We start from the raw sequence: 81,491 nt of genomic DNA, 5'->3' as shown, positions 1-81,491 counted from the left end.
TAAAATTTATATCGTTCGGTTTTTTTTTCAACAAAACCTGGATTTCATGCAGGTTCTTTAGCTAATGTGCTCACGAAGCGCGCAAAATCACGGGCAAAGCGGTCGACCTGCTGCCAGTCCGTATACTCGACCTCTTTTGTCGTATCGGTCTCGCCGCCGGTCATCTTCATAATCATCTTAATCATGGTGCGATCCAGCCAGCCATAGCGGGGATAGCGCAGCGCGCCGGCAAACACCACGCACTGGGCGGGCTTCCACGGCGTCGACAGCAAAAATTTACGCGTATAGCCGTTAGTCTGCGGGGTTCGCTTCTCTGGCTTGCGCGCCGTCAGGTTAATGGCAAAAAATGCGCTCGGCATCGTATTCAGCTGCGAAGTATGGTCACTGGCAAAGCGGTACAGCGCGCGGGGAAAGTGGCCATAGCGTACCGCGGCGCCAATCGCCACCGCCTGGTAAGCGTTCAGGTCAATATCGCCCGCCTGTTCTAAATCCCTCAGCTCACAGTCCAACGTCTCAGACATCGCCGTCGCAATCGCGGTGGCGATCGCTTTAGTTTGTCCATCGTGGCTTGAATACAGCACTAACGTTTTCATCGTTGATCCCTATTCCGTCAGTTACGCCAAAACGTTGGCGTAAACAGCACCAATAATGTAAACACCTCCAGACGGCCAAACAGCATGGTCACCACCAAGATCCATTTAGCGACATCATTCATTGAGGTGAAGTTATCCGCCACGACCCCCAGCCCGGGGCCAAGGTTATTTAAGGTTGCGACCACCGCTGCAAAGGCGGAGAAATCATCGACACCGGTCGCAATGATCGCCAGCATACTGATGATAAACACTAGCGCATAGGCTGAAAAGAATCCCCAGACAGCCTCCAGAATCCGCTCCGGCAGGGCGCGGTTTCCCAGCTTGATGGTATATACCGCATTGGGGTGTACCAGCCGCTTGAGCTCACGTGACCCCTGTAGGAACAGCAGCAGAATGCGGATCACCTTAAGCCCACCGCCGGTAGAGCCAGCGCAGCCCCCGATAAACGCGGAGCACAGCAGCAGCACGGGTAAAAACAGCGGCCATTTGGCAATGCTGTCGGTGGTGAAACCGGCGGTAGTCGCCATCGAGACCACCTGAAAAAAGGCCTGATTGAGCGTTTGCCATCCGCTGGCGTACACATTATGCAGCCACAAAACCAGCGTACAGACGCTGACCAGCGTCAGCTGCACGGCGATGAACATCCTGAACTCCGGATCGCGCCAATACACCCGGGGACTGCGTCCACTGAGAAAAGCAAAGTGCAGGCTAAAGTTACACCCGGAAATCAGCAGAAAAACGGCGATGATGGTATTAATGGTCGGACTGTTGAAGTAGCCGATGCTGGCGTCATGGGTTGAGAACCCGCCGATGGCGATAGTCGAAAAGCTGTGAGAAATAGCGTCAAACACATCCATTCCCGCCCCCCACAGGGCGATGGCGCAGGCAATGGTCAGCATGACATAGATAAGCCACAGCGTTTTGGCCGTTTCGGCAATACGCGGGCGCATCTTGTTATCTTTAAGGGGGCCCGGCATCTCGGCCCGGTATAGCTGCAGGCCACCAACGCCAAGAATAGGCAGAATGGCCACCGCCAGCACAATGATCCCCATACCGCCGAGCCACTGTAGCATCTGCCGATAGAACAGAATCGCCTTCGGCAGCGCATCTAGCCCGACCAGCGTTGTGGCACCGGTCGTGGTCAAACCGGAAAACGACTCGAAGAACGCATCGGTGACGCTGAGATTCGGACGCTCTGAAAACAGAAACGGCAGCGCACCGACGCTGCCCAGCACGGTCCAAAACAGCACGACGATCAGAAACCCCTCGCGCGGCTTCAGCTCATGCTTCTGCTTACGCTGGGGCCACCACAGCAGCATACCGATGCCGAGGGCGACAAAAAACGTTTCGACAAACGCACGTCCGGCGCCATCGCGGTAGATCAGCGCCACCAGTCCGGGGACAAACATGGTGCCGGAAAACAGGATGACCAGCAGGCCGACGATTCGAATGATGGCGCGAAAATGCATCCGGACACATTCCTTGCTCAATAAGCACTAAATAACGGGAGAGCGCGGATTATTACGAAGTCGCCTGTAATTGCAATGCTCCACGACTGGCGTTGCGCAATTTTTCACCCACTTCGTCCTGACTGCCAAGCGGCAGGCTCAGCCGCAGCATCACCTGAGCGGAAAACGCACTGTCAAGCACGCTGCCGCCCGCCTGCGCCACAATCCCCTCCACCAGCGTCAGTTGGGCATAGTCACAGCACAGCGTATACGCTGCCATAGGCACCTTTTGCCGACGGACCAGCGCCTGTAGCGCCTGCTGAACTCCGCTGCCATAGGCCCTGACCAATCCACCGGTGCCCAGCTTGATCCCACCGTAGTAACGCACGACGACCGCACACACCTCGCCTACGCCGCTGCCCATCAGCTGGGCCAGCATAGGCTTTCCCGCCGTACCAGACGGCTCACCGTCATCTGAAAAACCCAGCCGCTGAGTATCCCCCGGCGCACCGGCCACGAATGCCCAGCAGTGATGGCGCGCATCAGGGTGCGCTCGCCGCGTCTCCTGGACGAACGCCTTCGCCGCGTCAACCCCCGGCGTGTGAGCCAGTAACGTAATGAAGCGGCTTTTCTTTATCTCCTCACAGACGCTGACCGGCTGCGCAGGCACGGGGTACGAATGTGGCATCAGGCGAGATGCAGGTCGCGCGTCATATTTTCTACGCCGTGCGCATGGAAGATCACATTATCCTCAATGCGAATGCCGCCATAGGGGCGCAGGGCGTCGATGCGACTACGGTTAAAGTGCTGGCCAAACTCCCCCTCGAGCCAAGGAGCAAGCAGCGTATCGATAAAATAGAGGCCCGGCTCAATGGTCATTACCATGCCTGGCTCCATGATTCGGGTGCAGCGCAAATAGGGGTACCGATCCGGCGCCGCCATCTGCGTCCCCAGCTCGTCCTGCATAAAACCTGCCACATCATGTACCTGCAGACCGAGCGGGTGCCCCAGCCCATGCGGCAGGAACGGCGTGGTCAGCCCTTGGGCGACGGCCGCCTCATCGCTGATACCGGTCAGGATATGATGATGACGAAGGATCGCGGCCAAACGCTGATGGAACTGCAAATTATAATCGGTATAACGCACGCCGGTTTGCAGCGTGGCAATTAACGCCTGCTGAGCCTGATTCACCTCTGCGACCAGCGCGGCAAAGTCACTCTGTCCGTTGGCCGCATAGGTGCGCGTTAGATCGGCGGCATAGCCATGAAACTCCGCACCCGCATCGATCAGAAAACTGTGCATCTCAGACGGCGCTCGCCGCTCTAGGTGCGTATAGTGCAGCACCGCGGCATGCCGGTTCAGGGCGATGATATTGTCGTACGGTACGTCATTCTCTCCCTGCCCGGTCGCGCTCAGATAGGCGAGATTGATATCAAACTCGCTCATGCCTGCGCGGAAGGCCTCCAGTGCAGCCTGGTGGCCATCCACGGCGATTTTCTGCGCCTCACGCATGCAGGCCTGCTCATACTCGCTCTTGTACGCGCGGTGATAGTGCAGGAAATTCAGCACGGCCTGCGGGTTCTGATGCGCCTCATCGATGCCAAGGCTGCGCGCCCGATCCGCGTTCGGCCCGATATACGCGACGTTGCCGCGCGCGGCGGGCAGCAGAGCGGCGATATCATCGGCATGACGCAGCGCCGTCATCTCTACCTGCTCGGTCCAAAATGCCTGCGGCAGCGGCGAAACGCTGTGCCAGTAATCCTGGGGAGCGTAAAACCACAGCTTGGGCTTGTTGACACCATCGATCCACAGCCAGCAGTTCGGCACCTGGGTCACCGGTACCCAGGCTTTAAAATGCGGGTTGATCTTGAAAGGGTAATCCTGATCGTCCAAGAAACGCGCGATAGGTTCGCCGGAGTGAATCAGCAGCGCATCCAGCTGATGGCGTTCCAGAATGGTACGCGCGCGCTGCTGCAGCGTGGCGAGGTGCTTCGTATAGAGTGAGGCCAGAGTGTCCATGTCATTACCCTTTACAGACGTCGATTGGCGTCATCTTAGCACAGGGTATTGCACAAAACTCCCCCTGACCGCAGGGCGGTCTGGGGGTAAAGTGCGAGGCGCCGTCCCGATACAAACGATACGGCGCCGCGCCCTCGCGCATCAGATAAAGGCAAAGGCATCGCCGTAAATATGATCTGGATTGGCCTCACGCTCGGCACAGAAACGCTCCCGAGCAATCTTAGCCATCTCGAAACGCCCGGCGATATAGATATCGTGCTGGGCCAATGAGCCAAAGTCCTGCATCACGGCGCTGATCACCGTGCCGCTTCGCCCTTGCCAATCGGCATCCGGCTGCTCTACGGTCGGGATTACCTTCAGCTGGGGATAACGCGCACTCAGCGCATACAGCTCATTGAGATCATACAGATGCTTCAGCTCGCGTCCGCCCCAATAGAGAGAGATCTCACGCTGCGGCTGCTGAGACAGCGCCATCAGCAGAATCGAGCGGGTATAGGAGAAACCGGTGCCGCCGGCGATCAGCACCAGCGGGCGCAGGCTGTCTTCGCGCAGCCAGGCATCGCCGTGAGGCATATCGACGCACAGCGTGCGATCCTGCAGGATGCGATCCATGACGGCCATGGCGTAGAGATTAAGCTCCGAAGCGCCGATGTGCAGTTCAATGCAATCGCTCTGCAGCGGCGTGGATGCCATAGAGAACGGGCGCTTATCCCGCTCATCCATCACGACCATCAGGTATTGACCAGCGCGAAAATCGACGGCACGCTCCGGCACCAGACGTACGCGGTACACGGTATCCGTGATGGCATCTACTGAAGTAACTTTACAGCTCAACGTTGTCATGTGATTACTCTATTGGGTCATTAGCGCAGCGCTCAGGCTCACTGCGCATCCTTGTCGTTAGCAAAAATGTCCAATTCATTCCACAGGGTATCTACCCGCACGCGTACGGCCTCATCCATCACGATAGGATGTCCCCACTCCCGCAGGGTTTCGCCCGGCCACTTGTTCGTGGCATCCAGCCCCATCTTCGATCCTAGGCCGGACACCGGCGAGGCAAAGTCCAGATAGTCTATCGGGGTATTCTCGATCAACAGCGTATCACGCGCGGGGTCCATTCGCGTCGTCAGCGCCCAGATCACATCCTGCCAATCACGGGCATTGATATCATCGTCACAGACAATCACAAACTTGGTGTACATAAATTGACGCAGAAATGACCACACGCCCATCATCACTCGCTTGGCGTGCCCCGGATACTGCTTCTTCATCGTCACCACCGCCATACGGTAGGAGCACCCCTCCGGCGGCAGATAAAAGTCCACGATCTCCGGAAACTGCTTCTGCAACAGGGGAACAAACACCTCATTCAGCGCCAGCCCCAACACCGCTGGCTCATCGGGAGGACGGCCGGTATAGGTCGAATGATAAATCGGCCGATCGCGTTGCGTCAGGTGGGTCACGGTAAATACCGGGAAACGCTCCACTTCATTATAGTATCCGGTATGGTCGCCATAGGGCCCCTCTGGCGCCGTCTCCCCCGGCTCAATGTAGCCTTCCAGGACGATCTCGGCGCTGGCCGGAACCTCTAAATCGCAGGATAGGCATTTGACGACCTCGCTTTTATGGCCACGCAGCAGGCCGGCAAAGGCGTATTCCGACAGCGAGTCCGGCACCGGCGTAACCGCCGCAAGCAGCGTTGCCGGATCGGCGCCGAGCGCCACCGCCACCGGGAAACGCTCACCGGGATGCGCCTGACACCACTCCTGGAAATCGAGCGCGCCGCCGCGATGGGACAGCCAACGCATGATAAGCTTATTTTTACCCAGCACCTGCTGGCGATAGATCCCCAGGTTTTGACGCGACTTACAGGGGCCCCGGGTCACCGTTAACCCCCAGGAGACCAGCGGAGCGACATCCTGCGGCCAGCAGTGCATCACCGGCAGCGTGGCCAGATCGACATCGTCGCCCTGGAATACCCGCGCCTGACAGGGTGCCTTGGACAGACGCTTGGTCGGCATATTTAAGATCTGCTTAAACTGCGGCAGCTTCTCCACCAGGTCGCGAAACCCTTTCGGCGGATCCGGCTCCTTCAGAAAGGCCAGCAGCTTACCGACATCACGCAGCGCACCCACCTCCTCCTGCCCCATGCCCAGGGCCACCCGCTGTGGCGTACCGAACAGGTTACACAGCACCGGAATATCGTAGCCTTTGGGGTTTTCGAACAGCAGCGCCGGGCCACCGGCGCGCAGAGTGCGATCGGCGATCTCGGTCATTTCCAGATAGGGATCGATGGACTGTTGGATACGCTTTAATTCACCCCGCTGTTCAAGCAAGGCAATGAATTCACGCAAGTCACGGTATTTCATAGCATTCTTATCGATTCGGGTGAAGAGCCCATTATAAGCGTTCTTCACCCGACTTGCTGTACTTTTGTTACAATCGAGTAACCCATACGGCAAGAAACGCGTCGCTCGCGGCGCCCGTTTAACGGCAGTGGAACGGCACCAGCGCGGCTAACGCCTGCGTATCATGGTACTCGTGGGTCTCCTCGCCGTGGCGAAAGACCTTGTAGCCCTGCGCCTTAGCGCTGTAATACTGCAGGGTTTCACCACTGACGTGCAGCAGGCTGCCTTCGCGCAGGGCGATCACGGACTCACTGGGGTTCACCGCGCAGAACTCGGCGATGCGTTCATCGCGCGTTTCCCCCATATGTCCGCTGAGGTGAGCATCGATATAGTGCGGGTTAATCTGCACCGGAAACAGTCCCAGCGATGGCAGCACCACGCTGTTACGCACCGGCATATCGTTAGTGGTACGGATGCTTGGCGTAGCCACGTTACAGCCGGCGCTCCAGCCAATATAGGGAATGCCGCGCTCACGCACCGCCCGCTGGATCGGCACGATCAGGCCATGCTCATGCAGCATCTGATTCAGTACCCAGGTATTACCACCGCTGATCAGGATACACTCCGCCTCCTCCAGCGCCTTGACCGGATCGGCGTGGTGATGAATGCTCTCCACGGTAATCCCCAGCGAATGCTCCAGCTCAGCGGCACGGGCATCATAGCTGCTGCGGATCAGGGCATATGGGATAAGCAGAGCCCGGCGGATCTTCTTCTCCAGCAGCATTGACTGGATCATCCCTTTGGCATAGCCCAGCAGCTCAGACTCACCGGATACTTTGCCATTACTCAGTAAAAATAACTCCATGATCTCCCCCGAGGTAGTGCGTAGCCGCCGTCGAACGCCACCCTATGGCGCCCTCCGGCGATACGCGGTCATTTTTCCCGGCCTTTATAACTAAACATCCGGCTTATTGATGTGATCTTATGCCAGCCCTTAGTAAAAAAGCAGGTCAAAACACGCAGTTGGTGAGCAAATGCGCACATGCCGACGCAGGTCGCTTCTGCGGGCAGCCGTGAATATGATAGGCTGCGCGGTATAAGAGGAGTATGAACGTATGGAATCCTGGTATTTGTTATATTGCAAACGGGGCCAGTTAACCCGGGCGCGTGAGCACCTGACGCGTCAGGAGATCCCCTGCGTTACGCCCATGATCACCCTGGAAAAGGTAGTGCGGGGCAAACGTACGCAGGTGCAGGAACCCATGTTCCCCAACTACATGTTTATTGAGCTGGATCCCGAGCGGATCCATACCACCACGGTACAGTCGACCCGCGGCGTTAGCCACTTTGTCCGCTTTGGCAAGTTACCCGCCACCGTGCCCTTTAGCATCGTTAAGCAGCTGATGATGGCGCCCACGCCTACCGCGATCGCGCCGCAAACGCCGATCCCCGGCGATCGGGTGCGCATTACCCAGGGTGCCTTCAGCGGCATGGAGGCGATTTACCGCGAAAGCGACGGGGAAAAACGCGCGATCTTACTGCTTAACCTGCTGAATCAAGAGGTGAGCCATACGCTAAGTAACAGCGCGTTTGAAAAGATCCTCTGAGCTGACCGAATATACCGGTAACAAAAAGCCCGCATCCGCGGGCTTTTTACTTTATCACCGTCAGAAAAGAGTCAGCGCGTCATCTCTGCATCATGCAGCCACTGTGCCACACGCTTGGCAAAATAGGTCAGCACGCCATCGGCGCCCGCCCGCTTGAAGCAAATCAGGGACTCCATGATCGCCGGCTTCTCCTGCAGCCAACCGTTCTGGATCGCAGCCATATGCATGGCATACTCACCGGAGACCTGATAGGCGAAGGTCGGCACGCCAAAGGTATCTTTCACTCGGCGTAATACGTCCAGATACGGCATACCTGGTTTAACCATCACCATATCGGCCCCCTCCTGCAGATCCTGAGCCACCTCCTGCAGCGCCTCATCCCCGTTAGCCGGGTCCATCTGATAGGTTTTCTTGTTGCCGCCCTTCAGGTTCCCAGAGGAGCCCAGCGCATCGCGGAACGGACCGTAGTAGCAAGAGGCATACTTCGCGGAGTAAGCCATGATCTGGGTATTGACCAGCTTTTGGCTCTCCAGCATGCTGCGGATAGCGCCAATGCGGCCATCCATCATATCGCTCGGCGCCACGATATCGGCACCGGCCTCGGCATGGGATAAGGCCTGACGCACCAGGATCTCCTTCGTGATATCGTTGACGACGTAGCCGTCCTCATCGATCACGCCATCCTGGCCGTGCGTCGTATACGGATCCAGCGCGACGTCGGTTAAGATGCCAAGCTCAGGCACCGCATCCTTCAGAGCCCGCACCGCGCGCTGCACCAGACCATCGCTGCTGTACGCCTCTTCGGCATACAGCGATTTTTTATCCGTACCGACCACCGGGAACAGCGACAGCACCGGCACGCCCAGCTTAGCGACGGCCTCGGCCTCACGAACCAGGACATCGATGGTCATGCGCTGAACCCCCGGCATGGAGGAGACCGCCTCCTGATGGTTGTTCCCCTCCATCACAAACACCGGATAGATCAGATCGTCAACCGTCAGCACGTTTTCGGCACACAGACGGCGACTAAAATCATGCCGGCGCAGACGGCGCAGGCGACGCCCCGGAAAGGCGCCTGGAAATGCATAGCTCACGGTAATCTCCTCTACTTATGCCAGCCTAAACAGTTGGCGGGCATTGTTTTCAGTCACCTGCTTCAGCCAGTTGGCATCCTGTTGACGCCAGCGAGCCGCCTGCTCCGCGATGTGGGGCAAAAAGCAGGGTTCATTACGCCGCGACTTCGGTTTGGGTTGTATATCGCGCGGCAATAAATAAGGGGCATCCGTCTCCAGCAGCAATCGTTCAGCGGGAATGTGCGGCAGCAGCGCCCGCAGAGGCATGCCTCGCCGTTCATCGCAGATCCAGCCGGTAATGCCAATATACAGCCCCAGCGACAGGCATGCATCCAGCTCGTCGCGGGTACCGGTAAAACAGTGCAGTACCGCACCGGGAAGACGGCTCAGCCAGGGACGCAAGAGCGCGATAAACCGCGCGTGAGCCTCTCGGCAGTGCAGGAATACGGGTTTCCCGATCTGGGCCGCCAGCGCTAACTGCGCCTCAAAGGCCGCCTCCTGCTGCGCCGGCGTCGAGAAGTTACGGGCAAAATCCAACCCGCACTCGCCGACGGCAACGACCGCCGGTGAACGCAGCAGCGGCTCAAGATCGGCGGCGCTATTTTCATTCCAGCGATGGGCATCGTGGGGATGCACGCCGGCCGTCGCCCAGCAAAAGTCAGGGTATGCCTGCGCCAGATGCAGAGCCTGCGCGCTTTCCATCAGGTTAGTACCGGTAATTATCATACCATTTAATCCCGCCTGACGCGCTCGAGCAACCACCTGCGGCACATCGCCGCTAAACTGGCCGTTGGTTAGATTGACACCGATATCCAGCATCGGTCTACTCCTCCTAGTGCTAAGAGCGCCACTTCGCCACGGGAATGGCATCCACGACGGCTCATTCCGGCAGCGTAGCTGCGCATCGGCACCGGGACAACAAGCGCCATCGCCTGCGTCCCGACCAAAGCACACAGGCCGCCCTAAGGGCGGCCTGTGAAGTGAAGGGAGAATCAGCTCGCTTTGGGCTGCTCTTCATCGTGTGACGCTTCGTCTTCATCCTCTTCTTCCGGATCGCGACGGCGCTTGCCGACATAGAAACGCGCGAAGAAGACGCCGACTTCAAACAGCAGACACATCGGGATCGCCAGCAGCGTCTGCGAAAAGACGTCCGGCGGCGTCAGCAGCATGCCAACAACGAAGGCGCCGACGACAACGTAGGGCCGCTTTTTCTTCAGCTCTGCCGGGGTGGTAACGCCGGTCCAGCACAGCAGAATAATAGCAACCGGCACCTCGAACGAGACGCCAAACGCCATAAACAGCGCCATGACAAAGTCGAGGTAGTTATTGATGTCGGTAGCAATCGTCACCCCGGCCGGCGCGGTTTTGGCAAAAAAGCCAAACGCCAGCGGAAAGACCACAAAATAGGCAAACGCCATGCCGATATAGAACAGCAGCGTACTGGAGACCAGCAGCGGCGTCAGCATCCGGCGCTCATGCTTGTACAGCGCCGGCGCCACAAAGGCCCAGACCTGATACAGGATAAACGGCGCGGAGACGAAAACTGACACAATCATGGTCAGCTTAATCGGCGTAAAGAAGGGGGACGCCACGTCGGTCGCGATCATGCTGGCGCCATGCGGCAGCTGATTGATCAACGGGGCAGAAACCAGGTGGTAGATATCATTGGCAAAGTAGACCAGTGCCAGGAATACCACCAGGATACAAATAATTGCATTCAACAGCCGCTTACGCAGCTCGATCAAATGACTAATCAACGGCTGGGTATCTTCAACGGCCATGCTGCGAACTATCGTGTGAGGTGGAAGGAGAAGATGCGGGCTGCGCACTGGCAGTCACGGCATCGGCGTGGGTGGCGGGGGCGGCGGGGGCGGCCTGCGCAGCCGGTGCTTCCTGCACCGCGCTCTGACGCGGCGCGAGCGCTGCGTCAGCCTCCGGCTTGGGCATATCCGCATGTGGGATCGTTTCCGCCGCCGAAGGCTCCTTTTCCGTATCGGATCCAGTGATCTCTGAATGATAACTGCGTTTCATTGATTCGGCCGCCTGCTTCAGTTCATCCATGGAGGCCTTCAGCTCCGGCGTCAAATTCTGCAAGCCGGCCGATTCGGCCTTCTTGAGACTGTCCTGCAACTCCTGCAGCTTCAATTCCTGCGACAGTTCGTTCTGAACCGACGTTGCCAACGAACGCAGCGCCCTGATCCATCCCGCAACCGTACGCACCGCTACCGGCAACCGCTCCGGCCCAAGCACCACCAGGCCGATGACCATTACCAGCAGCAGTTCACTAAATCCGATGTCAAACACGGTTTACACCTGCTCTTTATTCTGACTCTTGGACTCTTCTTTCTTCACTTCAGGCTGCTGCTCAACGATCGATTTGAAATCTGCATCCTGAGGTGCCGCACTGCTGTTTGCATTGGTGGAGGGAGGCGTTTTTTCTTCATCGCCAATGGCTTTCTTAAAGCCTTTGATCGATGCGCCCAGATCCGAACCCAGAGTACGCAGCTTATTGGTGCCAAACAGCAACACCACGATCACTGCAATAATCAACAACTGCCAAATGCTGATACCGCCCATTTTTACTCACCTCTATCGCAAGGGGTTATATTCGTGACGCCGCATTATACGGTACACATCGTCATTTTGAACGCCTTTCGGCCTTCGACATCTCCCTAATTCGGGGTATGGATCACCGGGTATAACGCCAGCCTGCGAGCCAGATCACGACTCCAGCAACATACAGCCCTATCGGCCAGAGCGCAATATTCGCCATGGTCAGGATGGTACCACTGAGCAACAGGGTTGCGCCAATGCCGAACAGATAGCGCGCGCGACCCTGTCTGTTGCCCTGCTGCCCCAGGCGGTGCGTCATGCTATCCATGCTGTGCTGTAGACGACGCTGCTGCTGCAGGCTGTCATACAGCAGCTCCGGCAGCTCCGGCAGCTTCTCGCTCCAGTAGGGCGCCTTAGCCTTCAGCGCCCGCATCAGCGCCGGCAGTCCGACCTGATCGTGCAGCCAGTTTTCCAAGAAGGGCTTGGCGGTGGTCCACAGATCCAGCTGCGGATACAGCTGACGCCCCAGCCCCTCGACGTACAGCAGCGTTTTCTGCAGGAGCACCAGCTGAGGCTGAACCTCCATATTAAAACGCCGTGCGGTATTGAACAGGTTGAGCAGCACGTGACCAAACGAAATCTGATCCAGCGGCTTCTCAAAGATCGGCTCACATACGGTGCGGATAGCAAACTCAAACTCTTCGACATTGGTATCCGGCGGCACCCAGCCCGAGTCGACGTGCAGCTCTGCAACCTTACGGTAATCCCGATTGAAGAAAGCAATAAAGTTTTCAGCCAGATAGCGCTTGTCCGCCTTGTTCAGACTGCCGACAATGCCGCAGTCGATCCCGATATACTGCGGATCCTGCGGGTGTTCATAGCTAACAAAGATATTGCCCGGATGCATATCGGCATGGAAGAAGCTGTCGCGGAACACCTGGGTAAAAAAGACCTGCACCCCACGCTCAGCCAACAGCTTCATATTGGTGTTCTGCGCACGCAGCGCTGCAATGTCGGATACCGGCACCCCGTAAATCCGCTCCATCACCAGTACCGACTCACGGCAATAGTCGGAAAACACCTCCGGCACATACAGCATCGGGCTGGCATCGAAGTTGCGCCGCAGCTGGATCGCATTCGCCGCCTCGCGCAGCAGATTCAGCTCATCCAGCAGGGTCTTTTCGTACTCACGTACGACCTCCCGCGGACGCAGGCGGCGCCCGTCAGGCAACAGCTTGGGCACCCATCCCGCCAGCCGGTACATCAGGCGTACATCCGCCCGGATAATCGGCTGAATATCAGGACGGATCACCTTAAGCACCACCTCTCGGCCATTCTCACGCAGCGTCGCGGTATGCACCTGTGCAATAGAGGCCGACGCCAGCGCCTGGCTGTCAAAATCGTCAAACCATTGCTCCAGCGGCCCCCCTAGCGCGGCCTCAATCTGCCGCCGCGCCAGCGCACCGTCAAACGGCGCGACCCGATCCTGCAGCAGCGCGAGCTGATCGGCGATGGCCGGCGCAAACAGATCGCGCCGGGTCGACAGCATCTGGCCAAACTTGATCCACACCGGCCCCAGCGTTTGCAGCGCTAGGCGCAGCCGTTCTCCCAGCGGCTTGTCCCCGTGACGGTTACGCATCCAGAATAGGCAGCGACGCCCGATACGCAGCGGCAGGGTAATCCGCATTGGGGGGATCAGCTCATCCAGACCATAGGCGAGAAAGACCCGAATAATCAGGCAAAGTCGGCGCAGTTCACTGGGCGTCATACGCATTTCTCCAGTCGGGCAAGACGCTGTTCAAGCGCCGATGCCTGGCGCTGCAGGGCAGCGGCCTCCTCCTGAAACCAGGTAAACTCCAGCGTACCGGGTGCTAAACGCCACTCTTCGATCAGCGCATCGCGCGCGTAGTGGCGCTGGCGCCGCAGGGACCCCAGCAGCGCATGCCCGCTCCGCTGAGCCGCAGAGCACAGCCCCTGTGCCACAATATCACCGGTATAGGGTGCCAGCAGCTCAGCCGGCGCCCACTCGGCCAAATCCAGCAGAGCAACCAGCTGCTGCACGACCTGAATATCGCCATCGACGCGCAGCTCACCGCACTGCATCAATGCCGCCAGCTGGCGGCGTGCGCGCAGCTGGGGCAGCACGGACAGCCGCGTCGTCACCTGACAATCGACGGCGCCCTCCCACTGGGCCAACACATCGACCTGACGCTGACTAAAGATCAGGAAAAAAGGATCCTCTAGCTCCGCCAGCGAAATCTGCAGCACCCGGCCAGCCAGACGCTGGCGGGCAGACTGAAGCGCGCGATCCCGATACAGCGCAGCGTTCAGCGCCGTTTCCAGCAGCGCTGTGCACAAAGGGGTCAGCATGCCGATTCCTTCAGATTAAAATTTGTAGCCACGATGCAGCGCAACGATACCGCCGGTCAGGTTATCGTAGGTGGTGTTTTCAAACCCGGCCGACGCCATCATCCCTTTCAGGGTCTCCTGATCCGGATGCATACGAATGGACTCCGCCAGATAGCGGTAGCTGTCGCCATCGTGCGCCACCATTTCACCGATGCGCGGCAGAATATGGAAAGAGTAGGCGTCATAGGCCTTGCTCAACGCGGCGAACTGGGGCTTGGAGAACTCCAGCACCAGCAGGCGTCCACCCGGCTTCAGTACCCGGAACATAGAACGCAGCGCCTTGTCTTTGTCCGTTACGTTACGCAGGCCAAAGGCGATGGTAATGCAGTCGAAATAGTTCTCTGGGAACGGCAGCGCCTCGGCGTTGGCCTGCACGTAGTTCAGGTTGCCGGCGATCCCCATATTGCGCAGCTTTTCGCGCCCGATTTTCAGCATCGAATCATTGATATCGGCCAGTACCACCTCCCCCTGCTCGCCGACCATACGCGAGAACTTGGCGGCCAGATCGCCGGTACCCCCGGCCAGATCGAGAACGCGCTGCCCCTGGCGTACGCCGCTGCAGTCGATGGTAAAGCGTTTCCACAGGCGGTGAATACCGAATGACATCAGATCATTCATCAGGTCGTACTTGCCCGCCACGGAGTGAAACACCTGCGCTACTTTCCCCGCCTTATCAGCGGCGGCGACGGTCTTGTAACCAAAGTGAGTGGTTTCCGGCGTTTGATCTACCATTTCTTTCCTTAGCCTAAAATTGGTGGTCGCATGGCCTCCGCATGCGGCGCGGAAGCCTCAACGTCGCCCTCTGCGGGCAACACAGTGTCAACGATAGGGTGGAGCGCGGACGGCGCGGGCCCTTACTGCACAGAGGGAGTCCCGTGATGCGCCACCACCTCGCCGGATACCGCTGCGGGATCTCCGTCCTGTGGCGGCTGGCAGGCTTCTTGTACCAGCGCCGGGCTGATCGGACGTTTCACCTCCACGCCCAGCCCGCGAAAACTTTCCACTTGGCCTATCAGATTACCACGCCCGTGGCTCAGTTTGTTCATCGCCTGGCGATAACTTGACTGAGCTCGCTCCAGACTTTGCCCAAGCGTGGACATATCATCGACGAACAAGCGCACTTTATCGTATAGCTTGGCTGCACGATCAGCGATTTTTTGCGCATTTTGACTTTGGTACTCGTAGCGCCACAAATTATTGATGGTGCGCAAAGCCACCAGCAATGTTGTCGGACTTACCAACATAATATTGTGACGTAGCGCTTCACTAATCAGCTCGGGATCGCGCTCGATCGCCGCCAAAAAGGCGGGCTCGAGGGGAATAAACATCAGCACATAGTCCAGGGTGCGTAGGCCGGGTAGCCGCTGATAATCCTTTCGCCCCAGCTGGCGAATATGGGCCCGCAGCGACAGAATATGCTGCTGCAGCGCCAGCTCACGCTCACGCTCATCCTCCGCGTTAAAAAAGCGTTCATAGGCCACCAGCGACATTTTGGCATCCACCACCACATCTTTTCCCTGGGGCAGGTGTACCACCACATCCGGCTGCATGCGCCCGCTCTCTTCCGTTTGCACGCTGACCTGAGTGCGGTATTCATGCCCTTCGCGCAGGCCGGAGGACTCCAGCACCCGGCTCAGCACCACCTCGCCCCAGTTGCCCTGCATCTTGTTGTCCCCCTTCAGTGCACGCGTCAGGTTAAGCGCCTCGCGCGCCATCTGGGCGTTCATCTGCTGCAGGCTGCGGATCTCGTGGGTCAAGGTGTGGCGCTCGCGGGCCTCTTGGCCAAAGCTATCGTTGATCTGGCGACGAAAGCCATCGAGCTGTTCGCGCAGCGGCGTCAGCAGGGCATCGAGGCTCTGCCTATTTTGTTCCTCTACCCGCCGACCGCTGTGCTCAAAAATACGGTTAGCCAGATTCTCAAACTGGACGTTCAGGCGCTGCTCCGCGTTCAGCAGCAGACGCTGCTTCTCTTCTGCGCCCATGCGCGTCTCCTCCAGCCGGATCGTCACCTCGCGCAGCTCGGCCTCTTGGGCGCTATTGACGTCACGCTGAGCGCGCAGCTCCTGGTTGAGACGCTCGCACTCCTCGTGCCACAGCCGCTGCTGGGCTATCCGCTCTTGGGCGGCGGCGAGCTGGCTATCCAGCGCACCCAGCGCCTGCTCATGGGCAACCCGCGCCTGCTGCGCCCGCAGGGCCGCCGCCAACCAACCGATGGCCATCCCGGCTAGCGATGCCGCCAGTATCCAAAGCGTTACGTTCTCCACCCTGCCTCTCCCCGTGAGATCCCTGCCCGACACGGTAATCAGCAACTGTATGGATGTCCAGAGATTACCCGTTCAGAATGCGAAACGGCGCATAGCAAAATGCTACCCTATCCACTGGCCCAGCCAGCGTATGCCCAGCATGCCCGGCGCCAGAATCCCCGCGCCCCAGATCAGCGCAGAAAGCAGATTGGCCAGCTGAAAATAGCGCTGCCGCATGGCGCAGATCCCGGCGACCAGCGGCACGGCGGCCCGTAGGGGCCCCAGGAAACGGCCAAAGAAGACGCCCCAAAATCCCCAGCGCGCAAAGTAACGGTGGCCACGCTGCAGTATCTGCGGGCTGCGCGACAGCGGCCACATATGGCCGATCTGATGCTGATAGTGGTAGCCAAGCCAATAGGAAAGCCAGTCGCCGAGAAAAGCGCCGCCTGCGGCCGCCAGCCAGACAGGGACAAACGGAACGCCGCCCTCGCCCAGCAGGGCGCTCAGCGCAAAGAGGATCACCGTCGCCGGCAGTAAAAGGGAGATAAAGGCCAGCGATTCGCCAAAGGCCAGGAAAAATACCAGCGGTACCGCCCAGCCCTGATGCAGGCGGACAAACTCGATGGTCCCTTGAATAATGCTGTCTAGCACGCCCTCATTCCTCCTACGACGGTCAAGCGTCCAGCTTACCCGTAGTCACCCCGATAAAAAACCAACGGCCGTTAAATCGACCGTCGGTTGTTATCAAAGCGCGTATGGCAGCGCGAGATCAGGCCGTTGCCTCCGCCTGCGCCGCGGCCAGCTCATCGCCGCGTTTAATCCACAGCTCACGCCATTTGCGCAGGGCCGACAGCAGGATCACCATGCCCAGCACCAGCATGATGATCGAGATCGTCCCGTTGAACAGGTTATAGCCCGCCGCCTGCGGGTTAAAGTACACGTGCTTCACCATCCAGTAACCGGCGTAGTTCACCGTAATAAACAGATAAACCAGCGGAATGATACAGGTCAGCATGTAAATACGCTTGGTCGCCAGACGCAGAATGATGGTGGCACCAATGATCAGGCCAACGGAGGCCATCAGCTGGTTAGAGACGCCAAACAGCGCCCATACCGAGTTGATATCGCCGGAGTTGAGCAGATACCCCCACAGCAGGCAGGCAACGACAGAGCAGAAAATCGAGCCGGGCAGCCAGTCGGTACGCTTCAGCGGCGCCCACAGATCGCCCAAAAAGTCCTGCAGCAGGTAGCGCGCCACGCGGGTACCGGAATCGACGGCCGTCAGAATAAAGACCGCTTCGAACATGATGACAAACTGGAAGAAGTAGGAAGCCAGGCTACTAAACCACGGCACCCGAATAAAGATATCCGTCATTCCGACCGCCAGGGTCACCGCCCCGCCGGTCCGCCCGTACAGATCCAGGCCAATCTCCTGGCTCAGCTGCGGCAGGTGGACGACCTCCATCCCCAGCCCGGCCCAGGCCTGCGCGCTGGAGTTAATGGCAAAGTAGTCCGCCGGGTGCAGCGAGGTGGCGGCGATCAGCGCCATCACCCCAACGACGCACTCCGCCAGCATCGCGCCAAAGCCCACCGGCAGAATGTCGCTCCATTTGTCGATCTGCTTCGGCGTGGTGCCGGAGCCGATAAAGGCGTGAAAACCGGAGATAGCGCCACAGGCGATGGTAATGGAGATAAACGGCCATACCGGCCCAGACAGTACCGGGCCTCCGCCGTGAATAAACTGGGTGATCGCCGGAAACTGAATTTCGGGGTTGATAAAGACCACCCCGACCACCAGCGCGCCGAAAACCCCAATCTTCATAAAGCTAGACAGGTAGCCGCGCGGCGTCAGCAGCATCCAGACCGGCAGCGCCGTCGCAAAGAAAGCATAGGCTGGCAGCAGCAGGCTTACGGTTGAAGACTTCCAGGTCAGCCACTCACCGAAGGTCGTGTGCTGAATGTAGGGTCCGGCAAAAACGCACAGAATAATTGCGGCAATCCCGGCATAGGTCGCCCCTTTCATGCTGCCGGTAATGCGTTCCCACAGCCCGACGCAGATGGCGATCGGGATAGTCATAAAGACGGCAAAGGTCCCCCACGGGTTACGCTCCAGGGCATGAACCACCACCATGGACAGGCCGGCCATGGTAATGGTGATGATAAACAGCATCGCCAAACCGGTACACCAGCCGGCAATCGGCCCCAGCTCCGATTTAGCCACCTCGGACAGTGACTTGCCCTGATGCTTCATCGACGCGAACAGCACCACCGTATCGTGTACCGCCCCACCGATGACGCAGCCGATCAGCAGCCACAGGAAGCCCGGCAGATAGCCAAACTGCGCGGCCAGCACCGGCCCGACCAGCGGCCCCGCGGCGGCAATAGCGGCAAAATGGCTGCCGAAGTTGACCCACTTCTTGGTCGGTACATAGTCTTTGCCGTCTTCATAGGTATGTGAGGGTGTGACCTCACTATCGTCGGCACGCAGCACCTTTCGCACGAAGAACAGGCCGTACAGACGGTAGCAAATAGCAAGAATACACAGCGTTGCCAGCACGAAGGTAATCGCATGTTGCATGGTTATTATCTCCCCTGAGGATTTTTCAGGGATCACCCTAACCACTTTGGCGCCGCCAGCGTCATCGCAGATCGCCCAGCGGCAACCGGGCGAATTAAACGGTCGAAAAACGCCCCCGAGCGGCAGCCGCGGGAAGGCGACGCGCGGAGCGGCGCAGAGGCGAAAGATCTGCCATGCTCATCACAGGAATCTGTCTAAAATTCCTACGTTATAGCCATATATTGTGAAAATAATCACAGTTTTTTGTCGATCATGATACCGTTTCTTCACACCAAGTGACTTGAGTCACGCATTTATCCTACGAATTTCAGTAGAGTGATCCCTTGTTCCTCAGCGGAGGATAACGATGACACAGGAGTCAGCAGCGATGTCTAAACCTGAAGTATTCCACCTCGGACTGGCCAAAAGCGATCTGCACGGTGCTACGCTGGCCATCGTGCCCGGCGACCCGGAGCGCGTGGAAAAAATTGCCAAACTGATGGAGAACCCGGTCAAGCTGGCCTCCCATCGTGAATTCACCAGCTGGCGCGCCGAGCTGGACGGTAAGGCTGTCATCGTCTGCTCCACCGGTATCGGCGGTCCGTCGACCTCCATCGCCGTGGAAGAGCTGGCACAGCTGGGTATCCGTACCTTCCTGCGCGTCGGGACCACCGGTGCCATTCAGCCGCACATCAACGTCGGCGACGTGCTGGTCACCACCGCCTCCGTACGCCTTGACGGCGCCAGCCTGCACTTCGCGCCGATGGAGTTCCCGGCCGTTGCCGACTTCACCTGCACCACCGCACTGGTCGATGCCGCCCGCGCCGTCGGCGCCGCGACCCACGTCGGGATCACCGCCTCCTCCGACACCTTCTACCCGGGTCAGGAGCGCTATGACACCTTCTCAGGCCGCGTCACCCGCCGTTTCCGCGGCTCGATGAAAGAGTGGCAAGAGATGGGCGTGATGAACTTCGAGATGGAGTCTGCCACGCTGCTGACCATGTGCTCCAGCCAGGGGCTGCGCGCCGGGATGGTCGCCGGGGTCATCGTCAACCGCACTCAGCAAGAGATCCCTAACGCGGAAACCATGAAGCAGACCGAATCGCACGCGGTAAAAATCGTCGTCGATGCCGCACGCCGTCTGCTGCAGGACTAAGTATCTCCACGGTATTGCGGGCGAGAGCCGTCGCTCCCGCCCGTTTTTACGCCTGCGTCTGCGCGCGCAACAAACGCGCCGCCGCCACCATGTTACTCAGCGCACGACGGGTCTCCTCCCAGCCGCGCGTCTTTAAACCACAGTCCGGATTCACCCACAGCCTCTCGGCGGGAATATGCTGTGCCGCCCGACGCAGCAGCGAGACCATCGCCGCCTGCGTCGGCACGTTCGGTGAGTGGATATCGTACACCCCGGGGCCGACCTCATTGGGATAGTCGAAGCGAGAAAAGGCCTCCAGCAGCTCCATATCCGATCGCGCCGTCTCAATGGTGATCACGTCGGCATCCAGCGCCGCAATCGCCGCCATGATGTCATTGAACTCGCAGTAGCACATATGGGTATGGATCTGGGTATCATCGTACGCCACCGCCGCCGTTAGGCGGAACGCCGCCACGGCCCACGCCAGGTACGCCTGCCACCCATCCTGACGCAGCGGCAGGCCCTCGCGCAGCGCGGGCTCGTCGATTTGAATGATGCCGATCCCCGCGCGCTGCAGGTCGTCTACCTCGTCGCGCAGCGCCAGCGCCAGCTGACGAGCGATCACCTCTCGCGGCACATCTTCACGAGCAAACGACCAGCACAGCATCGTTATCGGACCGGTCAGCATGCCCTTCACCGGCCGGGATGTCTGAGCCTGAGCAAAGGTGGTCCATTCGACGGTCAGCGGCGCGGGCCGACTGATATCCCCAACGATCACCGGCGGCTTCACGCAGCGTGAGCCATAGCTCTGTACCCAACCGTTACAGGTAAACACAAACCCCGCCAGCTGCTCACCGAAATACTCCACCATATCATTACGTTCGGCCTCGCCGTGCACCAGTACGTCCAGCCCCAGTCGCTCCTGCTCGCGAATCGCCTGACGGATATGTTCAGCGATCCCCCGATGGTAGTGCTGCGGGGTCAGCTGACCGCGGCGAAAGTCGAGGCGCAGGGTGCGGATAGCCGGCGTCTGCGGGAATGAGCCGATGGTCGTCGTCGGCCAGAGCGGCAGAGCAAAACGCTGGCGCTGACGCCGAGCGCGCTGGGGGTATGCGCTGGTACGCTGCGTATCCGCGTCGCTCAGTGCGGCCAGGCGCTCGGTCACCGCCGGGTTATGAACCCGTTCCGAGCGACGTCGCAGGTATAGCGGCGCACTGTAGCTCAGCAGCGCCTCCCGCCGCGACGCCGGATCGTTCAGGGCCTGGGTCAGCAGCGCCAGCTCACTGCACTTCTGCAGGGCAAAGGCAAACCAGCTTTTCACCTCCTCATCCAGCTGGGTTTCGGCGCTCAGATCGATAGGCGTATGCAGCAGGGAGCAGGAACTGCCCAGCCAGACGGGCCGCTGACCGACCAGCGGCTGCAGACGCGTCTGCCAGTCGGCCAGATCGGCGCGCCAGACGTTACGGCCGCCGATCGCGCCCAGCGATAGCACCCAGTCGGCGGGCAGCTGACGGTGGAGCGCCAGCGCATCGCCCGCGCCCTGAACCAGATCGACGTGTAGCCCCTGCACCGGCAGAGCGCAGATCGTCGGCAGGTGGTGGCCGATATCGCCAAAGTAGGTGGTCAGCAGCAGCTTCACCGGCCCCCGCAGCGCCTGATACGCATGCTGATAGGCATCGCGCCACGCCGGCGGCAGCGTCAGCACCAGCGCCGGCTCATCCACCTGCACCCATTCAACCCCGCGTTCGGCCAGCGCGGCCAGCACCTGACGGTATACCGCCAGTACCTCCTCCAGCAGGCTGAGACGATCGAAAGGTGCCCCTTTTACCTTGCCGAGCCACAGGTAGGTCAGCGGCCCCAGCAGCACCGGTTTTACCCGGTATCCCAGCGCCAGCGCCTCATCCACCTCCTCTAGCAGCTGGCGCCAGCCAAAGGAAAAGCGCTGCCCCCGGGTAAACTCAGGCACGATATAGTGATAGTTGGTGTTAAACCATTTTGTCATCTCCGCCGCCGCCGCGGGCTTTCCTCCGGGCGCCCGGCCACGCGCAATCCCAAACAGCGTATCCAGATCGATAACGCCATCGGCGCGCCGGTGGCGGGCCGGGACATTCCCCAGCATCAGACTGGTCGCCAACACATGGTCATACCAGGCAAAATCGCCCACCGGCAGCAGATCGATTCCCGCCTGATGCTGCTGCCGCCAATGGCGGGCGCGCAGCTCGGCACCGCAGGCCAGTAGCGCACTCTGGGGCGCACTGCCCGACCAATAGGCCTCCAGTGCCTTTTTCAACTCACGCTGCAACCCTATGCGTGGAAACCCCAGGGTATGACTGATTACCTGCATCCTCTTTTACCTCGCAATGCTGATTATGGATGTTTAGATGTCCAGATGTTTACACATCTATAATCAGCGGGTAAGGTAGGGGACTCAAGCGCAATCTGTTCACCTGTTAACTGAGGGTTTCTCATGATCGAGCTGAAGCACCTAAGAACGCTGCAGGCTCTGCGCGGCGGCGGTTCACTGGCCGCCGCCGCCGCCCGGCTACACCAAACCCAGTCGGCCCTCTCCCATCAGTTCAGTGAACTGGAGCAGCGTCTGGGATACCGTCTGTTTGTTCGGAAGAGCCAGCCCCTGCGCTTTACCCCCCAGGGGGAGATCCTGCTGGCGCTGGCTGAGCAGGTGCTGCCCCAGGTGCAGCAGGCCCTACAGACATGCCAGGTACCGCCGCAGCAGACGCTGCGTCTGGCCATTGAGTGTCACAGCTGTATTCAGTGGCTGACCCCGGCGTTGACCCAGTTTCAGGCGCAGTTTCCCCAGGTCACGCTCGATTTTCGCTCCGGCGTCACCTTCGATCCCCAGCCTGCGCTGCAGCAGGGGGAGCTGGATCTGGTGCTGACTTCGGATATTTTGCCGCGCGACACGCTGTACTATGCGCCGCTGTTCGATTATGAAGTGCGTTTAGTGATGGCCCCCGGGCACCCGTTGGCCCGCAGAGGTGCGGTTCGGCCACAGGATCTGGCGCAGGAGACGCTGTTAATTTATCCGGTGGCCCGGCAGCGTCTGGATGTCTGGAACCACTTTCTCCAGCCCGCCGGCATCGCCCCCCGGCTAAAACAGGTCGACAATACGCTGCTGCTGCTGCAGATGGCGGCCGCGGGAATGGGCATCGCCGCGCTGCCGCACTGGGTCGCGGAGAGCGCCGAGCGCCAGGGCGCGCTGACTACCCGACCGCTGGGTGAGGGGCTATGGCGTCGACTGTATGCGGCGCTGCGCACGGGAGAACAGCGCCAGTCGGTGATGGACGGCTTTATTCAGCTGGCGCGCCGCCACGCCTGCGACGCCCTGCCGTTTGTCCGTGATGTGGTACGATCCAACGCCGGTGCACCCAAAGCGACAGGGCGATCACTGTCCCACCCAGCGTCAGCCTGAACCAGTCAGGATGCTGCTGCCAGATGGCCAGATTCACCAGCAGCCCCGCCGGGATCAGCGCATTGTTCATGATGGCCAGCGTACCGGCATCCACCTGCGTCGCGCCATAGTTCCACATGAAATACCCCAGCCCCGAAGCACCGACGCCCAGCCACAGCAAAATGCCCCACTGTAGCGAGGTGGTCGGCAGCATCTGCGGATTGCCATACAGCCACCAGGCCGGAAGTGCAACCGTCAGCGCTCCCAGATAAAACCAGGAGAAGGCGCGATACTGCGGCAGCGGCATCACCTCCATCAGGCGCTTGTATCCCACCTGCCCCAGCGCAAAGCAGAGATTGGCCCCCTGGATCAGGGCAAAGCCCAGTAAAAACTGAGAGCTGAGTGGGTTATAGCGGATGATCAGCGCCCCCAGCACCGCCAACAGCGCGCTGCCCAAATAGCCTGGGCGCAGGCGTCGCCCCTGTAGCAGATCGTAAATCAGCGTGACATACAGCGGCGTCAAAATGGTAAACAGCAGCACCTCGGGCACCGTCAGATACAGAAACGCAGGATAGTAGAACAGGTACATCAGCCCCAGCTGAAAAGCGCCCACCAGCATGTAAGCCAGCGCCTGACGCGGACGCACCCCGCGCCAGCGCAGAAACGGGAGAAAGACCAGCGTCGCCAGCGCAACCCGCACCAGTACGGCAAACCAGCTATCGACCTGACCGGCCAAGTACACGCCGATCAGACTAAACGAAAAGGCCCACAGCAGCGTGGTCGCCAGCAGTAGAAACACGGCAGATATCCATTCGATACAGTTGATGGGCGCTATTCTACCCAAGGGCGACGCCGACCGCCGCCCGGAGTGAGTTTACATCTGGTCAAACAAAGCACAAACAGACATCGACATCGCCTCTAACGCTTACGCGAAAGCTGCAGCGCATCCTGTGTACCGGCGAATGCCGCTAAATGCGCGAAGTCACGCCAGGTGTAATAGTGCGGCGGGGCGGGTAGACGCTTCATTGACGTGCCCGGCAGCAGGCGCAGCTCCGCCAGCGTGGCCAGATCGTAACGGTACACCTGCCCCGGCAGCATCAGGCGCAGCGGCGGCGTCAGCTCCCCGGAAACCGGGGTGGGCAGGCGATCGTCGCGGGTATCATAGTTGCGCTTAAGCACCAGAAACTTCTGCGGTACGGCCTGACGACTGTCCCACCATTTACCGTCCAGCATATCAAACTGAAAACGCGTCAATACGGCGGGCTGCGCCTGCAGCTGGCACAGCGCCTGCGGCAGCAGCGTCGTCAGCGCCGCGCTGTACTGCCCCAGCGAGGCCGCATGCCCATTCAAGATCAGCGTCAGGGCCAGTCGCGTTCCCAGCAGATTAGAATAGAGATCCTCCGGAGAAAACGCCGAGACCCCTTCCGAAAAGCCGGGGATAGACTCATAGCCATACCACTGAGCAATCTCATGCCAGGCCGCTACCTCAAACGCCAGGCGGGCGGCTAAATAGGCCGCGAGGGTATAGCGCTCCCGCGCCGCAGGCGGAGGCGTAAAAGCAGAGAACACCAGCTGACGCTGCGCGAGCTCATCGCCCAGCACGAGGCGAAAAGGCTGCCCCAGCCGCGGATACAGATGGCTGAAGATGTATACCGTCATATCCGCGCTATCGCGCACGTGCGCCAGATCCAGGAATCCCCCGCGACGCGTATATACCAGGCCATTGCGCTCGCTGCCCAGGCCGGCCAGGCTGGCCAGTGCGCCAAACAGGCTATCGTTGTAGCGATGGCCACCCAGCGCATCCGCCTCAACCACATTGTTCAAACGGTAAAAGGGAATGGGGACGCCCAGCGCCTCAGCGTTCAGGTCATAACCGAAGGCGCAGCAGGGACGCAGCCCATCCGGCGGCGGCAAAGGCGCGCTCACCGGCCAGGCATGAGCCGCCTGCAGGGGCTGCAGCTGCGCCAGATCAAGGCTCATCGGCAGGCCAAACGCCCCGGCCACACCGCACCAGGCCAGCAGCGCTGCACAGCATCCCCGAACCACCGCCATCAAAATGCCTCTCCTACCTGAAAATAGAAACCGCTGCTGCCGCGACCAATGCCATAGTCCAAACGAATATTAATTCCGGGCTTAAATGCGAAGCGGTAGCCGACCCCCACGGTGGGCAGCCAGCGACTGCTGCCCAGTTCCCTGACGTTTGGCCCCATCGTGCCGGCGCCGGCCCAGGCCACCACGCCGTGGCGCCAGCTCAGCTTCTGCCGGTACTCCAGCTGTGAGCTAATCAGATTACGATCGCGGTAGCGCCCCTGGTAGTAACCCCGCATCCGCTGATCGCCGCCGAGCGACGGCAGCATATTCCACGGCACCGCCCCCTGGGTGAACTCACCGTCGATCTCCCACGCCAGCACGCGGGTCTCATCCAGCGCGTGGTAGGTACTGAAGCGGGTCGTCAGGTTATCAAAGCGGGTATCGCTGCCCGTTTCCGGCGTATAGTGGGTGTAGCGTAGGCTCGCCAGCATCCCCCGGCGCGGATTGGGTACAAAGTCCCGGCTGTCATACTGCAGCGATAGGCTGGGGCCGGAGCTGAATACCGAACGCCCATAGTGAATCTGCGCCAAGCGATCCGTTTGCTTCACATCGGCGGCATGCATCGCCGACAGCGACCAGCCGACGCCAAGGTATGTCTGAGATGCTACCCGGTACAGCACCTCTGGCTGTAGCCGCAGCGACTGCGCCGTGTATTTCTGCCGACCGTCGTCGTCGGCCCCGGCGCGGAAGCCCTGTCCCCAGTAGTAGGTCGGCGTATCGCTGATCCCTCCGGTGACAAAGATACGCCAGCGATCGTTGTCAAAAAAGCTGTAGCTGCGGACTCCCAGCCCAAAGGCGCCGGTAGAGCTAAGGTAGCCGCTCAGCGTGATACTGGAGTTCTGACTGGTGGTATCCGAGGGATCCGGGCGATACAGCCCGGCCACCGCGGCGCCGATCCCCAGCCCCAGCTCAGGATTGAAAAACGGCCCCGGCAGTACCCCCCAGTCGATCCCCTTGTCCGGATCGAAGCGATCGTCGCCACCCAGATGCCCCAGCCACTCATCGATCTGCGCGCGCGTCGGCAACAGCGCCGCCTGTCCCGCCAGCGGCGAGAGCGCGCAGACCAGCGCCAGCGTCATCAGGGGGCGGCGCATCAGAAGCGGTACTCCCCGGCGATAAAGAAACTATTGCGCTCGGCAAAGCCCACTTCTGTGGTCAGGTTAAAGTTACGGGTGATCTCATACTGTGCGCCGATCAGCACGTTCCACGGCGACGACAGATGCTGGCGCACATCGAAACGGCCCTGACCTTGCTTGTTGGCAATCTCCATCAGCGCAGATAATCCGCCCGGCATCGACAGATCGCTGAGGCTGCCCTTAAACTCCTGCTGCACATCCTGATACATCGAGCCGACCCACAGGCTGAGCTTGCCGTCCGGCAGGCCGACGGCGTCGATGCCGGGGGTGGTGAAACGGTAGCCGACGCGCGGCGACAGGGTAAAGGCGTCGATGCTACCGTCGAGAATATCGAAACGGGTCTGGGTATAGTTCATATCCACCAGGCCGAACCAGTTGCCATAGCCGCCGGCCAGCACCGTACCGGCGCCGTAGGTGGTACCCTTAAAGTTCAGCTGGAAATCCAGATCGCGCAGCTGTCCGCTCTTATTCATTCCCTTAACGACAGTGGCGATGATCCAATCCATGCTGCCCAGCGGATATTGGCTGGGATCGGCATCGACAGAGACCTTGGACAACGAGCTGCCGCGCGTCTTGCCTACGATGCCGTAGACGTTCATGAAAGGCAGTACCCACGCATCCAGCTTAATCGTTTGAGTCACGCTACGCTGACGGGTACTCCCCACCTTAATGTTGAACAGATCCGTAGGCAGCGAATAGCTGTCCCAGCCCAACCCGCTAAAACTAATGCTATCCACCACAATATTTTGGCGCATATTCATATAGTTAACATTAATACCGAAGGGCTCTGGCAGATCGTAGCCGCGCGCGCGCGCCTCGTCGCCCCAAATCGGCAGAATCGAGCCCTTTTGCGCCTCTGGCGCCGACGTCTGGGCCGTTGGCACGCTGTCCGCCGCATGGGCCTGCGACTGGGGCAAGCCATAGTAGGTGGGAAGGGTGCTGCTGAGCTCGGTGGTATTATCCTGAGTGGCCGCATGGGCAACACCGCTCATCAGCACGCCGGACAGACAGGACAGCAATGCACGATTATTCATATTGTTAAGTGTTATAAAGTGAGTGGAAATAAAAGCAGGGTGCGGAGTATAGCAGTAAATGAGTGTAACTTCGTGCAACATAACGTGCGTATCATTCTCCGGTAACGATACGCACGTTAATTATTGCTCAGGCAGCCTTAACGGCGGCGCAACAGGCGCAGCGCATTCGCCGTCACCAGCGCCGTGGCGCCAGAGTCAGCCAACACCGCCAGCCACAGCCCGGTTATCCCCAGCAGGCTGGTGATCAGGAAGACCCCTTTTAGCCCCAGCGCCAGCGTAATATTCTGGCGAATATTGGCGTGGGTCGCCCGAGATAAGGCGATCATCTGCGCGAGTCCGATCAGTCGATTATGGGTCAGCGCCGCATCCGCCGTCTCCAGCGCGACGTCCGTCCCCCCGCCCATGGCGATACCGATACTGGCCGCCTTCATCGCCGGCGCGTCATTGATCCCGTCACCGACCATCGCGGTATCCGCCCGGCGGCTGAGTGCCTCCACCTGATGCACCTTATCCTGCGGCAGCAGCCCGGCCCGAAAATCGATCCCCAGCGAGCCGGCAATGGCCGCCGCCGCGCGCGGGTTGTCCCCCGTTAACATCACGGCCTCAATGCCCAGCGCCCGCAGCGCATCCAGCGCCTCCGCGGCGTCCGGGCGCAGCGTATCGCTCATGGCGATCGCCCCGATGGCTACGCCATCCAACAAGACCGCCACGACCGTCTGCCCCAGCGCCTCCCACGACGCGATCTGCGTCAGCAGGGCCTCAGACAGCGTCTCTGGCGCCAGGCGACTCGGCGCCGCGACCTGTACCGCCACGCCATCGACCTCTCCCGCGACGCCAATGCCGGCCTGTGCCTGACGGGCCTGAGCCTGCACCACCGGCAGGCCGCGCTGCTCACAGGCAAGGATCACCGCCTTGGCCAAGGGGTGGTGAGAGCCCACCTCCACCGCCGCCGCCAGCGTCAGCAGTCGCTCAGCCGACACGCCCTCCACGCCGAATACGCCGCTCACCTGCGGCGTCCCCTGCGTCAGGGTCCCGGTTTTATCGAACGCGATGGTGCGCACGCGCCCCAGTTGCTCCAGCGCCGCCCCGCCCTTAATCAGCGCACCGTGACGTGACGCCGCCGCCAGACCGGAGGTGATCGCCGCCGGCGTTGAAATCACCAGCGCACAGGGACAGCCGATCAACAGCAGCGTGAGTCCCCGGTAAATCCACGTGTCCCAGGGCTGGGCAAAGGCTAGCGGCGGGATCAGGATCACCAGCAGCGCCAGCGCCATGATCGCCGGCGTATAGTAACGGCTAAAGCGATCCAGGAACCGCTCGATCGGCGCCCGACGCTCCTCGGCCTCTTCGATCAGCTGCAGAATGCGATCGATGGCATTTTGTCCGGGCTGTGAGATCACCCGCAGTCGGCACACCCGATCGACGACCAGCGCGCCGGCCGGAACCCGCGCCCCCGGCTGACGATCGACCGGCAGCGATTCGCCGGTCAACGCACTCTCGTCAAAGCTCACGCTCTCCTGCAGCAGCTCGGCATCGGCGGGCAAACGACCGCCCGGCGCGACCTCGATCTCCATACCGGGGCGCAGCGCAGAGACGGCCAGGGTGCGCCGCCGCTCCTGCTCAATCACCACCGCGTCATCGGGCACCAGCGCCATCAGGGCGCTGACCCCTTTGCGAGCCCGGTTAGCCGCATAGGATTCCAGGCGCTCGCCCAGCATAAACAGCAGCAAGACCATCGCCGCTTCCTGCGTCGCCCCGATAAACAGCGCCCCCAACGCGGCAATGCTCATCAGGGTTTCAATAGCGAAATAGCTGCCGCTGCGCATCAGGCGCATGGCTTTTAGCATGATCGGCGCCAGCCCGACCAGCGTTGTGGCGATAAAGGCCACTCGGCCCAGCGACGGGTCCATCAACGTCAGCCCATAGCTCAGTAGCATCAGCAGCGCCAGCGCGATCGGCGGCATCACCTCATGCCAACGCAGCGCGGCGCTCTCCGCACGCTTGGCGCCCACGGCCTGCAGGCTAAAGCCCGCCTGGCGTACCGCCCGCTCAATTGTCGGGGAGAGATCCTGCTGAGCATCCACCACCAGCTTTTGGGTCGCAAACAGGACCGCAGCGCGCTCCACGCCGCTAATCTGGGCGACCGCCGTTTCTATCTTGCGGGCGCAGCTGGGACAATCCATCCCCTCCACCCGCCAGCTGAAGCGCTGGCGCCCAGACGCCAGGGGAGGTAAGGGGTGGGGATCGGCGTCCTCCTCGACGCCATCATGATCGTGGATCGCCATACAGCAGGCACCGTCGGCGGCCGGCGTCAACGGCGACGCCATACTGATCTTCAGCGCACCGTGCGCCGGACGGCTACAGCCATGCTGCATCGCCGCATGCTGATGGCCGCAGCCACAGGCGGCATCGGGCCCGCCGGAGTGAATATGTTTATGGGTCATCGGTTCCTCCTCGCATCATTACTCATCTTGCTATTACTGACGACTTTACACGTTGGAGTCGACTCCAGAGTCAAGCCACAAATGAGATCCATTCCTTTTTACTCGCACCTACGCCGTCGCGCGTCCAGGAACCTCGGGTAGAAAACCATGCGCGACCCATGCCCGGCGACTGATTTTTTGCTACACTGATGCCCTCCGATAAAGAGTATATATTTCATTGAAAATGAAGAAAAAGCGCCCCGTACTGCAGGATATAGCCGATCGCGTCGGCGTCACCAAAATGACCGTCAGCCGCTACTTGCGCAACCCCGAGCTGGTTTCGCTGCCTCTGCGCGGCAAAATCGCCGCGGCGCTGGATGAGCTAGGCTATATACCCAACCGGGCGCCCGATATTCTCTCTAACGCGACCAGCCGCGCTATCGGCGTGCTGCTGCCCTCGCTAACCAACCAGGTTTTCGCTGAGGTTTTACGCGGTATCGAAAGCGTCACCGACCAGCACCACTACCAGACCATGCTGGCCCACTACGGCTACCGCAAAGAAAAAGAGGAGGAGCGTCTCACCTCCCTGCTCTCCTACAACATCGACGGGCTGATCCTGGCCGAGCGCGACCATACCCCGCGCACCCTGAAGATGATCGAGGTCGCCGGCATCCCAGTGGTCGAGCTGATGGACAGCGTCTCCCCCTGCCTGGATATGGCCGTGGGCTTCGACAACGTGGAGGCCGCGCGAGCAATGACCCAGGCCATCATCGCGCGCGGCCACCGCCGCACCGTCTACTTTGGCGCCCGGCTCGATGAGCGTACGGTGATGAAGCAGCGGGGCTATGAAGCAGCAATGCGCGCCGCCGATCTGACGCCGCGCAGCGTCATGATCCCGCGCAGCTCCTCCTACTCCGTCGGCGGTGAGCTGCTGCGCGAAGCGCTGAAGCGCTACCCCGATATGGACAGCATCTTCTGTACCAACGATGACCTGGCCGTTGGCGCGGCCTTTGAATGCCAACGCCTGGGACTGCGCATCCCGCAGGATATGGCCATCGCCGGCTTCCATGGACACGATATTGGCCAAGTGATGGAGCCGCAGCTCGCCAGCGTGCTCACCCCACGTCAGCGCATGGGCCAGCTGGCCGCCGAGCGTCTGCTGGCGCGCCTGCGCGGTGAGCGCAGCGTCGAGGCCGCCGCCATCGATGTCGGCTTTACCCTGCTGCACGGCGGCAGCATTTAACCCCCCGCGCGCACCGCTGCGCTCCGGCGCGATCGCGGTTGCCGCTACGCGGCGCGCCCTGCCTACATCTCCCTAACAACTGCGAGTAGCATCACAGTTATTAATCATACCATTTAACATTCGTTGCTAATTTCTCCAGCGCACCAGAGAATGTTACCCATAACAGTTACCAGTAACATTGCATTGCGCGGCGACGTGCCGCCCACCGGGGAATACAGCATGAGCGAAAGCCAACAGCAAAAACACGTCTTTGTTCTGATGGGCGTTTCCGGCAGCGGCAAGTCCGCCGTCGCCAACGCCGTCGCCCAACGGCTGAGCGCCGCCTTTCTGGACGGCGACTTCCTACACCCGCGCGCCAACATCAGCAAGATGGCCGACGGCCACGCGCTGAACGATGACGATCGCACGCCGTGGCTCCAGGCCCTCAACGATGCGGTCTTCGCCATGCAGCGCACCAACGACGTCTCGCTGATCGTCTGCTCGGCGCTGAAAAAGCGTTACCGCGACATGCTGCGCGACGGTAACACCAACCTCTCATTCGTTTACCTGCAGGGTGACTTCGCCCTGATCGAAAGCCGCCTGCTGGCGCGCAAAGGGCACTTCTTCAAACCGCAGATGCTGGTTTCCCAGTTTGCGGCCCTGGAAGAGCCGACGACCGAAGAGCGCGACGTATACGCCATCGACATCAGCCAGCCGCTGGACAGCGTGGTGGCCGATACCCTGAATACCATTAAATCCATCATTGCCTAGGAGCACCGACGATGAGTACGTTAACCCTCGTAATGACCGCAGTCGGCTCCGTGCTGCTGCTGCTGTTCCTGGTCATGAAGGCGCGCATGCACGCCTTTGTGGCCCTGATGCTGGTCTCTATCGGCGCCGGTATCTTCTCCGGTATGCCCATCGATAAAATTGCCCAGACCATGCAAAACGGGATGGGCGGCACGCTGGGCTTCCTCTCTATCGTGGTCGCACTGGGCGCCATGTTCGGTAAAATCCTGCACGAAACCGGTGCACTGGATCAGATCGCCGCCCGCCTGCTGAAGAGCTTTGGTGAAAAGCGTGCCCACTACGCGCTGGGCATCGCCGGTCTGGTGTGCGCCCTGCCGCTGTTCTTTGACGTCGCTATCGTACTGCTGATCGGCGTCGTGTTCGCCGTCGCGCGCCGCACCGGTGGCAACGTGGTCAAGCTGGCCATTCCGCTGTTTGCCGGCGTAGCCGGGGCCGCCGCCTTCCTGCTGCCGGGGCCGACCCCGATGCTGCTGGCCTCCCAGATGGGCGCCGACTATGGCTGGATGATCCTGATCGGACTGTGCGCCGCCATCCCGGGTATGATTCTGGCCGGTCCGCTGTACGGTAACTTCATCAGCAAGCACGTCACCCTGGCGCTGCCGAAAGATATTCAGGAGCCGAGCCTGGGCAAAGGGCAGCTGCCCTCCTTTAGCTTCAGCCTGGCGCTGGTGCTGTTCCCGCTGGTACTGGTCGGCCTGAAAACCATCGGCGCCCGCTTCGTTGAGCAGGGGTCCGAGCTGTACAAGTGGCTGGAGTTCATCGGCCATCCGTTCACCGCTATCCTGCTGGCCTGCCTGGTGGCCACCTATGGCCTGGCTATCCGCCGCGGCATGAGCAAAGAGAAGGTGATGGATATCTGCTCCGCGGCCATCCAACCCGCCGGTATCATTCTGCTGGTCACCGGTGCCGGTGGCGTGTTTAAGCAGGTTCTGGTGGATTCCGGCGTAGGCCCGGCCCTGGGGAACTCGCTGATTGGCGCGGGCCTGCCCATCGCCGTCGCCTGCTTCGTACTGGCCGCCGCCGTACGCGTCATCCAGGGCTCCGCAACGGTAGCCTGTCTGACCACCGTCGGCCTGGTTCTGCCGGTCATCGGCGAGCTGGGCTACAGCGGCGCACAGCTGGCGGCCCTGTCCGTCTGCATCGCCGGCGGCTCCATCGTCCTGAGCCACGTTAACGACTCCGGCTTCTGGCTGTACGGTAAGTTCACCGGTGCCACCGAAGCCCAGACCCTGAAAACCTGGTCTGTCATGGAAACCATCCTCGGCACCACCGGCGCCATCGTCGGTATGCTGTTCTTCATGGCGCTGTAACGCCGACGACCGATGACAGCGGGGCGCGATATTCGCGCCCCGTTTTTTTATTGATGCAGTAACCCCTCGCGTATTAGCGACTCAGGATCAGGTGCAGGCCAAACGCGGCGAACAGCGTCCCCGCCACGCCGTCGATCCAACGCGCCATGCGCTGATAGCCACGCCGCATGACCGGCAGCGCAAATACCGACGCCACCAGACTGAACCAGATAAAGGTTTCGCTGACGATCAGAATAAACAGCCCGATGCGTTGAGCGCCGGTGACCTCATCTCCGACGAACAGGGAGAAGACCGAGCCAAAATAGATCACCGCCTTGGGGTTGGAGAGGTTGGTCAGGAAACCGCGCCAGAAGGCGCCGCCGTGCAGCGATGTCACCCCCTGCGGGGCATCGCCCTGAGGACGGCGGGCGGCGCGAAGCATTTGCAGCCCCATCCAGCACAGATACAGTCCACCGCCGACGGTGATGATGCTGTGCAGCCAGGCCATCTTCATTAACAGAAGATGCAGCCCCATCAGCGCCACGCCGGCCCAAATGACGATCCCCAGCGAAATACCGGCAACGCCGCGTAGCGCCTCGGCCCGGGAGCGGCTCAGCGCCGTCTGTGAAACAAAGAAAAAGTCAGGTCCCGGCGTCATTAACGCCAGCAGGTGGACTACCGCGACGGTTAGAAACAGCATCATGTGAGGTAACTCATGGATTAAGGTTTCTCCATGCTAACATCGTTGACAAATAATGTGCGCACTGATTAATAACCGATCTGTCCATTATTTGGACAGCGCGAGTCCGCCCCTCACCGCGCGGGCTACCACGTCACTCAAGGAATGAGGAAAAAATCATGCGCATCATCCGACTCACCCTGCTGCTGCTCGGCACGCTCTATATCCATGGCGCGCTGGCGGCGCAGGCGCTGGTACTGCAGACCGATTTCAGCCTGCGGGATGGCGCCGTCTCCGCGATGAAAGGGGTCGCCTTCGGCGTCGATAGCCAGATTCACCTCTTTGACCTGACCCATGAGATCCCCCCCTACGACATCTGGCAGGCGGCCTACCGGCTACATCAGACCGCCCGTTACTGGCCGGCAGGCACCGTTTTTGTCAGCGTGGTCGATCCGGGCGTCGGCAGCGAGCGGCGCTCCGTAGTGCTGAAGACCAAAAACGGCCAGTTTTTCGTCTCGCCGGATAATGGCACGCTGACGCTGGTCGCCCAGACGCTGGGGATCGACAGCGTGCGCGAGATCGATGAGCAGACCAACCGGCTGCAGGGGTCGGAAAAGTCATATACCTTCCACGGCCGTGATGTGTACGCCTATACCGGTGCTCGGCTGGCCTCGGGCACTATCCGTTTCGAGCAGGTTGGCCCACGCTTGCCGAACCAGATAACCGAAATTCCCTATCAGCAGGCGCAGTGGCAGCCGGGGAAAGTCAGCGGCACCATTGCCATTCTGGACGTTCAGTATGGCAATCTATGGAGCAATATCGGGGATGAGATGCTGGAAAAGGCGGGGATCGCGCTCAACGATCGACTGTGCATCACGATAGCCCAACAGGGTCAGACGCGCTATCAGGGGCACGCGCCCTATGTGCACAGCTTCGCCGATGTGCCGCCGGGGCAACCGCTAGTCTATCTCAACAGCCTGCTCAACGTCGCCGTCGCGCTAAATATGGACAGCTTTGCCGAAAAGCAGCGCATCGCCGCCGGCGCGGAGTGGCAGATAACGCTGCAAAAGTGCCGCTGATCGTCTCTAGTCCTGCCCCTCATCCAGATGTTCGCGGATCAGGGTCATAAACGGCGCGCCAAAGCGCTCCAGCTTACGCTGGCCAACGCCGTTGATGCTGAGCAGATCGCCCGCCCGCAGCGGCATCTGCTCCGCCATCTCCAGCAGCGTCGCGTCGTTAAACACGACGTAGGGCGGGATATTCTCTTCGTCGGCGATCGCCTTGCGCAGCTTGCGCAGCTTGGCAAATAGCTTGCGGTCATAGTTGCCGCCATAGCTCTTCTGTGCGCTGCTGCGCGCCTTGAGGTTGATGACCCGGGGAACCGCCAGCTGGAGGGCGACCTCTCCCCGCAGGACCGGGCGCGCCGCCTCCGTCAGCTGCAGCGCCGAGTGCAGGGCAATATTCTGCGTCACCAGCCCCAGGTGGATCAGCTGGCGTAGAATGCTCACCCAGTGCTCGGTGCTGTGCTCGCGGCCAATGCCGTAGACCGACAGCTTATCGTGCCCCCATTCGCGGATACGGGCGCTGTTGGCGCCGCGCAGCACCTCGACCACATAGCCAATGCCAAAACGCTGCCCGACGCGGGCCACGGTCGACAGCGCCTTCTGCGCATCGAGCAGGCCATCGTAGCGCTTGGGCGGATCCAGGCAGATATCGCAGTTATCGCAGCTCTCCTGTCGCCCCTCGCCAAAGTAGTTCAGCAGCACCAGACGACGACAGGTTTGCGCCTCGGCAAAGGCATTCATCGCATTCAGCTTGTGACGCTCGATCTCCTTCTGTGCGCCCTCTGGCTTCTCCTCCAGACAGCGGCGCAGCCAGGCCATATCGGCCGGATCGTAAAACAGCAGCGCCTCCGCCGGCAGCCCGTCGCGCCCGGCACGCCCGGTCTCCTGATAGTAGGATTCGATATTGCGCGGAATATCGAAGTGCACCACGAAGCGAACGTTGGGCTTGTTGATCCCCATGCCAAAGGCCACCGTCGCCACCACAATCTGCAAATCATCGCGCTGAAACGCCTCTTGCACCTCGGCGCGGCGACCATTGTCCAGCCCCGCGTGATACGCACCAACGCTCAGGCCACGGCTTTGCAGGCGCGCGGCGGTGTCCTCTACTTTGGCGCGGCTGTTGCAGTAGATGATGCCTGACTTCCCGCGCTGCGACTGCACAAAGTGCCACAGCTGATCCAGCGGCTTAAACTTTTCGATCAGGGTATAGCGGATATTGGGGCGGTCAAAGCTACTGACCTGTACCAGCGGATCGCGCAGATCGAGCAGGCCCAGGATATCCTGGCGGGTCGCGTCATCGGCGGTTGCCGTCAGCGCGATCACCGGCATCTGCGGGAAACGGCGCTTAATCTGCCCCAGCGCGCTGTATTCCGGCCGGAAATCGTGCCCCCACTGGGAGATACAGTGCGCCTCATCAACCGCCAGCAGCGTAGGATTCCACTGCGGCAGCGTATCCAGCAGGTTATCCATCATCAGCCGCTCTGGGGCGATGTACAGCAGACGGATCTCCCCGCTGCGGCAGCCGGCGTAGACCGCCTGCTGCTGCTCACGGTTCAGGGTCGAGTTCAGGCAGGCGGCGTTTACCCCGTTAGCCTGCAGCTGATCGACCTGATCCTTCATCAGGGAAATCAGCGGAGAAACGACGATGGTCAACCCATCCCGCACTAACGCCGGTATTTGATAACACAGGGATTTTCCGCCCCCGGTCGGCATTACCACCAGACAGTCGCGCCCGGCTATCGCCGCCTCGACGATGGCCTGTTGTCCCGGGCGGAACTGCTGATAGCCGAAGGTGTCTTTAAGCACCCCCTCTGCCAGCCTCTCTGTATTAATAACCGCTGCCGTTGCCACGCTGCTCCCCGTAAACCATAAAAAAACACCGGCGCTATTTTAGGCGTACGCGCCGATTTTGTCCCGCGTTACAGGATATCGTTCAGCATGACGCCGACGCCGAAGCGGGTCTGGCGGAAGTTATAGTCGATTAACGACTCGCCGTAGCCGCTGAACAGCTGGGTATAGAAACGGACGTGGCGGGTCAGCGGATAGCTCCAGCCCAGCTCGGCCGCGCCATAGCCGCTGTTCCAGTTGTAGCGCCCACGTAGGCTGAAGACGCTCTCGCCCAGGCGATAGCCCATCTCCGCTTCGTAGTAGCCCATGTACTTGGTGATATCGGGGTTATCGTCCTTGTTCGGACTCTCCGGAATGCGATACCACGGCATCAGCTGAACCTGAAAATTCCCGTTCTGCGCCAGAAAACGGGTATAGACGCGGTTCCAGCTGCGCGAAGTCGGATCCGACCGGCCATTAGACTGGTGCACCCCGCCCGCCTCAATATCGCGCAGCACCCAGCCGCCGAACAGGGGGTAGTCGGTCGCCCAGCCTAAAAACAGGCGCGGCTCATAGTTGGTTTCGCGAAACGGAGAAGATTCGCTGCGGTTAAACGCCTGCCACCAGGACTGCTGAGTGTAGGCTGCGCCGAGCACCGAGTTATCGCCGGCGATACCGCGCCAGATGGGGAATGCCAGGCTAATCTGAAACTTAATCTCGTTCTTTTTAGCCTGATCGCCCCAGTCATAAGAGCTGATGGCCTCTTTATTGATATCGCTGGTCTGGGTATACAGCACATAGTTGGTGGAGTAAGGATAAAGCGTAAACGGGTTATCGTAATGCCGCAGCATGTTGGCGATCACCCCCTCATTATCACTCAGCGCGGGTGCCGCACCGCTTTCACTCGCGCTCGGCGCCGCCTGCGCTACCAGTGGCAACGCCGCCACTCCGGCCATTAAATATTTTTTACACGCATTCATCACTACATCGCTCTCTGAAATACTCTGCCCACCGCGGGCAGCTGATCTGCCGCGCACATCCCAGGTGGTACCATTAACACGCCTGACCATGACGCCGTTCGCCACCGCCCTGCCGACATCGCGGCACCGCCATTTTAGCCCTGAGCATAAAATGAAAAATACAGTACACTCCCTCGCTACATTCAGCGGGAAGCGCGGAAAAATAATATGGATACACAGCACACCCGCCAGGGAGTCATTCTGGCACTGACGGCCTATTTAATCTGGGGCATCGCCCCCATCTACTTCAAACTGCTGCAGCAGGTTCCCGCAACGGAAATCCTGACCCACCGCGTCATCTGGTCATTTTTCTTTATGCTGATCCTGCTGGCCATTGGCCGCAGCTGGCGTCAACTTTACGCCCTGCGCCATACGCCCTACAAAATTGCCCTGCTGGCGCTGAGCGCCTGCCTGATCGGGGGCAACTGGCTGCTGTATATCTGGGCCGTCAATCATAACCACATGCTGGAAGCCAGCCTGGGATATTTTATCAATCCCTTGGTCAATGTGTTGCTGGGGATGCTGTTTCTCGGCGAACGCTTTCGCCGGATGCAGTGGCTGGCGGTCGCATTGGCCATCGTCGGCGTCATGGTTCAGCTATGGCAGTTCGGCTCCGTTCCGGTGATCGCGCTGGGGCTGGCCTTCAGCTTCGCCTTCTACGGCCTGCTGCGCAAAAAGATCGCCATCGATGCGCAGAGCGGCATGCTGATGGAAACCCTATGGCTGCTGCCGCTGGCGCTGTACTACCTGTTCGTCGCCGCCGACTCGCCCACCAGCCACCTCAGTGCTAATCCGCTGTCGCTAAACCTGCTGCTGATCGCCGCCGGTGTCGTCACCACTGTTCCACTGCTCTGTTTCACCGCGGCAGCGACCCGTCTGCGTCTCTCTACCCTGGGTTTTTTCCAATACCTCGGCCCTACGCTGATGTTCCTGCTGGCGACCCTCTGCTATGGCGAGCAGATGACGCGCGACAAGCTCATCGCCTTTGGCTTTATCTGGAGCGCGCTGCTGCTGTTTATTATCGATGCGCTCTACACCCAGCGCCGCCTACGGCGCTGAGGCGGCGTGACGCGAGATCCAGCGCGCAACGGCCGGCCCCATCAGCAGAATGGTAAACAGGCGTAGCATCTGCAGGGCCATGACAAAGGCCAAATTCACCTGGCTACCGGCGGCGATAATGGCAATGGTGTCCAGCCCGCCGGGGCTGGTTGCCAGATAGGCGCTGAGCGGATCGATCGGCAGCACCTGCGTCAGCCCCCAGGCCATCAACGCGCAACACAGCATCAGAGCCGCAATCGACAAAATGATCTGCGGCAGGGCGCGCAGCGCCAAGACAAAGAGAGTACGGGTAAACAGCAGACCGACCTGCCAACCGATCAGGGTATAGGCGATGGCCAGCAGCCACTCCGGGGTTTGCGGCGTCATGACACCGGTGGTATTACACAGAGCGCCGATCAGCATCGGCAGCAGCAGGGCCCCTGCGGGAATACGCAGGCGGCGTCCCAGCCAGGCACCGCCGCCGGCGAGGAGCAGCGTGGCAACAAACCGCCCACCCCAGCGCGGGAAACCAAGGGGGAGCCAGCGGCACCCCCTGCGGCGCATCGCCCAAACCCACCCGGACCACCAGCGCCGCCGCCGCGGCGACAAACAAAACCCGCAGGTATTGCATAAAGGCCACCAGCCGCACGTCGGCGCCAAACTCCCCCGCCATCGCCACCATCGCCGATGCCCCACCGGGCGACGATCCCCAGGCGCCGGTGGGGCCGGGCAGATCGCTCAGGCGCACCAGCAGCCAACCGGTGATCGCACTGCACAGCTGAGTGCACAGCAGCACCAGCAGAACCACGGGCCAGTCATCCAGCAGCGGCGACAGAAGCGACAGCGACAGCGCGCGAGCGATCATACAGCCGAGGATCGCCTGGGCTATCGGCATTGCCAGCCGGTGCACCCGAATGGTCGCCCCCCGCAGCCCCAGCGCGACGGCGGCCAGCATGGGCCCCAGCAGCAGCGCCGCGGGCAGACGCAGCCACAGGAATAGCCCCCCCAGCCCCAGCGACAGGACCGCCAATATGCTCCACTGTTCAGCGTGCGCCAAACGCTCCACCGCGCCTCCTGCCCCGATCACCTCACGCTATGATAAGCATTTTTCCCCGTGAAGATGTACAAAAAATAACGGCCCCAGCGGGGCCGTTACTCACCAACAGGCGCGCGGGCTCAGAGCCATTTTTTACGCTTAAAGTAGAGATAGGGCGCAAGGCCCGCCAGGATCATCAGCAGGATGGCGCCGGGATAGCCAAACGACCACTTCAGCTCCGGCATAAACTCAAAGTTCATCCCATAGCTGGAGGCGACCAGCGTCGGCGGCAGGAAGACCACAGAGACCACCGAGAAGATCTTGATGATACGGTTCTGCTCGATATTGATAAAACCCATCGCCGCCTGCATCAAGAAGTTGACCTTCTGAAACAGGGATTCATTGTGCGGCAGCAGGGATTCGATATCGCGCAGCACCTCACGGGCCTGCTCCAGCTGGCTGGCGGGCAGACGCGCCTTACGCACCAGGAAGTTTAGCGCGCGCTGGGTATCCATCAGGCACAGGCGAACCTTCCAGCCGATATCCTCCAGCTCGGCCAGCGTCGAGAGCGCATCGTCATACTCATCGCCCTGCTGCCCCTCCATGATCACTCGGCTCAGCTTCTCCAGATCGCTGTAGATGTTTTCGATCTCGTCGGCCAGCTGCTCGATTTTGGTTTCAAACAGATCCAGCAACAGCTCATAGGCGTTGCCGTCCACCAGCATCTGATTGCGCGCTCGCATCCGGTACAGACGAAACGCCGGCAGCTCGCGCTCACGCAGGGTAAACAGGCGCCCTTCACGGATGGTAAAGGCGACGGTGGAGTTACCGGCGTGATCTTCCGCATCTTCGTAATAGAAGAAGGAGTGAATATGCAGGCCATCCTCATCTTCGAAGAAGCGCGCGGAGGCCTCGATATCATCCAGCTCCGGGCGGGTGGCCAGACTCTGCCCCAGTTCACTCTGTACGCGCCGGCGCTCATCCTCTTCGGGCTCGACCAGATCCACCCACAGCGACGCCGTGAGATGGTCCGTGTCATCCAGCTCCATACGGGATAAGCGACCGTGGTCTAAACGAAATGCACTTAGCATGCTTTAACTCCGTTGCGGTGACTTCAGGATCACGCATGGAGCACGGGAAACAAACCGGGGATACGTCACCTGCCTGTTTCAGACCATATAAGATCTGACTCTGCGACGCATTAAAGGTCGCTGACAACCACTAAGGCCATCAGCATCGGTGGATAGCCTTAGAAGTTGTACCCGCGTACGGGTCCAATGAGCCAGCATCTACTGGGTGTGTCCAAGGCGTATGTCCTCACAGATTAATCGTGCGCGCATGTTACGCCGACAGGAAAAAGCCTGTCAACAGGCTTGCACAACTCGGCGCCGTCCCTACAGCACCTCAAGGCGGGCATATGCGGCGACCAGCCACTTAATCCCCTCGCCCTTAAAGGCGATCTGTAAGCGGGTATGCTCCCCGCTGCCCTCCAGGTTGATAATCGTCCCCTCGCCGAATTTGGCATGGGCGACGCGCTGCCCCAGGCGATAGCCGCTGTCACTCTGGCTTAACGGCGTCCCCATACGCGCATGGCTGACGGGGCGCGTCACGCTGGCGCGCAGGCGCACCTCTTCTACGCACGTCTCCGGCAGTTCGCCGACAAAGCGCGACGGACGGTGATACACCTCTTTGCCGTACAGGCGCCGGCTTTCCGCATAGGTCAGGGTCAGCTTACGCATCGCCCGGGTCACGCCGACGTAGGCCAGACGCCGCTCCTCTTCCAGTCGCCCGCCTTCATCCAGCGACATCTGGCTGGGGAACATCCCCTCCTCCATCCCAACGATGAAAACTTGGGGAAACTCCAGTCCCTTGGCAGAGTGCAGGGTCATCAGCTGTACCGCATCCTGATAGGCGTCGGCCTGCCCCTCGCCGGACTCCAGGGCGGCATGAGACAGAAACGCCTGCAGCGGCGACAGATCATCGTCGTCCTCATAGCTGAACTGGCGCGTCGCCGTCACCAGCTCCTCCAGGTTTTCGATGCGCGTCTGCCCTTTCTCGCCTTTCTCCTGCTCATACATCTGACGCAGCCCGGAGTCACGGATCACCCGATCGGTCTGCACGTGCAGCGGGAGATCGTCGCTGTCTTGCGCCAGCGCCTCAATCAGCTCCAGAAAGCGGCGCAGCGCGTTGGCGGCGCGCCCCGGAAACACCTGCTCCTGCAGCAGTGCGCGGGTCGCCTGCCACAGGGTAAGCTGGCGATCGCGGGCCGTCTGACGCACCACGTCCAGCGTCCGATCGCCGATACCGCGCACCGGCGTATTCACCACCCGCTCAAAGGCGGCGTCATCGTTACGGTTGGACAGCAGGCGCAGATAGGCCAGCGCATCCTTGATCTCCTGGCGCTCGAAGAAACGCATTCCCCCGTAAATCCGATAGGGCGTCGCCGCCTGCAGCAGCGCCTCCTCCAGCACGCGGGACTGGGCGTTACTGCGGTACAGGATGGCACACTCTTTCAAGGCTCCGCCGTTATCCTGCCAGGCCTTGATTCGGTTAACCACGAAGCGCGCCTCATCCAGCTCGTTGAACGCGCAATACAGGGAGATCGGCTCCCCTTCACCGTCCTCCGTCCACAGCTTTTTACCCAGACGACCATCGTTGTTTTCGATCAGCGCGTTGGCCGCGCGCAGGATATTGCCGCTGGAGCGATAGTTCTGCTCCAGGCGGATCGTCTGCGCGCCGGGGAAATCATCGAGGAATTTCTGAATGTTCTCTACCTGGGCACCGCGCCAGCCATAGATCGACTGATCGTCATCGCCGACGATCATTACCCTGCCGCTGTCACCGGCCAGCATACGGATCCAGGCATACTGAATACGGTTGGTATCCTGGAACTCATCCACCAGGATATTGTTAAAGCGGGCGCGGTAGTGCTCCAGGATCTGGGGCTTGTGCAGCCACAGCTCGTGCGCGCGCAGCAGCAGCTCGGCAAAGTCTACCAGCCCCGCGCGATCGCAGGCTTCCTGATAGGCCTGATAGATACGCAGCCAGGTTTGCTCCACCGGGTTACCATAGCTTTCAATGTGCTGCGGACGCAGCCCATCATCTTTCTTGCCGTTGATGTACCACATGCCCTGACGCGCGGGCCACTGTTTCTCATCCAGATTCATGGCCTTGATCAGGCGCTTCAGCAAACGCAGCTGATCTTCGCTATCGAGGATTTGAAAGTCCTGCGGCAGACCGGCGTCCAAATGGTGGGCGCGCAGCAGGCGGTGCGCCAGGCCGTGGAAGGTGCCGATCCACATCCCCCCCTGGCTGGTGCCGATCAGCGCCTCAATACGGTGCCGCATTTCCGCCGCCGCCTTATTGGTAAAGGTGACCGCCATGATGGAGAACGGCGAACAGTTTTCTACCGCCAATAGCCAGGCGATACGGTGCACCAGAACGCGGGTCTTACCGCTGCCTGCGCCGGCCAGCACCAGCAGGTTGCTGCGCGGCGCGGCTACCGCCTCGCGCTGTTTATCGTTCAGGCTGTCAAGCAGGTCAGATACGTCCATAGGCACCGTCTTTTGGCTGGGAAAATGGCGCCGTCGGCACCATTTTACTGGAGATTTATACAGAAGCTGTCGGGAATTATATCAGTGCGAGCAGCGAATCCAACCGCGAAATCTCGACGTGGGGCAGCAGACGCCCATCGGCGGCGCACAGCAGCGAGCGACCGCGATCGTTCACCCAACAGGCCTGCATACCGCTGCGCACGGCGCCGGCGACGTCGGTCGTCAGGTCGTCGCCCACGTGCAGGATCTGCCCGGGCGCCAGGTTGAAGTGCCGGGCGGCGGCCAGGTACATGTCACTGTAGGGCTTGGCGCGCCCGTCCGGCCCGGCGCGCAGCACGAAGCGAAAGTACGCGCCCAGACCGCAGCGCGCCGGATCGGCGTTGCCGTTAGTGATCGCCGCCAGCGGCAGGCGCGCCGCCAGCGCCGCCAGTATCTGGTGCGTTTCGGGGGAGACCGTGATACGGCTGCGCCATTGGGCAAAGTGGGCCATCGCCTCATCGGCGCCGTCGTGGCAGTACGTCGGGCTCAGCCCGGCGCGCCACAGCGCCTCGTACACCGTACGCCAGCGCCACTGAGTCACGTCATGGTAGATTTCCGGATCGCTGGCACGCAGTTCAGCGCGCAGGCGCTGCCAGTCAGCGCTCTGGAAATCCTGCAGGGCGGGGAAGCGGCGGCGTAAAAAATCCAGCGCGGCCTGCTCGCTGCGGACGATCACCGGATGGTTATCGTACAGCGTATCATCCAAATCAAAGGTCAGCGCGGCAGGACGCTGTAACGGGCGATAAAAGTGCATCACGTTTTCCCTCTTTTGGCGCGCGGATGCGCGGCATCATACACGGTAGCCAAATGCTGAAAATCGAGATGGGTATAGATTTGCGTCGTCGAGAGGTTGGCGTGTCCTAACAGCTCCTGCACCGCGCGCAGATCGCCGCTGGACTCCAGCATATGGGTGGCAAAGGAGTGACGCAGCTTATGGGGGTGAATATGGCTGGTCACCCCCTGCTTCACGCCCCACTCCGCAAAACGCTTCTGCACGCTGCGCGGTGAGATACGCCCGCCGAGACGCGAGACAAACAGCGCATCATCCTGCGGCTGCAGCGACAAACGCAGCGACAGCCACGTCTGCAGCCAGCGCACCGCCTCTCGCCCCACCGGCAGCCGACGCTCTTTGCTGCCCTTCCCCAGCACCCAGACCTCACCCGTCGTCAGATCGACGTGGCGACAGTCCAAACCGACCAGCTCCGACAGACGCAGACCGCCGCCGTACATCACCTCCAGCATCGCGCGATCGCGTACGGCCAGCGTATCGCCCTCATCGATATCCAGCAGCCGATTAACATCGTCCACATCCAGGTTCTTGGGCAGGTGGCGCCCCTGACGCGGCGCAGCGACGCCTTTGGCCGGATTGGCCGTCAGAGCGCCACGGCTGACCTGCCAGTCCAGAAAGCTGCGCAGCGCCGACAGACGCAGCGCCAGGCTGGCCGGCTCCAGTCCCTGACGGCGGCTGCGCGCCACCAGCGAACGCACCCGCGTCGTATCCAGCGCCGCCCAGTCGCAGAGACCGCCTTCGAGCAGCAGCGCCGCGCTCGCCGCCAACTGGCGACGATAGGTTTCAACCGTGCGCGGGCTGAGCTGACGCTCAACGCGCATCATCTGTAGAAACGCGGCGACGGGCGTACTCAGCGCCTCGGGCAGGGACGTCATTGCCGCTCGATCCAGCGGGTCAGCATCGGCGGGATCAGACGCGCCAGCTGCTCCAGCAGCGCTGTTCCCATTCCCTGCTGATAGTGCTGCGCATCAGCGCTGGTAAACACCAGCAGCCCCAGATCGGCGAAATCCCCCATCAGCGAGAGGGCGACCGACCCCACGTGGCGCGCCTGCGGCAGCAGCAGCAGCAGCTCCTGGCCATTCAGGCTACCCAGATAGTGGTTGGCATCGCCCAGGCGCTGAATGCGCAGCAGCTCTACGTCTGACCGGGCGATCGCCAGGTGGGAAAAGCGCGACGGCGCGCCAAGGCGCCAGCGATCGGCGAACAGCCGAATATAGGCACCGGACAGCCCCAGCGAACGGGCCCAGCGCTGTAGGCGCTGCAGAAAGTCGTCCATGTCTTGCGCCGAGGCCAAATGGCTCTGCAGCGCCAGCAGGCTGCCGAACAGCCGCTCGTTATCTCGCGCCAGCGTGATGAGCTGTTCGATCTCCTGATCCAGCGCGGCGATCTGCCGGCGCTGGCGGCCCAGCTGCCACTCCAGCAAAGAGACGGCCCCCCGCACCGGGTGCGGGATCATCATCTGCTCCACCTGGCGGGCATTACGAATAAAAAAATCAGGATGCTGCTGCAAATAGGCCACAACCTGCTCATCCGCCAGCGACGGCTGAAGGAGGTCGCGGCTATCCCTCTCGCTCATAGCTACCTACCGTTTACAAATGGATGAATCCATCATAGACGTGGGCGGCAGGTCCGGTCATCAACAGCGGCGTTCCCGGCCCCGGCCAACGGATGTGCAGAGTACCGCCGGGCAGATCCACCTGCACCTGCTCATCCAGCAGCCCCTGCTGGATCCCCACGGCGACCGCCGCACAGGCGCCGCTACCGCAGGCCTGCGTCTCGCCGGCGCCGCGCTCATATACCCGTAGCCGGATATGGTCACGCTCGACCACCTGCATAAAGCCAACGTTTACCCGCTCAGGAAAGCGCTCATGGCTCTCCAGCACCGGTCCCAGCAGCTCAACCTGAGCCCGGCTGACGTCCTCAACCTGCAGGACACAGTGAGGGTTTCCCATCGAGACCGCGCCGCACAGCACCGTCTGCTGCGCCACGCGTAGAATATAGGTTTTCTCCGCCTTGGCGGCTTTGAAAGGGATACGCCCCGGCTCAAACTGCGGCTCTCCCATATTGACCGTCACCCGATCGTCCTCGCCTACGTGCAGCGTCATGCGGCCATTCTGGGTGCTGACGCGGATATCGCGCCGGTTGGTCAGCCCCTTGATCCGAACAAAACGGGCAAAGCAGCGCGCGCCATTGCCGCACTGCGCAACCTCGCTGCCGTCGGCGTTAAAGATGCGATAGTGAAAGTCCAGATCGGGATCGTAGGGCGGTTCCACCACCAACAGCTGATCGAAGCCGACGCCGGTATGCCTGTCGGCCAGGCGGCGGATCAACTCCGGTGAAAAGTAAACGTTCTGGGTGACGGCATCCACCACCATAAAATCATTACCCAGCCCGTGCATCTTGGCAAACTGCATGTCCCTACCCCTTGATGAATACCTGCAAACGTCTACCCTTGGCACACGGTGCGCAACTCAGTGGGCTTTCCCGGCCTCGGCGGCGGGTGCCGTGTTCGGCGTCTGCGTATTCGGCGTCTGGGCGACCGGCTCATGAGACGGCGCCTGCACGCTATAGGCGTCCGGCGCCTTTTGCGCCGCCGGAGCCTGCTGCGCTGGCGGGAAGTACAGCGGCCCTTTCAGCCCGCATCCGCCCAGCGTCGCGGCGCACAGCACCAACAGCGCACTACGGAATTGTCTGTTCATTGTATTAATGCCTGTGATTCCTCGGTTCAAGCTTTCTATAATCGCAGTTGGATACTGAAAAGCAATAGGAAATGATTATGAATGACAGCGAGTTTCATCTGTTGGCCGACGGGCTGATGCAGGCGCTGGAAGAAGCCCTGGACGCCTGCCAGAGCGACGCGGATATTGACTGTGAGACCAACGGCGGCGTCATGACGCTGAGCTTTGAGAACGGCAGTAAAATTGTGATTAATCGCCAAGAGCCCCTGCACCAGATCTGGCTGGCGACGCGCGCCGGTGGCTATCACTTTGACTACCGAGACGGACAATGGCGCTGCTCGCGCAGCGGCGCGCCCCTGCATCAGGTACTGAATGAGGCATGCAGCGCACAGGCCGGTGTGCCGGTAACGCTGGATCGCTAAACGGGGGTTAATACACCTTGAACTGCTGGCGCGGCGCGGCGTCGCCGTCGCCTTCCGTCTCTGCGCCGGGCGGCGTCACCGCCTTGCTGCGGAACGGGATCACCTGCGCCCGTCCCTCTACCGTGACGATCTGGTAAAACTGCGGCAGGTTGAAGTTGATAAAGCTGGATCCATAGGTAAAGCGATCGTGGGATGACGAATAGAAGCGGCTGACGTCGCGCACCAACTCCTCTTTGCTGCCTTCGCAGTGGTGGTACACCTCGACGCGGTTGGACTCATCCAGAATGTAGATATTAAAGCCGTCGCGCTCGCCGTCTTCAAAAAAGAACTGAATGATCCCCTCGCTGGCATAGCCATCGACCACCGCCGGCAGGTGTGCCTGATCGGTCTCCACTTGCATCGACAGGCCGTGCAGCTTGTTGTTGGAGATCGCGCCATAAAATTCGACCGCATTTTCCAGCTTTTGCACCGACACGCTCAGCCGTTCGAAGAACAGCCCCCAGGTCTGGCCAGCCACCCGCACCGCCTTGAAGCGCCCCGGCTCCTGGCGGCTGCTGGAGAGGCGCAGATCGATACATTCCGAAACCAGCTGCTGTAGCCGGGTGCGGATCAGCCCGCGCAAGTGGCGGCTATAGCAGAACACCTCGACGGCCTCCGGCGGCGCGGCGTCCTGGTGCATCTTACCCAGGATAGTCTTCAGCGCCTCCAGCACCGCCTGCTCGCCGCTAAAGTGCAGGGTTCGCACCTCATTCCACGAGTTGCGGTACAGCAGATCGACGCTGCCGACCAGGCACTGCTGCTGCTCGCCAAAGCTAAAGACATCCAGCTGACGGAAGTCAAAGTGCACCACCTGATTGCTGAAGGTGGCAGTAGGGTCGTGCTCCAGGTTAACAATGATCGCCAAATGGCGGATCTCGCACGGGCTATACAGCGCCTTAGGCGTCGGCGCAGAGAGGCGCAGCGGGAAATGGTTAGAGACATCGCGCACCAGCTCGCGCAGCTTGTTCAGATCGCACTGGCTGCTGTTCGCCTTGATATGCAGACGGGTCTCTTCCGTCAGCAAACCGTTAAAATAGGCCCACGCCACCAGCTTATTCAGGTAGCGGTTATACTCCAGCGGCTGATGGCTGACGATGCTGTCGATGGTCGGCGCCTGGTTGTACAGGTACCAGCCGCTGCGATTGGCGCGGCCAACCGGCACATAGATAAAGGTCAGATCGCGTTCGGACAGATCCGGCGAGATCTGCGGATTCACCAGCGTCACCTTGCCCGGCAGCGCCTCAAAGGCGGCGTACAGCTTACGGGTCAGCACCCCGATATCCTGCGGACTGGCGCTGACGCTCAGGTTATTGCGGCGTGCAAAGCGGATCAGGTTGCGGTAGCTTTGCATCATCGCATCCAGCAGCTCATTGTGCGCCTCGCGCACCTGACCGATCTTCCAGTTGGCGCGGTTGTCGAGCGAACGGATCAGCGCCTCATCCCAGCCCCAGTGAGCGACCAGCTGACTGAGGATCTCCCGACGCCAGCCGACGCAGGCGCGGGCGCGCGACATCTTTTCGCACACCTTGAGATAAAAACAGCGTCGCGCCAGGTCGAGTCGGGCGTGATCGCCGATCTGCTCCAGATAATGGGTCACCCGATCCAGCATCATACAGTAGGGATCGAGGCCGAAAGAGACGATCTCCCCTTTATGCAGGCGCTGCTTAATGTCCATCGCCAGCAGCTCGGTATTGGGATACTCCCAAGAGTAGGCCTCCAGCAGCAGGGTCTTCAGCACTGCCTTATAGGGGGAGTCGATACTTTTATACAGCTGCCACAGGCTGGCGCCAAAGTACTCCTCCGCCGACAGCGAGCTCAGCCCGCCGAGATCGAGCCACTCGTTGGGCGTCAGCGCCCCCTGCGCGTAGAGCGACAGCACATACTCATCGTAGTGCTCCTCTTCTTCACCGGGCACCATGCTCCACAGAATGCGCTTGCCGGCCAGGCGAACAGCGGTGCGGTAGAACTCGTCTAGCAGCAGAATATGCTGAGTTGAGCCGCAGTCCTCTCCCCCCAGGCTACCGCTTTCGTTGTGACGAAACCGATTCTCGTCGATCAGGAAAAAGCTGACCTCCACGCCCAGCGACGCCGCCCACTCCTCCAGCAGCGTGCACTTCTGCTGCAGCTGACTACGCTCGCTGGCGTCGAGCCAAGAGTGGTGACAGACCCAGATATCCAAGTCAGAGCTACAGCTCTGGCCGATGGAGGAGGTGCTGCCCATAGTGTACAGTCCGGTAATCGGCATCTGATCCGACCCCGTCACCGGTGGAATACTGCCCGGCGCACGCTGCTCCAGGTGCAGCAAGTAGTTCTGCTGCGGCTCATCCGGCGTAAAGAAACAGATCCCGTGAGGAACGTTGCCCTCCAGGTAGCCCGGCATCAGCGGATGGTGAAAATGCAATAAGGTAGGCAGCAGCGTATATACCTGCTGAAACGCGGGGCCCATCGCCGACAGCGCCCGATCAACCCGCAGTTGGTTAATCGCGTCCAGTCGTTGCTTCAGTGTCTCGATATAGAGGTACAAGACGTTTCGCCTGATTTTTCCGGTGTACGAAGGGAGACTTGTTTCCACGCCCCAACGATGGTTTTATTAATAGTAATGATAGATGGGAAATTGCTGGAAACGTGATCAATTTAACACCTTGCCGATTGACCGTAAAGATACAAAAACCACACACTTAATATTGCGCTCCTCTTATCATTGATCTTTCCGGCTTTTCCAACGCATTTTCCCGCCCCCTTCCATGCTCACCTTCCGTGCGCGCACGCTGCATGCCTATGCGACAACATGGTAGGATGATGCCTAGGCAAATAAGGGATATTCACATGCAATCAATGACAACGGCAACGCAGCCCACGCTGCGTATCGCAACGCGCCAGAGCCCGCTGGCACTGTGGCAGGCACACTATGTCCGGGATCAGCTGCTGACCCACTGGCCGCAGCTGACGATAGAACTGGTGCCGATGGTCACCCGGGGCGACGTTCTGCTGGATACCCCGCTGGCCAAAGTCGGCGGCAAAGGGCTGTTCGTGAAAGAGCTGGAGCTGGCGCTGCTGGAGGGACGGGCCGATATCGCCGTGCACTCCATGAAAGATGTGCCGGTCGCCTTCCCCGATGGCCTGGGGCTGGTGACTATCTGCCAGCGCGAAGATCCGCGCGATGCCTTTGTCTCACCGCGCTTTGCCTCGCTAGAGCAGCTGCCGCCCGGCAGCGTCGTCGGCACCTCCAGCCTGCGCCGCCAGTGTCAGCTGCGCGCGGCGCGTCCGGATTTGCAGATTCGCGATCTGCGCGGCAACGTCGGTACCCGCCTGGCTAAACTGGATGCCGGTGACTATGACGCCATTATTCTGGCCGCCGCCGGTCTGAAGCGCCTGCAGCTGGACGATCGCATCCGTACGCCGCTGACGCCGGAGCAGTCGCTGCCCGCCGTTGGCCAGGGCGCGGTCGGTATCGAGTGCCGGTTGGCGGACGACGCCACCCGCCGCCTGCTGGCTCCGCTCAACCATGCCGATACCGCGCTGCGCGTCTGCGCCGAGCGAGCGATGAACACGCGTCTGGAGGGTGGCTGCCAGGTTCCTATCGGCAGCTATGCCGAAATCGACGGCGACCAGCTGTGGCTGCGCGCGCTGGTCGGCGCGCCGGACGGTTCGCGGATCATTCGCGGCGAACGGCGCGGTCCGCTGACGCAGGCGGAGGCGATGGGCACCGCGCTGGCCGATGAGCTGCTGGCGCGCGGCGCGCGCACGATCCTCGACGCCGTCTACTGCCAGAAAGCGTAAGCGACCATGAGCATTCTGGTGACCCGCCCCTCCCCCGCCGGTGAACAGCTGGTCGAGCGCCTGCGAGCGCTGGGGATGGAGGCGTGGCATACGCCGCTGATCGACGTTGCCCCCGGTCGGCAGCTGGCGCTGCTGCCGGAGGCCGTGGCCGCGCTGCAGCGGGGCGATCTGCTGCTGGCCGTCTCTCGCCACGCCGTCCTCTACGCCGCAGAGGCGCTGCGACTGGCCGGTCGCGGCTGGCCCACGACCCCGCGCTACGCCGCTATCGGGCACAGTACCGCACAGTCGCTAGGGGCCGCCTGTCACCAGTCGGTGATCTTTCCGCCGGCGCCGGAAACCTCGGAGGCGCTGCTGGCGCTGCCCGCCATACGGCAGCTGCGGGCCCGGCGGGCCCTGATCCTGCGCGGTAACGGCGGGCGCGACCTGATCGCCGATGCCCTGCGCGCGCGCGGCGTTTCGGTCACCCTATGCGAATGCTATCGCCGGGTCGCCATCGCCTACCCCGGTGACGAGCTCTGCGCGCGCTGGCGGCAACAGAAAGTCTCGACACTGGTAGTGACCAGTGGTGAAATGCTGCAACAGCTCTATGATTTAGTTCCTGAATACGATCGGCAACGTTGGCTCCTCAGCTGCCGGCTGATCGTCGTCAGCGAACGTCTGGCACAGCGCGCCCGGGATCTGGGATGGCAGGAGATCCGGGTGGCGGAAAGCGCCAACAATGATGCGCTATTGCGTACGCTACAGATCAACTGACCATGGGATAATGCCACGATGACGGAACCCACTACCCCGCCAGACAAGGCGGCCGCCGCCGAAACGGCTACCGAGCAGGCGAAGCCGCTGGAGCGCGCTCACAAACAGGATAAGCAGATCGTGAAAAAATCCGCCGCCGGTGGCCCGGCGCTCGGCGCCATTGCCATCGTACTGGTGATCGCCCTCGGTGCCGGCCTTTATTACCACGGGCATCAACAGGCACAGAGGCAGCAAGCCAGCGAACAAAGCCTGCAGGAGCAGCTCAGCGCGCTGCATACCGCGCAGGCACAGGAAAAACTGCGGATGGAGGCACTGCTGAATAAACAGGCGAAGGCGCTGGATGTCGCGACGCAGCTGCAGGCCAGCCAGTCACAGCAGCTCAAGGAGCTGGAGCAAAAGGTCGCGGCGATCTCCGGCAATGACGCCAACACCTGGAAGCTGGCGCAGGCCGATTTTATGGTGAAGCTGGCCGAGCGTAAGCTGTGGAGCGATCAGGACGTCACCACCGCCATCGCCCTGCTGAAGAGTGCCGACGCCACCCTGGCCGGCCTGGATGACCCCAGTCTGCTGGGCGTACGCCGCGCGCTGACGGAGGATATCTCCACTCTCTCCGCGCTCAACCAAATCGACTTTGACGGCATCATCCTCCAGCTGAATCAGCTGGCCAATCAGGTGGACGATCTGCGGCTGGCGGATAACGACAGCGACGAAGCGCCGATGGATCAGGACGACGGTGAGCTGAGCGCCTCGCTGAGTCAATGGCGACAGAACCTGGCCAAAAGCTGGCACAGCTTCATCTCTGAATTTATCACCATCCGTCGTCGCGATAGCAGCGCTGAGCCCCTGCTGGCGCCCAGCCAGGACGTATACCTGCGTGAGAATATCCGCTCTCGCCTGCTGATCGCCGCTCAGGCGGTACCGCGCCACCAGAATCAAATCTACCAGCAGTCGCTGGAAAGCGTCTCAGCCTGGGTTCGTGCCTATTTTGACGTCAACGATCCGAGCACCAAGGCGTTTTTAAACCAGATTGACGCCCTTAGCCAGCAGTCCGTCAGCATGATATTGCCCGATGCCCTGAAGAGTCAGCCGCTGCTGGATAAACTGCTGCACGCCCGGAGCAACGCGCTGACCGCCGCGCCGGCCGCGCCCGCGACGCAGGGGGAATGACCATGCTCAAGGTCCTACTGCTGTTTATCATTCTGATCGCCGGCATCGTGCTCGGCCCGATGCTGGCCGGCCATCAAGGGTATGTGCTGATCCAGACCGACAGCTACAATATTGAGACCAGCGTAACCTCGCTGGTGATCATGCTGATCCTGCTGATGCTCGTGCTGTTTGCCCTGGAGTGGCTGCTGCGCCGGCTGCTGCGCACCGGTGCCCGTACCCGCGGCTGGTTTATGGGACGTAAGCGCACCCGCGCGCGCCGCCAGACCCGCGCAGGATTGCTCAAGCTGACGGAGGGCGACTACGGCCAGGTTGAAAAGCTGCTGGCGCGTAATGCCGATCACGCCGATCAGCCGCTGGTGAACTACCTGCTGGCGGCCGAAGCCGCACAGCAGCGCGGCGATGAGCTGCGCGCCAACCAATATCTGGAGCGCGCCGCCGAGGTCGCCGGAAGCGATCCGCTGCCGGTCGATATCACCCGCGTACGTCTGCAGCTGGCGCGCGGGGAGAATCATGCCGCCCGCCATGGGGTGGATGCCCTGCTCAACTATGCGCCGCGCCATCCCGAAGTCCTGCGTCTGGCAGAACAGGCCTACCTGCGTACCGATGCCTTCGGCCCGCTGTTGGAGATCCTGCCCACATTGGCCAAACAGGGGCTGCACAGCGATGATGATATTGAGAAACTGCAGATCCGAGCCTATATCGGCCTGATGGATCAGGCGATGGCCAACGGCGGCAGCGAGGGGCTGAAACAGTGGTGGAAAGCGCAGGCGCGTAAAACGCGTCATGAAACCGCGCTGCAGGTCGCCTTGGCCGAACACCTGATCGAGTGTGACGATCACGGGGCCGCGCAGCAAATCGTCGTCGATGGGCTGAAACGCCGCTTTGATGAGCGCCTGGTACAGCTGATGCCGCGACTGAAGTCCGGTAATCCCGAACAGCTGGAGAAGCTGCTGCAGCAGCAGATCCGTCAGCATGGCGCCAGCGCGCTGCTCAACAGCACCCTGGGACAGCTGCTAATGCGCCACGGGGAGTGGCAACAGGCGGCAGAGGCGCTGCGCGCCGCGCTCAAGCAGCGTCCAGATGCCTATGACTACGCCTGGCTCGCCGATACGCTGGACAAGCTACACCGCCCGGAGGAGGCCGCACAGATGCGGCGCGACGGCCTGCTGCTCACCCTGCACCAGGATCAGCCGACCACCTGAGTCCTCCCCGCGCTCAGGAGAGCGCCAACATCATCATCAGGCCCGCTCACCGCGGGCCTTTTTTTGGCAAAAAAAACACCTGCCGACAGGCAAGTGTTGAAAAAGGACAATCAGATCTTAAGACAACTGATCGGTGCCTCACTCAACGACGTGTCCGTGGCATGCTGGCGTTAAGGACAGCACGATTCGGACGATAGGCACCACAAGTCGGCTCTGCATCATTCTCAGATTTATGAAGCTTACGCAAACATAAGGGGGCGAATGAGCATCTACGACGCAAGTATTGCATAAACCATGCCAACATTAAAACCCGCCGCCCACCGCCCCTGTTGCGCGCGCGCGGCGCGGCGATGTCGCCTTTCGGAGACGCCGATCTGGCGATTTATTTTTTATTGTTTTAAAACATAGCATTAAATGTCTCTTTATAGCGACATCCCGAGCGGGCGCCGTCGGGAAAAGGCGACGGGAAAAAGACAGGGGTAAAGATCCGCCGCAATACGGTGAGGGCGAGAGATACGGGAGCGAGAGAGAAGGTGCGCGGCAGGGAGCCGGTGGGACTAACGGAAATTGAGATACAAAAAAACCTCGCGATGCGAGGAGATGGGGTGGTCGGCGAGAGAGGATTCGAACCTCCGACCCACTGGTCCCAAACCAGTTGCGCTACCAAGCTGCGCTACTCGCCGATTCATTTTAGTCCCAGTAGGGTGTGGTGCGAAGAGAGGGACTTGAACCCTCACGTCCGTTAGGACACTAACACCTGAAGCTAGCGCGTCTACCAATTCCGCCACCTTCGCATGCCACTTAAATCTGGGGTGGCTAATGGGACTCGAACCCACGACAACTGGAATCACAATCCAGGGCTCTACCAACTGAGCTATAGCCACCAATGTACTTCTTAACGCGGTAATGATACCACCGCAGCTCTTGCGCCTTAAGCAATAATGGCGCGCCCGACAGGATTCGAACCTGAGACCTCTGCCTCCGGAGGGCAGCGCTCTATCCAGCTGAGCTACGGGCGCTCAGCGCCGTTGCGGGGGTGGATACTACGGGCTTAAGGCCATGCTGTCCAGCGCTTTTTTGCAGAAATATCGCGTTTGGCTACACTTTGCGCACTCTGCTGTAAAAGCACACGCCGCCGAGCCCAAACCCACCGTACGCTCCCGGCAACACGGCCTGCGCGAGGCGACGGCGCGCTATAGCTTCCTTGCGTAGTAGTAGGCCACGAAACGCAGCAGCTTAACCTGGCGGCGCCAGCGCGTCGGCTGGGACAGCAGGCGATACAGCCACTCCAGACCAAAGCGACGCCACAGATGCGGCGCGCGACGAACCCGCCCGGTAAAGACGTCATAGGTGCCGCCAACCCCCATATACAGCGCCTGGGGATAGTAAGCCCGACAGTCGCGCATCAGGATCTCCTGGCGCGGTGAACCCATCGCGACCGTCACGATCTGCGCCCCGCTGGCGCGAATCCGCTCAAACAGCGCATCGCGTTGTTCTGGGGAGAAATAGCCATCCTGGGCGCCGACGACATTGACCCCCCATCGGCGGCGCAGCGCCGCCTCGGTCTGCGCCAGTACGTCGGGCTGGCCTCCGACCAAAAACACCGGAATGCCCAGCTCACCGGCGCGCTGCATCAGCGCCTCCCACAGATCGGCACCGGCGATGCGGCTGACCTGTGCTCCGGGGTATTTACGCCGAATGGCGCGCACGATGCTGATGCCATCGGCATATTTATACTCCGCCGCCGCGATCAGCGCCCGCAGCGCAGCGTCATCCTCCGCCGTCATCACCTTTTCGGCGTTAATCGCGACCAGCGTGCCCGGACGCACCGCCGTCTCCGTCAGCAGGTGGCGCAGAAACTGATCGCTGTCGCGAAAGCCCCAGATATCGATACCGCGAATCGCGTAATGTGGAATTGACCCGTTACTCTCCATCGTTTCTATCCTTGCGAGCCGGCGATCCCTTCCCGACAGAAGGCGCCGCGATGGCCGCGCGCGCGCGGATCAGCCCCGCCGCATCAAACAGCCAGTACAGCAGCTTTGCCAGCAGCAAGCAGCAGCCGAAAATAATACAGAAAAACACCACGCGCGAGACAAAGGCATCGAGCCCCTCGCGCGCCAATACGATCATATTAAACACCGCCCCGAAGCAAAACGCCTGGATCACCGCGCCCCGGTAGCGGTTTGACGCCGCGCACCCCCGGGTATACAGCCAATCGAACCACTTGATAATCAGCCCCACGGCGATCGCCCCCAGCGGAATAAACGCCGCGCCGCCCATCACCACCAGCGAACCGATCAGGGTGGGGGAGATGGCCAGCCCCGAATGGTTATCGAGCACCTGCCAGGTAAAATAGTTGGCGCTGTTCAACACCAGATGCGGCCGATCCGGCCACATCCAGCCGGGGATAAAGACATAGAAATCACGGGCAATCGGCGCCAGTCCCTGAAAATCTATCTGGGTATAGTGCTGCAGCAGCAGCGCCAGATTCTCCCAGGGCGAGAAGGTGTCGCGCGTCAGATAGAGAAAAGTGTAGAAGGCCTCGTCGCCGCTTACCGCCAGGCCGTAGCGCTTGAGGGCTAGCCAGAACATGCCGACGACCCCGACGACGCCGGCCAGCGCCAGCATCCACAGGGTTATCCAGCCGCGTTGGATACCGATAAACAGGAACAGCGCGAAGGCGATGATAATGTTGGCGCGCGTCCCGCCGACGATGACGTAGGTCAACAGGCCAAAAACTACGGTGCTGACCAGAAAAAACAGCCAGGCGGCCTGCGTCTGACGAAGAAAGTACACCACCAGCATCGCCGGAATAAAAAAGTAAAAGAAGCGCTTTAGCGCCACGCCGGAGACGCCGCTGGAGAAGATCTGGCTATAGGAGTGCAGCTTAAACAGCAAAAAGCCGTTGTTGAGGAAGAAAATGGTTACGGTCACCAGCGCCACCAGTGCCAGCAGTATCCAGGTCAGCTGCGCCTCGACCCGGTTGAGCTGCAGCCAGGCGGAGCCGCCGCTCGACGCCGACGTTGCCGAACGCAGCCGCGTCTTGTAGGTGACGTAATAGATAGCGTAAAACGCCGTGGCCGACAGCAGGGCGTACAGCATCTCCTCCGCCGGCACCGTCGCCACGTCAAAGCGGAACACCAGCGTACAGGTCAGCGGAAAGCCGAAATAGAATGTCAGTAAAAATAGCAGTGAAAAGAATACGTTAAAATTAAAGCGAACCCGGCGAAACTCTTTGTAGGTCAGAAACGCCACAAACAGCAGCGAGAAAAAATACACCAGCGCCAAACCGGCAAACTGCATCAGGGTCATGGCCGTTCTCCCAGCGCCAGCGCCTGCAGCCAGCCGTCGGTATAGTTGGGGTCGAAAAAGGCGAGCCGGCTCAGATCGCGCTGCGCCAGCTGACGCTGCGCCGCCCGCACCGCGGCGTCATCCGGCGCGTCATCGTCAAACAGCACCGGCAGCTGTTGATCGACCATATCGCGCCAAAAGGGGTTCTGCCGACTCAATACCAGGGGGATCCCCTGCTGTAGCAGCAGACACAGCGTGCCGATCCCCTGCTGACGTTCAAAGATAAAGTAGCCCAGATCGCAGCGGGCCAGAAGCGCCAGATAGTCGGTAAAGGCAACCTGCTGCGTCAGCAGCGTCGCATTATGGCCAAACAGGCCCTCGGCTCGCTCGCATACCTGCGCGATATAGGCCTGGTTGTTGGCAGGATAGCCCAGCGGCACGATGACCCGTGTCTGCGCACCGAAGGTATCGTGCAGTCGCTGCAGCGCCACCAGATGACGGTTGCTGCGATCGCCGGAGTTCCCCACCAGCACCGTCAGCGCTCCCGACGTCACTCTAGCCCGCTGATTGCACGTTAGCGCCGGATCCATCCGCGTCGGGAAATAGAGCGTCGACGTCGCCACCCGCGGATGGCGCCGCCGATAATAGTCCAGATCGCCCAGCGTGGCGAAGACGTGCCCCACCCGCCCCTGAGCCCGGCGGCGCAGGCCGTAGTACAACCGGTATTTCCAGCCGCGGGCCTCCTCATACAGATCGGCCCCCCACACGTGCCACAGCACCTGCTGCGGCCGCAGACGCCCGCACAGCAGCGCCAGCCATAGCCAGGGATTAAACTGACCGTGCAGGAAGAAGCGCAGAGCGCGATCCGCGCTGGCGCGGGCGAGCAGCGCACGCGCCAGCGCGCGCTTGTCTGGCCAAACCTCGATATCCAGCGTGGTCAGGTCGGCGAACGGGGCGGCGTCGCGCGCCACCACCATAAAACGCCGGCGCGGCGCTGTCGCGGCGCGCTGCGACAGCACGCCGTCAAAGAAACGCAGCAGCGTCAGATTATGGTGCGGGATATCCGCTCCCAGTACGTGAATCAGTGTCGTCATGCGCGGTTACGATAAATCCAAAATACGCTGCCACACAGCAGGAAATAAATAATATAGGTTGCCATATAGGCCTGAGCGGCGCCCAAGGCACCGTGCAGCGGGATCAGAATACGCGACAGCAGGGTCAGCAGGATAAACTGGCTTATCTCGCACAGCAGGTAAAAGCGCAGCGAGGCTTTGGCGATAACCAGGTAGCCGAAGACATAGGCGCCAACCTTAAACACATCCCCCGTCAGCTGCCAGGCAAACAGGTCGCGCATGGCGCTGAACTTCCCCGACAGCAGTAGCCAAATCACCAGATCGCGCAGGAGCCAGACCGTAAAGCTGACGGCCGCCACCGCAGGCAAAACAAAGCGCAGCGCGCGCAGGATCTCCTGCCCAACCGCCTGACGGCTGTGCAGCCCGGCCAGGGTCGGCAGCAGATAAACGCTGAACGAGGCGGTAATAAACTGCAGGTAGGCGTCGGAGATGCCGCTCACCCCTTGCCAGATCCCGACGGCCTCCCAGCCATCCAGCGCCGCCAGCTGATTACGCATCATGACATAGGCAACCGGCATCGTCACCGCGGTCATCACCGCCATCAGGGTAAACTTCCCCAGGCTAGCGGCCAGCGGCCGATCCCAGGACGGACGGAAGTAGCGCCATGGAATATGACGCTGGCGCCACAGCACCCACAGGGCCGGCAGCGTGGCGGCCGCCGGCACCAGCGCCAGCCCGGCCAGCGCACCGCGGTAGCCACCCAAAAAATAGCTTAGGGTATAAGCCGCCACGCCCAGCAGGCTGCCGAGCGAAACCGCCAGCGCGTTGCCGCGGGCGTCGCGATACCCCTTGATCACCGCCAGGCAGTAGTTCGCGCAGGCAATGCCCATTTGCAGTAACGCCACCAGGCGGATCACCGCCTGATAGCGATCGTGGCCAAACAGCGCCACGCTGATCGGCGCGGCCCCTAGGGTAAAGATCAGCGCCAGCAGCAGGGAGAACCCCAGGATCATCGTCGATGCGGTGCCCAGCAGCGCCCGTAGCCGCTGCGGCTGCTGGCGGTACTCTGCGACATACTTGGTAATGCCGTTGAAAATCCCAGCGCCCGACAGCACCCCCAGGACGGTGATCACCTGACGAAAGTTAGCCGCCTGCCCCACGCCGACGGGGCCGAACGCCACGGCCAGCAGCTTGACCACCACCAGCCCGGCGCCGATCTTGATCAGGGTCGAACCGGCGGTCCACAGCGATGCGCGCGCCAGGGACATCAGCGGAAAAAGCTCTGAATACTGTTGATCACCGTCCGCTGGTTGACGTCCGGCAAATTATAAAACAGCGGCAGACGTACCAGACGCTCGCTCTCGCACGTGGTGTAGCGATCCTCGCCGACAAAGCGACCAAAGCGCGCCCCTGCCGGGCTGCAGTGCAGCGGAATATAGTGGAACACCGCCATGATCTCCGCCTCTTTGAGAAAGTCGATAAAGGCGCTGCGCTCGCGCATATCGCGCAGCTTGAGATAAAACATATGCGCGTTATGCCCGCAGTGCGCCGGCGTGGTCGGCAGCGTGAGGCGCCCGGCCTCGGCCAGCGGCGCCAGCGCATCATGATACTGCTGCCACAGCTGCAGGCGACGCTGATTGATGCGATCGGCGACCTCCAGCTGCGCCCACAGATAGGCGGCCTGCAGATCGGACATCAGGTAGCTGGAGCCGATATCACGCCAGGTATATTTATCCACCTGCCCGCGGAAAAACTGGCTGCGGTTGGTGCCCTTTTCACGGATGATCTCCGCCCGCTCGATCAGCGCCGCATCGTTTATCAGCGTCGCACCGCCCTCGCCGCCGGCGGTGTAATTCTTGGTTTCGTGAAAGCTGTAGCAGCCGATGTGGCCGATGGTGCCCAGCGCCCGCCCCTTATAGGTCGCCATCACTCCCTGCGCCGCATCTTCAACCACATAGAGGCCGTACTGCTGCGCCAGCGCCATAATGGTATCCATCTCACAGGCGACGCCGGCATAGTGCACCGGTACGATGGCGCGGGTTTTCTCCGTGATCGCCGCTTCGATCCGCGTCTCATCAATATTCATCGTGTCGGGGCGCACATCGACGAAGACAATGCGGGCGCCGCGCAGCACAAAGGCGTTAGCCGTCGAGACGAAGGTAAAGCTCGGCATGATCACTTCGTCGCCGGGCTGGATATCCAGCAGCAGGGCCGCCATCTCCAGCGACGCCGTGCAGGAGGGGGTCAACAAGACTTTAGCGCTGCCGAAGCGCTGCTCCATCCACTGCTGACAGCGGCGGGTGAAGCCGCCGTCGCCGCACAGCTTGCCACTGGCCATCGCCGCCTGCATATAGTCGGACTCGCTGCCGGTGACCGGGGGCGCATTAAATGGGATCATTGTGTTCACCTCGAGAGAGATAACGTTATCGGTATAGCCAATACGCGGTAGCAGCCAGCTGCGCACCGCAACCAAGATACAAACGCTGCGCCGCCAGATTGCCTATCTGGGTTGCCACGTACAGCCGAGACAGGCTCTGCGCGTGGCACCATGCCTGCGCCTGCGCGACCAGGCGCCGCCCCACACCGCAGCGGAACGACGCGTTGTCCACCGCCAGCAGCCCAATGCGGGCGCTGCCGTCCGCCTGTCGACGCAGCGTGACAAATCCTTGAGGAGTGCCCTCGTCATCCAGCGCCAGCAGGCAAGCGTGGTCGAAGGTGCCATAGACAGCCTTCTCGACCCATTCGGCATAGAAACGCGCGCTGTCCTCGGCGCGATACCACGGAGCACGAAAACGGCTCAGCGCAAAGGCATTACGCGCCAAGGCGCGCAGCCACAGGCAATCCTGCGCCTGCGCCTGACGCTGGCCGCCGAATGTCGGCGCGGACGAGACGGGCAGGACAAAGTCGGCCTCGCCCTCTGCCAGACGGAACCCCAGCGCCTGCAGGGCATCGCAGCGCGCCAGATCGCGGGCGTCCACCTTCGCCTGCAGCAGCTGGTAGGCATCGCACGCCGACGCCTGCAGCGGCGGCGCCCGATCGTCAAATCGCAGACGCCCGCTGCGCAGGGCAAAAAAGGCGCTCTCCCACGCCAGCGGCTCAATACTGGCGTGGACGGACATGCAGTAGCTCCCGCAGATAGGCGCCATAGGCGGTCTTGCCCAGCGATGCCGCGGCGCGCGCTACGCCGTGGTCATCCAGCCAGCCGTTGCGCCAGGCAATCTCCTCCAGGCAGGCAATCTTAAAGCCCTGTCGCTTCTCCACCGTCTGCACAAAGGCGCTGGCCTCCAGCAGGCTGTCGTGGGTACCGGTATCGAGCCAGGCGAACCCCCGCCCCAGCAGCTCTACGTTGAGCTCACCGCGCTGCAGATACATCTGGTTAATACTGGTGATCTCCAGCTCGCCGCGAACGGAGGGAGTAACCCTGCGGGCAAAGTCCACCACCTGGGCATCATAGAAATAGAGCCCGGTCACCGCCCAGTTCGAACGCGGCCGCAGGGGCTTCTCTTCAATGGAGAGCGCGCGGAAGTCATCATCGAACTCAACCACCCCGAAACGCTCGGGATCCATCACCTGATAGCCGAATACCGTCGCCCCGCGATCGCGCTGCGCCACCTGACGCAGCTTGGGGCTAAACCCTTGGCCAAAAAAGATATTGTCCCCAAGGACCAGGCAACAGCTATCGCCGTCAAGGAACGACTCTCCGATTAAAAACGCCTGGGCCAGCCCCTCTGGACGCGGCTGCTCGGCGTACTGCAATCGGACGCCGATATCGCTGCCGTCCCCCAACAGCCGTTGGAACGCCGGCAGATCCTGCGGGGTGCTGATCAGCAGGATGTCGCGGATCCCGGCCAGCATCAATACCGATAGCGGATAATAGATCATCGGCTTGTCGTAGATCGGCAGCAGCTGTTTGGAGACGCCGCGGGTTATGGGATACAGGCGGGTGCCCGATCCCCCCGCCAAAATAATGCCTTTCATCGGTCATCCTTATCTTCGCGTACGTTAACGCGTCAGGCCAGCCCCAGCCGTTCACCGGCATAGGAGCCATCCATCACGGCGCGCCACCAGCGCTCATTGGCCAGATACCAGGCGACCGTCTTGCGGATACCGCTCTCAAAGGTCTCCTGTGGCCGCCAGCCCAGCTCTCGCTCGATCTTGGAGGCGTCGATCGCATAGCGCACATCATGACCCGGACGATCCGCCACATAGGTGATCAGATCGGCGAAATGGCGCACGCCGGCGGGTTTCTCCGGCACCATCTCCTGCAGTAATGCGCACAGCGTCGTCACGACATCAATGTTGCGCCGCTCATTGTGACCGCCGATGTTATAGGTCTCCCCCACACGCCCGGTCGTCAGCACCCGGTACAGCGCGCGAGCATGATCCTCGACGTACAGCCAGTCGCGCACCTGCAGGCCGTTGCCATAGACCGGCAGCGGCTTAGCAGCCAGCGCATTGATGATGGTCAGCGGGATCAGCTTTTCCGGAAAGTGGTAGGGACCGTAGTTATTCGAGCAGTTGGTGATCAGCGTCGGCAGTCCGTAGGTGCGCAGCCAGGCGCGCACCAGATGATCGCTGGCGGCCTTGGAGGCAGAGTAGGGGCTGCTCGGCGCATAGGGCGTATCTTCGCGGAACAGCGCCTGCGGACCGTGCAGATCCCCATACACCTCGTCGGTGGAGATATGATGGAAGCGGAATGCCGCCCGCGGCGCCGCCGGCAGTGCGCTCCAGTATCTGCGCGTCGCCTCCAGCAGGGTATAGGTGCCCACGATGTTGGTCTGAATAAAATCCGCCGGGCCGTCGATAGAGCGATCGACGTGGCTCTCGGCCGCCAGATGCATAATGGCGTCCGGCCGGTACTGGGCAAGGATCCGATCCATCGCCGCGCGGTCGCCGATATCCGCCCGCTCAAACGCATAGCGATCGCTGCCCGCCGCCGGCGCCAGCGAGGCCAGATTACCGGCGTAGGTCAGCTTGTCGACCACCACCACGCTGTCAGCCGTATCCATGATGATATGCCGCACGACGGCCGAGCCGATAAAGCCGGCGCCGCCGGTGACCAGAATGCGTCTCACCGCCATACCCCCTTGGTATCCACCACAAAGCGCTGGGTCACCGCCTGCGGCGCCAGCGCGCGGAACGGCTGATGATCGACCAGCAGCACCACGACATCCGCCTGCGCCAACGCCGTCGCGCAGTCCGTCAGCTGTGCCATACCGGCCAGGCGGACGGGCAGCTGATGAATGTTGGGCTCGACCACCAGCGTAGTACCGCTGTGCCACTGCGCGACCATTTCAGCGATCTCCATCGCCGGACTCTCGCGCAGATCGTCGATATCCGGCTTAAAAGCCAGGCCAAAGCAGGCAATGGTCGCTTCTGAAGCCCGTTTATCCTCCGCGGCCAAGCAGTCGGCCAGCGCCGCTTTAACCCGCTCGACGACCCACAGCGGCTTGCCGTCATTCACCAGGCGCGCCGTATGGATCAAACGCGCCAGCTGCGGATTCTGCGCCACGATAAACCACGGGTCTACCGCGATACAGTGCCCGCCGACGCCCGGCCCCGGCTGCAGGATATTCACGCGTGGATGGCGATTAGCCAGCGCGATCAGCTGCCAGACATCGATACCCTGAGCATCGCAAATCAGGGACAGCTCATTGGCAAAGGCAATATTCACGTCGCGGAAGCTATTTTCGGTCAATTTACACATTTCGGCGGTGCGGGCGTTGGTCTCCACGCACTCCCCCTCCAGAAACAGCTTGTACAGCGCGCTGGCCTGGGCCGAACAGGTTGGCGTCATGCCGCCGATCACCCGATCGTTGCGCAGCAGCTCCACCATAATTTTCCCCGGCAGCACCCGCTCCGGGCAATAGGCGACGCGGATATCCGCCTGTTCACCGTCCTGATGGGGGAAGCGCAGATCCGTCCGGCACTCGGCCAGCCAGGCGCACATCTGCTCCGTAGCGCCGACCGGAGAGGTCGACTCCAGGATCACCAGGTCCCCTTTCTTCAGCACCGGCGCAATGGAGCGCGCCGCCGCTTCGACATAGGTTAAATCGGGCTCATGGTCGCCCTTGAAAGGCGTAGGAACCGCAATCAAAAAGGCGTCGGCCGGTTCGGGTCGCATCACCGCGCGCAGAAAGCCCCCCTCAACGGCGCGCTTCACCGCCCGATCCAGATCCGGCTCAACGATGTGAATTTCTCCGCGGTTGATGGTCTCGACCGCATGCTGACTGACGTCGACCCCGATCACCTGCTTGCGGCACCCGGCGAATGCCACGGCCGTCGGCAAACCGATATAGCCCAGCCCAATAACGGAAATAGTGTCAAAACTCATAGTGTTGCCCGATAATTTTTTAATGCGCTTAAAATACGCTGACAGGCCTGCCCGTCACCATAGGGGTTAGTAGCATGGCTCATCGCCCGGTATTGCTGCTCATCCTCCAGCAGCTGGCTCACCTGCGAGACAATCGTCGCCGTATCCGTCCCCACCAGGCGCACGGTTCCAGCCTGTACCGCCTCCGGCCGCTCAGTGGTCTCCCGCATCACCAGCACCGGCTTGCCCAGGGAGGGCGCCTCCTCCTGGATCCCCCCCGAATCGGTCAAAATCAGCTGGGCTCGCCCCATCAAATAGACAAACGGCAGGTAGTCCTGCGGCGGGATCAAAAAGACATTCTCGATATCGCGCAGGATGCGGTTAACCGGCTCGCTGACGTTAGGGTTCAAGTGTACCGGATAAACGACCTGTACCTGCGGGTGGCTGCGCGCAATCTGCGCCAGCGCACCGCAGATACGCTCAAAACCACCGCCGAAGCTCTCGCGCCGATGACCGGTCACCAGCAGCAGCGGCTTATCTGCAGCCAAAAACGGATAGGACGCGGCCAGACGGGTCTGCAGTGCCGCATCGGCGCAGATCCTGTCGCGCACCCACAGCAGGGCATCAACCACGCTATTGCCGGTCAGGTGGATCGTCTGTTCACGAATGCCTTCACGTAGAAGGTTGGCGCGCGCCGTGAGGGTCGGCGCAAAATGGAGGCTGGCCAGGTGTCCGGTCAGCGTACGGTTGGCCTCCTCGGGCCAAGGCGAATAGAGATCGCCGGTGCGCAGCCCCGCCTCCACGTGCCCGACCGGAATTCGCTGGTAAAACGCCGCCAGGCTGGCAGCCAGCGTGGTGGTGGTATCGCCGTGAACCAGTACCACATCGGGTCGGAACTCGGCCAAGACGGGCTTGAGCCCCTCCAGGATCCGGCAGGTAATATCGCTCAGATCCTGTCCCGGACGCATAATGTTCAGATCGTAATCGGGCACGATTTGAAACAGCCCCAGCACCTGATCCAACATCTCCCGGTGCTGGGCGGTGACGCAGACGCGAGCATCAAACGCGGCGTCTGCGGCCAGCGCATGCACTAAGGGGGCCATTTTGATGGCTTCAGGACGCGTGCCAAAGACGGTTAACACTTTCACTGTATCATTCTTCTTTTGTTACCGCCGATCCCCGCCCGCTGGCCCGGACCGGCCAATTCCCTGTTAAGCGCTAACGCCGGCGCTCAGATCCGTGCACGGCGGGAAAGCGCAATACCTGCGCCAACCAGCGCGCCAATGGCGCCCCACATCACCATCATAAAGAGCCGGCGCGGGCTATCGCGCTTCACCGGCTCCTCCGGCGTGCGCAGATAGCGATAAGGCTGAAACGCCGCGTCCAAAACCGGCCCGACGCTCAGGGTCGTGAGCATCGCCCGATTCCGATCGTAGTCAATGTCATAGGATGGCCCAACGGCGCGCAGGGCCTCCAGACGCGCACGCAGCATCGGCTGTCCCAGCATAAACAGCTCGGCATCGGGCACCTCGACCTGCGCCGTCGTCGCCATGCTGCGGGTGATCCCCTGCTGCGCGGCGATCTTCAGCCCCTGCTCCAGGCCGTTCAGCTCACGCTGGTAGATCGCCTGCGCCACCGCCTCCTGACGCTTTACCTGCGCCTTCAGAAAGATACTACGGGCCGCCCAGGCCCCCTGCAGAGACTCATTCAGATTGGCGCTGGCGCGATGGGCGGCGAAGGCAACGTACTGGCGCAGCAGCTGGTTAGCCTGCGCGGCGCCGTCGGCGGTAAGACGAATGCTGTCATCGCTGTGCTTCGCCGCATCCCCCGGCGTAAAGACGATCTGATTAATCAGCTCATCCAGCAGAGCCGCATCCGCCTGCGCGCTCCCCTCTTTATGGCTCTGATAATAGGGGCTATGCAGCCAAAACTCGCGCCGCGTGTCATAGGAGGCCAGCTGTGTCGTGAACTCGGCGTAGGCCTCATCGGCGATGCTGCCCTGCGCTACCGCACCGCTGGGCGCGCTCAGCTGCGCAAGATTGCGTAAAAACTGCTGCTGGGAGTAGTAGCCGCCCAGACTGTTAACGCCCGGGCTCGCGGTGATCGCCGCCGCGCTCCACTTCTGCGGCATCAGCAGAGAGACACCCAGCGCCAGCGCCGCAAACAGCGCCGCCGTGCCAACGATCCAGGGCTTACCGCGCCACAGCGCACGACACAGCCCTCGGACATCCAGCTCATTCTCCACGGGCATCGGATTTTGACTCACCATCGGTTTTCCCTTTATGGCCGACTAGGGCCGTTAGACATGCATGCCTGCCGATTTACGGCGCAGACGGCGCTTAAAGCGCTTCACCATACGCGCCACGCGCCACGCGCGCTTGATACAGTAACCATAGAGGGCAAAAGCAAGCAAGAACAGTGCCATCATGACATACTCGGGCAGCCAAATCTCACCCAGAACCCCGATCGCCGCCAGCAGCGCCGCCGCTAGCGTAATCAAAACAAACGCCTGCCGGGAGGTAAAGCCAGCGCGCATAATCAGGTGATGAATATGCTGGCGATCTGGCGAAAAGGGGCTCATCCCTTTACGTAGACGCCGATACATAATGGCGATCATGTCCATCAGCGGTATCGCGATAACCCACAGCGCCGTCACCGGGTTCATCGGATGCCCGCGCCCCTGGGTACTCTCCAGCAAAATCCAGATAACGGTAAAGCCGATCAGGGTGCTGCCGGCATCGCCCATAAAGACCTTGAAGCGCGGCCCCACCACGCCCAGGTTCAGCAGAATATAGGGCAGCGTCGCCGCGATGATCGCAAAGCACCACAGCGCCAAATCCGGCTGGCCATCCCACTGTAGCAAGATCCCCATGGCGGCAAAGGTGACGCAGGACAGACCGCCTAGCAGGCCGTCGATGCCGTCCACCATATTAAAGGCGTTGATCGCCGCCCATACCGCAAACAGCGTCACCAGGTAGCCGAAGGGGCCTAAAATCATCTCCCAGGGCCCTAAGACAAACCCCAGGCTGCGCAGGTATAAACCGCCGGCGACCATCATGGCGATGGCGATCAGCGCCTGCACCGTGGCGCGGAACTTGACGCTGATATCGAAGCGATCATCCAGCGCCCCGACCAGCACCAGAATCCCGGCACAGATCAGATACAGGGTGGCGTGGGGAATATAGGGTTTAAAAAACAGGAAAGTAAAGCAGATCCCCGCGTACACCGAGATGCCGCCAACCAGCGGGATCAGCCCCTGATGCCGCTTACGGTAATTGGGCTTATCCACCAGGCCTATCTTCTTGGCCACCCGGCGGGCGACCAATAAAAACGCCATTGAGAAAATGAAGATAAGGAAAAATTTGCTACTCAGAGTGAGTAAATTCACGGTTAACTGCTCTCTGTCTGATCGCCGCCATAACGTTACGCGACGATATCCCTTTAACAATACCAACACATCGGCGAAATAGGCCCGGCAGGCGAGGACAATAGAAAGACATCGCCTGGACTCCCACGGTCAGCGACATATGCATAATCTGGACGATTCGCCAATTTTATACATATTGTGCAAAAATATGTTTGTCTAATCGTATCCGCTAAAAGCGCAAAACGCCACGTTATTGCTAACGTGGCGTCGTTTTTCCCGAGTTGGCAGAGCCGATGATTAAGAGCGTTTCATCATGTCAAAGAACTCGTCGTTAGTTTTGGTCATTGCCAACTTATTGATCAGGAACTCCATCGCATCGATCTCACCCATCGGGTGAATAATCTTGCGCAGGATCCACATCTTCTGCAGCTCCTCCGGCGTGGTGAGCAGCTCTTCTTTACGGGTACCGGAGCGGTTGTAATCGATGGCGGGGAAGACGCGCTTCTCAGCAATCTTACGCGACAGATGCAGCTCCATGTTACCGGTGCCCTTAAACTCTTCGTAGATAACCTCATCCATCTTAGAGCCGGTATCGATCAGCGCCGTCGCGATGATGGTCAGGCTGCCGCCCTCTTCCACGTTACGCGCCGCGCCGAAGAAGCGCTTCGGACGATGCAGGGCGTTGGCGTCCACGCCGCCGGTCAAGACTTTACCGGAGGCCGGCACCACGGTGTTATAGGCGCGGGCCAGACGGGTGATGGAGTCCAGCAGGATGATCACGTCTTTCTTGTGTTCAACCAGACGCTTGGCCTTTTCGATCACCATTTCAGCAACCTGAACGTGACGTGACGCCGGTTCATCAAAGGTCGAAGCAACCACTTCGCCCTTCACCAGACGCTGCATCTCCGTCACCTCTTCCGGACGTTCATCGATCAGCAGCACCATCAGCACGCAGTCAGGATGGTTATAGGCGATGCTCTGGGCGATGTTCTGCAGCAGCATCGTCTTACCGGCCTTCGGCGGAGCGACGATCAGACCGCGCTGACCACGGCCAATCGGCGAGGCCAGATCCAGCACGCGGGCGGTCAAGTCTTCCGTAGAACCGTTGCCGCGCTCCATGCGCAGACGCGAGTTGGCGTGCAGCGGCGTCAGGTTTTCAAACAGGATCTTGCTGCGGGCATTCTCCGGTTTGTCATAGTTAACTTCGTTAACCTTCAGCAGGGCAAAGTAGCGCTCGCCCTCTTTCGGCGGACGAATTTTACCGGAAATGGTATCACCGGTACGCAGGTTAAAACGGCGGATTTGGCTGGGGGAAACGTAGATATCATCGGGACCGGCAAGGTAGGAGCTGTCTGCGGAGCGCAGGAATCCAAAACCATCCTGCAGGATCTCCAGTACGCCATCGCCAAAAATATCTTCGCCGCTTTTCGCATGCTGCTTGAGGATGGCAAAAATAATATCCTGCTTACGCATGCGCGCCAGATTTTCCAGCCCCATGCTCTCGCCAAGCGTAATCAACTCAGAAACCGGCGTATTCTTTAATTCGGTAAGATTCATAGTGGTGGGTTCTTTAAACTCGGGGTATATCTCGAACTGTATAGTGAATGGTATGACGGGGTCATCCATGCCTGTTTGCGAACTTTCCTTCCCCTGCGCGCCCATGCTGCTAACGGTGCGACAGATCCAGCGGACGATTCTCGCTGATGGGACGAAAGAGGCGTTAACGATTTAAAACCTATGTTTTAACTTGCTGATCCATGCTTCATCCCGGCGACACAGCCATATACAACAGGAAGAACGCTGGCGATACAGAGGTTTCAAACAGAGTAAAACTTAGATTCTAACTTTTGGTTCAAACCAGATGATTCAAACTACAGGTAAGCACTGACTAGGCAGCGTGGTTAAACTTAACACGCTTATGAGCGGACGTCTAGCGGTCAACAGCAAGAATCCGTTAACCGCCGGACGCCGTCACAAATGGCGGGCAACCTTACAGGTTGGCATCCAGGAACTCTTTCAACTGAGTCTTGGACAGCGCGCCCACTTTGGTGGCCGCAACCGCGCCGTTCTTGAACAGCAGCAGCGTCGGAATACCACGAATACCGTACTTCGGCGCAGTGGCCGGGTTTTCGTCGATATTCAGCTTAGCAATGGTCAGCTTCCCTGCATACTCGGCTGCGATTTCGTCCAGGATCGGAGCAATCATCTTGCACGGACCGCACCATTCAGCCCAGAAATCAACCAGGATCGGGCCTTCAGCCTTCAGCACGTCAGCCTCGAAGCCACTGTCGCTCAGGTGAACAATTTTATCGCTCATGTTCTACTCCACAGGATTAAGTCTGCCTTGTTGGTTATAGTAATAGCCTACTTCCCCCAACAAAGGGTTGACTTTATTTCATCGGATACGCTTTCGTAAAGCAATACTTTCGTGAAGATACGGTTAACTGTTATTCTACGCCATTATGAGCAAAACACACTTGACTGAACAGAAGTTTGCCGACTTCGCCCTGCACCCAATGGTGATCAAAGCCCTTGAATCAAAAGGGTTTCACAGCTGCACTCCCATTCAGGCACTGGCATTGCCCCTGGCGATCGCCGGGCGTGACGTTGCGGGACAGGCGCAAACCGGCACCGGCAAGACGCTAGCATTTTTAGCGTCTACTTTTCATTATCTACTGACTCATCCGGCCATTGCCGAGCGCAAAACCAATCAGCCGCGCGCGCTGATTATGGCGCCGACACGTGAGCTGGCCGTCCAGATCCACTCCGATGCCGAACCGCTGGCCCAAGAAACCGGCCTGCGCCTCGGCCTGGCCTACGGCGGCGATGGCTATGACAAGCAGCTCCGGGTCTTAGAGCAGGGTGTCGATATCCTGATCGGTACCACCGGACGCCTGATCGACTATGCCAAGCAGGGTCACGTTGACCTTGGCGCCATTCAGGTCGTGGTTCTCGACGAAGCCGATCGCATGTTCGATCTGGGCTTTATCAAAGATATTCGCTGGCTGTTCCGCCGTATGCCGCCGACCGCCCAGCGCCTTAACATGCTGTTTTCCGCAACCCTCTCTTACCGCGTACGCGAACTGGCGTTCGAACATATGAACAACGCCGAGTATGTCGAGGTTGAGCCGGAGCAAAAAACCGGTCACCGGATCCAGGAAGAGCTGTTCTACCCCTCCAACGAAGAGAAAATGCGCCTGCTGCAGACGCTGCTGGAAGAGGAGTGGCCGGATCGCTGCATCATTTTCGCCAACACCAAGCACCGCTGTGAGGACATCTGGGGGCACCTGGCCGCCGATGGCCACCGCGTCGGTCTGCTGACCGGGGACGTACCGCAGAAAAAACGCCTGCGCATCCTGGAAGACTTCACCAAGGGGCACATCGATATTCTGGTTGCCACCGACGTCGCCGCGCGCGGCCTGCATATCCCGGCGGTCACCCATGTGTTTAACTATGACCTGCCCGATGACTGTGAAGACTACGTACACCGTATCGGCCGTACCGGCCGCGCCGGCGCCAGCGGCAAGTCCATCAGCCTCGCCTGTGAAGAGTATGTGCTGAACCTGCCGGCGATCGAAAGCTATATCGGCCATTCGATTCCGGTCAGCAAATACAACAGCGACGCCCTGCTCAAAGATCTGCCGGCCCCCAAACGCCTGAGCCGTAGCCGTAACGGCGCCGGCGCACGCCGTCCGGGATCGCCGCGCCGCGGCAGCGGTGCACCGCGCCCGAACCGTAAACGCTCAGGTTAATCAGCATGAGCAAGAGCGCCGCGTTGTATGCCGCCATCGACTTAGGCTCTAACAGCTTCCACATGCTGGTGGTGCGTGAGATGGCCGGCGGTATCCAGACGCTGGCGCGGATCAAGCGCAAGGTGCGCCTGGCCGCCGGTCTGGACGCTGACAATATTCTGTCGCCGGATGCGATGCAGCGCGGCTGGCAGTGCCTGCGCCTCTTCGCCGAACGCCTGCAGGATATTCCCACCGACCACATCCGGGTCGTTGCGACGGCGACGCTGCGCATCGCCCGGAACGCCGACGCGTTCATCGCGCGTGCGCAGGAAATTCTGGGGCGTCCGGTACGCATCATCAGCGGTGAAGAGGAAGCTCGCCTGATTTATCAGGGGGTTGCTCACACCACCGGCGGCGCCCGTCGGCGGCTGGTGGTCGACATCGGCGGCGGCAGTACCGAGCTGGCCTGCGGCGAAGGCGCCAAGGCCGACGTTCTGTTCAGCCTGCAGATGGGCTGTGTCACCTGGCTAGAGCGCTACTTCAGCGACCGCCACCTGACACAGGCCAACTTTGCCCGCGCTGGCGATGCCGCGCATGCGATGATCGCCCCGGTACGCGATACGCTGCTACGCCATGGCTGGCAGGCCTGCGTCGGCGCATCCGGTACCGTGCAGGCTCTGCAGGAGATCATGGTCGCCCAGGGGATGGACGAACGCATCACCCTGGATAAGCTGTGTCAGCTGCGCGATCGCGCCATCGAGTGCGGTAAGCTTGAAGAGCTGGAGATCGACGGACTGACCCTGGAGCGCGCCCTGGTGTTCCCCAGCGGCCTGGCCATTCTGATCGCCCTGTTTGAAGCGCTGCATATTGACAGCATGACCCTCTCCGGCGGCGCGCTGCGCGAAGGTCTGGTCTATGGCATGCTGGCGCTGCCGGTGGGCTGCGATGTCCGTACCCGGACGCTGCATAACATTCAGCGCCGCTTTTTGATCGATGAAGGGCAGGCCGAGCGAGTCTGGCGCCTGGCCGATGGTCTGGCCCGCCAGCTCTCGACCCCGTGGCCGCTGGACAGCTGTGCCCATACGCTGCTGCACGCGGCCTGCCTGCTCCATGAGCTGGGGCTGAGCGTAGATGTGCGTCAGGCGCCGCAGCACGCCGCCTATCTGGTTCGCCATCTGGATCTGCCCGGCTTCACGCCGGCGCAGAAAAAGCTGCTGGCGACCCTGCTGGCTAACCAGAGCGGTCCGCTCAATCTGGCGCTGTTTGGCCAGCAGAACGCCGTTCCGCTCCGCACCGCCCAGCGGCTGTGTCGCCTGCTGCGCCTGGCGATCATTTTCGCCAGTCAGCGCCACGACGGCGCGCTGCCGCCGCTGCTGACGCAGGTCTGCGAGGAGGACGCCCTGCGTCTGATCCTGCCGGTGGACTGGCTCGCCGACCACCCGCTGCGCGCCGAAAGCCTGCAGCAGGAGAGTCTGTGGCAGGGCTACGCCCACTGGCCGCTGCAGATCGTCGACGCGACGTCGGCGTAACGCCTGATCCTACCCCGCGCGGGACGCTCGTCGGGCGCCCCGCGCGCGTTTTCCTACGCGCTGATGTCCCTTAATCCTGCGCCGATTTCGCCCGCGCCAGCTGCGCCTTCAGATTGGCCAAGTGGGACTGCCCACGCTGCATGCGCTCCTGCGGGCTGACCACCTTACGGGCGCTCTCCCAGCTCAGATCGTCCTGCGGTAGCTCCAGCAGAAAACGGCTGGGTTCCGGACGCATCAGCTCACCGTACTGGCGGCGCTCGCGGCACAGGGTAAACACCAGCTCTTTCTGAGCGCGGGTGATACCGACATAGGCCAGGCGCCGCTCCTCATCGACGTTGTCCTCATCGATGCTGCTCTGATGCGGCAGCAGCCCCTCCTCCATCCCGACCAGATACACGTAGGGGAACTCCAGCCCCTTGGAGGCATGCAGGGTCATCAGCTGCACCTGATCGGCCTCTTCCTCAGACTCACCGCGCTCCATCATGTCGCGCAGCGTAAAGCGATTCACCACCTGCGTCAGGGTCATCGGCTCATCCAGATCGCTGCCCTGCAGCATGTCGGTCATCCAGCCGAACAGCTGGTTGACGTTCTTCATGCGCATCTCCGCCGCACGCGGGCTGGCCGACGTCTCAAACAGCCAGCTCTCATAGTCGATGCCGTGGATCAGATCGCGTACCGCCGCCGTCGCGTCGCGCTCACACAGCTGGGAGAGCTCATCCATCCAGCGGGTAAAATGCTGCAGCGACGCCAGACCGCGCCCGCTCAGGGTCTGCTCTAGCCCCACGTCAAAGCTGGCGCGAAACAGGCTGATACCGCGCTGATTCGCCCAGGCCCCGAGCTTTTGCAGGGTCGAAGGGCCGATCTCTCGCCGCGGCGTATTGACGATACGCAAAAAGGCACTGTCATCATCCGGGTTGGTCAACACCCGCAGGTAGGAGAGCAGATCTTTGATCTCCGCGCGGGAAAAGAAAGAGGTTCCACCCGAAATCTTGTACGGAATGCGGTTTTGCATCAGCATTTTTTCGAACACCCGCGACTGATGGTTACCGCGATAGAGGATCGCATAGTCGCTGTAGGCGGTTTTGTGAATAAAGTGATGGGCGATCAGTTCGCCGACCACCCGCTCCGCCTCATGATCCTCATTATTGGCCGTGATCACCTTCAGCGGCTCACCGTAGCCCAGCTCAGAAAACAGGCGCTTTTCAAATACGTGTGGGTTATTGGCGATCAGAATATTGGCCGCCTTCAGAATGCGCTGCGAAGAGCGGTAGTTCTGCTCCAGCTTGACCACCTGCAGCGCCGGAAAGTCCTCTTTCAGCAGCACCAAATTCTGCGGGCGCGCGCCGCGCCAGGAGTAGATGGACTGATCGTCGTCGCCCACCACGGTAAAGCGAGCGCGGGTGCCGACCAGCAGCTTTACCAGCTCATACTGGCTGGTGTTGGTGTCCTGATACTCATCGACCAGCAGGTAGCGGATACGCTGCTGCCAGCGCTCGCGTACCTCTGGATCACGGCGCAGCAGCAGCGTCGGCAGCAGGATCAAATCGTCAAAATCCAGCACATTGCAGGACTTGAGCTGGGTGTCATACAGGCCATAGCAGTCGGCGAACAGCCGCTCCCGCGCTGAGCGCGCCTGCGCCGCCGCCTGGGCGGGATCGATCAGATCGTTCTTCCAGTTGGAGATGGTCGCGATCAGCTGCTGCAGCTGGGTTTTGTCCTTTTCCAGCCAGCGCTCAGTCAGGTCGGTCAGCAACGCCAGCTGATCCTGATCGTCGAACAGGGAGAAGTTAGACTTCATTCCCAGCGCCTTATACTCACGCTTGATGATCTCCAGCCCCAGGGTATGGAAAGTTGAAATCATCAGCCCGCGGGCCTCTTTGCGCCCCAGCGTCTGCGCCACGCGCTCTTTCATCTCGCGCGCGGCCTTATTGGTGAAGGTGACCGCGGCGATGTGGCGCGCCTGATAGCCGCACACGCGGATCAGATGGGCTATCTTGTTGGTGATCACCCGGGTCTTACCGGAGCCGGCGCCCGCCAAAACCAGACAGGGGCCGGTAACAAATTCGACGGCCTGCTGTTGACCGGGATTTAAGCGCATGACGATATTCCTGCTAATGATGACCCCCGTGGGCGGGAGGCGATTGTAGCAGAAAGCGACGGCGGAAAAAAAACCGCGCCGTCGGTACATTGCCTGCGCTGCGCCGCCGCCGTACACTACGCAGGTTTTCATCGCGCCGGCGAGCGATCGCATACCGTCAGACGCCTGCGCGATCTCTGCGTCACCGATCTCAATAACCCTAAGGATATCCCCATGGCCCGCCGCGCCGCCGCACTGCACATTTTGGTCGAGAGTCAGGCCGAGGCCGAATCGCTGCTGCAAAAGCTGAAGCGAGGCGCCCAATTTCAAACGCTGGCGCGTCGCCATTCACGCTGCCCCTCAAAGCGCCAGGGCGGCGACTTGGGGGAGTTTACGAAGGGAAGCATGGTGCCCGAGTTTGATCGCGCCGTCTTCAGCGGTCCACTGCTGACCCCTATCGGCCCGATCAAAACCCGTTTTGGCTACCACATCATTAAGGTGCTGTACCGCAGCTAACCGGCGACGGCCACGCGCTTCATATCGGTCATATAGCCGCGCAGGCGCTCACCGACCGTCTCAATGGGATGCTGACGGATGGCCTGATTGACCTCCCGCAGCGCGGCGTTATCCACCGCCCCTGCCGGCAGCGACTGCCCCAGATCCCCCGGCTGCAGCGTCGCCATAAACGCTTGGCGCAGCAGCGGTACCGCCGCGTTGGCAAACAGGTAGTTGCCATATTCGGCGGTATCCGAGATAACCACGTTCATCTCATACAGTCGCCGACGGGCGATGGTATTGGCGATCAGCGGCAGCTCATGCAGCGACTCATAGTAGGCGGACTCGGCGACGATGCCGGAGGCGACCATGGTTTCAAAGGCCAGCTCGACCCCGGCCTTCACCATCGCCACCAGCAGCACACCGCGATCGAAATAGGTCTGCTCATCGATCTTGCCCTCAAACGGCGGCGCCTTTTCAAAGGCGCTTTCGCCGGTCTCCGCGCGCCAGGTCAGCAGGTGATCATCGTCCGCGGCCCAGTCCGCCATCATCCCCTGCGAGAAGGCCCCGGAGAGAATGTCATCCATATGCTTGGCAAACAGCGGCGCCATCAGCGTCTTGAGCTGCTCGGCTAACGCATAGGCGCGCAGCTTGGCGGGATTGGAGAGGCGATCCATCATCAGGGTGATCCCGCCCTGCTTCAGGGCCTCGGTGATGGTCTCCCAGCCAAACTGGATCAGCTTGCCGGCCCAGGCCGGATCGGCCCCCTCGGCGACCAAACGCTCATAGCACAGCAGCGAGCCGGTCTGCAGCATCCCACACAGAATGGTCTGCTCGCCCATCAGGTCAGACTTTACCTCCGCCACAAACGATGACGCCAACACCCCGGCGCGATCGCCGCCGGTCGCCGACGCCCACGCCTTGGCAATCGCCATCCCCTCTCCGCGCGGATCGTTTTCCGGGTGCACCGCGATCAGGGTCGGTACGCCAAAGCCGCGCTTATACTCCTCGCGCACTTCGGTGCCGGGGCACTTGGGGGCAACCATCACCACGGTGATGTCCGGGCGGATCTGCTGCCCCACCTCAACGATATTGAAGCCGTGCGAATACCCCAGCGCCGCCCCCTGCTTCATCAGCGGCTGCACCGCGCTGACCACGGCGGCATGCTGTTTGTCCGGCGTCAGGTTGATAACCAGATCGGCCTGGGGGATCAGGGTTTGATAATCCCCGACGCTGAAACCGTGCTCGGTGGCGCGACGATATGAGTCGCGCCGTTCGGCGATCGCCTCTGCCCGCAGGGCATAGGCGACGTCCAGCCCCGAGTCGCGCATGTTCAGCCCCTGGTTCAGCCCCTGGGCGCCGCAGCCGACGATCACCACCTTCTTACCGCGCAAGGCATTGACCCCATCGGCAAACTCCGCCCGCGCCATAAAACGGCACTTACCCAGCTGCGCCAGCTGCTGACGCAGATTCAGCGTATTAAAATAGTTGGTCATGCTGCACTCCATCCTGTTCACTGATGCGGCCGTGCTCCCGGCGATATTACCGGCGACACCCCATTGTCCGTTACCCTGCCCGTCCGGCGTCTGTCCGGTGGCGATAAATCCATCATAGGCCAGGACGGTTGTTGCTTAAATTGATATATTGAGAAGATGTAATTGCGTATTTTGCAACAACCGAGGCGACGTCATACGATGGATATCCGCGACCTGAAGCTGTTTTTGCACCTGTCTGAAAGCCGCCACTTTGGCCGTACCGCGGCGGCGGTGCACGTCAGCCCCTCGACGCTATCGCGCCAGATCCAGCGTTTAGAGGAGGAGCTCGGCCAGCCGCTGTTGCTGCGCGACAACCGCGACGTCCGCCTAACGGCGGCGGGCGAACAGCTGCAGGATTTCGCCCGCCAGACGCTGCTGCACTACCGACAACTGCGCGGCGGGTTAGACAGCCACGGCGCGGCGCTGTGCGGCGAGCTGCACCTGTTCTGCTCCGTCACCGCCGCCTACAGCCATCTACCGCCGATCCTGGACCGTTTTCGCGCCCATCATCCGCAGGTGGATATCCGCCTGACCACCGGCGATGCCGCCGACGCCGTCAGCAAAGTTCAGGGCGGCGCGGCGGATCTGGCCATCGCCGGACGACCGCAGTCGCTGCCCGCCCACGTTGAATTCTGCCCGATTGGCGAAATCCCGCTGCGGCTGATCGCCCCGGCTCAGCCCTGCCCGGTACGCCGTCAGGCACAGAGCCCTCGCCCAGACTGGGCGCAGATCCCGTTTATTCTGCCGCAGCATGGGCCGGCGCGGCAGCGCATCGATCAGTGGTTTCGCCGCCGCCGTATCCCGGCACCGCGCATTTACGCCACCGTCGCCGGTCATGAAGCCATCGTCTCCATGGTGGCGCTGGGCTGCGGCATCGCACTGCTGCCCGAGGTGGTGATCGATAACAGCCCGGACAGCGTACGCGCCCGCATCGTCACGCTGGACAACGACGTTGCCATCGCCCCCTTTGAGCTCGGCGTCTGCGTGCAGCATAAACGCCTGCGCGAGCCGCCGATCGCCGCCTTCTGGTCGCTGCTGGCCCGCGCGACGCCTTAAGCGCTATCCCTGCAAAAAGAAGCGAAACGCCGGATTCCCCGTCTCATCGTGGCACTCATAGCCCAGCTCTTTGAGACGCGCCTCGAAGCTGGCATCGCTGTCCGGCCGCTCAAACGCCGCCAGTACCCGGCCAAAGTCGGTGCCGTGGCTGCGATAATGAAACAGGGAGATGTTCCAATGGGTGCCCAGGGTATGCAGGAACTTCAGCAGTGCCCCGGGAGCCTCGGGAAACTCAAAGCTATACAGGCGCTCCTGCAGCGGCTTACTGGGCCGGCCGCCCACCATATAGCGCACGTGCAGCTTGGCCATCTCATCATCGGAGAGATCCACCACCTGATAGCCGCCGCCGCGCAGCGAGGCGATGATCTCCTCACGCTCGCCACGCCCGTTGGTCAGCCGCACGCCGACAAAAATGCAGGCGCTGTCGGCATCGGCGTAGCGGTAGTTAAACTCGGTCACCGAGCGCCCCCCCAGCAGCTGACAAAACGCCAGGAAGCTGCCCTTACGCTCCGGGATGGTCACCGCCAGCAGCGCCTCGCGCTGCTCACCCAGCTCACAGCGCTCTGATACATAGCGTAGGCCGTGAAAGTTCAGATTGGCGCCGGACAGCACGTGCGCCAGCCGCTCGCCGCGCAGCGCGTGTCGCTGGACATACTGTTTCAACCCGGCCAGCGCCAGCGCGCCCGACGGCTCCGCCACGGCCCGCACATCCTCAAACAGATCCTTGACGGCGGCGCAGATAGCGTCGCTATCCACCGTAATCACATCGTCCAAATAGCGCTGGCACAGGCGGAACGTCTCGTCACCGATGCGTTTGACCGCCACCCCTTCAGCGAACAGGCCAACCCGCGGCAGATCCACCGGCTGACCGGCATCCAGCGCCGCTCGCAGGCAGGCGGAGTCCTCGGCCTCCACGCCGATCACCTTGACCTGCGGCATCAGCTGTTTAATCAGTACGGCCACGCCGGCGGCCAGCCCGCCGCCGCCCACCGGCACAAAAATACGGTCGAGATGGGCATCCTGCTGCAACAGCTCCAGCGCCAGGGTTCCCTGGCCGGCGATCACCGCTGGATGATCGAAGGGCGGAATAAAGGTCATGCCGGTTTCCTGCGCCATCTGGATAGCATGGGCCTTGGCCTCATCAAAGTTGGCGCCGTACAGCAGCACCCGGCCGCCGAAGCCACGTACCGCCTCAACCTTGATCTCCGCCGTCGCCCGCGGCATGACAATGGTCGCCGCGATCCCCAGCCGCGACGCCGACAGCGCCACGCCCTGGGCATGATTTCCCGCTGAGGCGGTGATCACGCCGCAGGCCCGCTGAGCCTCACTCAGCCCGGCGATCATCGCGTAGGCTCCGCGCAGCTTAAAGCTGTGCACCGGCTGACGATCCTCGCGCTTGACCAGAATATGGTTACCCAGGCGGCCTGAAAGCTTCTCCATCGCCTGCAGCGGCGTGACCTGCGCCACCTCATACACCGGCGAGCGCAGCACCGCCCGCAGGTATTCCGCGCCGTCCGGCGCCGAAGAGATAAGGGGTTTCGACGTCATCGTTAGCCTCCCAGCTTCGCTCTATCGCGCACCGCGCCGCGGTCGGCGCTGGTCGCCAGGCTGGCGTAGGCACGCAGGGCCAGCGAGACCGCACGACGCCGGTCGCGCGGGGTCCACGCCTGTGCGCCGCGCGCCTGCTCCTGCTGGCGACGCAGCGCCAGCTCGCTTTCGGCAATGGCTATGCGGATATGACGCGCCGGAATATCGATCTCGATCGGATCGCCGTCGCGCACCAGCGCAATGGCGCCGCCGCTGGCGGCCTCCGGCGAGACATGCCCGATGGACAGACCGGAGGTTCCGCCGGAAAAGCGCCCGTCGGTGATCAGGGCGCACTGCTTGCCCAGCCCCATCGACTTGAGATAGGCGGTAGGATAGAGCATCTCCTGCATCCCCGGCCCGCCCTTGGGGCCTTCATAGCGGATCACCAGCACGTCGCCAGGCTGGATCCGTCCGCCGAGTATCGCCTCGACGGCCCCCTCTTGGCTTTCAAATACCCGGGCCGGGCCGCGGAAGATCAGGCTCTCGGGATCAACGCCGGCGGTCTTGACGATGCAGCCATCCTGCGCCAGGTTGCCCGAGAGCACCGCCAGCCCCCCATCCTGGCTATAGGCATGCTCACGCGCGCGGATACAGCCATGCTGCCGGTCCCTATCCAGCGCATCCCAGCGGCAGGACTGCGAAAAAGGCTCCACGGTACGCAGCCCGGCAGGCCCGGCGCTATACAGACGTCGCAGCGCCTCATCGTCGCTGCGCATGATGTCGTAGCGCGCCAGAGTTTCATTCAGATCCAGCCCCAGAACGTTAACAACGCCCCGATTGAGCAGCCCCGCGCGATCCAGCTCACCCAGGAGCCCCATTACGCCGCCCGCGCGGTGTACGTCCTCCATATGGTAATCCGGCGTGCTGGGCGCGACCTTGCACAGGTGTGGCACCTGGCGCGACAGGCGATCGATGTCCGCCAGGGTAAAGTCGATCTCCCCCTCCTGCGCC

The 81,491-nt window shown here is 61.1% G+C and carries 69 protein-coding genes, 4 tRNA genes and 2 pseudogenes (1 of these 75 only partly in view); 17 read left to right on the top strand and 58 right to left on the bottom strand.

Annotation, left to right across the window (positions count from 1 at the left end; all coding sequences use genetic code 11):
• Nucleotides 1-44: 44 nt before the first annotated feature.
• The 7 genes from hemG to pepE form a co-directional block, all read right to left on the bottom strand.
• The gene (hemG, locus tag BRD58_RS01140) at nucleotides 45-593 is read right to left on the bottom strand and encodes a menaquinone-dependent protoporphyrinogen IX dehydrogenase (RefSeq protein WP_015460705.1); all 549 of its coding nucleotides are present in this window, start codon (nucleotides 591-593) and stop codon (nucleotides 45-47) included.
• Between the two features lie 17 nt (nucleotides 594-610).
• Complete coding sequence (trkH, locus tag BRD58_RS01135) at nucleotides 611-2,062, bottom strand: Trk system potassium transporter TrkH (RefSeq protein ID WP_012847041.1); 1,452 nt, start codon at nucleotides 2,060-2,062, stop codon at nucleotides 611-613.
• Nucleotides 2,063-2,114: 52 nt separating this feature from the next.
• Nucleotides 2,115-2,729, bottom strand: a complete 615-nt coding sequence (locus BRD58_RS01130) for an IMPACT family protein (protein WP_069578013.1) — start codon at nucleotides 2,727-2,729, stop codon at nucleotides 2,115-2,117.
• Nucleotides 2,729-4,060 carry a Xaa-Pro dipeptidase gene (gene pepQ / locus BRD58_RS01125; RefSeq protein ID WP_012847039.1) on the bottom strand — a complete coding sequence of 444 codons (1,332 nt, stop codon included), beginning with the start codon at nucleotides 4,058-4,060 and terminating at the stop codon, nucleotides 2,729-2,731. The genes BRD58_RS01130 and pepQ overlap by 1 nt, the downstream gene beginning before the upstream one ends.
• A gap of 141 nt (nucleotides 4,061-4,201) precedes the next feature.
• Nucleotides 4,202-4,903 carry an NAD(P)H-flavin reductase gene (gene fre, locus BRD58_RS01120; protein WP_015460703.1) on the bottom strand — a complete coding sequence of 234 codons (702 nt, stop codon included), beginning with the start codon at nucleotides 4,901-4,903 and terminating at the stop codon, nucleotides 4,202-4,204.
• A gap of 38 nt (nucleotides 4,904-4,941) precedes the next feature.
• Complete coding sequence (gene ubiD / locus BRD58_RS01115) at nucleotides 4,942-6,429, bottom strand: 4-hydroxy-3-polyprenylbenzoate decarboxylase (protein WP_073381406.1); 1,488 nt, start codon at nucleotides 6,427-6,429, stop codon at nucleotides 4,942-4,944.
• Between the two features lie 118 nt (nucleotides 6,430-6,547).
• The gene (pepE, locus tag BRD58_RS01110; protein ID WP_012847036.1) at nucleotides 6,548-7,273 is read right to left on the bottom strand and encodes a dipeptidase PepE; all 726 of its coding nucleotides are present in this window, start codon (nucleotides 7,271-7,273) and stop codon (nucleotides 6,548-6,550) included.
• Nucleotides 7,274-7,523: 250 nt separating this feature from the next.
• Here pepE and rfaH point away from each other — a divergent pair, with 250 nt between their 5' ends.
• Entirely contained in the window at nucleotides 7,524-8,015 is a 492-nt protein-coding gene (gene rfaH / locus BRD58_RS01105) for a transcription/translation regulatory transformer protein RfaH (protein ID WP_012847035.1), read from the top strand.
• A gap of 71 nt (nucleotides 8,016-8,086) precedes the next feature.
• On the opposite strand, the gene hemB is transcribed toward rfaH, so the two are convergent.
• The 11 genes from hemB to BRD58_RS01050 form a co-directional block, all read right to left on the bottom strand.
• Nucleotides 8,087-9,109 carry a porphobilinogen synthase gene (gene hemB, locus BRD58_RS01100; protein ID WP_012847034.1) on the bottom strand — a complete coding sequence of 341 codons (1,023 nt, stop codon included), beginning with the start codon at nucleotides 9,107-9,109 and terminating at the stop codon, nucleotides 8,087-8,089.
• Between the two features lie 15 nt (nucleotides 9,110-9,124).
• On the bottom strand, nucleotides 9,125-9,907 hold the full coding sequence (tatD, locus tag BRD58_RS01095; protein WP_015460700.1) for a 3'-5' ssDNA/RNA exonuclease TatD: 783 nt from the start codon (nucleotides 9,905-9,907) through the stop codon (nucleotides 9,125-9,127).
• A 173-nt stretch (nucleotides 9,908-10,080) separates the two neighbouring features.
• Nucleotides 10,081-10,869: a Sec-independent protein translocase subunit TatC gene (gene tatC, locus BRD58_RS01090; protein WP_012847032.1), complete on the bottom strand. Its 789-nt coding sequence runs from the start codon at nucleotides 10,867-10,869 to the stop codon at nucleotides 10,081-10,083.
• Entirely contained in the window at nucleotides 10,859-11,392 is a 534-nt protein-coding gene (gene tatB / locus BRD58_RS01085) for a Sec-independent protein translocase protein TatB (RefSeq protein ID WP_069578010.1), read from the bottom strand. The genes tatC and tatB overlap by 11 nt, the downstream gene beginning before the upstream one ends.
• Nucleotides 11,393-11,395: 3 nt before the next feature.
• Nucleotides 11,396-11,665, bottom strand: coding sequence for a Sec-independent protein translocase subunit TatA (tatA, locus tag BRD58_RS01080; protein WP_012847030.1), 270 nt, complete (start codon nucleotides 11,663-11,665; stop codon nucleotides 11,396-11,398).
• Nucleotides 11,666-11,777: 112 nt separating this feature from the next.
• Nucleotides 11,778-13,409, bottom strand: coding sequence for a ubiquinone biosynthesis regulatory protein kinase UbiB (gene ubiB, locus BRD58_RS01075; RefSeq protein WP_012847029.1), 1,632 nt, complete (start codon nucleotides 13,407-13,409; stop codon nucleotides 11,778-11,780).
• Complete coding sequence (gene ubiJ, locus BRD58_RS01070) at nucleotides 13,406-14,011, bottom strand: ubiquinone biosynthesis protein UbiJ (protein ID WP_069578009.1); 606 nt, start codon at nucleotides 14,009-14,011, stop codon at nucleotides 13,406-13,408. The genes ubiB and ubiJ overlap by 4 nt, the downstream gene beginning before the upstream one ends.
• A 15-nt stretch (nucleotides 14,012-14,026) precedes the next feature.
• Nucleotides 14,027-14,782: a bifunctional demethylmenaquinone methyltransferase/2-methoxy-6-polyprenyl-1,4-benzoquinol methylase UbiE gene (gene ubiE / locus BRD58_RS01065; RefSeq protein WP_012847027.1), complete on the bottom strand. Its 756-nt coding sequence runs from the start codon at nucleotides 14,780-14,782 to the stop codon at nucleotides 14,027-14,029.
• A 122-nt stretch (nucleotides 14,783-14,904) separates the two neighbouring features.
• A complete protein-coding gene (rmuC, locus tag BRD58_RS01060) occupies nucleotides 14,905-16,269 on the bottom strand; it encodes a DNA recombination protein RmuC (protein WP_015460698.1) in 1,365 nt (454 codons plus the stop codon).
• 147 nt (nucleotides 16,270-16,416) lie between these two features.
• The gene (locus tag BRD58_RS01055) at nucleotides 16,417-16,944 is read right to left on the bottom strand and encodes a DedA family protein (RefSeq protein ID WP_012847025.1); all 528 of its coding nucleotides are present in this window, start codon (nucleotides 16,942-16,944) and stop codon (nucleotides 16,417-16,419) included.
• A gap of 118 nt (nucleotides 16,945-17,062) precedes the next feature.
• Entirely contained in the window at nucleotides 17,063-18,871 is a 1,809-nt protein-coding gene (locus tag BRD58_RS01050) for a carbon starvation CstA family protein (protein WP_012847024.1), read from the bottom strand.
• A gap of 367 nt (nucleotides 18,872-19,238) precedes the next feature.
• Between BRD58_RS01050 and udp the strand changes: the two genes are divergently transcribed.
• Nucleotides 19,239-20,006: a uridine phosphorylase gene (gene udp / locus BRD58_RS01045; RefSeq protein WP_012847023.1), complete on the top strand. Its 768-nt coding sequence runs from the start codon at nucleotides 19,239-19,241 to the stop codon at nucleotides 20,004-20,006.
• A 46-nt stretch (nucleotides 20,007-20,052) separates the two neighbouring features.
• On the opposite strand, the gene metE is transcribed toward udp, so the two are convergent.
• Complete coding sequence (metE, locus tag BRD58_RS01040; RefSeq protein WP_073381403.1) at nucleotides 20,053-22,329, bottom strand: 5-methyltetrahydropteroyltriglutamate--homocysteine S-methyltransferase; 2,277 nt, start codon at nucleotides 22,327-22,329, stop codon at nucleotides 20,053-20,055.
• Between the two features lie 123 nt (nucleotides 22,330-22,452).
• Between metE and metR the strand changes: the two genes are divergently transcribed.
• Nucleotides 22,453-23,415, top strand: coding sequence for an HTH-type transcriptional regulator MetR (gene metR / locus BRD58_RS01035; RefSeq protein WP_014524152.1), 963 nt, complete (start codon nucleotides 22,453-22,455; stop codon nucleotides 23,413-23,415).
• Between the two features lie 19 nt (nucleotides 23,416-23,434).
• On the opposite strand, the pseudogene BRD58_RS01030 reads toward metR, so the two are convergent.
• The 5 genes and pseudogenes from BRD58_RS01030 to BRD58_RS01010 all read right to left on the bottom strand — a co-directional run.
• Nucleotides 23,435-24,193 (bottom strand): annotated as a pseudogene (locus BRD58_RS01030) (carboxylate/amino acid/amine transporter); the annotation flags it as partial.
• 119 nt (nucleotides 24,194-24,312) lie between these two features.
• Nucleotides 24,313-25,446, bottom strand: coding sequence for a DUF4056 domain-containing protein (locus BRD58_RS01025; RefSeq protein WP_069578005.1), 1,134 nt, complete (start codon nucleotides 25,444-25,446; stop codon nucleotides 24,313-24,315).
• A complete protein-coding gene (locus tag BRD58_RS01020) occupies nucleotides 25,446-26,579 on the bottom strand; it encodes a BamA/TamA family outer membrane protein (protein WP_034168187.1) in 1,134 nt (377 codons plus the stop codon). The genes BRD58_RS01025 and BRD58_RS01020 overlap by 1 nt, the downstream gene beginning before the upstream one ends.
• Nucleotides 26,579-27,655, bottom strand: a complete 1,077-nt coding sequence (locus tag BRD58_RS01015) for a hypothetical protein (RefSeq protein WP_041692689.1) — start codon at nucleotides 27,653-27,655, stop codon at nucleotides 26,579-26,581. Before BRD58_RS01015 ends, BRD58_RS01020 begins: the two co-directional genes overlap by 1 nt.
• A 137-nt stretch (nucleotides 27,656-27,792) precedes the next feature.
• Nucleotides 27,793-30,099, bottom strand: a complete 2,307-nt coding sequence (locus tag BRD58_RS01010) for a zinc/cadmium/mercury/lead-transporting ATPase (RefSeq protein ID WP_034168185.1) — start codon at nucleotides 30,097-30,099, stop codon at nucleotides 27,793-27,795.
• 223 nt (nucleotides 30,100-30,322) lie between these two features.
• Here BRD58_RS01010 and gntR point away from each other — a divergent pair, with 223 nt between their 5' ends.
• From gntR to gntU, 3 genes are all read left to right on the top strand, one after another.
• On the top strand, nucleotides 30,323-31,321 hold the full coding sequence (gene gntR, locus BRD58_RS01005) for a gluconate operon transcriptional repressor GntR (RefSeq protein WP_015460691.1): 999 nt from the start codon (nucleotides 30,323-30,325) through the stop codon (nucleotides 31,319-31,321).
• Nucleotides 31,322-31,540: 219 nt separating this feature from the next.
• Complete coding sequence (gene gntK, locus BRD58_RS01000; RefSeq protein ID WP_073381401.1) at nucleotides 31,541-32,071, top strand: gluconokinase; 531 nt, start codon at nucleotides 31,541-31,543, stop codon at nucleotides 32,069-32,071.
• Between the two features lie 11 nt (nucleotides 32,072-32,082).
• Entirely contained in the window at nucleotides 32,083-33,420 is a 1,338-nt protein-coding gene (gntU, locus tag BRD58_RS00995) for a gluconate transporter (RefSeq protein WP_012847014.1), read from the top strand.
• Between the two features lie 73 nt (nucleotides 33,421-33,493).
• On the opposite strand, the gene rhtC is transcribed toward gntU, so the two are convergent.
• Complete coding sequence (gene rhtC / locus BRD58_RS00990; protein ID WP_012847013.1) at nucleotides 33,494-34,102, bottom strand: threonine export protein RhtC; 609 nt, start codon at nucleotides 34,100-34,102, stop codon at nucleotides 33,494-33,496.
• A 155-nt stretch (nucleotides 34,103-34,257) separates the two neighbouring features.
• Here rhtC and BRD58_RS00985 point away from each other — a divergent pair, with 155 nt between their 5' ends.
• Nucleotides 34,258-35,157, top strand: coding sequence for an SAM hydrolase/SAM-dependent halogenase family protein (locus tag BRD58_RS00985; RefSeq protein ID WP_012847012.1), 900 nt, complete (start codon nucleotides 34,258-34,260; stop codon nucleotides 35,155-35,157).
• 6 nt (nucleotides 35,158-35,163) lie between these two features.
• Here BRD58_RS00985 and recQ read toward each other — a convergent pair whose 3' ends face one another.
• Both recQ and pldA read right to left on the bottom strand, forming a co-directional pair.
• Nucleotides 35,164-36,993 carry an ATP-dependent DNA helicase RecQ gene (gene recQ / locus BRD58_RS00980; RefSeq protein ID WP_015460690.1) on the bottom strand — a complete coding sequence of 610 codons (1,830 nt, stop codon included), beginning with the start codon at nucleotides 36,991-36,993 and terminating at the stop codon, nucleotides 35,164-35,166.
• 68 nt (nucleotides 36,994-37,061) lie between these two features.
• Nucleotides 37,062-37,949, bottom strand: a complete 888-nt coding sequence (gene pldA, locus BRD58_RS00975) for a phospholipase A (protein ID WP_012847010.1) — start codon at nucleotides 37,947-37,949, stop codon at nucleotides 37,062-37,064.
• Between the two features lie 207 nt (nucleotides 37,950-38,156).
• On the opposite strand from pldA, the gene rarD reads away from it, so the two are divergent.
• Entirely contained in the window at nucleotides 38,157-39,047 is an 891-nt protein-coding gene (gene rarD, locus BRD58_RS00970; protein WP_012847009.1) for an EamA family transporter RarD, read from the top strand.
• On the opposite strand, the pseudogene BRD58_RS00965 reads toward rarD, so the two are convergent.
• From BRD58_RS00965 to lptM, 8 genes and pseudogenes are all read right to left on the bottom strand, one after another.
• A pseudogene (locus BRD58_RS00965) lies at nucleotides 39,036-40,113 on the bottom strand (AbrB family transcriptional regulator). The gene rarD and the pseudogene BRD58_RS00965 sit on opposite strands and share 12 nt — an antisense overlap.
• A gap of 89 nt (nucleotides 40,114-40,202) precedes the next feature.
• The gene (corA, locus tag BRD58_RS00960) at nucleotides 40,203-41,153 is read right to left on the bottom strand and encodes a magnesium/cobalt transporter CorA (protein WP_015460687.1); all 951 of its coding nucleotides are present in this window, start codon (nucleotides 41,151-41,153) and stop codon (nucleotides 40,203-40,205) included.
• Nucleotides 41,154-41,456: 303 nt separating this feature from the next.
• Nucleotides 41,457-43,616, bottom strand: a complete 2,160-nt coding sequence (gene uvrD, locus BRD58_RS00955; protein ID WP_012847006.1) for a DNA helicase II — start codon at nucleotides 43,614-43,616, stop codon at nucleotides 41,457-41,459.
• A 76-nt stretch (nucleotides 43,617-43,692) separates the two neighbouring features.
• Nucleotides 43,693-44,409: a 5-amino-6-(5-phospho-D-ribitylamino)uracil phosphatase YigB gene (gene yigB / locus BRD58_RS00950; protein WP_015460686.1), complete on the bottom strand. Its 717-nt coding sequence runs from the start codon at nucleotides 44,407-44,409 to the stop codon at nucleotides 43,693-43,695.
• The gene (gene xerC, locus BRD58_RS00945) at nucleotides 44,409-45,320 is read right to left on the bottom strand and encodes a tyrosine recombinase XerC (RefSeq protein WP_012847004.1); all 912 of its coding nucleotides are present in this window, start codon (nucleotides 45,318-45,320) and stop codon (nucleotides 44,409-44,411) included. Before xerC ends, yigB begins: the two co-directional genes overlap by 1 nt.
• Entirely contained in the window at nucleotides 45,317-46,021 is a 705-nt protein-coding gene (locus BRD58_RS00940; protein ID WP_012847003.1) for a DUF484 domain-containing protein, read from the bottom strand. Before BRD58_RS00940 ends, xerC begins: the two co-directional genes overlap by 4 nt.
• Before the next feature lie 13 nt (nucleotides 46,022-46,034).
• On the bottom strand, nucleotides 46,035-46,859 hold the full coding sequence (gene dapF / locus BRD58_RS00935; RefSeq protein WP_012847002.1) for a diaminopimelate epimerase: 825 nt from the start codon (nucleotides 46,857-46,859) through the stop codon (nucleotides 46,035-46,037).
• A gap of 57 nt (nucleotides 46,860-46,916) precedes the next feature.
• Nucleotides 46,917-47,144, bottom strand: coding sequence for an LPS translocon maturation chaperone LptM (gene lptM, locus BRD58_RS00930; protein WP_012847001.1), 228 nt, complete (start codon nucleotides 47,142-47,144; stop codon nucleotides 46,917-46,919).
• Between the two features lie 77 nt (nucleotides 47,145-47,221).
• On the opposite strand from lptM, the gene cyaY reads away from it, so the two are divergent.
• The gene (gene cyaY, locus BRD58_RS00925) at nucleotides 47,222-47,545 is read left to right on the top strand and encodes an iron donor protein CyaY (protein ID WP_012847000.1); all 324 of its coding nucleotides are present in this window, start codon (nucleotides 47,222-47,224) and stop codon (nucleotides 47,543-47,545) included.
• Between the two features lie 7 nt (nucleotides 47,546-47,552).
• Here the strand turns inward: cyaY and BRD58_RS00920 are convergent, their stop codons facing one another.
• On the bottom strand, nucleotides 47,553-50,108 hold the full coding sequence (locus BRD58_RS00920; RefSeq protein ID WP_012846999.1) for a class I adenylate cyclase: 2,556 nt from the start codon (nucleotides 50,106-50,108) through the stop codon (nucleotides 47,553-47,555).
• A gap of 302 nt (nucleotides 50,109-50,410) precedes the next feature.
• Here BRD58_RS00920 and hemC point away from each other — a divergent pair, with 302 nt between their 5' ends.
• The 4 genes from hemC to hemY are packed head-to-tail and all read left to right on the top strand — an operon-like array spanning nucleotide 50,411 to nucleotide 54,486.
• Nucleotides 50,411-51,364, top strand: a complete 954-nt coding sequence (gene hemC, locus BRD58_RS00915; RefSeq protein ID WP_012846998.1) for a hydroxymethylbilane synthase — start codon at nucleotides 50,411-50,413, stop codon at nucleotides 51,362-51,364.
• 6 nt (nucleotides 51,365-51,370) lie between these two features.
• The gene (gene hemD / locus BRD58_RS00910) at nucleotides 51,371-52,117 is read left to right on the top strand and encodes a uroporphyrinogen-III synthase (protein WP_012846997.1); all 747 of its coding nucleotides are present in this window, start codon (nucleotides 51,371-51,373) and stop codon (nucleotides 52,115-52,117) included.
• A gap of 18 nt (nucleotides 52,118-52,135) precedes the next feature.
• Entirely contained in the window at nucleotides 52,136-53,284 is a 1,149-nt protein-coding gene (gene hemX, locus BRD58_RS00905; protein WP_073381398.1) for a uroporphyrinogen-III C-methyltransferase, read from the top strand.
• A 2-nt stretch (nucleotides 53,285-53,286) separates the two neighbouring features.
• Complete coding sequence (gene hemY, locus BRD58_RS00900) at nucleotides 53,287-54,486, top strand: protoheme IX biogenesis protein HemY (RefSeq protein WP_012846995.1); 1,200 nt, start codon at nucleotides 53,287-53,289, stop codon at nucleotides 54,484-54,486.
• Between the two features lie 606 nt (nucleotides 54,487-55,092).
• Here the strand turns inward: hemY and BRD58_RS00895 are convergent.
• The 18 genes from BRD58_RS00895 to trxA all read right to left on the bottom strand — a co-directional run bounded on the left by BRD58_RS00895 (nucleotide 55,093) and on the right by trxA (nucleotide 70,847).
• A tRNA-Pro gene (locus BRD58_RS00895) sits at nucleotides 55,093-55,169 on the bottom strand.
• Nucleotides 55,170-55,193: 24 nt separating this feature from the next.
• A tRNA-Leu gene (locus BRD58_RS00890) sits at nucleotides 55,194-55,280 on the bottom strand.
• Between the two features lie 14 nt (nucleotides 55,281-55,294).
• A tRNA-His gene (locus tag BRD58_RS00885) sits at nucleotides 55,295-55,370 on the bottom strand.
• 58 nt (nucleotides 55,371-55,428) lie between these two features.
• Nucleotides 55,429-55,505: transfer RNA gene (locus BRD58_RS00880), tRNA-Arg, on the bottom strand.
• A gap of 174 nt (nucleotides 55,506-55,679) precedes the next feature.
• Complete coding sequence (gene wecG, locus BRD58_RS00875; protein ID WP_015460682.1) at nucleotides 55,680-56,420, bottom strand: lipopolysaccharide N-acetylmannosaminouronosyltransferase; 741 nt, start codon at nucleotides 56,418-56,420, stop codon at nucleotides 55,680-55,682.
• On the bottom strand, nucleotides 56,410-57,798 hold the full coding sequence (gene wzyE / locus BRD58_RS00870) for an ECA oligosaccharide polymerase (protein ID WP_012846991.1): 1,389 nt from the start codon (nucleotides 57,796-57,798) through the stop codon (nucleotides 56,410-56,412). Before wzyE ends, wecG begins: the two co-directional genes overlap by 11 nt.
• The gene (locus BRD58_RS00865; protein ID WP_073381395.1) at nucleotides 57,795-58,871 is read right to left on the bottom strand and encodes a TDP-N-acetylfucosamine:lipid II N-acetylfucosaminyltransferase; all 1,077 of its coding nucleotides are present in this window, start codon (nucleotides 58,869-58,871) and stop codon (nucleotides 57,795-57,797) included. Before BRD58_RS00865 ends, wzyE begins: the two co-directional genes overlap by 4 nt.
• Entirely contained in the window at nucleotides 58,868-60,118 is a 1,251-nt protein-coding gene (wzxE, locus tag BRD58_RS00860; protein ID WP_069577997.1) for a lipid III flippase WzxE, read from the bottom strand. Before wzxE ends, BRD58_RS00865 begins: the two co-directional genes overlap by 4 nt.
• Nucleotides 60,118-61,248 carry a dTDP-4-amino-4,6-dideoxygalactose transaminase gene (gene rffA, locus BRD58_RS00855; RefSeq protein WP_012846988.1) on the bottom strand — a complete coding sequence of 377 codons (1,131 nt, stop codon included), beginning with the start codon at nucleotides 61,246-61,248 and terminating at the stop codon, nucleotides 60,118-60,120. The genes wzxE and rffA overlap by 1 nt, the downstream gene beginning before the upstream one ends.
• Before the next feature lie 25 nt (nucleotides 61,249-61,273).
• Nucleotides 61,274-61,969 (bottom strand): dTDP-4-amino-4,6-dideoxy-D-galactose acyltransferase, encoded by a 696-nt coding sequence (gene rffC, locus BRD58_RS00850; RefSeq protein WP_069577996.1) that lies wholly within the window; start codon nucleotides 61,967-61,969, stop codon nucleotides 61,274-61,276.
• Nucleotides 61,947-62,828: a glucose-1-phosphate thymidylyltransferase RfbA gene (rfbA, locus tag BRD58_RS00845; protein ID WP_073381393.1), complete on the bottom strand. Its 882-nt coding sequence runs from the start codon at nucleotides 62,826-62,828 to the stop codon at nucleotides 61,947-61,949. The genes rffC and rfbA overlap by 23 nt, the downstream gene beginning before the upstream one ends.
• A gap of 32 nt (nucleotides 62,829-62,860) precedes the next feature.
• Nucleotides 62,861-63,925 (bottom strand): dTDP-glucose 4,6-dehydratase, encoded by a 1,065-nt coding sequence (gene rfbB, locus BRD58_RS00840; protein WP_109579906.1) that lies wholly within the window; start codon nucleotides 63,923-63,925, stop codon nucleotides 62,861-62,863.
• On the bottom strand, nucleotides 63,922-65,184 hold the full coding sequence (wecC, locus tag BRD58_RS00835; protein WP_069577993.1) for a UDP-N-acetyl-D-mannosamine dehydrogenase: 1,263 nt from the start codon (nucleotides 65,182-65,184) through the stop codon (nucleotides 63,922-63,924). Before wecC ends, rfbB begins: the two co-directional genes overlap by 4 nt.
• Nucleotides 65,181-66,311, bottom strand: coding sequence for a non-hydrolyzing UDP-N-acetylglucosamine 2-epimerase (wecB, locus tag BRD58_RS00830; RefSeq protein WP_012846983.1), 1,131 nt, complete (start codon nucleotides 66,309-66,311; stop codon nucleotides 65,181-65,183). The genes wecC and wecB overlap by 4 nt, the downstream gene beginning before the upstream one ends.
• Nucleotides 66,312-66,394: 83 nt before the next feature.
• On the bottom strand, nucleotides 66,395-67,432 hold the full coding sequence (gene wzzE / locus BRD58_RS00825) for an ECA polysaccharide chain length modulation protein (RefSeq protein WP_015460676.1): 1,038 nt from the start codon (nucleotides 67,430-67,432) through the stop codon (nucleotides 66,395-66,397).
• A gap of 30 nt (nucleotides 67,433-67,462) precedes the next feature.
• On the bottom strand, nucleotides 67,463-68,551 hold the full coding sequence (gene wecA, locus BRD58_RS00820; protein WP_012846981.1) for a UDP-N-acetylglucosamine--undecaprenyl-phosphate N-acetylglucosaminephosphotransferase: 1,089 nt from the start codon (nucleotides 68,549-68,551) through the stop codon (nucleotides 67,463-67,465).
• A gap of 276 nt (nucleotides 68,552-68,827) precedes the next feature.
• Nucleotides 68,828-70,087, bottom strand: a complete 1,260-nt coding sequence (gene rho / locus BRD58_RS00815) for a transcription termination factor Rho (protein WP_005297111.1) — start codon at nucleotides 70,085-70,087, stop codon at nucleotides 68,828-68,830.
• Nucleotides 70,088-70,520: 433 nt separating this feature from the next.
• The gene (gene trxA / locus BRD58_RS00810; protein ID WP_012846980.1) at nucleotides 70,521-70,847 is read right to left on the bottom strand and encodes a thioredoxin TrxA; all 327 of its coding nucleotides are present in this window, start codon (nucleotides 70,845-70,847) and stop codon (nucleotides 70,521-70,523) included.
• Between the two features lie 145 nt (nucleotides 70,848-70,992).
• On the opposite strand from trxA, the gene rhlB reads away from it, so the two are divergent.
• Together rhlB and gppA are read left to right on the top strand one after the other, a co-directional pair.
• A complete protein-coding gene (gene rhlB / locus BRD58_RS00805; RefSeq protein ID WP_015460675.1) occupies nucleotides 70,993-72,282 on the top strand; it encodes an ATP-dependent RNA helicase RhlB in 1,290 nt (429 codons plus the stop codon).
• 5 nt (nucleotides 72,283-72,287) lie between these two features.
• Complete coding sequence (gppA, locus tag BRD58_RS00800) at nucleotides 72,288-73,790, top strand: guanosine-5'-triphosphate,3'-diphosphate diphosphatase (RefSeq protein ID WP_015460674.1); 1,503 nt, start codon at nucleotides 72,288-72,290, stop codon at nucleotides 73,788-73,790.
• Nucleotides 73,791-73,860: 70 nt separating this feature from the next.
• Here gppA and rep read toward each other — a convergent pair whose 3' ends face one another.
• Nucleotides 73,861-75,888, bottom strand: coding sequence for a DNA helicase Rep (rep, locus tag BRD58_RS00795; RefSeq protein WP_015460673.1), 2,028 nt, complete (start codon nucleotides 75,886-75,888; stop codon nucleotides 73,861-73,863).
• A 213-nt stretch (nucleotides 75,889-76,101) separates the two neighbouring features.
• Between rep and ppiC the strand changes: the two genes are divergently transcribed.
• Entirely contained in the window at nucleotides 76,102-76,383 is a 282-nt protein-coding gene (gene ppiC / locus BRD58_RS00790; protein ID WP_012846976.1) for a peptidylprolyl isomerase PpiC, read from the top strand.
• Here the strand turns inward: ppiC and ilvC are convergent.
• The gene (gene ilvC / locus BRD58_RS00785) at nucleotides 76,380-77,858 is read right to left on the bottom strand and encodes a ketol-acid reductoisomerase (protein WP_015460671.1); all 1,479 of its coding nucleotides are present in this window, start codon (nucleotides 77,856-77,858) and stop codon (nucleotides 76,380-76,382) included. The two genes, ppiC and ilvC, sit on opposite strands and share 4 nt — an antisense overlap.
• Before the next feature lie 198 nt (nucleotides 77,859-78,056).
• On the opposite strand from ilvC, the gene ilvY reads away from it, so the two are divergent.
• The gene (gene ilvY, locus BRD58_RS00780; protein ID WP_012846974.1) at nucleotides 78,057-78,953 is read left to right on the top strand and encodes an HTH-type transcriptional activator IlvY; all 897 of its coding nucleotides are present in this window, start codon (nucleotides 78,057-78,059) and stop codon (nucleotides 78,951-78,953) included.
• Between the two features lie 3 nt (nucleotides 78,954-78,956).
• Here ilvY and ilvA read toward each other — a convergent pair whose 3' ends face one another.
• Entirely contained in the window at nucleotides 78,957-80,501 is a 1,545-nt protein-coding gene (gene ilvA / locus BRD58_RS00775; protein WP_012846973.1) for a threonine ammonia-lyase, biosynthetic, read from the bottom strand.
• A gap of 2 nt (nucleotides 80,502-80,503) precedes the next feature.
• On the bottom strand, nucleotides 80,504-81,491 hold the 3' portion of the coding sequence (gene ilvD, locus BRD58_RS00770) for a dihydroxy-acid dehydratase (RefSeq protein ID WP_012846972.1). It continues 863 nt past the right edge of the window; 988 of the gene's 1,851 nt are visible here — the last part of the coding sequence; its start codon lies beyond the right edge, outside the window; it ends in the stop codon at nucleotides 80,504-80,506.

It is taken from the genome of Edwardsiella piscicida (assembly GCF_001896205.1).
GTDB lineage: Bacteria > Pseudomonadota > Gammaproteobacteria > Enterobacterales > Enterobacteriaceae > Edwardsiella > Edwardsiella piscicida.
The sequence above is the reverse complement of the archived record's forward strand: the minus strand, read 5'-3'. Positions and strand labels throughout refer to the sequence as shown.

What these genes read in the sequence shown, in the direction of transcription:
- hemG (WP_015460705.1), bottom strand. Translation starts at nt 593, where the DNA reads ATGAAAACGTTAGTGCTGTATTCAAGCCACGATGGACAAACTAAAGCG.
- trkH (WP_012847041.1), bottom strand. Translation starts at nt 2,062, where the DNA reads ATGCATTTTCGCGCCATCATTCGAATCGTCGGCCTGCTGGTCATCCTG.
- BRD58_RS01130 (WP_069578013.1), bottom strand. Translation starts at nt 2,729, where the DNA reads ATGCCACATTCGTACCCCGTGCCTGCGCAGCCGGTCAGCGTCTGTGAG.
- pepQ (WP_012847039.1), bottom strand. Translation starts at nt 4,060, where the DNA reads ATGGACACTCTGGCCTCACTCTATACGAAGCACCTCGCCACGCTGCAG.
- fre (WP_015460703.1), bottom strand. Translation starts at nt 4,903, where the DNA reads ATGACAACGTTGAGCTGTAAAGTTACTTCAGTAGATGCCATCACGGAT.
- ubiD (WP_073381406.1), bottom strand. Translation starts at nt 6,429, where the DNA reads ATGAAATACCGTGACTTGCGTGAATTCATTGCCTTGCTTGAACAGCGG.
- pepE (WP_012847036.1), bottom strand. Translation starts at nt 7,273, where the DNA reads ATGGAGTTATTTTTACTGAGTAATGGCAAAGTATCCGGTGAGTCTGAG.
- rfaH (WP_012847035.1), top strand. Translation starts at nt 7,524, where the DNA reads ATGGAATCCTGGTATTTGTTATATTGCAAACGGGGCCAGTTAACCCGG.
- tatD (WP_015460700.1), bottom strand. Translation starts at nt 9,907, where the DNA reads ATGCTGGATATCGGTGTCAATCTAACCAACGGCCAGTTTAGCGGCGAT.
- tatC (WP_012847032.1), bottom strand. Translation starts at nt 10,869, where the DNA reads ATGGCCGTTGAAGATACCCAGCCGTTGATTAGTCATTTGATCGAGCTG.
- tatA (WP_012847030.1), bottom strand. Translation starts at nt 11,665, where the DNA reads ATGGGCGGTATCAGCATTTGGCAGTTGTTGATTATTGCAGTGATCGTG.
- ubiB (WP_012847029.1), bottom strand. Translation starts at nt 13,409, where the DNA reads ATGACGCCCAGTGAACTGCGCCGACTTTGCCTGATTATTCGGGTCTTT.
- ubiJ (WP_069578009.1), bottom strand. Translation starts at nt 14,011, where the DNA reads ATGCTGACCCCTTTGTGCACAGCGCTGCTGGAAACGGCGCTGAACGCT.
- ubiE (WP_012847027.1), bottom strand. Translation starts at nt 14,782, where the DNA reads ATGGTAGATCAAACGCCGGAAACCACTCACTTTGGTTACAAGACCGTC.
- rmuC (WP_015460698.1), bottom strand. Translation starts at nt 16,269, where the DNA reads ATGGCCATCGGTTGGTTGGCGGCGGCCCTGCGGGCGCAGCAGGCGCGG.
- BRD58_RS01050 (WP_012847024.1), bottom strand. Translation starts at nt 18,871, where the DNA reads ATGCAACATGCGATTACCTTCGTGCTGGCAACGCTGTGTATTCTTGCT.
- udp (WP_012847023.1), top strand. Translation starts at nt 19,239, where the DNA reads ATGTCTAAACCTGAAGTATTCCACCTCGGACTGGCCAAAAGCGATCTG.
- metE (WP_073381403.1), bottom strand. Translation starts at nt 22,329, where the DNA reads ATGCAGGTAATCAGTCATACCCTGGGGTTTCCACGCATAGGGTTGCAG.
- metR (WP_014524152.1), top strand. Translation starts at nt 22,453, where the DNA reads ATGATCGAGCTGAAGCACCTAAGAACGCTGCAGGCTCTGCGCGGCGGC.
- BRD58_RS01025 (WP_069578005.1), bottom strand. Translation starts at nt 25,446, where the DNA reads ATGGCGGTGGTTCGGGGATGCTGTGCAGCGCTGCTGGCCTGGTGCGGT.
- BRD58_RS01020 (WP_034168187.1), bottom strand. Translation starts at nt 26,579, where the DNA reads ATGCGCCGCCCCCTGATGACGCTGGCGCTGGTCTGCGCGCTCTCGCCG.
- BRD58_RS01015 (WP_041692689.1), bottom strand. Translation starts at nt 27,655, where the DNA reads ATGAATAATCGTGCATTGCTGTCCTGTCTGTCCGGCGTGCTGATGAGC.
- BRD58_RS01010 (WP_034168185.1), bottom strand. Translation starts at nt 30,099, where the DNA reads ATGACCCATAAACATATTCACTCCGGCGGGCCCGATGCCGCCTGTGGC.
- gntR (WP_015460691.1), top strand. Translation starts at nt 30,323, where the DNA reads ATGAAGAAAAAGCGCCCCGTACTGCAGGATATAGCCGATCGCGTCGGC.
- gntK (WP_073381401.1), top strand. Translation starts at nt 31,541, where the DNA reads ATGAGCGAAAGCCAACAGCAAAAACACGTCTTTGTTCTGATGGGCGTT.
- gntU (WP_012847014.1), top strand. Translation starts at nt 32,083, where the DNA reads ATGAGTACGTTAACCCTCGTAATGACCGCAGTCGGCTCCGTGCTGCTG.
- rhtC (WP_012847013.1), bottom strand. Translation starts at nt 34,102, where the DNA reads ATGATGCTGTTTCTAACCGTCGCGGTAGTCCACCTGCTGGCGTTAATG.
- BRD58_RS00985 (WP_012847012.1), top strand. Translation starts at nt 34,258, where the DNA reads ATGCGCATCATCCGACTCACCCTGCTGCTGCTCGGCACGCTCTATATC.
- pldA (WP_012847010.1), bottom strand. Translation starts at nt 37,949, where the DNA reads ATGAATGCGTGTAAAAAATATTTAATGGCCGGAGTGGCGGCGTTGCCA.
- rarD (WP_012847009.1), top strand. Translation starts at nt 38,157, where the DNA reads ATGGATACACAGCACACCCGCCAGGGAGTCATTCTGGCACTGACGGCC.
- corA (WP_015460687.1), bottom strand. Translation starts at nt 41,153, where the DNA reads ATGCTAAGTGCATTTCGTTTAGACCACGGTCGCTTATCCCGTATGGAG.
- uvrD (WP_012847006.1), bottom strand. Translation starts at nt 43,616, where the DNA reads ATGGACGTATCTGACCTGCTTGACAGCCTGAACGATAAACAGCGCGAG.
- yigB (WP_015460686.1), bottom strand. Translation starts at nt 44,409, where the DNA reads ATGCACTTTTATCGCCCGTTACAGCGTCCTGCCGCGCTGACCTTTGAT.
- xerC (WP_012847004.1), bottom strand. Translation starts at nt 45,320, where the DNA reads ATGACGTCCCTGCCCGAGGCGCTGAGTACGCCCGTCGCCGCGTTTCTA.
- BRD58_RS00940 (WP_012847003.1), bottom strand. Translation starts at nt 46,021, where the DNA reads ATGAGCGAGAGGGATAGCCGCGACCTCCTTCAGCCGTCGCTGGCGGAT.
- dapF (WP_012847002.1), bottom strand. Translation starts at nt 46,859, where the DNA reads ATGCAGTTTGCCAAGATGCACGGGCTGGGTAATGATTTTATGGTGGTG.
- lptM (WP_012847001.1), bottom strand. Translation starts at nt 47,144, where the DNA reads ATGAACAGACAATTCCGTAGTGCGCTGTTGGTGCTGTGCGCCGCGACG.
- cyaY (WP_012847000.1), top strand. Translation starts at nt 47,222, where the DNA reads ATGAATGACAGCGAGTTTCATCTGTTGGCCGACGGGCTGATGCAGGCG.
- hemC (WP_012846998.1), top strand. Translation starts at nt 50,411, where the DNA reads ATGCAATCAATGACAACGGCAACGCAGCCCACGCTGCGTATCGCAACG.
- hemD (WP_012846997.1), top strand. Translation starts at nt 51,371, where the DNA reads ATGAGCATTCTGGTGACCCGCCCCTCCCCCGCCGGTGAACAGCTGGTC.
- hemX (WP_073381398.1), top strand. Translation starts at nt 52,136, where the DNA reads ATGACGGAACCCACTACCCCGCCAGACAAGGCGGCCGCCGCCGAAACG.
- hemY (WP_012846995.1), top strand. Translation starts at nt 53,287, where the DNA reads ATGCTCAAGGTCCTACTGCTGTTTATCATTCTGATCGCCGGCATCGTG.
- wecG (WP_015460682.1), bottom strand. Translation starts at nt 56,420, where the DNA reads ATGGAGAGTAACGGGTCAATTCCACATTACGCGATTCGCGGTATCGAT.
- wzyE (WP_012846991.1), bottom strand. Translation starts at nt 57,798, where the DNA reads ATGACCCTGATGCAGTTTGCCGGTTTGGCGCTGGTGTATTTTTTCTCG.
- BRD58_RS00865 (WP_073381395.1), bottom strand. Translation starts at nt 58,871, where the DNA reads ATGACGACACTGATTCACGTACTGGGAGCGGATATCCCGCACCATAAT.
- wzxE (WP_069577997.1), bottom strand. Translation starts at nt 60,118, where the DNA reads ATGTCCCTGGCGCGCGCATCGCTGTGGACCGCCGGTTCGACCCTGATC.
- rffA (WP_012846988.1), bottom strand. Translation starts at nt 61,248, where the DNA reads ATGATCCCATTTAATGCGCCCCCGGTCACCGGCAGCGAGTCCGACTAT.
- rffC (WP_069577996.1), bottom strand. Translation starts at nt 61,969, where the DNA reads ATGTCCGTCCACGCCAGTATTGAGCCGCTGGCGTGGGAGAGCGCCTTT.
- rfbA (WP_073381393.1), bottom strand. Translation starts at nt 62,828, where the DNA reads ATGAAAGGCATTATTTTGGCGGGGGGATCGGGCACCCGCCTGTATCCC.
- wecC (WP_069577993.1), bottom strand. Translation starts at nt 65,184, where the DNA reads ATGAGTTTTGACACTATTTCCGTTATTGGGCTGGGCTATATCGGTTTG.
- wzzE (WP_015460676.1), bottom strand. Translation starts at nt 67,432, where the DNA reads ATGGTGAGTCAAAATCCGATGCCCGTGGAGAATGAGCTGGATGTCCGA.
- rho (WP_005297111.1), bottom strand. Translation starts at nt 70,087, where the DNA reads ATGAATCTTACCGAATTAAAGAATACGCCGGTTTCTGAGTTGATTACG.
- trxA (WP_012846980.1), bottom strand. Translation starts at nt 70,847, where the DNA reads ATGAGCGATAAAATTGTTCACCTGAGCGACAGTGGCTTCGAGGCTGAC.
- rhlB (WP_015460675.1), top strand. Translation starts at nt 70,993, where the DNA reads ATGAGCAAAACACACTTGACTGAACAGAAGTTTGCCGACTTCGCCCTG.
- gppA (WP_015460674.1), top strand. Translation starts at nt 72,288, where the DNA reads ATGAGCAAGAGCGCCGCGTTGTATGCCGCCATCGACTTAGGCTCTAAC.
- rep (WP_015460673.1), bottom strand. Translation starts at nt 75,888, where the DNA reads ATGCGCTTAAATCCCGGTCAACAGCAGGCCGTCGAATTTGTTACCGGC.
- ppiC (WP_012846976.1), top strand. Translation starts at nt 76,102, where the DNA reads ATGGCCCGCCGCGCCGCCGCACTGCACATTTTGGTCGAGAGTCAGGCC.
- ilvC (WP_015460671.1), bottom strand. Translation starts at nt 77,858, where the DNA reads ATGACCAACTATTTTAATACGCTGAATCTGCGTCAGCAGCTGGCGCAG.
- ilvY (WP_012846974.1), top strand. Translation starts at nt 78,057, where the DNA reads ATGGATATCCGCGACCTGAAGCTGTTTTTGCACCTGTCTGAAAGCCGC.
- ilvA (WP_012846973.1), bottom strand. Translation starts at nt 80,501, where the DNA reads ATGACGTCGAAACCCCTTATCTCTTCGGCGCCGGACGGCGCGGAATAC.